This window comes from Streptomyces sp. NPDC006435 (assembly GCF_040612315.1).
Taxonomy (GTDB): domain Bacteria; phylum Actinomycetota; class Actinomycetes; order Streptomycetales; family Streptomycetaceae; genus Streptomyces.
Genome location: NZ_JBEXPY010000018.1, coordinates 57,672 through 146,785 on the forward strand (window position 1 = coordinate 57,672; position 89,114 = coordinate 146,785).

Annotated in this window: 95 protein-coding genes and 5 pseudogenes (1 of these 100 only partly in view); 55 read left to right on the top strand and 45 right to left on the bottom strand. The window is 72.1% G+C overall.

What is annotated here, in order from left to right:
* The 10 genes from ABZZ04_RS19105 to ABZZ04_RS19150 form a co-directional block, all read left to right on the top strand.
* Positions 1–359: the 3' portion of an AMP-binding protein gene (locus ABZZ04_RS19105; RefSeq protein ID WP_356933366.1), read on the top strand. Its footprint begins 1,159 nt before the window's first position; the window shows 359 of its 1,518 coding nt (coding positions 1,160–1,518); its start codon lies off the left edge, out of view; its stop codon occupies positions 357–359.
* Positions 356–613 (top strand): phosphopantetheine-binding protein, encoded by a 258-nt coding sequence (locus tag ABZZ04_RS19110; protein WP_356933367.1) that lies wholly within the window; start codon positions 356–358, stop codon positions 611–613. Before ABZZ04_RS19105 ends, ABZZ04_RS19110 begins: the two co-directional genes overlap by 4 nt.
* A gap of 2 nt (positions 614–615) precedes the next feature.
* Complete coding sequence (locus ABZZ04_RS19115) at positions 616–1,713, top strand: hypothetical protein (protein ID WP_356933368.1); 1,098 nt, start codon at positions 616–618, stop codon at positions 1,711–1,713.
* Positions 1,706–2,542, top strand: coding sequence for a tryptophan synthase subunit alpha (gene trpA / locus ABZZ04_RS19120; protein WP_356933369.1), 837 nt, complete (start codon positions 1,706–1,708; stop codon positions 2,540–2,542). Before ABZZ04_RS19115 ends, trpA begins: the two co-directional genes overlap by 8 nt.
* A gap of 3 nt (positions 2,543–2,545) precedes the next feature.
* Entirely contained in the window at positions 2,546–2,920 is a 375-nt protein-coding gene (locus ABZZ04_RS19125) for an ectoine synthase (RefSeq protein WP_148838537.1), read from the top strand.
* 27 nt (positions 2,921–2,947) lie between these two features.
* On the top strand, positions 2,948–4,093 hold the full coding sequence (locus ABZZ04_RS19130; protein WP_356933370.1) for an acyl-CoA dehydrogenase family protein: 1,146 nt from the start codon (positions 2,948–2,950) through the stop codon (positions 4,091–4,093).
* Positions 4,090–4,806: an N-(5'-phosphoribosyl)anthranilate isomerase gene (locus ABZZ04_RS19135; protein ID WP_356933371.1), complete on the top strand. Its 717-nt coding sequence runs from the start codon at positions 4,090–4,092 to the stop codon at positions 4,804–4,806. Before ABZZ04_RS19130 ends, ABZZ04_RS19135 begins: the two co-directional genes overlap by 4 nt.
* A complete protein-coding gene (locus ABZZ04_RS19140; RefSeq protein WP_356933372.1) occupies positions 4,803–5,495 on the top strand; it encodes an indole-3-glycerol-phosphate synthase in 693 nt (230 codons plus the stop codon). Before ABZZ04_RS19135 ends, ABZZ04_RS19140 begins: the two co-directional genes overlap by 4 nt.
* A gap of 248 nt (positions 5,496–5,743) precedes the next feature.
* The gene (locus ABZZ04_RS19145; RefSeq protein WP_356933373.1) at positions 5,744–6,325 is read left to right on the top strand and encodes a DUF1772 domain-containing protein; all 582 of its coding nucleotides are present in this window, start codon (positions 5,744–5,746) and stop codon (positions 6,323–6,325) included.
* A 364-nt stretch (positions 6,326–6,689) separates the two neighbouring features.
* Positions 6,690–7,277, top strand: coding sequence for a TetR family transcriptional regulator (locus ABZZ04_RS19150; RefSeq protein ID WP_356933374.1), 588 nt, complete (start codon positions 6,690–6,692; stop codon positions 7,275–7,277).
* 196 nt (positions 7,278–7,473) lie between these two features.
* Here the strand turns inward: ABZZ04_RS19150 and ABZZ04_RS19155 are convergent, their stop codons facing one another.
* Complete coding sequence (locus ABZZ04_RS19155; protein WP_356933375.1) at positions 7,474–7,680, bottom strand: DUF5988 family protein; 207 nt, start codon at positions 7,678–7,680, stop codon at positions 7,474–7,476.
* 227 nt (positions 7,681–7,907) lie between these two features.
* Here ABZZ04_RS19155 and ABZZ04_RS19160 point away from each other — a divergent pair, with 227 nt between their 5' ends.
* From ABZZ04_RS19160 to ABZZ04_RS19180, 5 genes are all read left to right on the top strand, one after another.
* Complete coding sequence (locus ABZZ04_RS19160) at positions 7,908–8,240, top strand: hypothetical protein (RefSeq protein ID WP_356933376.1); 333 nt, start codon at positions 7,908–7,910, stop codon at positions 8,238–8,240.
* 156 nt (positions 8,241–8,396) lie between these two features.
* Positions 8,397–10,058 (top strand): helix-turn-helix transcriptional regulator, encoded by a 1,662-nt coding sequence (locus ABZZ04_RS19165; protein ID WP_356933377.1) that lies wholly within the window; start codon positions 8,397–8,399, stop codon positions 10,056–10,058.
* Positions 10,059–10,628 (top strand): transcriptional regulator, encoded by a 570-nt coding sequence (locus ABZZ04_RS19170; RefSeq protein WP_356933378.1) that lies wholly within the window; start codon positions 10,059–10,061, stop codon positions 10,626–10,628.
* Positions 10,629–10,826: 198 nt separating this feature from the next.
* On the top strand, positions 10,827–11,147 hold the full coding sequence (locus ABZZ04_RS19175; RefSeq protein WP_356933379.1) for a hypothetical protein: 321 nt from the start codon (positions 10,827–10,829) through the stop codon (positions 11,145–11,147).
* Positions 11,148–11,234: 87 nt separating this feature from the next.
* On the top strand, positions 11,235–11,801 hold the full coding sequence (locus ABZZ04_RS19180) for a GNAT family protein (protein WP_356933380.1): 567 nt from the start codon (positions 11,235–11,237) through the stop codon (positions 11,799–11,801).
* 120 nt (positions 11,802–11,921) lie between these two features.
* Here the strand turns inward: ABZZ04_RS19180 and ABZZ04_RS19185 are convergent.
* Positions 11,922–13,007, bottom strand: a pseudogene (locus ABZZ04_RS19185) (SulP family inorganic anion transporter); the annotation flags it as partial.
* A gap of 440 nt (positions 13,008–13,447) precedes the next feature.
* On the opposite strand from ABZZ04_RS19185, the gene ABZZ04_RS19190 reads away from it, so the two are divergent.
* From ABZZ04_RS19190 to ABZZ04_RS19215, 6 genes and pseudogenes are all read left to right on the top strand, one after another.
* Positions 13,448–14,008: an RNA polymerase sigma factor gene (locus ABZZ04_RS19190; RefSeq protein ID WP_356933381.1), complete on the top strand. Its 561-nt coding sequence runs from the start codon at positions 13,448–13,450 to the stop codon at positions 14,006–14,008.
* On the top strand, positions 14,001–14,393 hold the full coding sequence (locus ABZZ04_RS19195) for a hypothetical protein (RefSeq protein WP_356933382.1): 393 nt from the start codon (positions 14,001–14,003) through the stop codon (positions 14,391–14,393). Before ABZZ04_RS19190 ends, ABZZ04_RS19195 begins: the two co-directional genes overlap by 8 nt.
* Before the next feature lie 66 nt (positions 14,394–14,459).
* Positions 14,460–15,236: a dienelactone hydrolase family protein gene (locus ABZZ04_RS19200; RefSeq protein ID WP_356933383.1), complete on the top strand. Its 777-nt coding sequence runs from the start codon at positions 14,460–14,462 to the stop codon at positions 15,234–15,236.
* Between the two features lie 82 nt (positions 15,237–15,318).
* Positions 15,319–15,966 carry a class I SAM-dependent methyltransferase gene (locus tag ABZZ04_RS19205; protein WP_356933455.1) on the top strand — a complete coding sequence of 216 codons (648 nt, stop codon included), beginning with the start codon at positions 15,319–15,321 and terminating at the stop codon, positions 15,964–15,966.
* A 302-nt stretch (positions 15,967–16,268) separates the two neighbouring features.
* The gene (locus tag ABZZ04_RS19210; protein WP_356933384.1) at positions 16,269–16,799 is read left to right on the top strand and encodes a hypothetical protein; all 531 of its coding nucleotides are present in this window, start codon (positions 16,269–16,271) and stop codon (positions 16,797–16,799) included.
* A 111-nt stretch (positions 16,800–16,910) separates the two neighbouring features.
* Positions 16,911–17,085 (top strand): annotated as a pseudogene (locus ABZZ04_RS19215) (Tn3 family transposase); the annotation flags it as partial.
* Between the two features lie 37 nt (positions 17,086–17,122).
* On the opposite strand, the gene ABZZ04_RS19220 reads toward ABZZ04_RS19215, so the two are convergent.
* Positions 17,123–18,160, bottom strand: a complete 1,038-nt coding sequence (locus ABZZ04_RS19220) for a methyltransferase domain-containing protein (RefSeq protein ID WP_356933385.1) — start codon at positions 18,158–18,160, stop codon at positions 17,123–17,125.
* Between the two features lie 258 nt (positions 18,161–18,418).
* Here ABZZ04_RS19220 and ABZZ04_RS19225 point away from each other — a divergent pair.
* Positions 18,419–18,649: pseudogene (locus tag ABZZ04_RS19225) on the top strand (transposase); the annotation flags it as partial.
* Between the two features lie 43 nt (positions 18,650–18,692).
* Here the strand turns inward: ABZZ04_RS19225 and ABZZ04_RS19230 are convergent.
* Positions 18,693–19,574, bottom strand: coding sequence for an aminoglycoside phosphotransferase family protein (locus ABZZ04_RS19230; RefSeq protein ID WP_356933386.1), 882 nt, complete (start codon positions 19,572–19,574; stop codon positions 18,693–18,695).
* 161 nt (positions 19,575–19,735) lie between these two features.
* On the opposite strand from ABZZ04_RS19230, the pseudogene ABZZ04_RS19235 reads away from it, so the two are divergent.
* Positions 19,736–19,894: pseudogene (locus ABZZ04_RS19235) on the top strand (undecaprenyl diphosphate synthase family protein); the annotation flags it as partial.
* Between the two features lie 134 nt (positions 19,895–20,028).
* Here the strand turns inward: ABZZ04_RS19235 and ABZZ04_RS19240 are convergent.
* From ABZZ04_RS19240 to ABZZ04_RS19250, 3 genes are read right to left on the bottom strand one after another with little or no spacing between them, the layout of a single operon-like run.
* Positions 20,029–20,466 carry a GNAT family N-acetyltransferase gene (locus ABZZ04_RS19240; protein WP_356933456.1) on the bottom strand — a complete coding sequence of 146 codons (438 nt, stop codon included), beginning with the start codon at positions 20,464–20,466 and terminating at the stop codon, positions 20,029–20,031.
* A 55-nt stretch (positions 20,467–20,521) separates the two neighbouring features.
* A complete protein-coding gene (locus ABZZ04_RS19245; protein WP_356933387.1) occupies positions 20,522–21,532 on the bottom strand; it encodes an alpha/beta fold hydrolase in 1,011 nt (336 codons plus the stop codon).
* Positions 21,529–21,708, bottom strand: a complete 180-nt coding sequence (locus ABZZ04_RS19250; RefSeq protein ID WP_356933388.1) for a hypothetical protein — start codon at positions 21,706–21,708, stop codon at positions 21,529–21,531. The genes ABZZ04_RS19245 and ABZZ04_RS19250 overlap by 4 nt, the downstream gene beginning before the upstream one ends.
* Positions 21,709–21,797: 89 nt before the next feature.
* On the opposite strand from ABZZ04_RS19250, the gene ABZZ04_RS19255 reads away from it, so the two are divergent.
* On the top strand, positions 21,798–22,748 hold the full coding sequence (locus ABZZ04_RS19255; protein WP_356933389.1) for a LysR family transcriptional regulator: 951 nt from the start codon (positions 21,798–21,800) through the stop codon (positions 22,746–22,748).
* Positions 22,749–22,829: 81 nt separating this feature from the next.
* Here the strand turns inward: ABZZ04_RS19255 and ABZZ04_RS19260 are convergent, their stop codons facing one another.
* The 4 genes from ABZZ04_RS19260 to ABZZ04_RS19275 all read right to left on the bottom strand — a co-directional run bounded on the left by ABZZ04_RS19260 (position 22,830) and on the right by ABZZ04_RS19275 (position 25,308).
* Positions 22,830–23,369 carry a hypothetical protein gene (locus ABZZ04_RS19260; RefSeq protein WP_356933390.1) on the bottom strand — a complete coding sequence of 180 codons (540 nt, stop codon included), beginning with the start codon at positions 23,367–23,369 and terminating at the stop codon, positions 22,830–22,832.
* Between the two features lie 89 nt (positions 23,370–23,458).
* Complete coding sequence (locus tag ABZZ04_RS19265; RefSeq protein WP_356933391.1) at positions 23,459–23,710, bottom strand: hypothetical protein; 252 nt, start codon at positions 23,708–23,710, stop codon at positions 23,459–23,461.
* 149 nt (positions 23,711–23,859) lie between these two features.
* Positions 23,860–24,624, bottom strand: a complete 765-nt coding sequence (locus ABZZ04_RS19270) for a class I SAM-dependent methyltransferase (protein WP_356933392.1) — start codon at positions 24,622–24,624, stop codon at positions 23,860–23,862.
* Positions 24,625–24,732: 108 nt separating this feature from the next.
* Positions 24,733–25,308, bottom strand: coding sequence for a YdeI/OmpD-associated family protein (locus tag ABZZ04_RS19275; protein ID WP_356933393.1), 576 nt, complete (start codon positions 25,306–25,308; stop codon positions 24,733–24,735).
* A gap of 360 nt (positions 25,309–25,668) precedes the next feature.
* Between ABZZ04_RS19275 and ABZZ04_RS19280 the strand changes: the two genes are divergently transcribed.
* Entirely contained in the window at positions 25,669–26,355 is a 687-nt protein-coding gene (locus tag ABZZ04_RS19280) for a hypothetical protein (protein ID WP_356933394.1), read from the top strand.
* A 128-nt stretch (positions 26,356–26,483) separates the two neighbouring features.
* Here ABZZ04_RS19280 and ABZZ04_RS19285 read toward each other — a convergent pair whose 3' ends face one another.
* The 3 genes from ABZZ04_RS19285 to ABZZ04_RS19295 all read right to left on the bottom strand — a co-directional run bounded on the left by ABZZ04_RS19285 (position 26,484) and on the right by ABZZ04_RS19295 (position 29,251).
* Positions 26,484–27,239, bottom strand: coding sequence for a DUF4232 domain-containing protein (locus ABZZ04_RS19285; RefSeq protein ID WP_356933395.1), 756 nt, complete (start codon positions 27,237–27,239; stop codon positions 26,484–26,486).
* A 234-nt stretch (positions 27,240–27,473) separates the two neighbouring features.
* Positions 27,474–28,247 carry an ABC transporter permease subunit gene (locus tag ABZZ04_RS19290; RefSeq protein WP_356933396.1) on the bottom strand — a complete coding sequence of 258 codons (774 nt, stop codon included), beginning with the start codon at positions 28,245–28,247 and terminating at the stop codon, positions 27,474–27,476.
* Positions 28,244–29,251: an ATP-binding cassette domain-containing protein gene (locus ABZZ04_RS19295; RefSeq protein ID WP_356933397.1), complete on the bottom strand. Its 1,008-nt coding sequence runs from the start codon at positions 29,249–29,251 to the stop codon at positions 28,244–28,246. The genes ABZZ04_RS19290 and ABZZ04_RS19295 overlap by 4 nt, the downstream gene beginning before the upstream one ends.
* A 179-nt stretch (positions 29,252–29,430) precedes the next feature.
* Between ABZZ04_RS19295 and ABZZ04_RS19300 the strand changes: the two genes are divergently transcribed.
* The 4 genes from ABZZ04_RS19300 to ABZZ04_RS19315 all read left to right on the top strand — a co-directional run bounded on the left by ABZZ04_RS19300 (position 29,431) and on the right by ABZZ04_RS19315 (position 32,549).
* Positions 29,431–30,663, top strand: a complete 1,233-nt coding sequence (locus tag ABZZ04_RS19300) for a histidine kinase (RefSeq protein WP_356933398.1) — start codon at positions 29,431–29,433, stop codon at positions 30,661–30,663.
* On the top strand, positions 30,660–31,469 hold the full coding sequence (locus ABZZ04_RS19305; protein ID WP_356933399.1) for a response regulator transcription factor: 810 nt from the start codon (positions 30,660–30,662) through the stop codon (positions 31,467–31,469). Before ABZZ04_RS19300 ends, ABZZ04_RS19305 begins: the two co-directional genes overlap by 4 nt.
* 380 nt (positions 31,470–31,849) lie before the next feature.
* Entirely contained in the window at positions 31,850–32,143 is a 294-nt protein-coding gene (locus ABZZ04_RS19310; protein ID WP_356933400.1) for a hypothetical protein, read from the top strand.
* 181 nt (positions 32,144–32,324) lie between these two features.
* Positions 32,325–32,549, top strand: coding sequence for a hypothetical protein (locus ABZZ04_RS19315; RefSeq protein WP_356933401.1), 225 nt, complete (start codon positions 32,325–32,327; stop codon positions 32,547–32,549).
* 147 nt (positions 32,550–32,696) lie between these two features.
* Here ABZZ04_RS19315 and ABZZ04_RS19320 read toward each other — a convergent pair whose 3' ends face one another.
* The 3 genes from ABZZ04_RS19320 to ABZZ04_RS19330 all read right to left on the bottom strand — a co-directional run bounded on the left by ABZZ04_RS19320 (position 32,697) and on the right by ABZZ04_RS19330 (position 35,736).
* Complete coding sequence (locus ABZZ04_RS19320) at positions 32,697–33,569, bottom strand: hypothetical protein (RefSeq protein ID WP_356933402.1); 873 nt, start codon at positions 33,567–33,569, stop codon at positions 32,697–32,699.
* Positions 33,570–33,572: 3 nt separating this feature from the next.
* Positions 33,573–34,847: a hypothetical protein gene (locus ABZZ04_RS19325; RefSeq protein WP_356933403.1), complete on the bottom strand. Its 1,275-nt coding sequence runs from the start codon at positions 34,845–34,847 to the stop codon at positions 33,573–33,575.
* Between the two features lie 310 nt (positions 34,848–35,157).
* On the bottom strand, positions 35,158–35,736 hold the full coding sequence (locus ABZZ04_RS19330; RefSeq protein ID WP_356933457.1) for a helix-turn-helix domain-containing protein: 579 nt from the start codon (positions 35,734–35,736) through the stop codon (positions 35,158–35,160).
* 332 nt (positions 35,737–36,068) lie between these two features.
* Here ABZZ04_RS19330 and ABZZ04_RS19335 point away from each other — a divergent pair, with 332 nt between their 5' ends.
* Positions 36,069–37,277, top strand: coding sequence for an NAD(P)/FAD-dependent oxidoreductase (locus tag ABZZ04_RS19335; RefSeq protein ID WP_356933404.1), 1,209 nt, complete (start codon positions 36,069–36,071; stop codon positions 37,275–37,277).
* A 336-nt stretch (positions 37,278–37,613) separates the two neighbouring features.
* Here ABZZ04_RS19335 and ABZZ04_RS19340 read toward each other — a convergent pair whose 3' ends face one another.
* The 5 genes from ABZZ04_RS19340 to ABZZ04_RS19360 all read right to left on the bottom strand — a co-directional run bounded on the left by ABZZ04_RS19340 (position 37,614) and on the right by ABZZ04_RS19360 (position 42,832).
* On the bottom strand, positions 37,614–38,393 hold the full coding sequence (locus ABZZ04_RS19340; RefSeq protein ID WP_356933406.1) for a sporulation protein: 780 nt from the start codon (positions 38,391–38,393) through the stop codon (positions 37,614–37,616).
* Positions 38,394–38,466: 73 nt separating this feature from the next.
* Positions 38,467–39,795, bottom strand: coding sequence for a threonine--tRNA ligase (gene thrS / locus ABZZ04_RS19345; RefSeq protein ID WP_356933407.1), 1,329 nt, complete (start codon positions 39,793–39,795; stop codon positions 38,467–38,469).
* Positions 39,796–40,035: 240 nt separating this feature from the next.
* Positions 40,036–40,500 carry a hypothetical protein gene (locus tag ABZZ04_RS19350; protein WP_356933408.1) on the bottom strand — a complete coding sequence of 155 codons (465 nt, stop codon included), beginning with the start codon at positions 40,498–40,500 and terminating at the stop codon, positions 40,036–40,038.
* Positions 40,501–40,511: 11 nt separating this feature from the next.
* Positions 40,512–42,047, bottom strand: a complete 1,536-nt coding sequence (locus tag ABZZ04_RS19355) for a HAMP domain-containing sensor histidine kinase (RefSeq protein WP_356933458.1) — start codon at positions 42,045–42,047, stop codon at positions 40,512–40,514.
* Between the two features lie 92 nt (positions 42,048–42,139).
* Entirely contained in the window at positions 42,140–42,832 is a 693-nt protein-coding gene (locus ABZZ04_RS19360) for a response regulator transcription factor (protein ID WP_356933409.1), read from the bottom strand.
* A gap of 134 nt (positions 42,833–42,966) precedes the next feature.
* On the opposite strand from ABZZ04_RS19360, the gene ABZZ04_RS19365 reads away from it, so the two are divergent.
* From ABZZ04_RS19365 to ABZZ04_RS19380, 4 genes are read left to right on the top strand one after another with little or no spacing between them, the layout of a single operon-like run.
* Positions 42,967–43,647, top strand: coding sequence for a hypothetical protein (locus ABZZ04_RS19365; RefSeq protein WP_356933410.1), 681 nt, complete (start codon positions 42,967–42,969; stop codon positions 43,645–43,647).
* The gene (locus ABZZ04_RS19370) at positions 43,644–44,720 is read left to right on the top strand and encodes a peptidoglycan-binding domain-containing protein (protein ID WP_356933411.1); all 1,077 of its coding nucleotides are present in this window, start codon (positions 43,644–43,646) and stop codon (positions 44,718–44,720) included. The genes ABZZ04_RS19365 and ABZZ04_RS19370 overlap by 4 nt, the downstream gene beginning before the upstream one ends.
* Positions 44,717–45,550 carry an ABC transporter ATP-binding protein gene (locus ABZZ04_RS19375; RefSeq protein ID WP_356933412.1) on the top strand — a complete coding sequence of 278 codons (834 nt, stop codon included), beginning with the start codon at positions 44,717–44,719 and terminating at the stop codon, positions 45,548–45,550. Before ABZZ04_RS19370 ends, ABZZ04_RS19375 begins: the two co-directional genes overlap by 4 nt.
* Entirely contained in the window at positions 45,547–46,740 is a 1,194-nt protein-coding gene (locus ABZZ04_RS19380) for an ABC transporter permease (RefSeq protein ID WP_356933413.1), read from the top strand. Before ABZZ04_RS19375 ends, ABZZ04_RS19380 begins: the two co-directional genes overlap by 4 nt.
* 82 nt (positions 46,741–46,822) lie before the next feature.
* On the opposite strand, the gene ABZZ04_RS19385 is transcribed toward ABZZ04_RS19380, so the two are convergent.
* From ABZZ04_RS19385 to ABZZ04_RS19400, 4 genes are all read right to left on the bottom strand, one after another.
* Positions 46,823–47,413, bottom strand: a complete 591-nt coding sequence (locus ABZZ04_RS19385) for an SMI1/KNR4 family protein (protein ID WP_356933414.1) — start codon at positions 47,411–47,413, stop codon at positions 46,823–46,825.
* Between the two features lie 59 nt (positions 47,414–47,472).
* Positions 47,473–48,036, bottom strand: coding sequence for an SMI1/KNR4 family protein (locus tag ABZZ04_RS19390; RefSeq protein ID WP_356933459.1), 564 nt, complete (start codon positions 48,034–48,036; stop codon positions 47,473–47,475).
* Between the two features lie 90 nt (positions 48,037–48,126).
* Positions 48,127–48,504 carry a hypothetical protein gene (locus ABZZ04_RS19395; RefSeq protein WP_356933415.1) on the bottom strand — a complete coding sequence of 126 codons (378 nt, stop codon included), beginning with the start codon at positions 48,502–48,504 and terminating at the stop codon, positions 48,127–48,129.
* Positions 48,505–48,637: 133 nt separating this feature from the next.
* Positions 48,638–49,294, bottom strand: a complete 657-nt coding sequence (locus ABZZ04_RS19400; RefSeq protein WP_356933416.1) for a maleylpyruvate isomerase N-terminal domain-containing protein — start codon at positions 49,292–49,294, stop codon at positions 48,638–48,640.
* A gap of 293 nt (positions 49,295–49,587) precedes the next feature.
* Here ABZZ04_RS19400 and ABZZ04_RS19405 point away from each other — a divergent pair, with 293 nt between their 5' ends.
* Positions 49,588–50,574, top strand: coding sequence for an alpha/beta hydrolase (locus ABZZ04_RS19405; protein WP_356933417.1), 987 nt, complete (start codon positions 49,588–49,590; stop codon positions 50,572–50,574).
* A gap of 66 nt (positions 50,575–50,640) precedes the next feature.
* Here ABZZ04_RS19405 and ABZZ04_RS19410 read toward each other — a convergent pair whose 3' ends face one another.
* Positions 50,641–51,855 carry a beta-ketoacyl-[acyl-carrier-protein] synthase family protein gene (locus tag ABZZ04_RS19410; RefSeq protein WP_356933418.1) on the bottom strand — a complete coding sequence of 405 codons (1,215 nt, stop codon included), beginning with the start codon at positions 51,853–51,855 and terminating at the stop codon, positions 50,641–50,643.
* 229 nt (positions 51,856–52,084) lie between these two features.
* On the opposite strand from ABZZ04_RS19410, the gene ABZZ04_RS19415 reads away from it, so the two are divergent.
* A complete protein-coding gene (locus ABZZ04_RS19415; RefSeq protein WP_356933419.1) occupies positions 52,085–52,828 on the top strand; it encodes a GntR family transcriptional regulator in 744 nt (247 codons plus the stop codon).
* A 314-nt stretch (positions 52,829–53,142) separates the two neighbouring features.
* Positions 53,143–53,520 carry a peptidase inhibitor family I36 protein gene (locus ABZZ04_RS19420; protein WP_356933420.1) on the top strand — a complete coding sequence of 126 codons (378 nt, stop codon included), beginning with the start codon at positions 53,143–53,145 and terminating at the stop codon, positions 53,518–53,520.
* A gap of 119 nt (positions 53,521–53,639) precedes the next feature.
* Here the strand turns inward: ABZZ04_RS19420 and ABZZ04_RS19425 are convergent, their stop codons facing one another.
* On the bottom strand, positions 53,640–54,215 hold the full coding sequence (locus ABZZ04_RS19425) for an ankyrin repeat domain-containing protein (RefSeq protein WP_356933460.1): 576 nt from the start codon (positions 54,213–54,215) through the stop codon (positions 53,640–53,642).
* Positions 54,216–54,848: 633 nt separating this feature from the next.
* Between ABZZ04_RS19425 and ABZZ04_RS19430 the strand changes: the two genes are divergently transcribed.
* From ABZZ04_RS19430 to ABZZ04_RS19440, 3 genes are all read left to right on the top strand, one after another.
* Positions 54,849–56,153 carry an amidohydrolase family protein gene (locus tag ABZZ04_RS19430; RefSeq protein ID WP_356933421.1) on the top strand — a complete coding sequence of 435 codons (1,305 nt, stop codon included), beginning with the start codon at positions 54,849–54,851 and terminating at the stop codon, positions 56,151–56,153.
* A gap of 208 nt (positions 56,154–56,361) precedes the next feature.
* A complete protein-coding gene (locus ABZZ04_RS19435) occupies positions 56,362–57,039 on the top strand; it encodes a GntR family transcriptional regulator (protein WP_356933461.1) in 678 nt (225 codons plus the stop codon).
* A 160-nt stretch (positions 57,040–57,199) separates the two neighbouring features.
* Positions 57,200–57,691, top strand: a complete 492-nt coding sequence (locus tag ABZZ04_RS19440; RefSeq protein WP_356933422.1) for a hypothetical protein — start codon at positions 57,200–57,202, stop codon at positions 57,689–57,691.
* Between the two features lie 62 nt (positions 57,692–57,753).
* Here ABZZ04_RS19440 and ABZZ04_RS19445 read toward each other — a convergent pair whose 3' ends face one another.
* Positions 57,754–59,874 carry an AfsR/SARP family transcriptional regulator gene (locus tag ABZZ04_RS19445; RefSeq protein ID WP_356933423.1) on the bottom strand — a complete coding sequence of 707 codons (2,121 nt, stop codon included), beginning with the start codon at positions 59,872–59,874 and terminating at the stop codon, positions 57,754–57,756.
* A gap of 195 nt (positions 59,875–60,069) precedes the next feature.
* Here ABZZ04_RS19445 and ABZZ04_RS19450 point away from each other — a divergent pair, with 195 nt between their 5' ends.
* Positions 60,070–60,966, top strand: a complete 897-nt coding sequence (locus tag ABZZ04_RS19450; RefSeq protein WP_356933424.1) for an alpha/beta hydrolase — start codon at positions 60,070–60,072, stop codon at positions 60,964–60,966.
* Positions 60,967–60,986: 20 nt separating this feature from the next.
* On the opposite strand, the gene ABZZ04_RS19455 is transcribed toward ABZZ04_RS19450, so the two are convergent.
* Positions 60,987–61,739, bottom strand: coding sequence for a 2-phosphosulfolactate phosphatase (locus ABZZ04_RS19455; RefSeq protein WP_356933425.1), 753 nt, complete (start codon positions 61,737–61,739; stop codon positions 60,987–60,989).
* A 477-nt stretch (positions 61,740–62,216) separates the two neighbouring features.
* Between ABZZ04_RS19455 and ABZZ04_RS19460 the strand changes: the two genes are divergently transcribed.
* Both ABZZ04_RS19460 and ABZZ04_RS19465 read left to right on the top strand, forming a co-directional pair.
* Positions 62,217–63,062, top strand: a complete 846-nt coding sequence (locus ABZZ04_RS19460) for a prephenate dehydratase (protein WP_356933426.1) — start codon at positions 62,217–62,219, stop codon at positions 63,060–63,062.
* A 72-nt stretch (positions 63,063–63,134) separates the two neighbouring features.
* Positions 63,135–64,058 (top strand): aminoglycoside phosphotransferase family protein, encoded by a 924-nt coding sequence (locus tag ABZZ04_RS19465; protein WP_356933427.1) that lies wholly within the window; start codon positions 63,135–63,137, stop codon positions 64,056–64,058.
* Positions 64,059–64,115: 57 nt separating this feature from the next.
* Here ABZZ04_RS19465 and ABZZ04_RS19470 read toward each other — a convergent pair whose 3' ends face one another.
* Positions 64,116–64,610: a MarR family transcriptional regulator gene (locus ABZZ04_RS19470; protein WP_356933428.1), complete on the bottom strand. Its 495-nt coding sequence runs from the start codon at positions 64,608–64,610 to the stop codon at positions 64,116–64,118.
* A 243-nt stretch (positions 64,611–64,853) separates the two neighbouring features.
* Between ABZZ04_RS19470 and ABZZ04_RS19475 the strand changes: the two genes are divergently transcribed.
* Positions 64,854–65,651, top strand: coding sequence for an SDR family NAD(P)-dependent oxidoreductase (locus ABZZ04_RS19475; protein ID WP_356933429.1), 798 nt, complete (start codon positions 64,854–64,856; stop codon positions 65,649–65,651).
* A gap of 74 nt (positions 65,652–65,725) precedes the next feature.
* Positions 65,726–66,499 carry a GNAT family N-acetyltransferase gene (locus ABZZ04_RS19480; protein WP_356933431.1) on the top strand — a complete coding sequence of 258 codons (774 nt, stop codon included), beginning with the start codon at positions 65,726–65,728 and terminating at the stop codon, positions 66,497–66,499.
* A 27-nt stretch (positions 66,500–66,526) separates the two neighbouring features.
* Here the strand turns inward: ABZZ04_RS19480 and ABZZ04_RS19485 are convergent, their stop codons facing one another.
* Positions 66,527–67,267: a class I SAM-dependent methyltransferase gene (locus ABZZ04_RS19485; protein WP_356933432.1), complete on the bottom strand. Its 741-nt coding sequence runs from the start codon at positions 67,265–67,267 to the stop codon at positions 66,527–66,529.
* A gap of 75 nt (positions 67,268–67,342) precedes the next feature.
* Positions 67,343–67,648: a hypothetical protein gene (locus tag ABZZ04_RS19490; protein ID WP_356933433.1), complete on the bottom strand. Its 306-nt coding sequence runs from the start codon at positions 67,646–67,648 to the stop codon at positions 67,343–67,345.
* A 373-nt stretch (positions 67,649–68,021) separates the two neighbouring features.
* Between ABZZ04_RS19490 and ABZZ04_RS19495 the strand changes: the two genes are divergently transcribed.
* A complete protein-coding gene (locus ABZZ04_RS19495; RefSeq protein WP_356933434.1) occupies positions 68,022–70,322 on the top strand; it encodes a hypothetical protein in 2,301 nt (766 codons plus the stop codon).
* Positions 70,323–70,476: 154 nt separating this feature from the next.
* Here the strand turns inward: ABZZ04_RS19495 and ABZZ04_RS19500 are convergent, their stop codons facing one another.
* On the bottom strand, positions 70,477–71,013 hold the full coding sequence (locus ABZZ04_RS19500; RefSeq protein ID WP_356933435.1) for a hypothetical protein: 537 nt from the start codon (positions 71,011–71,013) through the stop codon (positions 70,477–70,479).
* Between the two features lie 131 nt (positions 71,014–71,144).
* Between ABZZ04_RS19500 and ABZZ04_RS19505 the strand changes: the two genes are divergently transcribed.
* The gene (locus ABZZ04_RS19505; RefSeq protein WP_351833127.1) at positions 71,145–71,486 is read left to right on the top strand and encodes a helix-turn-helix transcriptional regulator; all 342 of its coding nucleotides are present in this window, start codon (positions 71,145–71,147) and stop codon (positions 71,484–71,486) included.
* Positions 71,483–72,163 (top strand): hypothetical protein, encoded by a 681-nt coding sequence (locus tag ABZZ04_RS19510; RefSeq protein WP_356933436.1) that lies wholly within the window; start codon positions 71,483–71,485, stop codon positions 72,161–72,163. Before ABZZ04_RS19505 ends, ABZZ04_RS19510 begins: the two co-directional genes overlap by 4 nt.
* Positions 72,164–72,518: 355 nt before the next feature.
* Here ABZZ04_RS19510 and ABZZ04_RS19515 read toward each other — a convergent pair whose 3' ends face one another.
* A complete protein-coding gene (locus ABZZ04_RS19515; RefSeq protein ID WP_356933437.1) occupies positions 72,519–73,142 on the bottom strand; it encodes a TetR/AcrR family transcriptional regulator in 624 nt (207 codons plus the stop codon).
* Positions 73,143–73,273: 131 nt separating this feature from the next.
* On the opposite strand from ABZZ04_RS19515, the gene ABZZ04_RS19520 reads away from it, so the two are divergent.
* Positions 73,274–74,119 (top strand): methyltransferase domain-containing protein, encoded by an 846-nt coding sequence (locus ABZZ04_RS19520; protein ID WP_356933438.1) that lies wholly within the window; start codon positions 73,274–73,276, stop codon positions 74,117–74,119.
* Positions 74,120–74,172: 53 nt separating this feature from the next.
* On the opposite strand, the gene ABZZ04_RS19525 is transcribed toward ABZZ04_RS19520, so the two are convergent.
* Entirely contained in the window at positions 74,173–74,607 is a 435-nt protein-coding gene (locus tag ABZZ04_RS19525; protein ID WP_356933439.1) for a helix-turn-helix domain-containing protein, read from the bottom strand.
* 94 nt (positions 74,608–74,701) lie between these two features.
* Here ABZZ04_RS19525 and ABZZ04_RS19530 point away from each other — a divergent pair, with 94 nt between their 5' ends.
* A complete protein-coding gene (locus ABZZ04_RS19530; protein WP_356933440.1) occupies positions 74,702–75,370 on the top strand; it encodes an NAD(P)H-binding protein in 669 nt (222 codons plus the stop codon).
* 150 nt (positions 75,371–75,520) lie between these two features.
* Here ABZZ04_RS19530 and ABZZ04_RS19535 read toward each other — a convergent pair whose 3' ends face one another.
* Together ABZZ04_RS19535 and ABZZ04_RS19540 are read right to left on the bottom strand one after the other, a co-directional pair.
* Positions 75,521–76,282, bottom strand: coding sequence for a MerR family transcriptional regulator (locus ABZZ04_RS19535; protein ID WP_356933441.1), 762 nt, complete (start codon positions 76,280–76,282; stop codon positions 75,521–75,523).
* A gap of 217 nt (positions 76,283–76,499) precedes the next feature.
* Positions 76,500–76,841 (bottom strand): DUF5713 family protein, encoded by a 342-nt coding sequence (locus ABZZ04_RS19540; RefSeq protein WP_356933442.1) that lies wholly within the window; start codon positions 76,839–76,841, stop codon positions 76,500–76,502.
* 173 nt (positions 76,842–77,014) lie between these two features.
* Here ABZZ04_RS19540 and ABZZ04_RS19545 point away from each other — a divergent pair, with 173 nt between their 5' ends.
* The gene (locus ABZZ04_RS19545; protein ID WP_356933462.1) at positions 77,015–77,302 is read left to right on the top strand and encodes a hypothetical protein; all 288 of its coding nucleotides are present in this window, start codon (positions 77,015–77,017) and stop codon (positions 77,300–77,302) included.
* Positions 77,303–77,588: 286 nt separating this feature from the next.
* Here the strand turns inward: ABZZ04_RS19545 and ABZZ04_RS19550 are convergent, their stop codons facing one another.
* Complete coding sequence (locus ABZZ04_RS19550) at positions 77,589–78,617, bottom strand: TetR/AcrR family transcriptional regulator C-terminal domain-containing protein (RefSeq protein ID WP_356933443.1); 1,029 nt, start codon at positions 78,615–78,617, stop codon at positions 77,589–77,591.
* A gap of 116 nt (positions 78,618–78,733) precedes the next feature.
* Between ABZZ04_RS19550 and ABZZ04_RS19555 the strand changes: the two genes are divergently transcribed.
* Positions 78,734–80,323 (top strand): MFS transporter, encoded by a 1,590-nt coding sequence (locus ABZZ04_RS19555; protein ID WP_356933444.1) that lies wholly within the window; start codon positions 78,734–78,736, stop codon positions 80,321–80,323.
* 39 nt (positions 80,324–80,362) lie between these two features.
* Here the strand turns inward: ABZZ04_RS19555 and ABZZ04_RS19560 are convergent, their stop codons facing one another.
* The 3 genes from ABZZ04_RS19560 to ABZZ04_RS19570 all read right to left on the bottom strand — a co-directional run bounded on the left by ABZZ04_RS19560 (position 80,363) and on the right by ABZZ04_RS19570 (position 83,993).
* Positions 80,363–80,683: a hypothetical protein gene (locus tag ABZZ04_RS19560; RefSeq protein WP_356933445.1), complete on the bottom strand. Its 321-nt coding sequence runs from the start codon at positions 80,681–80,683 to the stop codon at positions 80,363–80,365.
* A gap of 114 nt (positions 80,684–80,797) precedes the next feature.
* Positions 80,798–81,481 (bottom strand): response regulator transcription factor, encoded by a 684-nt coding sequence (locus tag ABZZ04_RS19565; protein WP_356933446.1) that lies wholly within the window; start codon positions 81,479–81,481, stop codon positions 80,798–80,800.
* A gap of 19 nt (positions 81,482–81,500) precedes the next feature.
* Positions 81,501–83,993 (bottom strand): histidine kinase, encoded by a 2,493-nt coding sequence (locus tag ABZZ04_RS19570; RefSeq protein WP_356933447.1) that lies wholly within the window; start codon positions 83,991–83,993, stop codon positions 81,501–81,503.
* Between the two features lie 319 nt (positions 83,994–84,312).
* Here ABZZ04_RS19570 and ABZZ04_RS19575 point away from each other — a divergent pair, with 319 nt between their 5' ends.
* Entirely contained in the window at positions 84,313–84,786 is a 474-nt protein-coding gene (locus ABZZ04_RS19575) for a DUF5707 domain-containing protein (protein WP_356933448.1), read from the top strand.
* Positions 84,787–84,968: 182 nt separating this feature from the next.
* Here the strand turns inward: ABZZ04_RS19575 and ABZZ04_RS19580 are convergent.
* Positions 84,969–85,199, bottom strand: a pseudogene (locus tag ABZZ04_RS19580) (DUF6191 domain-containing protein); the annotation flags it as partial.
* 112 nt (positions 85,200–85,311) lie between these two features.
* Here ABZZ04_RS19580 and ABZZ04_RS19585 point away from each other — a divergent pair.
* Positions 85,312–85,587, top strand: a complete 276-nt coding sequence (locus tag ABZZ04_RS19585) for a hypothetical protein (RefSeq protein ID WP_356933449.1) — start codon at positions 85,312–85,314, stop codon at positions 85,585–85,587.
* A gap of 73 nt (positions 85,588–85,660) precedes the next feature.
* On the opposite strand, the gene ABZZ04_RS19590 is transcribed toward ABZZ04_RS19585, so the two are convergent.
* The gene (locus ABZZ04_RS19590; RefSeq protein WP_356933450.1) at positions 85,661–86,923 is read right to left on the bottom strand and encodes an MFS transporter; all 1,263 of its coding nucleotides are present in this window, start codon (positions 86,921–86,923) and stop codon (positions 85,661–85,663) included.
* A gap of 159 nt (positions 86,924–87,082) precedes the next feature.
* Positions 87,083–87,841: a GntR family transcriptional regulator gene (locus ABZZ04_RS19595; protein ID WP_356933451.1), complete on the bottom strand. Its 759-nt coding sequence runs from the start codon at positions 87,839–87,841 to the stop codon at positions 87,083–87,085.
* 326 nt (positions 87,842–88,167) lie between these two features.
* Here ABZZ04_RS19595 and ABZZ04_RS19600 point away from each other — a divergent pair, with 326 nt between their 5' ends.
* Positions 88,168–88,908 carry a hypothetical protein gene (locus ABZZ04_RS19600; RefSeq protein ID WP_356933452.1) on the top strand — a complete coding sequence of 247 codons (741 nt, stop codon included), beginning with the start codon at positions 88,168–88,170 and terminating at the stop codon, positions 88,906–88,908.
* Positions 88,909–89,114 lie beyond the last annotated feature (206 nt).

Genomic DNA, 89,114 nt, shown 5'->3' on the forward strand with positions numbered 1-89,114 from the left:
TCACCGGCCGCGCCGACTTCCAGGTCAAGGTGCGCGGCGTCGCCGTCAACACGGCCGAGATCGAACAGGTGCTGCTGCGCCACCCCGCCGTCCTCGAGGCGGGCGTCGTGGCCCGGCCCGACCCGCTCACCGGCCGCACCCTCGTCGCCGGGGTCCGCCGCGCCCCCGGCACCGGGCTCAACAGCCTCCAGCTCAAGGAGCACTGCGCCCGAGGCCTGCCCGGGGCGGCCGTCCCCACCGTCCTGCGGATCACCGACGAACCGCTCCCCAAGACCTCCACGGGAAAGGTCGACCGCAACGCGCTCGACCGCCCCGCCGAGCGGCGCCCAGCAGTCACGAACGAAGGAAGGACGTCATGAGTCACACCACCACCATCAAGAGGTTCGTCATCGACGAGTTCCTGCCCGACCTCGGCGCCCACGAGCTCGCCGACGACCACGACCTCCTCTCGGACGGCGTCATCGACAGCCTCGGCGTGCTGAAACTGATCGCCTGGGTCGAGGACCACTTCGAACTCGCCGTCGGCGACGCCGACCTCGACCCCAACAACTTCCGCAGCGTGGCGGCGATCGACGCGTTCATCGCGGACTCCCGCCAGGGGGTGACCGGCTAACCATGCACGACGCGCTCACCGGGCTGCTCGCACGGCGTCCGGTGGCCGAGCGCGAGACCTGGCGGTCACTGTGGGACCGGCTCGGCGACGGCTCGCTGGACAAGGAGCAGGCCGTCGCCCTGCTGGCCTCACTGACCACCCGGCTCCCCGGCCCCGAGACCCTGCACGCCCTGCGGGAATCCCTCCTCGAACGGCGGCCCGCCGTGCCCGCCGGCCACTGGCACGGCACCGTCAACGTCGTCGGCACCGGCGGCGGCCCCGCCACCTTCAACATCTCCACGGCGTCCGCGTTCGTCGCGGCGGCCATGGGCGTACGGGTCGTCAAGTCCGGTTCGCGCGCCTACACCTCCGGCCTCGGCTCGGTCGACCTGCTCGAACGCCTCGGCGTACGGCCGACCGCCTCGTACGAGCAGACCGAACGGGCCCTGGAACGGTACGGGATCGCCTTCACCGGACCCTTCGTCTACCCGGTCGAACTGGCCCGGCTGGCCCGCACCATCGCACCGACCGGCATGAAACCCTTCGGCCGCTTCCTCAACGCGCTCGGTCCCTTCCTCGCGGACCTGCCCACCTCGGCCCAGGTCACCGGCGTCTCGCACACGATGCCCCACGCCGCGCTGCGGGCCCTGGCGGACCGGGTGACGGACCGGCGGATCTGGTTGACCACGAACCCCGAGGGGGCCGACGAACTCCTTCCCTTCACCGACAACACCATCCACACCAACGACCCCGCCGACCGGGAGATCCTGCTCAAGTACGGCCAACTGATCGCCCCGGACGGTTCGTTCGACGAACTGCGCCCCGTCGATCCCGCCGCCGCAGCCGGCCACTTCCTGGACGTGCTCGGCGGCGACACCACCGCCACCGTCACCCGGACCCTCTGCCTCAACGCCGCCGCGCTCGCGATGGCGAGCGGCCACAGCACCGGCTGGCGCCCCGCGCTCGCGGCCGCCGAACGCGCCGTCGCCGGCGGAGCGGCCCGCGAACTGGCCGAACGGATGCGGGCCCGGACCACCCTGGCAGGAGCAGGAGCAGGAGCAGGAGCAGGAGCAGGAGCAGGAGCAGGAATCGGAGCCGGAACGGGGGCACGCCGTGGCTGACTTCTTCGTACGCGACCACAACGGCACAGGCCCCGGCCTCGCCCTGTTCCTCAACGCGGGCGACCCGCCCCTCGACGTCCTGGAGGACCTCGTCCTCATGCTCGACGAGGAGGGCGTCGACTGCCTGGAACTCGCCGTCCCCTTCCCCGACTCCGTCACCGACGGACCGGTCATCCGGCGCTCCGCGCGCCGCGCCCTGGACCGGGGCACGGACCTCGACGCCGTACTGGAGTTCATCGCCCGCGTCCGCCCCCGGCTGCACCGGCTGCGCATCGCCCTGCTCACCGACTGGAGCCACTCCCTCAAGCACCGGGACCTGGCGGACGCCACCTGCGACATCGCCGCGAGCGGTGCGGACGGACTCCTCGTCCACGCCCTGCCGCCGCGGCTGGGCACCGCGTACCACGCGGCGGCCCGCGACGCCGGACTGCCCGTCGTGACCACCTGCTACCAGAACAGCCCCGCGGCGACCATGGACCGGGCCGCGGCCCACGCCTCCGCCTACCTCTACCTCGTGGCCCACTACGGACGCAGCGGCACCGCCCCGGTCGCGGGACACACCGCGCTGGCCGGCACCGTCGCAGCGCTCCGGGCCCGTACAGCGTCCCCGATAGCCGTCGGCTTCGGGGTCAGGACCCGCGACGACGTGGCGGCCGTCCATGCCTGCGGGGCCGATGCCGTGATCATCGGCTCCGCCGGTGTCGAACGGATCGAGCGTGCCCTCGACGGGGGCGGCGATCCGGTCACCGGCTTTCGCGACTTCGTCCGGTCCGTCCAGCCCGTGCGGCAGGCCGTCGGGGCCACCGCACCAGACAGAAACAGGAGTTGAGCAATGATCATTCGTGACATCGAGGACGTGAAGACCGTCGAGTGGGGCAACGGTCTGAGCCGCCGCTTCCTGCTGGCCTCGGACGGCGTCGGCTACTCCCTCACGGACACGGTCGTCCGGGCCGGCACCAAGTCCCGCCTGGAGTACCGCAACCACCTCGAATCCTGCTACTGCATCGCGGGCTCCGGCGAGGTGGTCGAACTCGACGGCACCTCGCACCCGATCACCCCCGGCGTCCTGTACGCGCTCGACAAGCACGACGCCCACTACCTGGTGGCGAGCCCGCACGAGGACCTCCGGCTCGTCTGCGTCTTCAGCCCGGCGCTCCAGGGCGACGAGGTGCACAGCCTCGACGCGCACGTGTCCTCCGCGTACTGAAGAAAGCACCTGTGAAGGCGGTTCCCAGTGATCCGATGGAACACCGACCAGGCCGACCTGCGGGAAGGCATGGCACGGTGGGGTGAGGCGCTCAGCGCCGACCACCTGGAACAGGACGAGCGCGCCGCGTTCTCCCGGGACAAGTGGAAGCTCGTGCAGAAGACGGGCATCCTCGCTCTGCCCTTCGAGGAGCGGTACGGCGGCCTCGGCCAGTCGCTCCTCACCACCATGTACGTGCTCGAAGGACTCGGCGAGCACTGCCGCGACGCCGGACTGAGCTTCTCGGTGACGACCACCCTGGCCAGCACCGGCGTGCCCCTGGAGAAGTTCGGCACTCCCGAACAGAAAGAGAGGTACCTGCCACTGATCTGCTCCGGCGAGATGATCGGCGCCCACGCCATCACCGAGGCGGAAGGCGGCTCCGACGCGATGGCGATGACCACGCGCGCGGAGCGGGACGGCGATCACTACGTCCTGACCGGCGGCAAGACGTTCGTCAGCAACGGTCCCGTCGCCGACGTGTTCGTGGTGTACGCCCGGACCCGTCCCGACGGCGGGGCGCTCGGTGTCACCGCGTTCCTGGTGGACCGCGACACCCCGGGCCTGACGGTCGGCGAACCGGTCAAGAAGATGGGTCTGCGCACCTCGCCGCTGAGCGAGCTGTACTTCGACGGGTGCCGGGTGCCCAGGGACCGGGTCCTGGGCCGGGTGGGGGGCGGATTCATCGTCCTCGACCACGTGATGAAGCGGGAGATCCTGTTCTCCTTCATCGTCAACGCCGGCGAGATGCGACACCGCCTGGAACGCATCGTGGAGTACGCGAAGACCCGCAAGTCCTTCGGACAGCCGATCGGTTCGTACCAGTCGATCGCCAACAAGATCGTCGACACCAAGATCGGCCTGGAGACGGCACGGAAATGGCTGTACGACACCGCGGAACGGCTCGTCGCCGGCGAGAACGTCACCACGGACCTGGCCATCGCCAAGCTGCTCACCAGTGAGTCCAATCTGGCCAGCAGCATCACCGCCGTCCAGATCTTCGGAGGACATGGCTACATGACCGAGTACGGGCTCGAACAGGACGTCCGCAACGCGGTGGGCGGCACGATCTACTCGGGCACCAACGAGATCCAGTACAACCGGATAGCCTCGATGCTCGGACTGGGCAAATGACCGAGGCACCCGCACCGGTGCTCAAGGTCTGCGGGGCCACGGCCCCGCAGGACATCGAGGTACTGGCGGCCGCCGGTGCCGACCGTGTCGGACTCTGGCACGGCGTACCCGGCGGCCCGGCCGATCTGCCGGAGCGCGAGCTGGCCGCCCTCGCGGCGGCGGCCCGCGCCACCGGCGTACTCGAACCCGTACTGGTCACCTTCCTCGACGACCCCGACGCCCTGGCCGGTGCCGCGCGCCGCGCCGGGGTGCCCCGGCTGCAACTGCACGCCTATCAACCACCCGCATTCGTACGGGCGTTGCGCGCGGCACTGCCCGACGCCGTACTGATCAAGGTCCTGCACGTACGGGACGGCAACTGCCTGGAGCGCCCGCTGATCGGCGCGTACGAACGGGCGGGCACCGATCTGTTCCTGCTGGACGCGACGGCCGGGGACGGCCGGGTCGGCAGCACCGGGCTGCGACTGGCCGAGTCCGATGTGCTGGCCCTCGCCGAACGGTTCACACTGCCGTTCTGGCTGGCCGGCGGCATCACCCCGCGCAGCAGGACCGACTGCGCCGCCGTCGCGGACCATCCGCGCTTCTGCGGGATCGACGTGGACACCGCGGCCCGTGACGGGCGGGGCCGTTTCGACGCGGACGCGGTGACCGCCCTGGCCCGTGCCTGGCGGACCGCCCGGCACCCCGTCCCGCACCCGAAGGAGCACCCATGACCTCCCGCTTCGTCGAGGCCCTGCTGACCGCCGAGCGCCCGCTGATCATGGAGGTGAAGCGGCGGGACGCCCACGGCATCGACCTCATCGCGGGCCGCACCCCCGCGGACATCGTCGCCGCCTACGAGGCGGCGGGCGCACCATGCATCTCGGTGGTGACCGGCCGTTGGTTCGCGGGCACGACCGAACTGCTCAGGGACGTCGCCCGGCTCACCGAACTCCCCCTGCTCCAGAAGGACTTCATCACCCGACGCGACCAGATCGCCGCAGCCGGGGAACTCGGCGCATCGGCCGTCCTGCTCACCGCCGCACTGCTGCCCGCGTCGAGCATGCGCACCCTGGTGGAGACCGCGCTGCGCACCGGGCTGACCCCGTTCGTGGAGATCACCGACGAGGCGGAACTGGAGACGGTCCCGTACGCCGCCGAATGCGTGATCGCCGTCAACAACAAGGACATCACCGCGCGCGAGCGGGACGTCGGCGACATCGGCCGCAGCCTCGACCTGCTGCCCGCGCTGCGGGCCGCGGGCACCCCCTGTCCGGTCAGCGCCAGTGCCATCGACAGTCCGGAGAAGGCCGCCCGGCTGCTGGCCGCCGGGTACCGGGGCCTGCTGATCGGCACCGCACTGCTGCGCGCCACCGACCTGCACGCCTGGCCGACGTCCCCGCACCGCCTGCCCACGGGGTGAGGGGCGGGGACGGTGACGCGGACGGCCCGCCCCGGGCCGCCGCCCCTCGGGTCCGGCTGGAGGCCCGGTGGAACCCTCCCCGCCCCGTGCCCGCTCCCGGTCCTCTCGCTCAAGGGGTCCGGGAGGGACGCTCGACGACCGCTCGGGAACGGGTCGAAACCACCTGGTTGTGTTCCGCGCGCGGCGTCTATGCTCTCTCCCGCTCGCGCGCCGAGCGATCGGCCGAAGTCCACAGTGAGGACGCTTCGATGACCGCCAATCCGTACTCCCCCTACAACGCTCCCGGCCCCGGTGCGCCGCTCCCGCCGCAGACGCCGCCGAGGCAGGGCAAGGCCGCGGGCATCCTGCTGATGGTGTCCGTCATCACCGTCGGGTTGATGGCCGGTCTGTTCTTCGCCTACGACGTGTCGGTCATGCCCGGTCTCGCCCGCACCGACGACCGGGTGTACGCGGAGGCCATGCAGAACTTCAACCAGGTGATCGACACCAGCGGCCTGTTCGTGCTCGTCTTCCTGGGCGCGCTCGCCGTGACGGTGGCCGTCGCGGTGCTCGAGTACCGCAAGGGGAACCGCAAGGTCGCCCTGTGGGCGGGGGTCGCCGCCGGACTCTACGTGGTGGCGCTGCTGGTGACGTTCTCCGTCAACATTCCCCTGAACAACGAACTCGCCGACATCGGCAACCCGATGAAGGCCGGTGACCTGTCGGTCGTCGACAAGTTCAAGGGGACCTGGGAGACGACCAACATCATGCGCACCCTGCTGTGCACCGCGGCCCTGGGCTGCCTGGCGCACAGCCTGAAACTCCACGGCCGCGCCACGCCCGCGGTCTGAACGGAACTCCGGGCCGAAGGCCCTGTACGACGACGAACGGCGTGGCCTCCGGGCCACGCCGTTCGTCGTCGTTCTCTTCGGCCCCGTTCGCACCGGGGCCACAGGCCGAGGCCGTCATCGACCCGCCCCCGTCACCGTCGGGTGCCGGGCTTGGGGAGCGGTCGGGGGCGGGGGACGGACCGGGGCTTCAGCGGCTGGGGGTTGCGCCCGCCGCGGTTGAACTCGGTGAAGGTGCTGGAACCACGCCGGGCGGTCGTGCGAGCTCGCATGTTGACTCCCATGTGTCGTTGCGATGTACTCCCTGTGGAGTGCTTCGAATGTAGTACTTCACTTGAAGTGGTGTCAACGTCCTTGGGAGGTTTCCATGCGTCAGAACCCGGCGCGCAGGGCCGCATTGCTCGACGCGGCCATCGAAGTACTGGCCCGGGAGGGGTCGCGCGGGCTGACCCTGCGGGCCGTGGACGCAGGGGCCGGGGTGCCGGTCGGCACCTCCTCCAACTACTTCGCCAACCGCGCCGAGTTGCTGCGACAGATCATGGAACGCACCGGTGAGCGACTGACGCCGGACCCGGAGGCGCTCGCCGAGACCATGAAGGCCCCGACCTCCCCCGAACTGGTCGCCCTCCTGCTGCGGCAGGTCCACGAGCGCATGGAGGCGGACCGCAGCAGCTACCTGGCCATGATGGAGCTGCGTCTGGAGGGCGTCCGCCGGCCCGAACTGGGCGCCGAGCTCAACAAGCGCCTCCGGGCGACGCTGGAGGACAACATCCGCTTCCACGAGGAGGCGGGCCTGCCCGGCGACCGCGTCGCGGTGATCCTGATGTACCTCGCGGTGCACGGCATGATCGTGGACGACCTCACGGTGCCCGACGTCCTCACGGGCTCGGCGGGCGAGCTGATCGACGAGCTGTGCAAGCGACTGCTCGCGTACGGGACGCGGGAGACCGCCTGAGCGGTGGCCGTTCCCGCGTCGGGGAGCCGCGTGGGCGCGGTGGGCGCGGTGGGCGCGGTGAGCGTGGCGGGTGATGCGGGTGACACGGGTGCCCCGGGTGTTTCGACGGGGCACCCGGTCCCCGGGCCTGCGCTTCGGGACCGGTGCTTCGGGGCCGGCCCCCGTCCGGACTTCCGCTCGGATTCCGCCCGGGCTCTCAGCCGGGGATTTCCGTGCGCTCCCACCACTCGTAGACGGGCAGCCGCCCCTCGGTGGTCTCCTGATGGCGCGTCGTGGCCCTGAAGTGTTCGTATCCGCCGCGGAACGGGACCTTGACGTCGAGCCCGGGATCGGTGAGGGGGACGATGCGGTCGGGGAGGTCGTCGGGGCCGCCCTCGAGGACTGCTTTCAGTGCTTCGGTCATGGTCAGAGTGTCCCCAGCGGGTGGTCCGGCTCCTTCGAGACGCGCCGATGGGGCCGCCGTCGCACGCCCCGTCCCACTCCGACGGCGCGCGTGCGCCCCGCCGATGCCGCCGTCGGCGACCCGGGCCCGGCCAGGTTTGTCGCGGGGGCGGCCAAATGCTAACTTTGCAACAAGTTGAACAGTATCTTCGAAATCCCCTGGACCCCGGACCCCTCGGAGGCGGACGGATGCTGCAGATCCGGATCGGCGCCGAACGCGCCGCGGACGCGGACGACCGCCTGATGCGGACGACCCTCGGGTGGCGCCGGGGCATGAGCGAGGACGAGGCGTGGGAGGCCGGCCGCGGCATCTGGAAGTTCAACGCCGACCGGGCCCTGTCGCAGGACGAGGCTCAGATCATCAACGCCGAGGGCACCGTCCTCGCGGTCGCGCGGATCATCGGAATCTCCAAGCACGGGGACCGCTACGCTCTCGAGGGCGAGCTCCTGCGGGACGACCCCCGCGTCGGCCGCCCCACCGGGAGCCCGCACCTGTCCCGCAACCCCGTCACCTACATCTGACGCGGTCCCATGACGCTCCTGCTCCAGGAACCGCCGCACGACGAAGAGAGGCCCACGGCCATGGCCGACACCGGAACGGGCACCCGCTCCTCCCGCCCGGCCGCCGGGCGCGCCCCGGGAAACGACCGGGGCGTCGGTGCGGAAGGGGCGACTGCGGTGAGCGACTTCGACGCGATCGACGCGCTGCTTGCGGCCGTCGGCCCACAGGTCGAGCTCCCGCCGCCGGACGTACGGCGGGAGCTGCGGGAGCGGGCCAGGCTCTCCAAGGCGCAGGTGGCCCGCACGCTCGGCGTGAGCCCGAGCACGGTCGGCGGCTGGGAGAGCGGCCGGGACCCGGTGGACGAGACCCGGAAGAGGTACGCGTACCTGCTGGACGGACTGGCTGCCAAGTTCCCGGCCGGACCCGGCACCGAGCCCTCACCTTCACCCTCGGCTTCACCTTCGCTCCCGGCATCGCCTTCGCTTTCATCTTCGGCCGAGGTTGAGGCCGAAGCCGAGGCTGAGGTCGAGGACGCGGACGACGTGGAGTCCCTGGCCGTCCCCGAGCCGTGTGTGCTGTGCGGTTCACCGGCCGGGCACCGCGTGGCGGGCTTCGCCCAGCACCTGGACCCGGCCGACTGCCGGCCCGCCACCGCCCCCGGGTCCGCGCCGGAACCCTCGCCGGACGCCACCGCCGTACCGCCCGCACCGGCCCCGGAACCGCCCGCACCGGCCCCCGAGGCGGTGGCGTCGCAGGGGCGGAGCGGGACGCGCCGTTCCGGGCGCCCCACGGGCCCGGCCGGGCGCGCGTTCCAGGAACCCCACGGGCCCGGCGACCTGATCGGCGAGGCGGTCCGGGCCGCGCTGGACGAACACCGGGGCGACATCGACGCGGCCCTCGCCGCGCTGCTGAAGCGGGCGATCCCGGACGCGATGCGGCTGCTCGACGAGACCCGCAAGGGCGCCCGGTACGACATCGTCGCGCACCCGTGGATCCCCGACATCCTGCGCAAGCAGACCTCCCGCGGCGCCGACCAGGTGTGGGAGGCCCGTCCGAAGTGGACCCGCCGCGAACTGCCGCCGGGCCGCCACGAGGTGACCGCGCTCGACATCAACGGCGCCTACCTCTCCGCCCTCAAGACGCACCTGCCGCTCGGCCAGTTGGAACACACCGCCGGACTGCCCCACGACCGACGCCGCGCCGGTGTCCACCTGATCACCCCGCCCGAGTGGGAACACGAAGCGGTGCTCCCCAACCCGATCGGCAACCGGGACGAGCCCGGACCGCTGTGGGTCACCGAACCGACCCTGCGCCTCCTGCTGCGCCTCTCCGGCCCGAAGCACGCCCTGTGCGCGCCCCCCGAGATCCACGAGTCCTACACGTCCGGCGCGACGGAGAACCTGCTGGAGAAGTTCCGCGTCGTCCTCAAGGACGCCCGGGACGCGGCGATCGCCGCCGACGACGAGGTGACACTGGAGTACGTGAAGGCGATGTACTCGAAGTTCGTCTCCACGATGGGGGAGTCGAACTACAACCGGGAGCTCTACCGCCCCGACTGGATGCACATCATCCGCAGCCAGGCGTTCTCCAACCTCTGGCTGAAGGCCCTCAAGGCCCACGACGAGGGTCTCACCGTCGTACGCGCGATGGGCACGGACGAACTCCACGTCATCGGCGACTGGCACCGGGTCTTCCCCGAGGGGCGCGGCGTCACCGAGGTCAAGACGAAGGACGTCTACACCGCGGGCAGCGGTGCCACCGGGGACACCGAGGGCACGAGCGGGACCGGGGAAACGAGCGGGACCGGGGATCGGGATCTGCCGGGAGAGGGGGAGTAGGTGCCCGAGAGGACCATCGACTTCGGGAAGTTCGGCGCCCGGGGCATCAAGGGCAGCGAAGCCGTCGCGCGCAAACTGGACGAGCTGTCGGGCGGCATCGTCACCCCCGTGACCGTGAAGCGCGGCCTGATGGCGCGCCTGCACTACCTCACGAGGACCGACCACAGCCGCGGAGCGGCCAGGGACGCAGGTCTGACCGTCACCGACCGCACTCTCAGGGCCTGGCTCGACGAGAAGCGCCGACCGTCGCGAGCCAACCTCGAACGCATCGACCTCGCCTATCGCCGGGTGCGCCGCCAGAACGTCGCCCGGCACCTCCTCGCCCGCCTGAACGCCGGCGGCGGCACCCGGGTGGAGATCCACCCCCTCAACCAGTCACAGGTCGCCGGGCCGCTCCAGCGGGTGGTGGAGTACCGCACGATGAACGTACGCCGCTGGGACCGCATCGTCGGCTCCTGGGCATCCGGCGACCACCAGGGCCTCGACGAGGCGTGGGGGGACACGATCGTCGACCTGGGGTCGCAGTGGGGACAGTACGAGTACGTCACCAACATCGGCTTCGCCGCGTAGACCGCGCCGCAGGGTCTCGAACTCCGGACCCGTGACCTGTGACGTCCTGCGGCAGTGGACCGGCCGGCGGAGCGCTGTCCCGTGGTGCGGCTCCTCAACAGCCGCTCGAGGCCCGTCGGATGCCCGCTTCCGCAACCCGCTTCGATGATCCAGCGTCCAACTCCATGACGAACGGCCGCCGATCACCCGGGAGAACACATGGCGAAGAAGGACCAGAGGACGGACGCGGCGGGGGAGAAGGACCGCGAGAAGTGGATGGCGCGTTTCCAGGTGCGGCTGGCCATGCAGCCGGGCGTGGACCGGGCGGTCGTGCTCCAGGCGGTCAAGGACGTCACGACCCACTGCGCGGACACGGGAGAGCACCCGCGGACCGCCTTCGGCGACCCGGACGCCCACGCCGTGCAGACCGCCGCGCGGCTGGTACCGGCAGACCGGGCGGCGCGCGCGAGGCAGCGCAACGCCGTGGTGGACAAGCTCGACTCCGTGCTCAGGAGGGTCGGGGACGTCGCCGGTACGTGACCGGTCGAAGCGTCCGTCATGGCCTGGCGCACGGGTTCTGACACGGCCTCTGTCCACCGGGGCTGCCGGTGGGACTACGGTGACGGGATGAGCGACGATCCCGTGATACTGCGTCCAGTGGCAGAGGACGACCTGCCGGTGCTTGAGCAGTTCCTGACGGACCCCGGGGCGGCTGGGACGTTCCAGTGGATGGGCTGGTCGGATCCGGGGCGCTGGCGACGCCGGTGGGAGCAGGACGGCCTGCTGGGTGATGACGGCGGCCGGCTGATGGTGGATGGCGGCGCCGGCCGGCTCGGCGTTGTGGCCTGGCGGAAGGTCGTGACCTCGCGGAGCTCGTACCACTGGAATGTCGGGGCCCAGTTGCTGCCGGGCTGCCGGGGCCGTGGTGTCGGCACGAAGGCGCAACGGCTGCTGGTGCACTACCTGTTCGCACACACTCCCGTGGTCAGAATCGAGGCGGACACCGAGACGGAGAACATCGCCGAGCAGCGCGCACTGGAGAAGTCCGGCTTCGTCCGTGAGGGCGTGTTGCGCAGTACCTTGTTCCGGGGCGGGCAGTGGCGGGACGTCGTGCGCTACAGCGTGCTCCGCGACGACATCGTCCCGGACGAACCCCTGGAACAGTTCGGTCCCGGCAGCGGGCAGTCGGCCTGACGGGGACCAGGTCGAGGGCTCGCCGGCCGACGGGTCCGCTGCAACGGGACACTCGTGGTGAACCGCGACGGGCCGCCCCGGGCGGTGCGGGACGGGGCGGCCCGTGGAGAGACGGTCCGGTCAGTGGCCGGCTGCCGGTTCTCCGTCGAGCCGGTCGCGCAGGCGGGCGCTGGCCTCGTTCGGACCGGTCACCTCCACCGTCTTGCCGCGCCGGGCGTACCCGGCCTCGACGGCGTCCAGGGCGGCGACGGAGGACGCGTCCCAGATGTGGGCGGCGGACAGGTCGATGACGACCCTGTCGGGGTCGGTGGAGCGGGCGAACCGGCCGACGAGGTCGTTGGACGGGGCGAAGAACAACTCACCGGTGACCCGGTAGACAACGGTGCTGCCGTCGGGATCGATGACGGCGGTGACCTCGGCGAGGCGGGCCACGGACCTGGCGAACACGGCCATGGCGGTGACGGAGCCGACGACCCCGCCGATGGCCAGGTTGTGGTTGGCGACCACGAACGCGACGGTGACCACCATGACAATGATCTCCCCGGCCGGCATCCGCCTCGGCGTCCTCGGGGCGATGGAGTGCCAGTCGAACGTCGCGAACGACACCATGACCATCACCGCGACCAGTGCGGCCATGGGGATGTCCGAGACCATCGGGCCGAAGACGATGCACAGCACCATCAGGAACGAGCCTGCGAGGAAGGTGGACAGGCGGGTGCGGGCACCGCACACCTTCACATTGATCATCGTCTGCCCGATCATGGCGCAGCCGCCCATGCCGCCGAAGAACCCGGTGACGATGTTGGCGATGCCCTGACCGATGGACTCGCGGGTCTTGGAGGAGCGGGTGTCGGTGATGTCGTCGACCAGCTTCGCCGTCATCAGCGCCGGGCCCGCGGCGATCAGCGGGTAGACCGGCCACGGGACGTCGGTCATCTCGGGGACCTGGGCCATGAAGATGAGGATGGCCAGGGAGTTGACGAAACCGACCATCACCGGGCGCGGGACGAACCGCATCAGCTTCGCCACCCCGAGCACGCCCAGGACCACCTGGAAGACACCGGCCAGGATGACCGCGGCGACGAGGTGGCCCGGGCCGTGTTCGCGGTTGAGAGGGGCGATGACGAGGGCGACGGCGCCGGTGGCGGCCGAGATCATCGCCCGTCGGCCGCCGACGACGGCAATGGTGACGGCCATCGTGAAGGAGCCGGGACGGCACGGACGCGCGGCGTCCGGCCTCCGGTCAGGGGCGAAGCGTCACGGCGGACAGGCGGCGGGCACCATGGACTCGCGCACGCGTCTCTCCCGCAGGACTCGGATTCTTCACCGGGAGCACCATCGGCCCCAACATGACAAAACGGGCAGTTAACAGCCCGTCCCGGACTTTACCGCAACGTGGGGGTCGGTGTTCGGTGGCCGAGCGGCCGAGTGGCAGGGCGTCGGTGAGCCGCCGCTCCGGGTGGGCATCGTGATGTCGCTGCCGTGGTGGTGAATCCTTTGACGGTGGTCGCGCCTCTTGTCCCTGTGCGGACAACAGCGTCGGCACAGGAACCGGAGGTTTGTCGTGATCATTGGTGCCGTCATTGTCGGGGTCGTGCTCATCTGCGCGTGCAGTGTCGCCGTTCGGCGTCGGCGGGGGCGCTCGCATGGCTGACTTCACCTGGCCCGGCGAACAGCTGATCGTCGCGGCGAAGGAGGGCGACGTGGAGGCCGCGGCCGCTCTGGTGTCGGGCTCGCACCCGCACGTGCAGCGGTTCGCGTACTCCCTGTGCGCCTCGCCCCAGGACGCCGAGGACGCCGCGCAGGAAGCGTTGATCATCCTGTACCGCAAGATCGGAATGCTGCGGGCCTCCGGTGCGCTGGCGTCGTGGATGTTCCGCATCGTGCGCAACGAGTGCCTGCGGCGGGCGCGGCTGAGGCTGCGCAGCCACGGGCCGGTTCCGGACACCGCCGTGCCCTCGTTCGAGGACGAGGTGCTGCAGCGCCTGGAGGCGGACCGGGTGGCGGCGGCGATCGCCGACCTGCCCGCCGACCAGCGACGTGTGCTGATCATGCGGGACATCCAGGGCCACAGCGGGCGGATGGTCGCCGACGCGCTCGGCCTCAGCACCGCCGCGATGAAGTCGCGGCTGCACCGCGCCCGTGCGACGGTTCGCCGGGCGCTGCAGGAGACACCTGATTCGTTCCGGGGGACCATTCATGACTGATCGTCAGGATTTCGCGAGTGCTTCGCTGCCCCGGCACCTGGCGCGCGGCGGGCTGGGGTTCGGCGCCCTGGCCGGTTCGGTCCTGCTCATCCCGGTGGTCGGACCGGTCTCGCTCCTGCTCGTGCCGGTGGGGCTGCTCGCACTGCGCGGCTGCCCCACGTGCTGGACGATCGGGTTGCTGCAGACCGTCTCGAAGGGGCGGCTGCGACGCTCGTGCGTGGACGGTCGCTGCGAGCTGTCCGTCGCCCGACCCGCCCGGTCGTACGGGGACGGCGTCGCGCGGTTCCGGGCATCGGAACCGGACGGCGTACCGCCTCGCGAACCCGTCGCGCCGGGCGCCCTTCCCGGTGCGTACCGTGACCGGTGGGGCCCGAGGGGGGAATGATCCGTACGGCCCTGGCTGTTGAGCCGTTCGGCCACGATTCACGTTCCATGTACGTACGGGGATTCCATGTCGAACGCCGCGCTCGTCACCGCTGGTTGGACGCGGTTGGCGGAAGAAGGGGAAGAGGGGCCGGACGCGTACGTGGCCGCACCCGCGAAGGGGGTTCCGGCAGCCACCGTGGTGGTGGGCATGGAGCTGTTCGGCGTGACCGCGTGGGTGCGGAAGGTGTGCGAACGGTTCGCGGAGGCCGGGTACGTGGCCGTCGCACCGGACTTCTACTGGCGAGGGGTACGACGGGCGGAACTCGGCTACGACGACGCGGGCCGACAGGAAGGCTTTCGGCTGCTGGGCGGGCTGACCCGGGAGGGCGTGGTGGCGGACACCGCCGCCGCGGCGGAGGCCGGTGCCGGGCGGGGAGCGGCCGGGGGCCGCGCCTTCGTCGGGTTCTCCCTCGGCGGCCACTTCGGCGTCCTCGCGGCCACCCGGCTGCCCCTGGACCTGGTCGTCAGCTGCTACGGCGGCTGGACCCTCGACGGCGGCATCCCACTGGCCGAACCGGAACCGCCGCTGTCCGTGGCCGGTGCGACCGCCATCGGAAGGAACGGCACCACGGTGCTGGGGCTGGTCGGTGACCAGGACTTCCTGGTCACCGCCGACGAATGGCAGCGCCTGGGCCACCGGCTCCGGGAAACCGGTGTCCGGCACGAACTGCACGTCCACGCGGGGGCGGTGCACGGCTTCATGTGCGAGGACCGCCCCGGGAGTCATCACGGTGCGGCGGCCGAGGCCGCCTGGGACCGGATCCTGGGCGCACTGGACCGGCTGTCGCCCCGCCGGGACTGAGCGCGCACGCCGGCGCCCGTCCCGCGGGTCTGTCCGACAAGGCGCTCGTCGACGCGAGGGGGAGGGTCTAGTGTCCTCGCTCGTGACCGAACTCTCCTCGTACCTGAACACGACCGCGGATGCCTACGACTCCGTGGCCACCCTTTATCTCGATCTTGTCCGCGATTCCCTCGACGGCCTCCCGCTGGACCGCTCGTTCCTCGCCACGTTCGCCGAAGCCGTGACGACCGCGGGCGGCGGATCCGTCGCCGAGCTGGGGTGCGGCCCCGGGTACCTCACCGCGCACCTGCGGGACTCGGGGCTGGACGTCTTCGGCATCGACCTGTCGCCGGTGATGATCGACCTCGCCCGCGAGACGTACCCGGACCTGCGGTTCGAGGTCGGCTCCATGGACGCCCTGGGCCTGGCCGACGGAGAGCTGAACGGCATCGTGTCCTGGTACTCGCTCATCCACACCCCGCCGCGGGACGTGCCCCCGTACTTCGCCGAGTTCCGCCGGGTGCTCGCGCCCGGCGGTCACCTCCTGCTGGGTTTCTTCGAGTCGGAGGGCGAACCGGTCACGGCGTTCGACCACAAGGTGACGACGGCCTACCGGTGGCCGCTCGACGACCTCGCGGCCATGGCCCGCGAAGCCGGATTCGTCGAGATCGGCCGGATGCTGCGCGAACCGCAGGAGGGGGAGCGGTTCCGCCGGGGCCATCTGCTGATGCGCCGGGCCGAACAGGTCTGACGGCCGCTCGCGCCCGGCCCGGTACCCCTTCCGCCGGGCCTCGCGCGGGGTCCTCGCCCCGCGCGGGGTCCGGCGGGGCGTCCGGTCGTCCGGCGGGTCCCGGAGCGGTCCACCGGGTGTCACTCCGAAAAGTCATTGAGCCGATCGTGTGACCTGATCAAGACATTTCCTGTCGTAAAGTGCTGCGCATGTTTCCCGCCTCCGTACCTCCTCGACTCGGCGGACTGTGGCGATCGACGGGGACGGGAGTCGCCCACGCCCCGCAGTCACCGTCGGAATTCCGCCGAGCACGCCGTCGGGCCGTGCTGTTGACCGTGCTGGTGTGCGTGCTGCTGACGAGCGCGGTCGTGATGTGCGGGAGCGCGCTGGCGCACTGGGGCGACGCGTACATGTGGCTGTCGAACCGCACCGGGGAACCCGGGCGTTACCGGCCCGGCACCGTCCTCGCGATCGGCCTGCTCCTGCTGGTGCCGGCCGCCTTCGCCGCGATGACCGCACGGTCCCTGCGCAGGCCCCGGAAACCGACGGTCGAACTCACCCCGACGGCGGTGCGGTCGAACATGCACGGCGTCGTCGAGGTGCCGTGGGAGGACGTGGCCGGGGCCCGTGTGACGAACGGGCTGCACCTCGATCTCGCCGCACCTGCCGCCTCCTACCGGACCGAGGGCCGCCCCCGGAGCGAGGACGGGACGGCCTCGCTCCGGCTGTACGCGCCCCACGGCGACCTGCTCCCGTTGCTGACGTGGCTGCGGGAGCACCCCGAGGCGCGTGCGGCGGTCCTGGCACCGTGGTCGGACCGGGTGGCCGTCAGGAGCGGCGAGGAGGAGCGGTGAGGACGAGCAGGGGGAGGACGAGCGGGATGCAAGGGCGAGCGGCGGGAGCGAGCGGACCGTACGCCCGACCGCAGGCGCGCATCTGACCACTCGTCATGCCGGAACGGCGCCGACCGGGCCGCAGGGTTCGGCGGGGAGGCCGTGGTCCGGCACCCCGCGCGACTCGCGGTACGTGCCGGACGTCCTCCACGACCGCGACGGCGGCAAGCGCCCGGAGACGATCGTCATCGACACCGCGAGCTGCGGCGACATCGTGTTCGGACTGCTGACCCCGGCCGGGTTCGCCCGCCCCCGCAGCAGAGGCGGTCGGCCTGCGCCCACGACTACGAGGCGGCTTCCGCGACGACGACGTACAGCGTCACTGCGGCGAAGAAGGATCCCGTGGCGAGATGGTCGAGCCACCGCTGCGATGCCGGGGCGGGCAGGTAGCCCGCGGACACGGCGCGCTCGGTGTTGCGCTGAATGCCGAGGACCTGGTCCGCGGCCTGGACATCACGAAAGACCGAGGCGACCGGGACGACGGTCGGCACGGCGAATCCCGCATCCAGCGCGAGCCGGGCCAGCTGACGGCCAATGACCCCGTTGCGTACGACCCTGTCCGTCACATGGCGGGTGTAAGCGCGCGAGACCTCGAGGTCGGGGTGGTCGATGGCCAGCGAATCCCAGTCGGGTTCGCCCATGACGAGTCTGCCGCCAGGGCGCAGGACGCGCCGGGCCTCCGCGAGTGCCCGGGCCGGGTCCGTCACGTGCTGGAGCACGCGGTCGGTCCGGGCGCGGTCGATGCTGCCGTCCTCGAACGGGAGCGTGTGGATGTCGCCCGGTTCCACCTCGACCGCGGGCAGGTTCTCCGTACGCCTGCGTGCTTGCTCGACCATCTCCTGGCTGGAGTCGATGCCGATCACCCTGCCCGACGAGCCGACCGCCTCGGCGAGGGCGCCGAGATCCGTGCCCGGTCCGCAGCCCAGATCGAGTGCGGTCTCACCGGGCCGGGCATCCAGTGCGTGGAGCATGACGCTCTTGTAAGAACGTGCCGCGTCCGTCGCGGCCAGTCGGTCCAGGTAGCCGACCTCGTCAGGAACAGTGCTCTCGAATACGCGCCCGGACAGGCGGGCCATGGAGTGCGCCTCACGCTCCAGCAGCTCCCGCCCCGCGGGCGTGAGGCGGAACGGGCGCTGACGGCCCTTCTCCTCCAGGGGCTTCACCAGTTGCTTCGCCTCCAGACGGGCCAAGGCTCCGTAGAGGCTCCCGGGCCCGAGACGGTGACCGGAGACCTGCTCGATGGCCGCGTTGATGGCGTATCCGTGCAGCGGCCCGTCGGCCAGTGCGCACAGCACGAGCATCTGGGCGTCGTTGGTGCGCATGGCTTCTCCCGCTGTGGTCGGCCTCCGGAACGCGTTCCCATGATGCTACACGGCACGTAGTACGTGCTGCGTAGTATTCCGCAGCGGTGAGACGACGGACGCCGACTGCGCGAGTGCCGGGCCCGGAGGCATCGACGGACCGCTGACGAGGGACCTGAGCACCGGCTTCACCCGAGCCGGAAGAGCTCTCCGTAACGTGGATGTGGCAGCTCGGTGCCGAGGCGAGGCCGGACGAAAGCGTGATGGAGGGGCCTGCCCGTGATCGGCACCGGCGGCATCGACGTCCTCCTCGGCCCGGACGTCGGCAAGGGCGAACACCACGCCACCGCCGTCACCCCGGCCGGGAAGAAGGCGTTCGACGAGCGGCTGCCCAACACCGAGCCCAAGCTCCGCGAACTGTTCGCGAAACCCCAGGCCAAGCACGGGACGGCGCTGGTCGTGGTCGACCGGCCGGCCTCCATCGGGGCCCTGCCGCCGGCGGTCGCCCGGGGTTTGAACAGCGACGGTCTCGTCGCTTGGTTCCTTGCCGCCTTCACGTGTCCTTCGGCGTTTTCTGCAGACCATCCAGCCGTCCGGTCACTGTGTCGAGTGTCGGCCAAGGAGGACCCTCGCGCAGCGAGCGCAGGAGTTCCTCCCCGAATCGCCTCCCATTCGGAAACTGGTCGCCAAGTTCCCAACGCCACGCGGCGACCATCGCGATGACGAGCTGCCGACACTCGTCCAGCAGCCCTTGGTCAACGCTTGGGTAGTGCTTGCAGACCGCCTCGGGAACATGGGCGAGATCGAACTCGACGGGTCCACGGCAGCACGTCTCGAGGTCGATGAACAACGAGCCGCTCTTCGTGCCGAGCACATTGCCCGGATGCGGCTCGCCGTGGAGCAGCTGCTCCACGGCACCGCGGTCGTCGATCGCTCGTCGCAGGCTCGCCAGCCTGCCGCCGAGGAACACGCGGTCCGCGTCGGTGAGCTCCGGCGAGCGATCCGGGTCGGCGACAACTTCCTCCGCCTCCGTGATCCGGTCCGTGAACCTCGGGCTCGGCACGTCGACCTTGCGCATGCCGACGTGCAGCTGCTCCAGCGCCTTGGCGTAGTCGACTGGTGAAATGTGAGGTGTCACGGGCTCGTAGTAGGTCCACAGCGTCACTGTGAAGCCATCGCGTGTGTACACGCGCGGGTCTGCCCGAGGTTCCAAGGGGCACACCGGACATCCGGCCTCGATGAGCCGCTGAGCGAGATCGACTTCGAACTGTGCAACCTCTTGCCCCACAGGGGCGACCCGGGCGAAGACGTCGCATGGCGTCAGCCGCAGTGCCAGCTTGTTCGAGTTGTGGAGAACGATCGCATCGTTGGCCGGCAGGTCGAGCGACGCGGAGACCGAAGTCGCAGCCGTAATCGCACGCGTGATGTCAGTCATGTCCACCCTCGAATCTTGGCACAGGCGAGTGAGGGTGACGCCAACCAGCGTGGCCAGGTGCCAGCTCTCGTGGCTCGACCCAAACGATCACTCAACCTTCGCCGCGAGAGATCGACGAAGGCCCAGACAGCTCGACCAAGGAGAGGAGACAGAGGCCCCCCGAAGACCTCGCAGCACGCCCGACGACGGACGACATCACCCGTCACCTCTGCACGGCAGGACAACCCGACCCGGACCTCGTCATCCGCACCGGCGGAGAACATCGCATGCCGGACTTCCTCCTGTGGCAGAGCACCTGCTCGGAGCCGTACTTCTGCGAGGCCCCGCCCGCCGTCCTCGCGAACGCCCGGGGCATCGGCGCCGCCACGACGACGCGTCACGCGGAACGGGTACGACGATGCGGAACGGGTACGGCGATGCGTCACGCGGAACGGGCCGGCACCGACTGCCTCGCCTACGCGTCGATCGCGAAGCGGTGGACCGTGGACTGCCTGACCTGGAAGCCGAGACGTCCGTACAGCCGGTTCGCCGCCGCGCGATCCGGTCGGGAAGTGGGATCGACCGTCCGGGCGCCCGCTTCCCGGGCGAGCCGCAGGGCCTCCTGGACGAGAAGGCCCGCGACTCCCTGACCACGTGCCGCGCCGTCCACGACCACGTCTTCCACGCGGGCCCGCAAGCCGGACGGCAAGGGCAACAGCACCAGCGTCAGGGTGCCGACGATCGGGTCAGGAGCACGGGCGACGAGAACGGTGTCGGCATCGCAGGTCACCATCCGGTCGAGCGCTTCGTGGTCGAGGAGCCCGGCGGTCGAGGACAACTGCGGAAGCAACCTGCCGAAGGCATCGACGAGTTCCTGACTCGCCGCCCGGATGATCTCTACACGGATGTCCATGCCGGGAGCCCATCCGCCGACGACCCACTGCCCGCCCGCCAGCACCGACGGAGGCTCAGCACATGTTCTGGCACGGATGCTCGCCGGCCCCCAGGGCGTGCGCGAAGTGGTCACCGAGGCGGGGCAGCCAGTCGGACCGCGCGTTCCCGAGCAGGTGGTCGCCGTGCGGGACGGACAGATGGGTGCCGTGCGGTGCCAGACGGGCCAGGGGCTCGCCGTCGGTCACGCCGGGGATGACGTCCCGGCCGCCGTCCACTACCAGGAGCGGGGCCGTGATGCGGGGCGCCAGGTCGGTGAGGTCGACCTGGTGGACGAACCGCCGGGCGGCGTCGGTTCCTCCGGCGCGCCCGGCCATCAGCTCCCGTATCGACCGGGGCAGTTCCGCCCAGTCGAGGCGGAAGGGGCCGCTGACGGTGGCGGCCGCCGCCACCCGCGGCTCCAGGGCGGCGGCCCGGGCCGCGAAGTACCCGCCCAGGCTCAGGCCGACGAGCCCGACGCGTGGGACGCCGAGGGCGTCGACGACCCGGCCCACGACCCGCTCGTAGTCCGGCACGAAGGTCGTGGTGGCCGCGAGCACGCCCTGCCCCGGGCCGTCCATCGCGAAGACCGCGAGCCCTCTGGCGAGGAGCACGGACACCAGATCGAGGAACTCCTCCTTGGCCGAGTTCAGACCGGGGACGACGACCACGGTCCCCGGTGCGTCGGAGGGGCCGCGCAGCCAGCCGGTGAACCCCTCGCCGCTCACCTGCCGCGCACCGGGCTCCAGCACGGCGAGGGCTCTGCCCAGGGCGCGATCCGCCTCGGCGGCGGCCCGGTCTGCCTCCGCGTACGGCGCCAGGGTGGCGAGGTGGAACCACCTGGCCGCCGTCAGCAGGTGCTCACCCGCCGAGCGGGAGGACCCCGCGTCCTGCGCGCGCCGGAGGTGGCCGTGTCCGGCGCGGACGAAGGCCGGCCCCCAGTCGGCGACGGAGCCGAGACCGCCGGTGACGTACCGGTACTCGTGCGGGTCCACACCGGCGCCGACGGCACGCGTCCACTGGTCGGCGGCGAACCCGGCGGCGCTCATCGCGCTCCTCCGGTCGGCAGTCCCGGCCGGGGGCGTTCGGGAACGAACGTCTCGCCCCGGTCCGGCGCGAACGCCTCGACCTCGACCAGCGCCTCACCGGGCCCGGACACGGGCCGGGGAGCCTCGGCGAAAGCCACCGGGCGCGCCGCCTCTCCCGCGGAAATCAGTTTTCGCATGGAGAGGATGCAACTCCCCCGGCGCCCCGGTGATCCAACAACGATCACGCAAGTCCGACAACTTTCGGTTGTCACCTATGGTGAGAGGCGTGGATCTCGACATGGCGCAGGTACGTGCCTTTGTGTGCGCCGCCGAGGAACTGCACTTCGGGCGGGCGGCCGAAGCACTCGCCATCTCCCAGCAGGCGCTGTCCAAGAGGATCGCCCGGCTGGAATCCCTGCTCGGCACCGAACTGTTCCGACGCGGCGGCAACGGGACACACCTCACCGAGGCCGGACGGCGCTTCCTCGCACCGGCCCGGCAGGCCCTGGCCGCCGCCGACGCCGCGGTCGCCGCGGCGGTCGGGAAGGACCGTCCGCTGCGCGTCGACGTCTGGGGACACCTCTACGCACCGATGCGGACCCTGGCCCGGGTCGCCGGACGGGCCGGGGAACTGGCGCCGGGGCACGGACGAGATCTGCCGTCGGTGGCGGCGGCACTGCTGCGCGGCGACATCGACGCGGCCTTCGGCCGGGTCCACCCCCCGTTGCCCGCGGGGCTGGCCCACCGCCTCGTCCGTCTCGAACCGGTGGACGCCGTACTGAGCACGGACCATCCACTGGCGGCCGAACCGGCGCTGAGGCCGGACCGGTTGCGCGACAGCGTGCTGTGGACACCCGGCGCGCTGGGCAGGCTCGACTTCCTCCGCCGGTTCGCCGACCGATTCGGCATCCGCGCCAGCACGGCGGGCGTGAACCTGGGCCTCGCCCACTTCCTCACCGAGGTGGCTCAGGAGCCGCACCGCTTCTCGCTGCTGCCCGCCGACGTGCCGCTGCCGCGGATCCCCGGTCTGCGATCCGTCCCGCTGGTCGACCCCACGCCGCTGTACGCCTGGTCGTTGCTGTGGCGCACCGGCGACCCGCACCCGGGGCTGAACGGTCTCGTCGCCTCCTGCGCCGAGGAAGCGGGGCGGAGCCGGTGGCTGGAGTACGACCCGGCCCGCGACTGGCTGCCCGAACCGCCTGCGGACCGGCTCCCGTCCCGGGCCGAACGGCGTTGACCCGGGACGGCCGCCGCAGCCACGACCACAGCCGTGGCCGACAACCGCAGCCGCGGTCGCGGCGGACGTCCCCGGCCCCGGTCAGCCCTCGGGGAACGAGAAGTAGAGCGCGTCGCTGTAGAAAGAGGCGAAGTGGTCCCGCCAGTCCTTCCTGACGGAGGCGAGCCACGCGTCGTCGTTCCCGGCGATCGCGGCCTCGGCACGGGCCACGGCATCGGGTATCTCGCGGGTGACCAGGTACTCCACCGACTCCTCGGGGTCCTCGTCCTCCTGGAGCGAGACGATCTCCCCCGTCTCCAGGACGAAGAACCGGTCCCGCTGCTTCTCCAGGTGGGCCGTGGTCCCGGCGACGCACTCGGCGAACTCGCTGTCGTCCTCGAGCCCCTGCCCGACCACGCGCAGGAGGTCGCCGAGCAGGGCGGCGCCGCCGTCGAAGTCCGCGGCGATGCCGATGCGCAGGTTCCAGATCATGGACGGGACCCTGGTCGTCCCACGCCCGACAAGCAGTTGGTGCGCCAGCGGGATGCTCCAGTTGTGCTCGGAGATGCACCGGATCTTCTTCGGGTTCGAGTCCGAGTCCGGCGGCGTGCTCGTGGAGTAGAGGTAAGAACGGTTAGCCATGGTGGCGACCATAACCCCCGGGTCCGACATCGACGCCCGTGGGCGGAACACGTCCCTCCCGCCGGGGCCCGACCGTTCCGGAAGCGGATTCACTCGTAGACGGTGGCGGCTCGAAGGGCTCTGGCCAAGAAGGTCCAGTCCCCTTCCTCGGGGAGCTGCTCACCGGAGTTCCGGTACCAGCCCGGCGCGTCGTCCATCCACGCCGCGAGGGCCCCGAGGAAGTGATCGAGGCTCTGGTTCTCCCACTCGTGCCCCCGACGGAGGTGGTCCTGGTGCAGTTCTCGGACGAAGGCGACCAGTTCGTCGCGGCTGCGGATCTCGTCGTCGGGAGCGAGTGACATGGGGCCGAAGGTACCTTGCTCCCACGAGAGTTCGGGAGGGTGCCCGGACGAGCCGGGGCGGACACGACCGATCGTGTCCGCCCCGGCTCGTCCGACCCGCCTGTCCCTTCCGCCCGGTCCCGTTCCTTCCGTGGCGGGGAGCAGTTCGTTCAGCCGACGGGAACCAGCGTGAGGTAGGCCATCCCGAGCACTCCCCGGTAGCCCTTCAGCCAGTTCGCCCGGTGCCGGTCGACACGCTCGCGGGTCTCCTCCGCCAGCGGATGGTCCGGGTGGGTGGCCAGCCACTCCTCCACGTCCGACTGGTAGCCGGACTCGAAGTTCTCCCACTCGTCGGCGTCGGCCGTCTCGATCCAGGAGGGCCGGAATCCGGCGGACACCGTGAGGTCGACGAGTCCGGCCAGGTCCTGGTACTCGCCGGCGTGGGCGCCCGGCCACATCGCGTCCAGTTCGGCGGTGGTGGGGGGACGCTGCCAGAAGCCCTCGCCGAGCAGGACCCGTCCTCCCGGCGCGACCGTCCGGCGCAGCGCATCGAGCGCCTCGGAGATGTGCTGCGGGGGTTCCGCCCCGCTGAGGGCATGACTGGCCCCGAGGCACAGGACGAGGTCGGCGGGCCCGTGATCCGTCTCCGCGGCGGACCCCTCGACGAACTCCACGCGTCCGCCCAGCCCGCGGGCCTCGGCGTTCGCATGCCCCCGGGCCAGGCTCGCGGTGTCGAGATCGACCCCGACCCCGGTGGCCCCCGGCACCGCGTCGAGGACCCGGAGCATCAACTCCCCCCAGCCACAACCGATGTCCAGGACCCGGGCGGGTGCCGTCCGGCCGAGCCTGTCGACCGTCCGTGCGGCGCGGGCCTCGGAAAAGGGGCCGTGGAAGGTGAGCCGTGTCAGGCGCGGGGGAAGATCCGTGTCAGTCATAGGGCGCACGTTAACGCCGGTGGGACCGCCCTGGACAACGGGTTTCGTCCCGGCGGCCCCGGCTCCGACCAGCTGTCGCGGCCGGTCGGCACGGCTGACGGCTGGTTGCTACGACCGGTCGTCAGGGCCGAGCGCGTGCAGGATCCTGTCGAGCCGGGCCTTCCGGGCGTCCGGGGTGAGCGCCTGCAGCAACGGCAGGATCAGCTGGTACCGCGCGGTCCTGTCGAGGGCCTCGAACGCCTCGCGGGCCCCGGGGTCCGCGTCGAGTGCCGCCGCGAGTTCGGGCGGTACCGCCGCCGTTCGCTGCGACGCGTAGGCCGCCGCCCACCGGCCGTCCTCCTGGGCCCTGCGGACCTCGGCCAGTCCGGCCTCGCGCATCCGGCCCGCTGCCGTCAGCTCCGCCACCTTGTCCACGTTCACCTGCGACCACAGGCTCCTGGGGCGGCGCGGCACGTATTTCTGCAGGTAGTACTGCTCGTCGAACGACCGGCGCTGGCCGGAGATCCAGCCGTGGCACAGTCCGACGTCGACCATCTCGTCGTCGGTGACCGACGGGATGCCGGACTTCTTCCTGGCCACCTTGATCCACACGCCCTCATGGCGCGTGCCGTGCTCGGCCAGCCAGTTCTCGAACGCCTCCGCGTCCGCGAACGCGATGACTTCCACCCCACCGATCTCGTCCATGCGGCCGAGGTTATCGCCCGGTGGCAGGGCGACGCCCTGATCAGGGGGGCACCGTCCCGGACAGGAACGACATCCCCGTCGGAAGCAACGCCCGGCAAAACAATGCCTGGCAAGAACAACGCCTGGCAAGAACAACGCCCGGCAAGAACAACGTCCCGGGCGGAAGCGGCGGCCCCACTCTTCCGCCGCGGCCGACCGCCGGACAACGGCCTTGGCAGGAAGCTGCCAAGGTGGAAGGAGGTGCGCGACGGGGTGGCCGTCAGCTTCGTGCCAACCCTTCCGGCTGTCGACGCGGATTCCAACAGGCGTGGCTACGCTCCGTCCGAACTTCTAGGAAAGGCAAGGCAATTGCGTAACCGAATGACACTCGCCATCGCGGCGGCGGCCGGTCTGTTCGTGCTGTCGGCCGCTCCCGCCACGGCCGCCCCGCTCGGTGAGGCCTCGACGGGTGCCCGGGCCGGACAGGCGTGCACGGACGTGAAGCTGTCCGGGTCGCTGCCCGTGCCTCCGGCCGGTACGGCGGTGAAGCAGCAGATCACCATCGGCCCCGACTGCAAGCCGCAGCTGGGCCCGGTGCAGCGGGTGACGAAGGGCGGCGCAGGAGCGGCCGAGGTCTCGGCGAGGACCATCGGTGCCGCCGTCGCCGCGGGCACCCGGCAGGTGAACAGCGCGTCCGAGATGTACGACTGCTGCAACATCCGGATGACCGGCCTCTACACCACCTCCACCTGGACCACCGACGGCACCAGGATCACCACCGCCTCCACCGACGCCACCCAGCAGTGGAACCGCGAGCCGTGGAACGCCGGCTGGTCGCTGGTGTCGTCGAGCAAGAACGCCGACTGCCTCGCCGACTGCGCGGTCTCCAACAACGAGGCGCACGCCGCGTTCTCCTACAAGGGGATCTTCGACACCTCCGGCGACCGGTACGCCAACACGCACCACTCGTACGTGGAGCTGAAGGCCGACGGCACCGCGAGCTGCCGCTTCGACGTCGAGCTCAAGAACACCTTCATCGGCTGGAACTGGCAGCGCAGCTGTCAGTGATCCCGATCCGCGACGGGGCCGTGCGGCAGAACTGCCGCACGGCCCCGTCATGTCCCCGTACCCGTGCCTCGTACCCATGCGCCGGTGCTCCGGCGCATGGGGCACCGGGGCACCGGCGGCGGGTCGGATCAGAACTCGTCGGCGCCGTTGCGCAGCTCGTACGTCCAGTAGCCGGTCTTCGCGACCGCGTCGTCGACCGCGATGCCGCCCTTGGGCGCGGTGACGGTTTCGCTGCCCTCGGCGGGGCCGTCGGCGGCGAAGAGGTTCACGTAGAAGGAGCGGACCGTGCGGGTCTCCTCGTCGACACCACCGTTGTTGATCCGTACGGCCGCGTAGGCCGGGGTGCCGGCGTTCAGCACGATGGGGGTGCCGGGCTTGCTCTTGGCGACGGGCGGGACGTCCTTGGAGGTCTGGGGGAGCTCACCGAACGCGAGCAGCGGGTACTGGAGCAGCGTGCAGGAGCGGCCCGACACGTTGGTCGCGGTCAGCGTGATGTGCGTGGTGGGCACGCCGGGCTGCTTGGCCGCGGAGATCTTCACATCACCGACGGTGCAGGCGGGGGCCTTGGCACGGGCCTTGGAGGAGGTCTTGGAGGAAACCTTGGAGGGGGCCTTCTTCTTGACACCGACCTGGGTGGTGGTGGCGACGCCGGAGGTGCCCGCGTCCGTCGCGGCGGCGACGGTCGCGGCAACGGTGGCGTCGGGGGTGGCCGAGCCCGAGGTGTCCGTGTCGGTCGAGGCGGCGACGGTCGCGGCGACAGTGGCGGCGGGGGTGACGGCCCCGTTGTCCTTCGTGCCCTCGTCGCCGCAGGCGGTGAGCGTCAGGCTGAGGGCGGCGACGGCGGTCGCGGCGAGTACGGCAGGGCGGCGGATGGAGGTACGCATGTGGGGCTCCCCGTGAGGTGCGGTCGGTGAGGTTCGCTGCCGGGTGCGGCGGCTGGTCTGCTCATAGCCTCAGCTCCTGTCCTGCCGTTGTGCTGACGTCCGACTGACGTTCCGCTGACGCCCTGGAATCCACTTTTCCGGCCAGTTCACACAACCCCTGCCCCGCCCGTTCGGCTGTTCCGTTTGAGTGCCCGGCCGCCCGGGACGGCCACGACGCGAAGGGCTGACCGGACCTCAGGCATCGCGTCGGCGCAGGACCAGACAACCGCCGATCAGCGCGGCTACCGTCCAGGCCAGGAGGATGCAGAGGGCCGCTCCGGGGCCGTAGCCGGGACCGAAACGGCTGTCTCCGGACGGCGCGGCGATGTGCATCAGCACCAGGCCCGCCTGGTCGGGGAGGTACCGCAGGACCGGCTTCAGGGCGGGTACGTTGCCGAGCCCCTGGGACCCGAGGAACAGCACGGGGAGCAGGATCCCCATCGAGATCGCCGCACTGCGCACCATGGCCGTGACCCCCATGGCGATGACGCAGATCGACGTCAGATGGACCACGGCCCCGGCGAGCGCGGCCGGGATCCCGTCCGCGCCGAGCGTGGTGCCGTACGGGCCGAGCGCCGCCTGCGCCGCGAGGAACGTGACGACGACGATCACCGTCGACGCGACGAGGGCGGTCAGGGCACCGGCCAGCACCTTGCCGCCGTAGAACAGACCGCGCCCCGGCACCGCGGCCAGCGAGGTCCGGATCGAGCCGGAGGAGTACTCGGAGCCGACGAGCAGGGCGCCGAGGACGACGAGGGCGAGCTGCCCGAGGGTCACGCCGTACAGGGCGGCGGCCAGCGGGTCGAAATTGACGACGCTCTCGATGTCGGCACGCCAGGAGAGCGGGACGAGGATGCCGATGCCGGTGCTGAGCGCGAAGGCCAGCAACAGGGTGAGGCCGGTCGAGCGCACGGTCCACATCTTGATCCACTCGGCGGCGAACACCGCCCGGGGCGAGTTGCCGGTCACCTGACTCCCCTTCCCGGCCGGTTCGCCTCTCCTCGACGTTCCGCCGCCGGCCGTTCCGCCCCTCCCGGTTGTTTCGTTTTCCCCGGCCGTTCCGTCCCTCCTCGTCGTTCCGCCCGGTACTCGACCGCGTCGGCGGTCAGCCGCATGAACGCCTCCTCCAGGGACGCGGTGCTCCGGGTCACCTCGTGCACGGGAACCGCGTGTGCCGCGACGAGTTCGCCGATCCGTTCCGGTCCGGTGGCCGCGCTCAGACTGCCGTCGGCACGGTCGGTGACCGCTATGCCCGCGCCGTCCAGCACGGCGCGCAGCCGCCGCGGTTCCGGCGTGCGCACCCGTACGCCCGCGTCCGCGTACCTGTCGACGAAATCGGCCATGGTGGTGTCGGCGAGGAGCCGACCGCGGCCGATGACGACGAGACGGTCCACAGTGAGCGCCGTCTCGCCCATCAGGTGGCTGGACATCAGGACGGTGCGCCCTTGGGACGCCAGGTCCCGCACGAGGTTCCTGATCCACCGGACGCCTTCCGGGTCGAGCCCGTTGACCGGCTCGTCGAGCACCAGGACGGCGGGGTCGCCGAGCAACGCCGCAGCGATGCCCAGCCGTTGACCCATGCCCAGTGAGAACGTCCCCGCCCGCCGGTCCGCCACGCCCGACAGCCCGACCAGCTCGATCACCTCATGGACCCGGCGCACCGGGATCCGGTTGCTCCGGGCCAGGCACCGCAGATGGTTCAGCGCGGTCCGGCCGGGATGCACGGCCCCGGCGTCGAGCAGCGCACCCACCGTGCGCAGCGGGTCGCGCAGCCGTCGGTACGGTGCGCCGTCGATGCGCACCTCGCCGGCCGTCGGCCGGTCCAGGCCCAGCATCATGCGCAACGTGGTTGTTTTCCCCGCACCGTTGGGGCCCAGGAACCCGGTCACCAGACCGGGCCGCACCCGGAAGGTGAGCCCGTCCACGGCGGTGGTTCCCCCGTAGCGCTTGGTCAGTTCGGTCGCTTCGATCATGCCGGTGATGGTCCGCGAACCGGGGCGTCCGCCGCGTCCGGCCCGGGACCGACCGGCTTCGCTCCACCTGTGGGTGGAGAAGGGCCGTGTTCCGGGGAGTGCGTCCGACCACGGGTGGAGGGCCGGAACCGACCGCAGGGCCGAGGCGGTGCGCCGTGCCCCCTGGATAGGGTCGAGCGGTGCGAGCAGGTACTGAGGTGGACCCGGACGATCATCCGATCCTGGCCCGGCGGCTGAGCCGGCGCCAGCACATCGGCCTGGACTGCGTGTTCGTGTTCCTCTACGTGGCGGCGCTGCTGTTGACCGGACCGGCTCCCGGCGCGTCGTCGGCCGCGTCGTCCGGGGCGGACCCGGTGTCGTGGGAGCGGATCGTGCTCGTGGCCGCGGCCACCGTGCCCGTCGCCGTACGGAGGATCCGGCCGCTGCCCGTGTTCGCGGTCGTACTGGCGGCGACGGCCGTGGCCGTCGTGCGCGGGGTCACATGGGACCCGTTCCTGTCGGTGGCGTTCGCCCTCTACACCGTCGCCCTCACCCTGCCGTCGCGCCGTTGGTGGCAACGGTGGCTGCCCGTCCTGGCGACGGCGGTCCTCGTCGCGGCCGGTGTCGTCGGAGCGGTGCGCGCCGGTGACGCGTACTGGTGGCAGGCCGGTCCGGGACTGCCGCTGCTCGGCTGCGCCGTCCTGCTCGGCACCTGGGAGCTGGGACGGGCCGTGCGGCAGAGACGCGCGTTCGCCGTCCGGGCGGCGGAGCAGCTCGCGCGGCGGGCCGTCACGGAGGAACGCCTGCGGGTCGCCCGCGAACTGCACGACGTCGTCACGCACAGCATGGGCCTGATCGCGGTCAAGGCCGGTGTCGCCAACCACGTGCTGCACGTCAGACCGCAGGAGGCGCACGACGCGCTGCGGGTCATCGAGCGCACGAGCCGTACCGCGCTGAACGACATGCGCCGGATGCTCGGGGTGCTGCGCACACCCGAGGGCGAGGCCCTGCCCGCTTCCCTCGACCCGGTGCCCGGCATCGACGCGCTCCCCGAACTCGTCGAGCGGGCCGGTGCTCGGCTGACGATGCGCGGTGCCGGGAACCTGCCCGACGGAGTCGCACCGGCCGTCTACCGCATAGTGCAGGAATCGCTCACCAACGTGGCCAAGCACGCCGGTCCGGGAGCCCGTTGCGAGGTGACGGTCGACGCGGACGGCCACGAGGTCCGGATCGGGATCACCGACGACGGGGGCGACCGGACACCCCGAACACCCCGGACGCCCCGGACGTCCCCGGCCACGGCACCCGGCGGCCACGGCATCGTCGGCATGCGCGAACGCGTCACCCTGTACGGCGGCACCTTCACCGCCGGACCGCGCCCGGCGGGCGGCTTCGCGGTGCGCGCGATCCTGCCGTACGAGGAGACTCCATGACCCACCCCACCGAACCGGCGGGCGGCCTGCCCCCGTCCGCAGAACTGCCCGACGGCGCCGGGCCGTTCCGTGGCGCAGAGCTGTCCGACAGCGTCGGGCCGTTCCGTGGCGCAGAGCCGGCAGGCGACCCGATCCGGGTCCTGATCGCCGACGACCAGACGCTGCTGCGCGGCAGCCTGCGGGTGCTCGTCGACGCCGAACCCGGCCTGGTGGCCACCTCGGAGGCGGCGAACGGGACGGAGGCGGTGCGATGCGCCCGGCAGGACCTGCCGGACGTGGTCCTGATGGACGTACGGATGCCCGGCATGGACGGCATCGAGGCGACCCGGCAGATCTGCGGCTCTCCCGGAACGGCGGACGTCAAAGTGCTGATGCTGACGATGTTCGACCTGGACGAGTACGTCTACGCCGCGCTGCGGGCCGGTGCCAGCGGCTTCCTGCTCAAGGACACCCCGCCCGGCGAACTGATCGCGGCGATACGGGTGATCGCCGCCGGTGACGCACTGCTGGCACCGGCCGTGACACGGCGCCTGATCGCGGAGTTCGCCCGCCGTCCGCAACCCTCGCGACCACTGCCGGGCACCCTGGACGGTGTGACCGGACGCGAGCGGGAAGTCCTCGTCCTCGTCGCCCGCGGCCTGTCCAACACCGAGATCGCCGAACGGATGTACCTCGGCCTCGCCACCGTGAAGACCCACATCGGCCGGCTGCTCACCAAACTGGGCTGCCGCGACCGCGCCCAGTTGGTGATCGTCGCCTACGAGAGCGGCCTGGTCACGGCGGCGAGGCCACCGGCCGGTCCCTGAGCGGGCCCGGCCGCTGCCGGGTACTACCGCCGGTGGCGGTGGCGGTGGCGGTGTCTGTCGGTCCTGCCCGGGGCCGTCTGCCGTGGCCGGGGTGGGGCGTCACCGCGGCCGGCGCCCCCGCAAATGCAGCAGCACCCGAACACCGGGAAAGCCCGAGATCAGGGCCAACAGGGCGGCCAGGAGGGCCACTTCCCCGCCGGAGGTGACGTGCTCGCGCCACGTGTGGTGTGCTCCGGAGACCTTCCGTGCCCCGCCGCGCCAGATGCCGGGCCGACGTTCTCTTCGCCATGCTCCGCGACGGAACCTTCTACGAACTCCAACCCGTCCGAGCGACTTGAGACCTGCTTGCCCTCCGCCCAGGCCCATGGTCAGCTTCGGGCATGGGGGACGAGGATTCCGAGCACCTGACACTCATCCGTCGCTGGCTCGCGGGTGAAATCGTCAACAACACCGTCGGCATCAAGATCGTCGGCGGCCCTTTCGACGGGCGGACCAAAATCGTCGAACTCGGCCAGGCAGGACTGCCGCCCGCCGGCTTCCGAGGCCGCCCCGGTCGAGCACCAGGACCCTGGAATCCCACAGCCGAACACGCCTACCTGGCAGTCCGAGCCCCCGGCACCTCTGCGGGCTGGATCTACGAATACGCCGAGGCCGACACCACCACGGAAGGCTGACGCCGCCGAGCCTCCACCACCCCGCAGAGACTTGCCCGAACCCATGGGGGCACCCGGCATCCCGCCATCCGGTTCCCGTACGACGGGTACTGAATCACCGTCAGCAGAACGGGTCGTACGGGACTACCGTGTGGAGAGGCCGACGGCGACCGGCCGTCACGGAAAGGGAGGGAAGGCAAAGGTGGGGAAGAACCTCCTCGTCCTGCTCTGCCTCTTCGGGAGCATCGGCCTCGTGTCCCTTCTGCCGATGCTCCTCATCGCCACGCCCAAGCAGTGGTGCCGCACCTGCAAGCACCAGAGCCGTGACCACGAGGGCGGCACCGGGGACGACTTCGCCCCGGGCGAGTTCACACCGAGTGGTACCTGCCGCTGCGCGGCGTACGTGCCGAACAAGGAACTCGGCTGAACCACGCCCCCGACCGCGATACCTCCGGTCACCCCGGCCGGGACGGTCACCTCGGCCACCCCGGCAGGAGCAGCCACCTCGGTCACCCCGGCAGGGACGGTCCCCGGCCACTGCGGCCGGGGCGGAAGGACACCGGCCCGGCCGGGGTCATGCCAACCAGTGCTCCGCCCTGGCCTGCTTGTCCGGGTCGCCGGATGTCCGGGCCCCTTGCAGGAGGCGGGCTCTGAGCGGTGCGGGAAGGGCGTCCACGTCCTGTTTCTGCTCGGGCCGGCTCTTCCAGCCGACGAGGTGACGGACCGCCCCCGCGTCGTGGCGGGCATCGGCCCGCAGGTCCTGCAATCCGGCGATGATCTCCGCCACGGGCACGTCCCGGAGCAGCAGCCCCGGTACTGCCTCGTGCGAGGGGAAACCCGAGCACCGACCGCTGCCCGCACCGCACCAGGCCAACAGCAGCAGCGCCCGATCCGTCGGGTCCGGGACCGACTGCCGCAGCCGGTCCCGTGCCGAGGCCAGGAGCTGGGGCGACGCGCTCCCGCCGGTCCGGGAGAGACTGAGCATCGCCTCGGAGAGCTCGTTCAGGGCGGGCGGCATCGCCGCGAGCCACGACTTCTCCTCCTCGCCCGCCTGCTGGTACCGGAGCTCGTCCTCCTCGAACTGCCGCAGGGGACCGGGAACGCCGTGCAGGTCCAGCCAACGCAGGAGCGACCGGCCGTCGGCGAGGACCGCGTCGCCGTCCCAGCCGTCCCAGCGAAGCGTCACGCCGTGGTGGAGGAACGCGGCGGTCAGGAACAGGCCGCGTGCGTCCAGGAATTCGAGCTGGACGTCCCCCGAGCACATGCACACGCTGCCGGGCAGCGAGCCCACCGCCATGGCCGTCCGCAGACCGTCGAGCTCGCCGGGGCGGGAGAGATCCACGACGACCCCGCCGCCCGCCGAGTCCTCGTGGAACGTGGTGGACTCCGTCAGCCGGACCCGGGCGGCATGCCCCAGGACACTGTCCAACGCGGACAACTCACCCATCACTCAACTCCGTTTCGCTCCACTCGGTTTCACCTCGTGCCGACCCATTCCACCGCACCCCGCCGGACTCACCGGAACCGGGCCGGGCGCGGCAGGTCCGTGCCGCCCGGTCACGGACGCGCCGAGTCCCTCCGTTCCCGTCCCCGTCTCCGTCTCCGTCCCTGCCTCCGTCTCCGTAAGGTCGAACGCGGTGGCGCAGACGGGGCGGGTGCGGGCGTAGTAGGAGCGGGAGGCCAGGAGGAGGCCGAAGCCCAACCCGCCGAACGCCAGCCCTCCGAAGGCCGCCAGCCACAGAGTCCCGGCAGGGGTGGCGCCCAACTCCGCGTCGGGTTCCGGAGCGGGCAGCACGCCGAGGGCCGCGAGCGGGGTGCAGATCACCAGGACGACCCCGTACACCGACAGGCCGACGGCCGTCAGCCAGGCCGGGACCAGCGGCAGCAGGCGCGGCACCCGACGCCCGGAGAGGAACGGCACCCAGCGGGGAAACACCTGCCCCCACCGGTACATCAGGCCGGTCAGCAGGAAGATGCCCAGCCCCGCGGCCAGTACGGTGACGTCGATACCCACTGCGGCGAGCGCCCGTACCGCCTCCGAGCCGCCCGAGTTGGACTCCTTCCACTTCTCGGCGGTGACGCCGAACGCGTCACCGCCCAGCGTCCACACGGTCTTGACCGTGGCCCACGGCAGCAGCCCGCACAGCAACAGGTAGGCAGCCTTCCGGGTACGGGGCGGGGCAGTGGAGGCGTCGGGATGGCGGACCGGCACGTCACGGCCGCCATCGTGCCCGTGCTCATTCCCGTACCCGTACCCGTGCCCGTGCTCGTGCCCGCTTCTGTTCTCGTACTTGCTCCCGTTCCCGTTCCCGTTCCCGTTCTCGCTTCCGCTTCCGCAACGGGGGCATCTGCCGGTCAGTCGTCGGCGGTACGACAGCCCGACTGGGACGAGACAGGAGACGAGGGCCGTGCTCAGCAGCACATGGACCAGTCCGGTGACGCTCTCCGGTCCCGAACCGGACGCCAGGGTGACGAAATAGGCGGGCAGGGCGGCCATGCCCATCGCGAACACCGGGACGGTGAGGGCGAGTCCGGCCGTCACCGCCCGCCGGCCCCAGCGCCCCCACTGCTCCGGCGGCCTCCCGGCGACCCGGCAGGCGGCACCGGCGACGAGGGCCAGAGCGGCCAGGACGAACTGGGCGGTCGATGAGTAGGGGATGTGCCGGGTGAAGGGCACGGTGCTTCCCGTCACCGCCCAGGCGGTCTCGACGGCGGCGTACACCACGCTGCTCGCGACGGCGGCAGCAGGGGCCCGCTCGGGCCATCGCCGTCGTTGGCCTCCGTCGTGCCCGCGCCCCGCCGAAGCACCGGACGATGTTCTGTCCCGCACGCTGCCCGTCGCGGAGACGGCCACGATGACCTCCGGGTTTCTCGATTCCTGGTCACCATGCTTGCCGGGTGCGCCCCCGCCCACATCGCTCCTGAGAACGGTGCATCTCACCCGCGCGGGGGAGGCGCCTTTCCCAGGAGCGATGTGGGGAGGGGAGGGAAGGAAGACGGAGGAGTCCCGCGGCCGGTCGGGGCGTGCGGCTGCTTCACCCTCCGGCGGGGGTGAGGCCGTGCCAGCCGTTCTCCAGCAGTTCGAAGGCGCGGACGACGGCCCGGCGGGGGTCGTCGTGGCCGAGGGCGGTGCGGGGTGCTTCGAGGGCGAAGTGGGCCAGGGCGGTGCAGGCGGGATCGTCGGCCGGAAGGCCGCTCTCCTCGGCGATCGCCCGGGCCAGGGCGGAGGTGTGGCGCAGCCACATGGCCTGGAGGTAGTCGCGCAGGGGAGGGGTGTCGTTCACCAGGCGGGAGAAGGCGGCGAAACGGGCGTCGCCGTCCGCGGACGCCATGCGGTGGCGCAGTGCGTGTTCGCGCAGGGCCGCGGGAACGGACCGGTCCCGGGGACGCTCGCGCACGGCCGCGAGCAGCCGTGCTTCCTGGTCGGCGTCCTCGTCGAAGACGAGGGCTTCCTTGACGGGGAAGTGCTTGAACAGCGTCGTGGTCGACACGTCGGCGGCGTCCGCGATCTCGCGGATGCCGACGTCGTCGTACCCGCGCTCAAGGAACAGCCGCAGTGCCGCGTCGGCGATGGCCTGGCGAGTGGCTGCCTTCTTGCGCTCTCGGCGGCCCATGGGTGCTGACGCCGCCGGGGCGCCGGCGGCAGCACCGGTGTCGGCGCCGGTGCTGGCACTGGCGCCGGTTTCGGTATCGGCCTCGGTTTCGGTTTCGGTATCGGCCATGCAGGGACCTTACCTCTTCAGTTGCCCAGCTTTAAAAGTTGACTCGTTGCACTTAGTGAGTCGTTGTGCTTTTCTGGAGTGGCGGGTGTGAGGGTCCGTCAGGCCCCGGCTCTCCTCCGCCCTGCCCTCTGCCTCCTTTTCCCTGCCTCTCGGCCCCGTCCCGGGGCCCGGGACTCACCCACCACACTCCACGGCACCGCTGTGCGCCCGAACGGAGCACCACCATGAACACCGCACTTTCCCCCCGGATCGTCATCGTCGGTGCCGGACCGGGTGGACTGACCTGTGCCCGCGTCCTCCAACGGCACGGCATCGCCGTCACCGTCCACGACCTGGAGGCCTCTCCCGAGGCCCGCGGCCAGGGCGGGACTCTCGACATGCACCCCGGCTCCGGCCGGTACGCCCTGCGCGAGGCCGGACTGCTGGACGACTTCCTCGCGCTGTCCCGCCCCGAGGGCCGGCAGATGCGCGTGGTCGGCCGCGACGGCCGGATCGTGTTCGACGGCATACCGCCCGAGGCCGACAGCGACGAAGGCGCCCCCGAGATCGACCGCGGCCGACTGCGCGGACTCCTGCTGGACTCCCTCGAACCCGGCACCGTTCGCTGGGCCCACAAGCTCACCCGGGTCGAGCCCCTCGGCGACGGCGTCCACCGCCTGCACTTCGCCGACGGCACCACCGCTGACGCGGACCTCGTCATCGGCGCCGACGGGGCCTGGTCCGGGGTCCGTTCCCTGCTGACGGACGTGACACCCGACTACACCGGTGTCACGTTCGTCGAGACCGGCCTCGACGACGTCGACACCCGCCACCCCCGGCTCGCCGCGCTCACCGCCGCCGGCACCATGATGGCCCTGCACGACCATCGGGGCTTCGTCGCCCAGCGCAACGGCGACGGACACATCCGCGTCCACATCGGCATGCGCGTCGACGAGGACTGGCACCGGCGGGCCGGGCTCGACCTCACCGACACCGCCGCCGTACGCGACGCCCTCCTGGAGGAGTTCACAGGCTGGGGCGACGACCTGCTCGGCTTCATCACCGACACGGACACGGGATACGTCAACCGGCCCCTGTACGCCCTGCCCGTGCCGCACACCTGGCCCCACACCCCCGGCCTCACCCTCCTCGGCGACGCCGCCCACCTCATGTCCCCGTTCTCCGGGATGGGCGCCAACCTCGCCATGCTCGACGGCGCCGACCTCGCACGGGCCCTCATCGACCACGCCACCACCGACCACGCCGCCGTCGGCCACGTCACCACCAACAACACCGTTGTCGACCACGCCACCGTCGACCGGGCCGTCATCGCCTACGAGAAGATCCTCCTGCCGCGCTCCGTCGAGGCCGCCGAGGGGGCGGCCGAGGCCATCGACGAGGCATTCGGCCCCGACGGCGCCGCCCGGGTACTCGCCCACATGACCGGCCACTGACCGGCCGCACGACCGGCGACACGGCCGATCCAAGGGCCGCGGTCCGGCCCGGGAGCGGTGGTCGCCGGATCGGTTCGGCGACCGACTTCGACAACCGGGCCTCGGGCGTCCGCCGGGCTTCACTCACGAAGTGGTGTTCCGACGCTGCCCCGGGAGTGGAACGTGGACCCCACCGGTTCTTCGCACCGACACGACGGGCCGTCATCCGCCCCTGCCCGCCTGGGAGCCGTTCCCGGGGTGGTGCCGGTGACGTACGCCTGTCAACGGCAACACCCCGGCCGGTGAGCGCGTACCCGGAGGTTCGCGCCCGGAGGTTCGCGCCCGGGGGTTCGTCCCTCAGCGGTCCAGGAGCGCGAGTTCGGAGATCGCGCCGCGCACCCGCTCCCCGAAACCGATCTGCCCCACCTCGTGGTGCGCGGCCGGGAAGGAACGCACCAAGGGCTTCTCCTCCCACTCGAACACGGAGCGGGCGGCGCGGCGGACGTAGACCATGGCGCCGACCACGTTCTGATGGAAGACGATCTCCAGTTCCCCGAACCGGCCCGGATTCGCGGGGTTGTTGACGAAGAAGATCTGATACAGGCCCTGGTGCGCCTCCACATCGGGGATGTATGAGTCGATCAACTGCGATCCGCCGACCCGGTAGCCCTCCTCGGCGAACGTTTCCAGAACCGCCTCGTAGAGCGGCGGCGCCACGATGTGCAGGAAGTCCAGGTCCCTGACCGGGGATTCGGTCTCCCAGCTCAGCCGGGTGGTCAGGGACACATCGACGCCGAGGGCCTGGCCGCCGAGCTCGGTGACCGGACACTCCCAGGGCAGCCGCCCGTTGAACGGAACCCTCTGTTCCGTGCCGGGCTCCACATCGAACGAGTAGCGGCCGACATCCAGGCCGACCACGTTCTCCTCCCTGAGCGTGCCGTCGTAGTAGTGGCTCTTGGCCTCGACGTCGAGGTTGAGGTGATCGACCTTGAAGCCCTGGGCACCGCCCTTGAGGACGACTTCGCCCTCAAGGATGTGACCGGGCAGCGGAGCGACCGTGGTGATGTGCGTGTCGATCTCCGGTGATTCCTGGTCGGTTCCGTTGTTGCCCAGCCCGAACAGTCTGCGAAAGCCCATGTCCTGTTCCCTCCCCTATGACTACGGCGCAGCATAACCACTGGTCAGCAGCGGACCCCGAGCGCGCCGCCCGTTACGGGGCGGCGTCGGACCACAGCTCGGTGCCGTGGGCGGCGACGAGGGCGGCGATACGGGCGAGCACCTCGCCGACCGGCCGCGGATCGACCCGGCGGCCGTCGCGCAGCCGCAGGGCGGCGTGGCCGTCCACGGCCTCCCTCGCACCGATGACGGCCTGGTAGGGAACCAGGCGGGCCTCCCGGATCCGGGCACCCAGGCTGCCGCGGTCCGGCGCCACGACCTCGGCACGCAGCCCCAGGTCGGCGCATCGCCGCACGAGTGCCTCGGCGTTCGGCAGTTCGGCGTCGGAGACCGGGAGGGCCACCAGCTGGGTGGGGGCGAGCCAGGCGGGGAAGGCGCCGCCGTGCCGTTCGACGACATGGGCGACGGCCCGCTCCACACTGCCGATGATGCTGCGGTGGACCATGACCGGGCGGTGCCCGGAACCGTCCGCGCCGATGTAGCGCAGGTCGAACCGTTCGGGCTGGTGGAAGTCGACCTGGACGGTGGACAGGGTGGACTCCCGGCCGGCTCCGTCGGCGACCTGGACGTCGATCTTGGGCCCGTAGAACGCGGCCTCCCCCTCGGCCGCCTCGTAGGGCAGACCGGAGCGGTCGAGGACGTCGACCAGCAGCTCGGTGGAGCGCCGCCACTGCTCGGGCGCGGCGACGTACTTGCCCCCGGGGCCCGGCAGGGAGAGCCGGTGGCGGACCGGGACGATGCCGAGTGCCCTGTACGCCCGGCGGATCATCTCCAGCGCGGCCCGTACCTCCTCGGCGACCTGGTCCAGGGTGCAGAAGATGTGCGCGTCGTTGAGCTGGATGGCCCGGACCCGGGTCAGCCCGCCGAGCACGCCGGACAGTTCGGAGCGGTACATGCCGCCGAGCTCGGCCATGCGCAGGGGCAGTTCGCGGTAGCTGTGGGAGCGGGAGCGATAGATCACCGCGTGATGGGGGCACAGGCTCGGCCGCAGCACGACCTGCTCGCCGCCGAGGTCCATCGGGGGGAACATGTCGTCGCTGTAGTGCGCCCAGTGCCCGGAGATCTCGTACAGTTCCCGTTTGCCGAGCACCGGCGAGCAGACGTGCCGGTATCCGGCCCGCCGTTCGGCGGCGCGGATGTACTCCTCCAGGGTGTGCCGGACGGTCGCACCGTCGGGCAGCCAGTACGGCAGGCCCGCGCCGATCAGCGGGTCGGTGTCGAACAGGCCCAGTTCACGGCCGATTCTGCGGTGGTCATGCATGACGGTCTCCTCGCGGACATCGGGCGGGTGACCGCAGGACGAAGCCCCGGGGCACTCGCCCCGGGGCTTCGGACTGATACATGGGTCAGCGCGCCGGGACACTCTCCGGCGTCGTCGTCATGGCGGCGCGCTTCATGCCGGGGACGTTAGCAGGGGCGGCCGGCGTCCGCCCGGCCTTTTCCGCCGCACGGATTCACGAAGGCCCGCCCCGCCGTCGTGAATCCGTCACCCCGCCCCGCCACCGTGAATCCGTCACTCCGGTCAGCCACTGTGAATCCGTCACTCCGGTCAGCCACCGTGAACCCGTCAGCCCGCCCGCCGCCGTGAACTCACCTGCGCGGCTCACCTGTTGAGGAACTCCGCACACCGGTAGGGGCCCAGCGCGGCGCCCTCGGACGGCCGCAGGGTCACCTCCACGTCATCGGTCCCGACCTTCGGTTCGAGCACGGACTGGGCGCGCGCCAGCGTGCACACCACCTGTCCCGTGCCCTGGTCGCGTTCCGAGCCCCTGTAGGGGCCGTCGATGCTGACCGTGACACGGGTGCCCGAGCCGACCGCCGAGTAGCCGCCGAGGTGGACGAGGGAGATGAGTCCCTCGGGCGGCTCCTGCCCGAGCAGCTTCAGCACCCCGCCGAGGTCTTCGACCTCCTTGTCGATCAGGGGCACTGCGCGCAGCCCGTCGGCGGACGCGTAGTACAGCCGCATGCCGCGCGTCAGCCCGGACGCGGGTTCGCCCGCGTCCACCACCCCGGTCGGCTGGACCCCGCACCCCACCAGGACGATCCCCAGCACGGCAGCCGTTCCCACCGGTCGAACCCTCACTCCGCGTCCTCTTCCGTACGTCGCAGGGGCAGCCGCAGCGTGAACACCGCACCGCGCCACGGCCCGTCGGCACCCGTGTCGGTCACACCGGTCGTACCAGCCGCATCGGCCGCATCAGCTGTGTCAGCCACGTCGGTCACATCAGCCGCATCGGTCATGTCGGTCACCTCGATCGTGCCGCCGTGCAGCCGGGCGTTCTCCAGCGCGATCGCCGTACCGAGGCCGCTGCCCTGTCCGCTGTCGTCGGCCGCACCGCGCGTGCGGGCCGCGTCCGCCTTGTAGAACCGGTCGAAGACCCGCTCCCGCGCATCGGGCGGCAGCCCGGGGCCGTGATCGGCGACGGACAGGACCACCCACTCCCCGTCCGCCGCCCGGGACGTCCCGAGGGTCACGGTGACCGGCGGGGCGCCGTGCCGCAGCGCGTTGCCCACCAGGTTCGCCACGATCACGTCGATCCGGCGCCGGTCGACCACCGCCCGCACGCCCTCGCGAAGGTCCGTCCGCACCCGGTCCGTCCAGCCGCGCAACGCCAGCGACGCCCGTACGGTGTCGGCGAGGTCGGTCTCGGCCGCGTTCAGCCGGACCGCCCCGGCGTCGAAGCGGGAGATCTCCATCAGGTCCTCGACCAGCCGGGACAGCCGGGCCGTCTCCGCGCCGACGGTACGGGCCGCCCGTGCCGCGTCCGGCGGCAACTGGTCGGCGTCCTCCTCCAGGACGGTCGCCACCATCGTCATCGCCGCGAGGGGCGTGCGCAGCTCGTGCGACACGTCCGCCACGAAACGGCGCGCCTTCGCCTCCTGTTCGCGCAGCTCCGCGTCGGACGTCTGGAGGGCGTCGGCGGTGTCGTTGAACGTCCGTGCCAGGTCGGCGAGTTCGTCGCGCCCGGTGACGGCGACCCGGCTGCCGAGGTCCCCGGCCGCCAGCTCGCGGGTGGCCCGGCCCAGCTTCCGTACCGGACGCAGGACCGTCCCCGCCGCCAGCAGCGCCAGGACGGCGGCCAGCAGGACCACCGGCACGATGCCGGCCCGTACGGAGTCGAGCAGGGCGGCCGTGTCCTCGCTCTCGGCCCGCAGATCGGTGATCGCGTAGACCTCCAGACCGGAGGCCCGGCGGTCCCCGTCGGCGAACATGACGGGCGTACCGACGATCAGGTAGGGCTCGCCCCGCCACCGCACCCGCTGGAACCCCGCGCCGTCACCGGTCATGACGGCGGCGCGCAGTTCGACGGTGATCCGGGACCGCGTGTCGGCGAACGAGTCGGAGGTGGCGGACAGGTCCTGGTAGCGGGCGACCACGATCTTCCCGCCGACGCGCTCCGACACCTTCGCCGCGAACCGGGACAGCGACTGCTGGTCGGGCGGCAGGTCGAAGTCGACGGCCACCGCGCCGACCTGTTTCCGGAAGTCGTCCACGGCCGCGTTCTGGGTGCGCTGGAGGACGGCGGTGCGGGCGTCCCGGTAGGCGAGGGCGGTCGCGGTCGCCGCGCTGACGAGGGCGACGACGACGAAGGTGACGACGAGCCGCACACGCAGGCCGCCAGTGAACCGCCGACGGCGCCGCTGCGGAGTACGGCCCCCGCTCCTGCTCTTGCCCCCACTCCCACCACCCCCGCCGCCCGTACGGCTCACAGCGGTCCGAAGCGGTAGCCGAAGCCCCGCACCGTCTGCACGTACCGGGGCTTGGCCGGTACGTCCTCCAGCTTGGCCCGCAGTCGCCCCACCGCCGCGTCCACCAGCCGCGAATCGCCCAGGAAGGTGTGGTCCCACACCGATTCGAGGAGCTGCTCGCGGCTGAGGACCCGGCCGGGGGAGGCCGACAGCTCCAGCAGCAGCCGCAGTTCGGTGGGCGGCAGCGGGACGGGGACGCCGTTCTTGGTGACGGTCAGCCCGGCGCGGTCGATCACCAGTCCGGCGAGATCGGCGTCCGGACCCCGGCGCGCCGACGGCTCCGCCCGGCGCAGCGCGGCCCGGATGCGGGCCTCCAGCACGGGTGCGGTGACCGGCTTGACCACGTAGTCGTCGGCGCCCGCCTCCAGACCCGTCACGATGTCGTGGTCGTCGCCGCGCGCGGTCAGCATGATGATCGGCAGGGCGGCGGTCCGGGCCCGGATGCGGCGGCACACCTCGAAGCCGTCCATGCCGGGCAGCATCAGGTCCAGCACGGCCAGCTCGACCCTCCCGCCGGCCGGGCCGTCCAGCAGGGCGAGGGCCAGTTCCCCGGTGGCGGCGGTGTCCACGCCGTACCCGTGCCGACGCAGCACGAGCTCCATCCCGTCCCGTACGGACGCGTCGTCCTCGATGAGCAGTACATGCGGCATGGGGCCGATTATGGGCGCGCCGCAACCGTTTCCCCCACCCCGGACGGGGACGGAGGCGCAGGTCGGAGGCATTGTTACGTTCCCATCATGTGGCCATGGACGGGCCATCATCCGCGACGGCGAGCGTGGGACGCATGAACCTCCCCGACACGAACTCCCGTGCTGCCGACACGAACTCCCGCGCCACCGCCCGGCTGCGCCTGGCCACCCTCGTGGCACTGCCCCTCCTCGCACTCTCCGCCGCCTGCGGTGGCGGCTCCGGCGGCGAATCCGGTGGGGCGGACAAGAAGGACACCGCGATCGCCGACGTACCGGACGCGCCGGCGACGGGCACCGCGAAGGACGACGGCGGACCGAGCGCCCCGCCCGCCGGCAAGAGCGCCTTCTACGACGCCCAGCTGAAGTACGTCCAGTGCATGCGCGCCAAGGGCGGCTACAAGGACTTCCCCGACCCCAGGCTCAGCGGGTACCTCGACTGGGACAAGGTCAACGAGATCGGTGCCCAGCCCGGCCGCAACGAGGGCATCAAGGGCGGCAGGAACGGCGTCTGCGTGCCCGAGTTGCAGGCCGCCATGACGGCCGAGCCCGAACGCGACCAGCAGAAGTCCTACGAGTCGATGCTCGCGCACGCCAAGTGCATGCGCGACAACGGCGTCTCCCGGTTCACCAACCCGACCATGAGCGGCGGCAACGCCCAGCCGGGCGGCGACCCGAACCCGGCGTCCCCGTCCATCGACTCGAACTCACCGGCCTACAAAAAGGCCCGCGAGGCGTGCGCGTCGAAGCTGCTCGACGGTCTGGACGGCATGCAGTGAGGCGCGGCACCGCTCTGCGCGCACTCGGCGCGGCGACCGCCGCCGTCGCCGTCACCGGGGGAGTCCTGCTCCTCGGCGACGGCGGCGGCGCGGGCACCCCGGGACGGGGCGACGATCTGCCGCCCGCCACCACGACCATCGTGCGCACCGACCTCGTGCAGTCCAAGACGGTCGACGGCAGGCTCGACTTCGCGCAGCGCCGCCCGGTCAAGTCCGCCGTCGAGGGCACCGTCACGGTGGCCGCCACCGAGGGGCGGACGCTGGCCGCGGGGCAGGCGCTGTACGAGCTGAACGACAAACCCGTCACCCTCCTCCACGGGCCGGTCCCGATGTTCCGCGAGATGAAGACCGGCGACCGGGGCAGCGACGTGCTCCAGCTGGAGCGCAACCTGCGGGACCTGGGCTACGGGGCGGGACTGTACGTCGACGTCTGGTACGGCAAGGACACCGAGGCCGCCGTCAAACGGTGGCAGAAGTCCCTCAACCGCGACACCACCGGCCGGGTGGGCAGGGGCGACGTCGTCTTCCAGTCGGGACCGGTCAAGGTGGTCTCCGCCGACGCGGCGCTCGCCGACCAGGTGGGCCCCGACGGGCCGGTCCTGACGGTCGCCTCCACCAAACCCGTCGTACGGGCGCAGCTGGACCAGACCGACGGCCCGCTCACCTCGTCCGGCACCAGGGTCGAGGTCACCCTGCCGAGCGGGCGGACCGTGGCCGGCAAGGTCGCGGGGACGGTACGCCCGGAGGAGTCCGGGTCCGCCGGCGCGGGCGCCGAGGAGGGCATCACCGTCGAGGTCGTCCTGGAGGGCGGGGCGAAGGCCGCGTCCGGCGAGGACACCGAGGCACCGGCGAGCGTGAAGTTCGTCAGCGAGGCGCGCGAGGGCGTCCTCGCGGTACCCGTCGAGGCGGTCGTCGCGCTGCGCGGCGAGAACGGCGGCTACGGCCTCCAGATCGTCCGGGGCACCACGTCGAGGATGGTGCGGATCGAGACGGGCATGACCGCCGACGGGCAGATCGAGGTCAGCGGCCCGGACCTGCGCGAGGGCCTGAAGGTCGGGGTGGCGGCGTCATGACGGTGCCCCCGGTGGTCGAACTGCGGGCCGCCACCAAGTCGTACCCCGGCGGCGTCCACGCCCTGCGCGGGGTGGACCTCACCGTCGAGGCGGGCGAACTGCTCGCCGTCGTCGGCCCGTCCGGCTCCGGCAAGTCCACGATGCTCAACATCATGGGCACCCTCGACAGGCCCACCACGGGCACCGTCAGGATCGCCGGGTACGACGTGTCCGGGCTCTCCGACTCCCGGCTCTCCGCGCTGCGCGCCCGTCACATCGGCTTCGTGTTCCAGCACTTCCACCTGGCGGCGGGCCGCGACGCGGTGGACAACGTCGCCGACGGGCTGCTGTACGGGGGCGTGCCGCCGGGGGAACGGCGTGCGCGGGCGCGGGAGGCACTGGCCAGAGTGCGGCTGGACCACCGGGGCTCGCACACGCCGGGCGAACTGTCCGGCGGCGAGAAACAACGCGTGGCCATCGCCCGCGCCCTGGTGGGCAACCCCCGGCTGCTGCTGGCGGACGAACCCACCGGGGCGCTGGACACCGCGTCCGGCGAGATCGTCATGGAGCTGCTGCACGAGCTGAACGCGTCCGGCACCACCGTCTGCGTGATCACCCACGACAACGAGATCGCGGACGCGCTGCCGCGCCGGGTCCGCTTCAGGGACGGCGAGATCGTCTCGGACACCCGCTCCGGGGCGAGCCCGGCCCCAGGTACCGATACGGGCTCGGGCACGGGTTCCGACACGGGCACGGGCCCCGGCACGGCTTCCTGTACGGGCTCCGGCGGTGGCCGAGGCACGGGGCCGGGCACGTCCCCCGCCTCCCGCACGGCGGAGGACGGCACATGAGGAACGATCTCAGGCCCTCCCGTCTCTCGCCCCGCGACGTGCTCCGCGTCGGCGCGGTCGGTCTCCGCGCCCGCCGGGCGCGCGTGGTGCTCTCGGCGCTCGGCATCGCCATCGGCATCGCGACCATGGTCGCGGTCGTCGGCCTGTCCGAGTCGAGCCGCGCGGACCTGATGGCCCGGCTCGACCGCCTCGGCACCAACCTCCTCACCGCCGAGGCGGGCAAGGACGCCATGGGGAAGGAGGTCCGGCTTCCCGAGAACGCGGTCGCGATGGTCGAGCGCATCGGCCCGGTGCAGCACGCCACGGCCACCGCCGACATCGACGTCCGCATCCGCCGCAGCGACGTGGTCCCCGAGGAACGCACCGCGGGCGTCACCGCCCAGGCGGTCCGCCGCGACCTGCTGTCCGCGCTCGGCGGCGAGGTGCACAGGGGCATCTGGCTGGACCCGGCCGGCGAACGCCTCCCGACGACGGTCCTCGGCGCGGTGGCGGCGGACCGTCTGGGCATCACCCGCGTCGGCGAGACGATCATGATGAACGACATCCGGGTGGCCGTCGTCGGCATCCTCGAACCGCTCGAACTGGTCCCCAACCTGGACCGGGTGGCCATGGTCGGATTCCCCGCCGCCGAACGCCACTTCGGCTTCGACGGCCACCCCACCACCGTCTTCGAGCGCTCCACGGACGCCTCGGTGGAGGACGTACGGGCGATCCTGGCCCGCACGATCAGCCCCGGCGACGAGACGGGCATCAAGGTCTCCCGCCCCTCGGACGCACTGGCCGCCAAGGCCGCCACCGACGAGGGCCTGACGAATCTGATGCTCGGCCTGGGCGCGGTGGCCCTCCTGGTCGGCGGGGTGGGCGTCGCCAACACCATGGTCATTTCCGTCCTGGAGCGCCGCCGGGAGATCGGCCTGCGCCGCGCGCTGGGCGCGACCAGGGGCGCGATCCGGCTCCAGTTCCTGACCGAGTCGCTGCTGCTATCGGCGCTGGGCGGGGTGACGGGCGCGCTGCTGGGCGCGGCGGCGACGTACGGCTTCGCGCGGTTCCAGGGGTGGACGGCGGTGGTCCCGCCGCAATCCCTGGCGGGAGGCCTGGGCGCCACCCTCCTGATCGGTGCGGTCGCGGGACTCTACCCGGCGATCCGTGCCTCCCGCCTCCATCCGACGGTGGCCCTGAACGCGACCTGAGCCGGCCGGGGGAGCGGCGGCCGGGCGACGGGGCACAGGCCCCCGTCGCCCGGCCGCCATCAGGGCCTTCCGTGTCCGTCCCCTACCAGGGCTCCCCGGTGGAAGGATCGAGTCCCGCATCCTGACGCCGTTTCTGCTCACGCCAGTTGACGAACGAATGCTCCTTCGGCAGGACGACGCTGATCGTCTCCTCCTGGAACTCCTCGTCGGTGAGCAGCCGGTGCAGGAACTCCGCCATCCCGAAGGGGTGAATCTGGAAAGGGGGAGCGGTGTGCCGCCCGCACACGAGCACGGGCCACCGGTCGGGATCGTCGCCCGTGGTCAGCCAGCAGTAGATGTCCGCGCCGCTGGTGACGCCCCAGGCCAGGATGGAGTCCGGGTCCACGTCGAGGGCCGCTCTCCCGCCGCACATCTCCCAGGTGCCGCGGGCGTTCGCGGTCTCCTGCCGCAGACCGGACCCGTCCGAATACGCGTCGGGCCGGGGAACCGGCAGCAGTATGCCGACGTCCCGGCTGAGCCGGCCCGCCCCGTACGTCTTCATGAAGGCGACGTAGTCGGCCGGGAACCGGGTGCCCCAGATCCCCTCGACCTCGCTCCAGTCGATCCGCTCGTCGACGCCGGGCGTCGTCGGGACGACCTGTTCGAGCGCCGTCGTTCCGGGTGTCGTGCTCACTGCCGCTCCCTCTCCTCCCGTACGTCCCCGTGGTGCCACGCCCTGAAAGGGGCCCGGTCTCACGCGACGTCGTACCAGTCCTTGCCGGCCGCCCAGTGCCCGACCCATCCGGCGAAGCCGGGCTCCGACGTGGTGTGGCCGAACTCGGTGCCGAAGGGCACGGCGCCCTCGCCACTGATGTTCCAGATGTGCCCGCGGTGGGGGCCGGTGACGACGAGGTGCCAGTACATGCCGCATCCGTCGGTGCCCAGCACGATCGAGCCGTGGTGGAAGACCTGCTCCAGGAGCGCCTCGATCTCCTCCTCGGACCGCGGGTCGTCCTCCCCGTCCCACCCCCACGCGCCGGTCAGCGGGAAGGGCTTGGCCAGTACCCGCTCGGGGCGGTTGGCCCCCCAGTCGGAGGGCATCTCGGTCAGGGCGACGAGCCCGTAGTACGGCGGCCCCGAGAAGGACCCGTCGCAGATCTCCGCGACGAACGTCCGGTACGGCTCGGGCAGCACGATCCCGTGCGCCGCCTCGAAGGCGCACACCGCGTCCCATCCCAGGGGCGGGGCGCACGAGTCGGTGTCGAAGGCGGCACGGAGCGCCTCCAGGTCGGCGGGGACGGCGTGATCCACATTCATGGGCATGGGGCCCATGGGTATCACCCCCCACTGACATCGCCCGCCGCTGCCCCGGTCCGTCGGCCCCGGCACCGGGCTGCCGGGAACGGGCTAGCGGCCGGTGCGCGGGCGGGGGGTGAGGACGAGCGAGGACAGGCAGGTGACGGCGGCGAACGCGGCCAGGGACCAGAGGGGGAGCAGGGTGCCGATCCCGTCGTCGATGAGGTCGATCCCGTGCCCGACGGTGATGAACCAGCCGACGGCGCCCACGAGGACCATCGGGTACACGCGGCGCTCCCGCAACAGCCTCATGCCGATCCACAACACCAGCGGCATGGCCAGCACGGTGTTGAACACCGCCGCGGTGAACGCCTGGTCCCCCGTGCTCATGGGGGTTTCACCCATGTTCGCCGAAGCCTGGCTCCACAGGGACAGCGACAGGCCGTCGGACAGGAGCAGGTGGGATATGGCCGTGGCGATTACTGTCACGACGAGTGCTTTGCCCACACGCCGAACCCGGGGGGATGAATCCATGATCACACAGTAGGCCCCGGCCCCGCGTCCCCGGCGGGCGGCCCGGTCGACGCACGCATGCCCGCCGGATGCGTACCTGCCGGACCGGTCAGCCGAGGACGAACGGGAGCCGCGCGGCCAGTTCGCCCAGTTCGGCCCTCTCCGCTTCGGCCGGGGCGCGCCGCCCGGTGCCGATCAGCAGCGCGTCCTGGTCGGAGAACGACGGGGGGAACGTCGTACCGGCGATCCTCTCCAGCATCTCGCGGGTCCGGGCGAGCCCCTCGGCGGGCGGCTCCGCGGCGTCCGGGAGATGCGCGATCAGGTCGAGGTGGTGCAGCGTCCACTCCAGGACGTACGCGGAGAGGTAGTCGCCCGTGGTGAGGACCTCGTCACGGGTGCCGACCCGGCCCGCGGGGTCCGCGAGTCCGGCGGCGCGCCCGGCGGCCGAACCGACGTCGTCGAGGTGGAACTTGAGCAGCCACGGCTCCTGGTACGCGGCGGCCAGGCGGACGGTCAGCGCGTCGAGCGGGTCGTCGCCGGTCGGCGGTTCCCCGCCGACCTCCCAATAGGTCACCGCGTCCCGGGTCGGTTCCGTCCCGGCGGGGGTGGCGAGGGTGATCAGGACGTCCTGGGCATCGATGACCAGGTGGCACACCAGGTCCCGCACGAGCCAGCCGGTACAGCCGGACGGCCGTGCGAAGTCCTCGTCCGAGAGCTCGGCGACCGCTGCGAGCAACGCCGTCCAGGAGCGCGAGAAGAGATCCACACCGGCAAACTAGCAGCGCCCGGCCCTCCGCACGGGGCGTCCCGCCCATCGGGAACGGCGGGGCGTCGGGGCCCGGTCGCGGGCGAGGGCGCCGAACGGGTGCTTCGGAGCACCCGTGACGGTTCACGATTTGCCGAAGCGGCAACGTGGTTCGCGGCGGTACCCGTATTCGGCGCATGATCGTGTTCCGGGCCGCAGCCCGCGGCCCACGTCGTGTCACCCGTACCGACCGAGCCCGTACCTGCCGGCCCCGTACCCGCCGGCTCCGTACCGACCGACACCACGGAGGAATCATGCCGCAGTCCACCCGGTCCACAGACCTCACGCATCGACTGGTCGCCTCGCCCGCCGGCCGGATCCACCTGGTGGAACAGGGCACCGGGCCACTGGTGTTGCTGGTGCACGGGTTCCCGGAGTCCTGGTACTCCTGGCGCCACCAGCTCCCGGTGCTGGCCGCGGCCGGATACCGCGCGGTCGCCGTGGACGTCCGGGGCTACGGGCGTTCCTCCGGGCCCGGGGAGGTCGCCGCGTACCGGATGCTCGAACTGGTCGAGGACGCCGTCGCCGTGGTGCACGCGCTCGGGGAGCGGAGCGCGGTGATCGTCGGGCACGACTGGGGTTCGGCCGTCGCCGCGCACTCCGCCCTCCTCCGGCCGGACGTCTTCCGTGCGGTCGGGCTGCTGAGCGTCCCCTACGCGCCGCCCGGCGGACCGCGGCCCAGCGAGGTCTTCGCGGGGATGGGCGGGGACGACGAGTTCTACGTCTCCCGCTTCCAGGAGCCCGGCCGGGCGGAGGCCGAGATCGAACCGGACGTCCACGGCTGGCTCGCGGGCTTCTACGCCGCTTTCTCCGCCGACACGATGCCCGCAGCCGACGCCCCGGACCCGCACTTCGCGGGCCGCGGCGGGGCGTTGCGCGACCGGTTCCCCGCCGACGGGTTGCCCGCCTGGCTCAGCGAGGACGATCTCGACTTCTACGCCGGGGAGTTCGAACGGACCGGCATGAGCGGGGCGCTCAACCGGTACCGGAACATGGACCGGGACTGGGAGGACCTCGCCGACTTCCGGGGCAGGCCCGTCACCCAGCCGTCCCTGTTCATCGGCGGGGGGTCGGACGCCTCCACCACCTGGCTGGCCGACGCGATCCGGGCGTACCCCACCACCCTGCCCGGCCTGGTCTCCTCGCACGTCCTCGACGGCTGCGGCCACTGGATCCAGCAGGAGCGCCACGAGGAGGTCAACCGGATCCTGACCGACTGGCTGGCCGCCCTGCCCGCCTGAGACACGCACCGCACCGCACCGGCCCTCGCGGCGGTCGGGGGGTGGGGCCGGGCCGGGGGATCGTCGTCACTTCGTGAGGACGAGGCTGACGTTGTGTCCGCCGAACCCGAACGAGTTGGCCAGTGCGGCCGACCACCGGCCGGTACGCCGCTCACCGCGCACCACGTCCAGTTCCACGCGCGGATCGAGCTCGTCGAGGTTGCGCGTGGCCGGTACCGTGCCGTCCCTGAGCGCGAGCAGGGCGGCCATGGCTCCCAACGTTCCGGACGCGCCCATCATGTGACCGGTCATCGACTTCGTCGCCGTCACCGCCGCGTGGTCGCCGATCACCCGGCCGATCGCCTCGGCCTCCGCCAGGTCGCCGGACTCCGTCGAGGTCGCGTGGGCGTGCACGACCCCGATGTCCGCCGGGGCCAGGCCGGCGTCGCGCAGCGCCAGTTCCATGGCGACGGCCTGGCCGTCCGCGTCGGAGGCCGTGATGTGGTTCGCGCTCGAACCCACGGAGCTGCCGGCCAGTGCACCGTGGGCGCGTGCGCCACGGGCCCGGGCGAACCCGGCCCGTTCGAGCACCATCATCCCCGCGCCCTCGCCCATGACGAACCCGGACCGTTCGACGTCGAACGGGCGGGACACGGCCTCCGGGTCCGTGCACCGCGTCGACAGGGCCTTCATCTGGGCGAACGCCGCGAGGGTGAAGGGGTGCAGGCACGCCTCCACCCCACCTGCGACGACCACGTCCGCCCGCCCGCCGCGGATCAGGTCCTGCCCCACCGCGAGGGCCTCCGCCCCGGAGGCGCAGGCGCTCACCACGGTCCGGGCTCCGCCCTTCGCGCCCAGGTCCATGCTCACCCAGGCGGCCGGTCCGTTCGGCATGAGCATGGGGACCGCGAACGGTGACAGCCGACGGGCCCCGGCGCGTTCGAAGACGTCGTCCTGTTCCAGCGTGGTGATGACGCCACCGGTCCCCGTACCGATGACGACGGCGAGCCGCTCGGGCTCGACCTGCGGGGCACCGGCGTCCTCCCATGCCTCCCGCGCGCTGAGGACGGCGATCTGCTCGCAGCGGTCCAGTTTCCTGGCCCGGGTCCTCGGCAACAGGGAGGCGGGGTCCACCGTGAGCCCGGCCGCGACGTGCACGGGCAGGTCGGCGGCCCACTCCTCGTCCAGGAAACGCACCCCCGACTTGCCGTCCAGCAGCCCCGACCACGACGACGGCGCATCGGCCCCCAGCGGCGTCATCGCCCCGACACCCGTCACCAGCACCCGGTCAATATCAGTCATGCGAGCCCCTTGGATTGTATGAAAGCTACATATCTCTTGACTTGCTCTCCTGGGGATCATTCCAGTTTTCAAAGGAGGAATCGGGATAGGAGTCGACCGATTTAAAGGCGAGAGATTATGGAGTTCCGACAATTACGGGTGAGCTATTTGTTAGGACATAAGGACGTACGGAGCTAGCATGGGCTGAGACATACTTGCATCCGTCGGTAGTAGTCCCAGGAGGGGTGACGTGGAGCCGTTCACGAAGTTGATCACCATCGACCGGGGCAGTCCCGTACCGCTGTACTTCCAGGTCGCGCAGCAGTTGCAGGAGCTCATCGAGACCGGGGTGCTGCCTCCCGGTACGCGCCTGAGCAACGAGATCGCCATGGCGGACGGGCTCGGCCTCTCCCGCCCGACCATGCGTCAGGCCATGCAGCACCTCGTCGACAAGGGGCTCCTGGCCCGCAGGCGCGGGGTCGGTACGCAGGTGGTCACCGACCGCATCCGCCGCCGGGTCGAGCTCACCAGCCTCCACGAGGACCTCGAACGGGACGGGCGCCGGCCGCGCACCGAGGTTCTCTCCCTGGCGACCGTCCCGGCCGACCGCGACGTCGCCGCCGCGCTGCGGGTGGACGAGGGGGCCGACGTGGTGGCCGTCGAGCGCCTGCGGTTCGCCGACGACGAACCCATCGCCCTGCTCCGCAACCACCTGCCGGCCGGTCTGCTGGAACTGACCGGTGAGGCGCTCACCCGCAACGGCCTGTACCAGCTGATCCGCCGGTCCGGTACGGATCTGAGGAGCGCCACGCAGAGCATCGGTGCGCGCCGCGCCACCGCCGCCGAGGCCCGGCTCCTCGACGAGACGCGCGGTGCGACCCTGCTGACCATGACCCGCACCGCGTACGACAGTTCGGGCAACCCGGTCGAGCGCGGCTCCCATCTGTACCGCGCCTCGCGGTACTCGTTCGAGATGACGGTCGCCGCCCACTGACCGGCACCGGCCGCATGCCTCTCGCCCACGGGGTGGGTCGTACGTCCGTGCGAAGCGGGGGCGCCCCGCGCGGGGTGGGACATTCGGTACGGGGTGGGACAACCGCATGGGGTGGGACAACCGCACCGGGGACGCTCGTCCCCTTCCCGCCGCCCCGCCACCTGGGACCGCGTCCCAGCAGGTCGGGGCGGGGGCCGTCCCATGAGGACGTCATCTCCGCGGCGACTGTGGCGGCCCCCGCCCTCCCTCCCGCAGTCTCGATGTCGAGCCGGCCGGTGCGGTCGACTCACTCAGGACCCGAAGGGGGAGAGCACATGAACATGACCAGGAAGCTCGCAGCCGTGGCCGGGGGCATCGCGCTGACCGGCGGTCTGCTGGTCGGGGCCACGGGGTCCGCCGGTGCGTCACCGGTCACTCCGCAGGCGGCGGCGGACTGCCCGTCCGGCTACTTCTGCGTCTGGTCCGGGCAGAACTACACCGGTCACCGGCAGCAGGTCGCGGGCAAGAACCCGGACCTGACCAAGTACTCGGTCTTCCTGAGCTTCAAGTCGTGGTACAACCACGGCGCTTCCTGCAACTTCAAGTGGTACTCGGGGAAGAACTACAGCGGTTCCAGCGGGATCATCCCGAAGGGGTACAAGAAGTCCGACAGCGTGTCCCACTACATGAAGTCCAACACCTGGGCCTGCTGACCGGCGACCGGTGACCGGCGAACAGTGACCAGTGAGCGGTGACCGGTCGGACACAGGAGGGCGGCACCCCGTCGGGGTGCCGCCCTCGGGCCGTCACCGGGGACGGCGAAAAATCCGGCTCACTCGCTCAGCAGGCGGGCGACCTCGTCCTGGCCGCGTCGGCGGGCGTGCTGGAGCGCGGTCATGCCGGTCCTGTCCTCGATGCCGGGGTCGGCGCCCGCGTCCAGGAGGAGCTTCACGGTCTTCTGGTGGTCGGTGCCGCCGTCGCCGAGGATGACGGCCTCCAGCAGGGCGGTCCAGCCGAGGTCGTTGACGTGGTCGACGTCGACGTCGATGTCCGGGTTGGTGGTGACCTCCCGGACGTAGGCGACGTGACCGTGCTCGCCGGCCGGGATGAGGGAGGTGCCGCCGTACCGGTTGACGATGGTGTAGTCCGGGTCGGCCGCCGCGAGGGTCCGGGCCATGGCGGCACTGCCGGTCACCCCCGTCACCAGCCACGGTGTGTCGTGCTGCTGGTCCAGGGCGTCGGGGTCGGCACCGGCGTCGACGAGGACCCGCGCGGCCCCGACGTGGTCGCCGGTGGCCGCCAGCAGGAGCGGGGTGCGGTCGTTCCCGTCGCGGGCCTCCAGCCCGGCGCCCCGCTCGATCGCCTCGCGCACCGCGTCGACGTCACCGGAGCGCGCCGCTTCGAGCAGTGCCCGGTCGGCGGCCGACCGGGCGGGCGTGCCGGTGGGGGACGGGGCGCCGGTCCTGGCGGCCGAGGGCTTCCGCCCGGCATCGCCGTCGGACTGGGCGCCGCACGCGGTCGCGAGCGCGGCCAGGCCGACGAGCGGGGCGAACAGGAGGGCGGCGCGTCGTGTCGGGGCCATGGTTCCTCTCTCGGCGGTGGAGTCGAGGTCGTCGGGGTCGGGGTCGGGGTCGGAGTCGGAGTCGGAGGGCGGAGCCGCGGGTGGCGGGGCCGGGCGGTGGAGGTCTCGCACCGTCCATGTTCGACGCGTCGAGGGGGCGGCACCGTCGCTGAACCGGCTGGAGATGCGCAGGCATCGGGACGACACCGCTGTCGTCCGTTCGGACGATGCGCGACGCGCCCTCGTACCGACCCCATGAGAACACCCCGGAACCCGCTTCGTATACCAGTCGAAGTGGCATCAGGAGTAAATAGGGAGAAAGGTGAAGTTCTGTCGCGGTCCGATCCTGGAACCCTTGTTCCGCTTAGTCATTTCGTATACAAACTGGGTTCTGGTTCGCATCGAGCGACCGGGGCGATCCGGGCGGCCCGCCACACGGCACCGCCCCCCGCCGCCCCACCTCAAGCCGAAGGAGCCCCCATGACGCCCCCTCCCTCCCCGATGTCCCGACGCGGTGTCCTCGCCGGTGCCGCCTCCCTGGCCGGTGCCGGTGTCGCCATGTCCGCGGGCGTGTCGTCGGCCGCGGCCGACTCCCGCGGCGCGCACCGCGAGGCGGTGGTCTTCCGCAACGTACGGCCCATGGGCGCGGCGAAGCCGGTGGACCTCACGGTCGTCGACGGCCGCATCACGCGTGACCGGGCCCCCAGGGGAGCCAAGGTGATCGAGGGCGGCGGCCGCATCGTCCTGCCGTCCCTGGTCGACGCGCACATCCACCCAGACAAGACGACGTGGGGCGGTGAGTGGGTGTCGCGCAAGCCGGCCGACACCATCGAGGAACTCGCCCAGCAGGACGCGGAGTTGTTCCGCAGCCAGCGCCGCCCGGTGTCCGAGCGGGCGTACGCGCTGATGTCGCACGCCGTGACCCGCGGCACGCGCGCCATGCGGGCGCACGCCGACATCGCCCCGGCCTACGGCCTGGCCTCCGTGGAAGGCGTGGGACAGGCGCGCGAACGGCTCAAGCACGCGCTCGACGTCCAGATCGTGGCCTTCCCGCAGCACGGCGTCATCCGCACCCCCGGCACCGCGGAACTGCTGAAGGAGGCCGCCCGCGGCGGACTCGTCGACATGGTCGGCGGACTCGACCCGATCAGCTTCGACCACGCCATGGACGAGCAGTTGGACCTGCTCTTCGGCCTCGCGGACCAGTACGGCGTGGGCGTCGACATCCACCTCCACGACCGGGGCGAGACGGGCCTGACGGTGCTGCGCGCCATCATCGACCGCACCCGGGCGCTGTCGCTGAAGGGCAAGGTGACCGTCAGTCACGTCTTCTGCCTGCCCGGCCTCTCCGCCGCCGAACTGGCCAGGACGGCCGCGGACCTGAGCGAACTGGACATCGCCCTGACCACAGTGGCGCCGAGCGCGTCGTTGGTCCTGCCGATCGAGAAGCTTCGCGAGCACGGCGTACGGGTCGGACTCGGCTCCGACGGGGTCCGCGACTCCTGGAGCCCCTTCGGCAACGCGGACATGTTCCACCGGACCCACCTGCTCGGCTGGGTCACGGACGTGCGCCTCGACAAGGAACTGAACGCCTGCTACGAGGCCGGTGCGCACGGTGGCTCCGACGTCATGCGGCTGCCCCGCGCCGACCTCTCCCCGGGCTCGCCTGCCGACTTCGTCCTGCTGCGCGCGGAGTGCCTGCCGCAGGTCGTGGTGGACATGCCCGCCCGCGACATGGTCGTGCACGGCGGACGGGTGGTCGCCCGCGACGGCCGACTGGTCTGAGGACCTCCCTTCCCGCCCCGACGGCGTCCCGTCGCCCCGCTCCGCGCATAGGGTGACGGGACGCCCGGCGTACGCGCGGCCCCGACGCCGCGCCCACCCCGGAGCAGGGCGGGAAGGCACAGGGAGGACGGCACACGTGACGGCAGGCACCGGCCGGAAGGAAGACGCGGACGGGGAACGACCGTCCGCGCCGACGGCGCGCACCCCGCTGAGCGAGGTCGCGCGCCGGGCCGTCAGGGAACGCATCATCGACGGCAGCTACGCCCAGGGCGCCCGGGTCGTGGAGCGCGAGATCGCCGAGGACCTCCGGATGTCACGGGTACCGGTGCGGGAGGCGCTGCGGGCCCTGGTGGAGGAGGGGCTGCTCGACCTGCTGCCGCACAGCGGTGTGCGGGTGCGCAGGCTGGAGCGCGCCGACGTGGAGCACCTGTACGACGTGTGGGAGCCCCTGGCCATCCAGGCGTCCCGCCTCGCGGCCCGCCGGGTGGCCCTCGCGGGTTCCGGCGGGCCCGGCATCATGGCGGACCTGCGGGCCGTACTGGAACGGGCGGAGGCCGCGGCCGCCGCCGGGGACCGGACGCGGGAGAACGACGCCGGCACCGCCTTCCACGACGAGGTCGTGGCCCTCGCCGACAACCCGTTGCTCGCCCAGCTCATGCAGCGGCTGAGCGGCCAGCTGCGGTTGCTGTTCGGCCTGAACACGGAACCCGCCCCCATGCGCGCGCAGCACGGCGAGATGTACGAGCGCATCGCCGCCGGGGACGCCGACGCCGCGGGGGCGATCACCCTCCTCCACGTCCGCAGGAGCCGGGAACTCGCCCTGAGCGCGGTGACCGGCTCGACGGCCGCCCCCGGACCGGCGGCGGAACCGGGCCCGCGCCCCTGACCATCGGGACGGCCTGCCGTGTCGGCGTACGTCCCGGGGAGTGTCGCGAGTCGGTGACGGGACGGTCATGACCACCCGACTTCGGGCCGGAGCGGGCGGGAGCTGTTGCAGAGTGGTCCCACAGCTTCCCGCCGGGCCCCACGGGAAAACGGACGGGCCCATGTCGAAAGGTGCACAGACCATGCGCTCGATCCGCGGCGCCAAGTCCCTGCTGATCGCGACCGCGCTCGCCGCCGGGGTGTCACTCCTGACGGCGTGCCAGGGGGACGACTCCGCCGCGGGGACGCCCGGTCCGGCGGAGACCTCGGCGAGGTCCTCGCGGAACCCGTCCGCCGCCGACGGCGCGAGCGGAACGTTCGGGCCGGGCACGGTCTCGTACCTGACGCCGGGCAGGTACTCCATACACGTGTCCGGTGAGAGCCGGCTGTTCGCCGTCTCCGACGGGACCGAGATCCGCGGCGCCGGAACCATCTGCGGCGAGCCCGCCCCGAAGGCCACCGGCCGCTGCACCCAGGACGACCTGGAACGGGCGGGCGAGGGCGGGGTGTTCGCGACGGTCGTACTGGAGAAGGGCGTCGCCACACGGATCACCGAGGTGGACAACCCGGACAAGTCCTCGGGCGAGGACGACGGCCCCACGGCCGAGAGGTGACCGACGCCCCGTGAACCGCGGCACCGCCCCGTACGGTCGTACCGCGGTGCCGCCCCGGTCGGTCAGTCCGAAGCAGAAGCCGAAGTCGAAGCCGAAGCCGGAGCTGAGGCCGGAGCTGAGGCCGAAGCTGAGGCCGAAGCTGAGGCTGAGGCCGATGCTGATGCCGCGGCCAGCATGTCGAGGTGGTCCGCCACCGGTCCCAGCGTGATCAGGCCGCTGCCCGCCCCGCCCTGCTCGGACGCGGCGGGGGCGAGCTCCGCCCGTGCCCGCGCCATCACGTCCCGGTCGCCGACGGCGACGGCGGCGCGTGCGACCAGACACCACATGGCCTCGGACATCAGGTCGCGCGGCGGTGCCGGGGCGGCCCGCAGCGCCTCGCCCGCCTCCTCGACCCGCCCCTCGCCCACCAGGAGCACCGGGCGCACCCAGGGTTCGTACGGCCCCCAGTCGGCGTCGCGGTCCGCGACGACCGGCTCCCCGTGCCGCAGACGCACGCTCAGCAGCGCCAACGGCAGCAGGCCGCCGCGCAGTCCGGGCATCCCCGAGCCGGGCAGGCACCGCGCGGCCTCCTCGTAACCGGCCAGGGCCGCGGCCGGTGGCCCGGTCATGGCGGTCCGCAGCGCCCGGTACCAGGTGGTGAAGACGGCCACCAGCGGCAGATCGTGCCGGGCGGCCAGGGCATCGGCCGCCGCCGCGTGCCGGTCGGCCCCGGCCAGGTCCGCCACCGCGGACCTGGCCTGGACCCGGACGAGATGGCCGAGCACCTCGTACCTGACCAGCTGGTGGCGTGCCGACAGGGCCACCAGCTCCGCCCCGACGGTGTCCCGGCGGGCGGCCAGCCCGGTCCGTTGGAACGTCTGCATGAAGGTGCCGTTCAGGGCGAAGGCGAGCAACGAGGCGTCGTCGAGCCGACGGGCGATCTCCTCCGCGTGCCGGGCCGCGAGGAGGGGGCGGGCCGAGGCTCCGGACACCGCCCCTTCCACTGGCCCGTCCGCCACCCCGTCGACCGGTCCGTCCACCGGTCCGTCCACCGGCAGGACGCCCCGTGACTCCACGGCGACGGTCGCCAGCAGTCGGCAGCGCGTCGCGTCGTGGCCCCCGGACGGCAGCAGCCGCAGGGTCCGTTCCGCCGCCCCCACCAGCCACCGCGCCTGCTCCGGGTCGTCGGACCGGGTCCAGACGGCCGGTACGTCGTACAGCCCGATGACGCGCGCCGTCAGCTCGGGGTCGCCCAGCTGCTCCGCGGCGGCCACGGCCGCGACCCGGTGCCGCCGCGCCGACTCCAGCCCGCCCCCGCCCGTGACCGCCAGGTCCCGCATCAGGCCGGCCGTCGACTCCAGCCGGGTACGGGCCCGGGAGGCCAGGGAACTCTCGTACGCGGCGGTCGCCCGGCTCCACACCAGGTCCACCGCGGACGGGGCGTCGGGGTCCAGATGACCGGCGTGCCGCAGCACGTCCTCCTCCAGCCGACGCAGCCTCGGCCCGGGGTCCACCCCCAGGTGCTCGTGCAGCATGCCGCGCGCCCGCCGCAGGACGGACAGCGCGTCGGCCTGCCTGGCGGAGCGGTACAGCGCCAGCGCGAGCAGCCGCCAGCCCTCCTCCCGCCACGGGTGCTCCGCCACGTGCGCGTCCAGATCGGGGACGGCACCGGCCGCGTCGCCCAGGCCGATGCGGGCCTCCGCCCGGCGCTCCACGGCGTGCAGGCGCAACTCGGCCAGCCGGGAACGCTCCGTGCGCAGCCAGCGCTCGTCCCCGAAGTCCGCGAAGGCGGGGCCGCGCCACCAGCCCAGCGCCTCGGCGAGACGGTCGGCCACCCGGTCCGGCCCGGCGTCGCCCAGCCCGTCCAGCACGGCCTCGAACCGCCACGCGTCGACATCGTCCTTCGGGACCCGCAGGGCGTACCCGGGCCCCTCCGTGACCAGCAGCCGGGGCGGGGTCCTGGGCGGCCGGTCCGGCTCGACGGCCCGGCGCAGATCGCCGACGAAGGTGCGCACGGCGCCCACCGCATCGGCCGGGGGCTCGTCCCACAGGTCCTCCACCAGCCGCGCCACCGGCACGACCCGCCGATGGGCGACGACGAGCCGGGCCAGGACCGCGCGGTGCCTGGGGCCCTTGAGCGGAAGCGGGTCCCCCGCCCCGTTCCGGGCGATCACCGCCCCGAGCACCCCGAATTCCACACGCACCTCGTAGCCCTTCCTTTCCGCCCGCCGGAGCGATCCCGCCGGAGCCGTCCCGGTGGCGTGGCCCTGCTGAATCCGTCCCAACCTACAAGCGCTGATCCGTTGCTGATCGGATCCCCGCAGGGTGGAGGCACCGGACGGGGGCGGTCACCGCCGCCGCGGTCCGGGAAGGATTCGCTCGGAGCAAGGAGAAGCACCATGGACCGCACCGTCCCGGGGTTCGAATACCGGAGGACCCGGGTGGACGAGGGCGTCGAGCTGAACGTCGCCGTCGGCGGCAGCGGGCCGCCCGTCGTCCTGCTGCACGGCTTCCCGCAGACCCATCTGATGTGGCGGCACGTGGCCGCGGACCTCGCGGCCGACCACACGGTCATCTGCCCCGACCTGCGCGGCTACGGCGACAGCGACAAGCCGCGGGAACAGGGGCCCGACACCTATTCCAAGCGGACCATGGCCGCCGACGTCGTCGCGCTCGCGCGGAGCCTGGGGCACGAGCGGTTCGCGCTGGCGGGGCACGACCGGGGCGCCCTGGTGGCGTTCCGCGCCGGACTCGACCACCCGGCCGCCATCACCCACCTGGCCTGCCTGGACGTCCTCCCCACCCTGGACATGTGGGAGGTACTGCACGGCACGACGGCCGCCGCCGGTTTCCACCTGTACCTGATGGCCCAGCCGCCCGGCCTGCCCGAGACGATGATCGGGGCGAGTGCCGACGCGTTCTTCTCCCACTTCCTCGACGGCTGGACCGGCGACCCCGAGGCCCTGCCGGCCGACATCCGCGACACCTACCTGGAAGCATCCCGGAACGCGGTGCCGTCCATCGTCGCGGACTACCGGGCCTCCGCCGGCATCGACGTCGAGCACGACAGGGCCGACCGCGCGGCCGGGAGGCGGCTCACGATGCCGGTCTCGGTCCTCCAGCAGGACTGGGGCGCCGCGCTCGGGTACGAGGCCGCCGCCCTGTGGGGTGCCTGGGCCGCCGACCTGGAACACACCACCGTCTCGTGCGGTCACTTCATGGCGGAGGAGGCCCCGGCCGACATCGTGAAGGCACTGCGCGACCTGCTGGCCCGCAGCCCCGAAAGGAACGGGTGAAGGAGGACGGGAGGGGGGGCTCAGACGGTGGTGAACGCTCCGTCGACGAGTACGGGCGCGATTTCGCAGGCGTCCAGCTCCGTCGCGACGGCGACGTCGTCGGCGTGACCGATGCCGATGAGTTCGCGTCCCGAGGCGCAGTCCGCGACGGCGGCGCCGATGTCCTGCGTCCCGTCGAAGACGGTGGCAGCCATGGCGGCCTCCGGCGAGAGCCGGTCCCGGCCGTGCCGGCGCAGCGCGGCGATCACGGCCCCGGCGCCGAGCAGGTCCTCGAGGGCCGGCCTGAGACCGCCGTCGGGCCGGCGCTCGCCCGAGGCGATCACCGCGACGGGTCTCCCGACCGTTCCGTAACCCCGGTCGGCCAGCCACCGGCCGACAGCGGTCGGGTTCCGCAGCGACCCGGCGACCACGGTCGAGTCCCCGGCCGTCGCGGCGATGGTGGAGCCGTTGGGCGAGGGGAGCACCAGCCGGGGAACGGCGGGAGCGCGGCGCAGCGCGGCCGGGGACAGCGACCACGGCGAGGACCCGGTGACCATGCTCCGGCCCACGGCCAGGCGTGCGCCCACCTCGTCGGCGAGGGCCGCCGCGGTCTCGTCGCGCCGGTGGTGGGGAAACACCCTGGTCCCCGCTTCCACCGCGACCGTCACCGACGTGGTGAACGACAGCACGTCGACGACGACCAGACAGGCGGCGTCCTTCGCGAGGAGGGCCGCCCCGTCAGGGCCCCATTCGAACCGCACGCCGTGGCCCGCCTGTATGAACCAGTTACCCATGGCCGAGATCATGCCAGCATCCGGCGGGGCGCGCGGGCGGGTCGGGGATGCGACGGAAGTGAGGTCAGGGGGCGGGGACGCGATGGAAGAGGGGTCAAGGATGCGATAGAAAGGGGGACTTGACGAGCAGTCGGACACACAACGGGGTGGACGCTTCCCGCCGCCCGACCGGGCGCCGGGAGCGGCGGCCCCGCGGCCGGGGCCCGGAGGGGGAACCCTTCCGGGACGGGGCCGGAACCTATTACGCCGTAATACCAGGACCTATTACGGCGTAATGGGGAACACGGCGTCGGCGAGGGGCGATCCGGGCGGAACCGGCCGGTGTCCCGTCGCGCGGACGACGGTGCCGACCGCCGTTCCCGCGTTCCCCGGTCACGGGAGACGCACCGATACTGCTACTGCCACTTGCAGCACACACGGCTCGCGGTGGACCTTCTTCCACCCGGCGAGACATTTCACAGCGGAAGGCCAAACACGGTGACGACCGTCGCATACCAAGGTGAGCCCGGGTCCAACTCGGCGACCGCTGCCCGCGTCCTGTACCCCGAGGGGCGCGAGCTGGCCTGCACGAGCTTCGAGCAGGCCCTGGACGCCGTGACGTTCGGCATGGCCGACGTGGCGGTGATCCCGGTGGACAACTCCGCGGCCGGACGCGTCGCGGACGTGCACCAACTGCTGCCCGAGTCGGGCCTGTTCGTCATCGCAGAGTACTTCCTCGCCATCCGCTTCGACCTCATGGGCGTTCCCGGTGCGACGCCCGAGGGCGTGGAGTACGTACGCAGCCATGTGCACGCCCTGGGGCAGTGCCGGAAGATCCTGCGCGAGGGCGGCTGGCGCACCCTCGTGAGCGACGACACGGCGGGCGCGGCCCGTGAGGTGGCGGAGCTGGGCGATCCGCGGCACGCGGCGCTCGCCCCGCCGGCCGCCGCGGAGCTCTACGGCCTGGAGGTGCTGCGGTCGCAGGTCGAGGACGACCCGGAGAACACCACGCGGTTCGTCGTCCTCTCACGGGACTCCGTCCTCGCGCCCAACACCGGCGAACCGACGATGACCAGTCTCTTCTTCAGCGTGCGGAACATCCCCAGCGCCCTGTTCAAGGCGCTCGGCGGATTCGCGAGCAGCGGGGTGAACCTCACCAAGATCGAGAGCTACCAGATGGGTGCCGGGCTGAACGCCAGCCGCTTCTACGTCGAGATCGAGGGACACCCCGACGAGTCCCGCGTCGAACTCGCCCTGCACGAGCTGCGTTTCTTCTCGTCCGAGGTGCGCATCCTCGGCGTGTACCCGGCCCACCCGCACCGCCGCCGGGAGCACATCGGCTGAGCGGCGGAGCGAGCACCGTCGTACGGGAAATTTCGTTGCTTCCACCGGGTCGGGCCGCCTACGGTCCGGATCATGCTGCCCCTGGTGGAAACGGATGAGGAGTGGGACGCGATCGTCCCCGACGAGACGGTGATGCGGCCCGGGGCGGAGGATCTCTGCGCGCGCCTCGGGCTGGCAGACGAACCACTGACCCGGTTCTCCGAAGGGTCGCAGCCGGTCTACGCGGTCGGCGACGAGCACGTCCTCAAACTGTTCCCGGGCACCGCCGCGCGGGACGGCGTCGCCGAGGGCCGCGTCCTGTCCCACCTCCAGGGGCGGCTGCCCGTGGAGACGCCGCGGGTGCGCGAGGCCGGGGCGTACGGGAACGGCTGGCGGTACGTCCTGATGTCCCGGCTCCGCGGCGAGAACCTGGCCCATGCCTGGGACCGGGTGCCGCAGGCCGACCGGGAACGGATCGTCGCCGAGATCGGCGAGGCACTCGCGGTCCTGCACTCCCTCGACCCCGGCCCCCTCGCGGACGTCCTCGGCCCCGGCGACTGGGGTGCCTTCCTGGACCGGCGACGCGAGGAGACCGTGGAACAGCAGCGCGGACGCGGACTGCCGGCCGAGTGGCTGGAGCAGATCCCGGAGTTCCTCGCCGCGACCCCGCTGCCCCGCGACCCGCACCGTTCCCTGCTGCACACCGAGGTCATGCGGCAGCACTTCCTGGTCGATCCCGACGGATGGCGCCTGACCGGACTCTTCGACTTCGAACCGGCCATGATCGGGGACCGTGCGTACGACTTCGTCGGGGTCGGCGTGTTCGTCACCCGGGGCGATCCGGAACTGCTCGCCCGGCTCATGGGGGCGTACGGCCGCACCTTCGAGCCGGACCAGCTCCTCGCGTACACATTGCTGCACGTGTACAGCAACCTCTCCTGGTACCTGCGGGAACTGGGGGAACCGGAGAAGCGGACACTGTCCTCGCTCGCCGAGGAGTGGTTCGCCACGGCGTGACGCGGACCGGGCCCTTCCCTTGAACCGGCCTTCCCCCGGCTGTCATGAGTTGCCGGTTCAGTCCGCGGCCGGGGGGCTCTCCGTCCCGGCCGTGCGGGACCAGGAGAGCCCTTCGAGCTGCTCGATGCCCTGGTTGAACTCGACCAGCAGGGTGAGGAACTGCTCGGTCCGCCGGTCCGTCCACCCCGTCGCCCCGATGAGGCGCGTGGTCCCCGCACGGCTGATGGCGCGGTCGGCCTCCAGGCGCTCCAGGCCGAGCGCGGTGGGGCGGAACTTGCGGGCCAGCCCGCCGTCGGGGTCGGGGATGCGTTCCACCAGGCCGTTGCGGAGCATGGCGCTGATCTGGCGGTTGATGGTGGAGACGTCGACCTGGAAGGTGTGCGCCAGCTCCTTCAACGTGAGCGGCTCGCCGATCTCCAGCCGGGTGAGCAGGACGTAGGCCGAGCGTTCCAGGCTCTGACCGATGCGAGGTCCCCGCGCGGCGACGAAGTGCCGGGACAGCAGGGTCAGCTCCCGTTCCAGATCACCCAGCCGGCGTTCTCGCTCACTCATGTCCTCGGACCTCTTCCACCGTCGGTTCCCCCTCATCATCGCCCATGCCGCTTCCGGCACGAGGGCCACATCACCATGTTTGTGCACAGTGCATATCATGTGTACTGTGCATATTGTGTGCACGATGCCCATTGGGTTCGGCGAGGCCGCCCCTGGTGCCCGTGCACGAGGGGGCGCGGCTTCCCGCGACCCCGTACGCACCGCTCGCTCCACGGCGGGAATCCGCCTCGAAAGGACATGGCCATGGAACGCCTCAAGGACAAGGTCGCGGTCATCACCGGCGCGGGCAGCGGCATCGGAAGGGCCGCTGCCGAGCTGATGAGCGGGCAGGGCGCCCGCGTCGTGGTCGCCGACCACGACGCCCGGAGCGCCGAGGAGACCGCCGGGATCGTCGAGGCCGCGGGCGGCCGGGCGCTGCCCGTCACCGTGGACGTCACCGACGAGGGCTCGGTCGCCGACATGGTGGCCGCGACCGTCGGTGAGTTCGGCTCCCTGCACGTCCTGTGCAACCACGTCGGCGGGACGAACCCGCGCAAGGACCTGGACCTGCTGCGCATGGACATGGACGAGTTCGACCGGGCCGTCGCCCTCAACATGCGCAGCACCCTCCTGGGTTCCCGGCACGCGGTGCCCCACATGATCCGGGCCGGCGGCGGCTCCATCATCAACACGGCCTCCGTGGCCGCGCTCGTCGGCGACGTCCTGCAGACCTCCTACGGCGCGGTCAAGGCGGCGGTGGTCAGCATCACGAAGTCGATCGCCGTCCAGTACGGCCCGCAGAACGTGCGCTGCAACGCCATCGCCCCCGGCGCGGTCATGACCCCCGCCCTGGAGAACAACCTTCCCGCGGACGTCGTCGAGGCGCTGAGGAAGGGCAACGCCCTGCCGTACCTGGGCTCTCCCGAGGACATCGGCCACACCATGGTGTTCCTCGCCTCCGACGAGTCCCGCTACCTCACCGGGCAACTCCTCGTTGTCGACGGCGGCATGAGCATGCAGTCCTCCGCGGCCCCCGGCCGCCGCGCCATGCTCCCCGGCTGACCCCGGCCCCTCTCATCGGCTTCCTGCCCCCGGTCCCGGCCCCGACATCGCCCCCGGCTGGCAGGATCGGGACCATGTCGAAGGATCTGTTGCTGCTCCGGGCCCGCGGGCTGTGGGAGAACCTGGCCCGGGTGCCGGTGTCGTTCGCGCCGACGGGTGAGGTGGACGTGGTGGTCTCCCCGTCATCGGGGCTGTGCCCGGCCGGTTGGGTCGGGGTGGTGGCCCTGGGCGGCTCGGCGATCGTGACCGCACCGACCGGGGACGCCGCCGCGATCGTCCGGGAGGCGCTGGGGCGACTGCCGGAGGGGGCCGTCGCGGACGGTGCCCGGGTCCGGGAGGTGCTGCCCGTCACGGGGGTGCTCGGGCCGGCGGCGCTGTCGTACGTGTCCCCGGAGGGCTTTCGCCCGGTGGGAACGGATGGGTCGACGGGAAGGGGCGGGCCGACGGGAACGGGTGGGCCGGTGGTGGAGCAACTGCCATGTGACCACCCGGAGTTGCGGCGCCTGGAACGGTCGGTCGGCGACGACGAGGCCGGAGAGGCCGCGCTGGACGAGATCACGTCGCCCGCTTTCGTGGTCCGCGAGCACGGCCGGGTCGTCGCTGCCGCCGGTTATCGGATCTGGCCGGGCCGGACCGCCCACATCGGTGTGCTGACCGCGTCGGAGGCCCGGGGGAGGGGGCTGGCACGGGCGACGGGTTCGGCGACGGTCGCCCACGCCCTCGCCGCCGGACTGCTGCCGCAATGGCGTGCGCGGCTTCCCGCCTCCCGACGCGTCGCGGACGCGCTGGGCTTCGAGGAACTGGGCTTCCAGTTGAGCGTCGAGATCGCCGGGGACCTGCCCGGGTGATCGTGCCGGGCCGGCCCGGCGGCCGGTTCAGCCGCGCTCGGCCGCGACGATCAGGAAGTTGGGCAGGTGGACGTAGCTCTCGATGCCGGGCGTGGTCGGCCGTGCCTCCTCGGCAGCCCCGGGGTCGAGGCCCGGCTCGGCGAGTTCGCGCAACCGGCAACCCAGGGAGGCGAGTTCGTTGAGGTAGGCCGAGACCGGACGGTGGAAGTCGGAGGCGTAGGGCTGGGGAATCTCGTACTCCTCCAGATACCTGTCCGTGCGGTGGGCGCCGTGGGTGCGCCAGGTGGTCAGGAGCTGTTCGAAGGCGGGATGGTTGACGGAGAAGACGAACAGTCCGCCCGGACGCACGGCCCGCACGCAGGCCCGCATGGCGGGCTTCCAGTCCGGTACCGACGCCAGCACCATGCTGCACACCACGGCATCGAAGCCGCCGATCCGCTCGGGCAGCCGGGCGAGGTCGGCCTGGACGTACCGGATGCCCTGCCGCAGGACCTCCTCCCGCTCCCGGGCGTAGCCGAGCATCGCGTCGGTGGGCTCGACGGCGGTGACCCGGGCCCCGCGGTCGGCGAGCATGCGGCTGAAGTAGCCCTGCCCGCAACCGGCGTCCAGGACGCTTCTGCCGCGCAGGTCGCCGAGCATGCGCAGCAGCACCGGATTGACCAGATGGCGTTTGGCGAAGTCGCCGTCGGGGTCCATCGCCTCCATCGCCTCGCGGGGAAAACCGTTCCACCGCTGGATGGCTGCTTCGTTCGACGGATATGCGGGCACAGCCGCGAGCGTAGTGCGATTTCCCGGGCGGAGCCACGGTCAGGGCCATGGCCGCGACAGCAGTTACGGCTGCGGCTACGGCAGTGACGGCTGCGCGGGCAGGGTCTCGTACCCGGCGAGGAAGAGCCGCAACGAGCACTGGTCCTCGGCCTCGACGAACACCTGCTGCCCCCAGTGGGAGGTGAGGCGGTGCGCGACGTCGATCAGCCGGCGGCGCTCCTCGGGGGAGTACGCGGGGAACCGGACCCAGCCCCGGTCGGCGATCGTGTTGCCGAGCTCGCCGAACAGCACCGCCCGCGCGCGCCGCTCCTCCTCGTCGGTGAGCGGAGTGGGACCGTCCTCCGCGGGCTGCCACCGGACGTTGTACAGGTCTCGAATCACTGGTCGCTCACAGATCGTTCGGATTCGGTCGGGTTCGTTCCCGCAGAGGCTACTCGACGGTGCCGCACCGCCGACCGCCCCCGATCCCGCCGCCGTGGGCACGGGGACGGCGGGCACGAGGGCGGCGGACACGAGGGCGGCGGACACGGGGACGGCGTTGTCACAGCCGTGCGGTAGAACGCTGCTGGCGGACACCGGCAGAGGGGCCGTCGCCACGACCGGCATGCCCCAAGGCACCGAGGACCCCGGAGGCGTGTCGAGAGCCGAGGGAGCACCGCCCCGGGCCCGTCCCCTCGGCCGCCCGGCCCGTACGCAGTTCACCGGACAGGCCCCCGGGCCACTTGGACAGCCAGCAGCAAGGGAGCGACCAGGAATGACCGACCAGGACCCCATGACCACGGTCAACTCACCCGCCGGGTACCGCGTCATCACCGTCGAGGAGGCGGAGGAACGCTTCCGGCTCTCCGACGGGATCGGCTACCCGTACGCCGATTTCGCCGACGAGCAGGAGATCCGGCTGTACGAGGGCGGGCTGCACGTCGCGGGGCACCTGGAACCGGAGGGCGGCGAGGACTGGATCCCGTACAACACCGTCGTGGACGGCGATCTCACCATCGACGGCGACCTGGACTGGTGGGACAACGGCGGCGGCAACTTCCTCGCCGTGACGGGCACTTTGCGGGCCCGGAACGTGTTCCTGTACGGCTGCCCGAACGTGCTGGTGCGCGGGAACCTGGAGGTGACGGGCGGCATTCGCGGCTCGTACGGGGACGACGGCGGCATCCTCACGGTGCGCGGCAGCACCCGCGCGTCGATCGTCATCGGCATGCTGTACTTCATTCTGGACTTCGCCGAGCAGCCGCAGTCCCTCCTCGTCGGCGACCCCTGCCGCACCAACGTCCCCGTCGACTTCACCGACGGGGAACTGGGCGGCATCCTGCTGCCCGAACTGCTGAACAAGCACGGCGAGGCCGACTCCAGGAAGATCCAGGAGGCCATGGGCGAGGGACGCCAGATGCTGCGCGCCGGGGTGCGCCCGAGCCGCGTCATCGCGCTGGAGGAACTGGACTCGTTGCTGGACCGGGCCGACGAGGTCACCGAACTCGACCTCTCCGGACGGAAGCTCCACGGCTTCCCGGAGCAACTGCTCGCCTTCCCCCGCCTGCGCGTCCTGTCCCTAGCGGACAACGCCGATCTCGGCGCACTCGACGCACGCATCGGCGAACTCACCGCCCTGGAAGAACTCGACGTGTCGGGAACGGGGCTGACCGGGCTGCCCGAATCCATCGGCGCCCTCCGGAACCTCAGCGTGCTGGAGATATCCAGCAACCGCTTCACGGAACTCCCCGAGTCCCTCGGCGACCTCGGCCGCCTGGAGGTCCTGCGCGCCGGACATCTGACCTGCCGGCTCCCCGAACGGATCGACCGGCTGCGCGCCCTGCGCGAGCTGGACCTGTCCTGCCTGAACCAGGGGCGCTACTACTGCGACACCCTGGTCCCGTTCCCCGAGGCCGTCACCCGACTGACGGGACTGCGCTCCCTCGACCTGTCCGACACCTGGCTGGAGTCCGTCCCCGACACGCTGCTGGACCTGACCGCGCTGGAGGAGCTGAACCTCAACTCCTGCGCGTCCGCCCGGCTGACCCGGCTGCCCGAACTGGCCCGGCTGCCCCGCCTGCGGGTGCTGCGGCTCAGCGGCCACACCCCGTGGACCGGACAGCCCCCGGCCTCCAGGGACCTGCTCACCGGCATCTGGGACATCACCACCCTGGAACACCTGGAGCTCGACCGCTGGGGCCAGGAGACCTTCGAGGGGGAGAAGGTACGCACCGCGTTCAGGTCCCTGCCCGAAGACGCCTTCGCCCGTACGCCGAACCTCCGCCACGTCGACCTGGCGTTCAACGAGCTCACGACCCTTCCCGAAGCCTTCTTCGCCCTGCGCCACCTGGAGTCCGCGAATCTCCGGGACACCGGGCTCGACCGGCCGACGCTGGACCGGTTGCGCGCCACGTTCCCCGGCACCCGACTCGATCTGAGGGGCACCGGGGGCAAGGAGGTCGTCCACGACCCGAACTGGCAGGCCGTGCACGCCCTGGTCAGGGACGGCGCCGGAAAGGGGCCCGAGGAAGCGGTCGCCGCGTACAAGGAAGCCATCGCGCTCTGCGTCCCGGGATCGAGCTACTCCGACTACGACCGGCTCTACGCCCACTACGCCCTGGTCAACATCCTCGGCGAGCTCGGCGACGGGGCGACGGACGCCGACCGCCCCGCCCTGGACGCCGAACTCGTCCGGTACGCCGAACAGGCCATGTCCCTGATACCCGGCACGATCTGGCACTTCACCGACGAGGGCGCCTTCCAGGAGGAGGTCAGACGCCGCACCGGCAACGCCCTGGCCTGGCACCTGCTGCGCGGCGGCGAACCGGAGCGTGCGCTGACCGCCGTGGAACAGGCGCTGGCCGAGGCGGAGGGCCCGTTGCACGACTTCATCCATGACACCCATGTCCGCATCCTGCTGGCCCTCGGCCGCACCGACGACGCCTATCGGGTGGCCGACCGGGTCCTCACCCGTGACCCCGGGTTCGAGGACCTCGTCGACATCGCGGCGCTGCCCGGGTTCCAGCGGTGGCGGCAGGCCCAGCGCATCGACAGGGCGCTCGGGGACGCCCGATGACCCCCGCCCCTCCCGGACTCGCGGACCCCGGGCCCCCGGGCCCCGGACCTCGCGCACCGGGAGGGACGTCCACGAGGTGACCGCCCGCGCCGCCACCTTCCTGCGGTCCCCGCCACCGCTCGGCCGGCCGTGATCCGCGGCGTGCGCACGGGGCTCAGACCCCCGTGGTGGAGCCGGGGCGGACGATCATCAGCACGACGACGACCGCCCACAACAGGTTGAAGACGCCCGTGACCATGGCCAGCCGCGCCGTCGCCGACCGCGTCGCCACCGCGGTCACAGCGACACCCCCGGCACCGGCCTCGCCCGCGGCACCGGTGCCGGGGCCGGGGCCGGTGCTCGTTCCTGCGGGGTGGGACAGCAGCCGTTGCTGTCCGGGCAGGATCGCCAGCAACAGCAGGGCCGCCGCGGCGGCGGTCAGCACGACCGACGCCAGCAGCCAGGCGTCGGTCAGGACACCGAGCCGGGCGCCGGTGGCGACCCCGAAGACAGGGACGGCGACGCCGAGAACGGTGTACCCGCGGCACACCCGGTGCAGGAGCGCCGCGGTACGGACGTTCTGCCCCTCGGGGCCGCCGCCTTCGGCGTCCGGTTCCCGGATGAAGCGGGGGAACATCGAGGCCGCGACGGTGATCGGCCCGATCGCCAGGATCGCCGCCAGGACATGCGCCGAGAGCAGGAGTTCGGTCATCGGAACCCTTCCGGATCGCCCGTCGGCGGATTGCCCGTCGACGGATCGTCACCAATGGATTGCCCACCTATAGGTTGGCTGCCCATCTATAGGTAGCACGCCCGTGCACGCTTTGGGTAGGCTGCCTGACCATGAAGGCGAGTGCGGTACGCGGGCACCTGGACGGACTTCTGCTGTCCGTGCTGGAATCCGGCCCGCTGCACGGTTACGCGGTCATCACCGCGGTTCATGAGCGCAGCAACGGCGTGCTGGAGTTGCGCAAGGGCACCATCTACCCAGCTCTCAACAAGCTGGAGCGGCTCGGGCTGCTGCGCAGCGTCTGGGAGTCCGAGGGCGAACGCCGTCGGCGCTGCTACGAACTCACCGACGCCGGCCGCCGCAGCCTGGCGGCGGAGCGGTCGGTGTGGAAGGAGTTCACGGCCGCCATCGGCGCAGTGCTGGAGCCGGCTCCGGGCCCCGGGCACGCGACGTGAGGACGCCCGGCGGTGACGTCGACCCCATAGAGGCCCATGTCGCGGAACTGGCCGCGGCGCTCCACGGTCCCGCCCGGGTCAAGTCCCGGATGGTGACGGAGTTCAGGGAAGGGCTCGTCGACGCCGCCTCGGACTTTTCGCGCGGGCCCGAATCCGATCGCGACGCCGCCCGTCGGGCGGTGCACGAGTTCGGCACCGTGGCCGAGATCGCGCCGAGCTTCCAGCACGAACTCACCATCGCCCAGGCCCGCCACACCGCCCGTACGGTCGCGCTGGTCGCCCCTCTGCTGCTCATGTGCTGGTACCTGGCGCAGGCGTGGGACGGCTCCACGGGGCACCGACTGCCCGATCCGGTCCCACTGCTGGTCGCCCATCTGGGCGGCGTCGCGGCCTCGGCCTCGCTCCTGGCGGCGGCGGCCCTCGGTGCCACCGGCGTCCTCGCGCGCCGGTTTCCCACCCCGCACCGGCTGCCGCTCGTCGTCGCCTGGGCCGCCACCACCACGGCGGTGACCCTCGGGGCCGGCGCCCTCACCCTCGCCCTCGCCTCGGCGCTCGCGACGGACTGGCCGTCGAGTCTGGTCGCGGGCGTGGTGGTCGTCGTCTTCCATGCCAGGGTCGCCGCCTCGGCGCGCGCCTGTCGCGAGTGCGCCCGGCTGTCCGTCGCCGCCCCCTGCTGAGATTCCGACGGAACGCGGAACGTGAGGGTGGTGTTCGGTCGGTTGCGGGTGCCGACGGGATTCGAACCCGTGGACGGTGGGGGGGCAGGCCCGCCCTGGTCCCCGTAAGTCGATGCGGGAGGGCCTCACCCGCACCGATCGCAATAGGCCGCTCTGCCACAGCCCCACAACCTGCGGGAACTGCGCAGTCCCGCTGCGGGGAGCGTAGAGGACCGGGCCCGGTGGGGCGAACTCTTTTGCGGGACGCACCTTTTGCGGCGCGCCCCTTCGCCGGGCCCGGTCGCGACGGGCCGGTCGCCGGGATGTCGGTCGTCGGGGTGCCGGGTCCGGTCGCCGGGGTCGTCGGGTCCGGGCCTCACTCCCCGGCCGGAGCGCTGCCGCGCACGGCTCCGGTGGCCCCGCTCACCAGCATGGCCACCAGCCGGTCCACCTGCTCGCGCGGATCCGGCGCGCCGGGCCAACCGGTCATCAGGAGGTGGTGAACGGCTCCGACCAGCGCGAGCGCGACAGCGGTCGTGTCCGTGCCCTCGGCGACGCGGCCGAGGCGCCGCTCGGCGTCCAGGTAGCGCGCGATCGCTTCCTGGACGGCCGTGAACCCCGGTGCCCCGCCCTCCAGTTCCTGCCGTATCCGGAGGGCGGCGGCCGGGCGCGTCATGGCCAGGCCGGCGATCACGGGGCCGCCGGAGTCGAACAGCGCGCTCGCGACGCCCATGAGGTTCGCCGTCACCGTGCCCGAGCCCGCCAGGCCGGGAAGCTCCTCGGCCAGCCGCGCGGTGCGCGCGAACCTGTCCAGGCACAGCTCGGCGACGAACTCGTCCAGCCCGGCGAAACGGGCGTGCAGCATGCCTTTGGCGCACCCCGCCTCGGTGGTGATCGCCCTGCTGGTCAGGGCACCCGGACCATCCCGTTCCAGTACGCGTTCCGCGGCGGCGAACAGCCGCTCCCTGACGTCGGGCATCGCCACTCCACGCGGTGACATGAGCCCCTCCCGATGCTGTCGTCGTCCGCCCCGGCCACTTTGGGGATTGCCGGTATGGGCGTGTGCCCATACTGTATGGGCACACGCCCATCATAGGCTCGCCCACCCGGCGCCCGACAGGAAGGCACCCGATGCGCAACGTCGTCAACACCGAACAGGCCCAGGCGTGGAACGGCTACGAAGGCACGTACTGGGCCCGCAACCAGGACCGTTGGGACGCCGTGAACGCGGGCTTCGACCAGCCGTTGCTCACCGCCGCGGCCATCGACGGGCACGACCGGGTGCTCGACGTCGGATGCGGATCGGGGCGGACGACGCGGCTCGCCGCACGCCGGGCGGTGAACGGACGGGCCCTCGGCGTCGACCTGTCGGGCCCCATGCTCGAACGCGCCCGCGCGAGCGCGGAGCGGGAGGGCCTCGGCAACGTGACGTTCGAGCACGCGGACGCCCAGGTCCACCCCTTCGGACCCGGCGCCTTCGACGTGGCGACAAGCCGCTACGGGGTGATGTTCTTCGCCGACCCCACGGCCGCGTTCGCCAACATCGGAGGCGCCCTGCGCCCCGGCGGCCGGCTGGCGTTCATCTGCGCCGCGGACGCCGACCTCAACGGGTGGGTGCGGGCCATGGCGGCGCTGCGGGACCACCTGCCCCTCGGGGACTTCGGAGCACCGGGGCGCCCCGGGATGTTCTCCCTGGCGGACCCGGACCGCATCCGTGAGGTGCTGTCCGGAGCCGGTTTCGTACGCACGGCTCTGCGCCGGGTCGAGGCGTACGGGGACTGGGGGCGGAACGCCGAGGAGGCGGCGGCCTTCCTCCTGGGCACCGGCCCGGGGCGCCACCTGACCGGTCAGGTGTCCCAGGACGCCCGGGACCGCGCCCGCGAAGCGCTGGAGGAACACCTGCGCGGCCACGAGGAGAACGGGGCGGTCCGCCTGCTCAGCACCGCCTGGCTGGTCACCGCGACCCGCCCCGAGTGATCGCCCCCGACCGCTCGCCGCTCCCGGGGGAGCCCATGACCATCGCTACTTCATCATGCCGAAGTGACGGACCCCGGCCGGTCGGCGCCGGTGACCGGTCGTGGCCGCAGCGGGACCCCGTCGGGCGGTGTCCCGTACGAGGCGCGGGCCCGGAGCAGGGTGGGCAGATGTTCCCTGCTCCAGGCCCGCGCGGCCGCGATCAGCGGGAACAGGCTGCGCCCCAGCGCCGTCAGCTCGTACTCGACCCGGGGCGGGCTCTCGTCGTACGCGGTGCGGGTCACCAGGCCGTCGCGCTCCATGGACCGCAAGGTCTGGGTGAGCACCTTCGGGGTGATGCCCCGCAGGGGCGTCCGGAGATCGCTGAACCTCCGTGCCCCGCCCTCCAGGCAGAGCACGACCATCCCCGTCCATTTGTCGCCGATCCGGATCGGCATGGCGTTGGACGGGCAGATGGGGTCGAACATGTCGGGATCCAGCGGCTCGGTCATGGATGCGAGGGTAGCCTCAGTATCTTTGAGGTAACCAGTATCTCTTGGATACCGTCCTTCTCGGTGGCGGAAGTCGCCGCCGGGAGGGGCATGCATGAGTGAGATCGTTGTTTTTGGGGCCGGTGGTCGTGCGGGCCGGGCCGTCACCGCCGAGGCACGCGCCCGCGGGCACCTGGTCACCGCGGTTGTCCGCGACCCCGAGAAGCACGCCGCCATCGGGACGGACGGCGTCCGTGTCGTCCGCGGCGACATCGGTGACCCGCGTGCGGTGGCCGGGGTGAGCAGCGGGCATGCCGCCGCGGTGCATGCGGTGAGTCCGTTCTCGGGACCCGAGCAGGGTTTCGACGACCTCGACCCCGAGTTCTTCGTCCGGGCCGCCGATGCACTGCTGCGGGGTCTCGCGGAGGCCCGGGTGCCCCGGCTCGTCGTGGTCGGGCTGTTCGCGAGCCTCGAAACCGGGGACGGCGGGCTGGTGATGGACGATCCCGAGCTGTTCCCGCCGCAGATCCGGCCGTTCGCGCTCGCGCACCGGGCCGGGTTGGAAAGGTTCCGGGCGGCAAGGACGCCGGTCGACTGGCTCGTGCTGACCCCGCCGGCCCTGCTGGAGGCGGGCGCTCCCCGGACCGGCCGCTATCGCGTCGGGGGCGAAGTCGTGCCGGAGACGGGTCCGGCGCATCTGTCCTACGCGGATCTGGCGGTGGCGCTGCTGGACGAGATCGACGCTCCGAGGCACCACCGCGCCCAGGTCTCGGTGTTCGACTGAAACACGGTCAGGGGGCGGGGGAGCAGGGGATCAGCGGAGAGCCGACGGCTGATGGAGCCGCTGACCCGGGTGCGCGAGGCGTGACGCCGTTCCGCAGGCGCCGCAGGCACCGGAGTCCGGTGCCTGCGGAACGGCAGGAGTACGGGGCGCTCAGCCCAGCCGGGTCGTGGCGTACGCCTCGATGGCGTCCCGCTGGTACGCGGCCAGGCCCGGCGCGATCGACTCGTACGCCGCACACCATTGCTCGTTGTCCACGCAGGAGCGCCCGATCGCGCGGTACTCCTCGACGGAGACCGCACGGAGCACGGTCAGCGCCCGGTACTGGGCATCGATCTCGGCCTGTGCCGGGGCGGCGTCGGCGGGCACGCCCGCGACCAGCAGCTCGGCCAGCCGGATCATCTGCGCCGTGCGCTCGCGGTGCCCGGTCTCGATCTGCGTCTCGCTCATCGTCGAGGTGTACCGCTCGATGTCCTCGGCCAGCCCGGGGAAGTCCCGCAGGCTCTCCTCGTACTGGGCGGGCCGGACGCCTTCGAAGAGGTTCTCGGGCCGGTTGATGGCGGTCATGGCTCTGCCGTCCTTCCTGGACTGCTCCAGTTCGGCGATCGTGCGGGAGACGGTGTCGGCCAGGGCGTCGAGCCGGTCGCGTTCGGCGAGCAGACGATGGTGGTGCCCCCGCAGGGCCTCCACCTCGTCGATCTGCTCGGCCAGGACCCCGCCGATCCCGGGCAGTCCCAGGCCCAGCGCCCGCAGCACGAGGATCTGCTGCAACCGCAGCAACTCGCCTTCCTCGTAGTAACGGTGGCCGTTGGTGCCGATCCACGCGGGTGGCAGCAGCCCGATCTCGTCGTAGTGCCGCAGGGTCCGGGCCGTCACGCCCGACATCCGGGCGACCTCCGCGGTCGACCAGGCCATCGCCACCTCCGTCTCCCCCACGAGTGTTTCGCCGGGCCGGTTTCTCCGGCCCTGGTCAGGACGGTAGAAGCTTCCGCTGCGGCAGTTTCAAGCCCGAGCCCCGAGCCCCGAGCCCCGAGCCCCGAGCCCCGAGCCCGAGCTTTGAGCCCCGAGCTCCCGGGCGCCGATCACTGAGCCCGGGACCGCCGCCGTCCCGGCCTCCGTCCGGGGCCCTCGCTCACCAGTCCCGGGTGGCGATCAGCTCCTCCACGTCCGCATCCGTGAACCCGTAGGCCGTCGCCACGAACCAGAAACTCTCGCCTATGTCCTCCCGGGCAACGGTCTCGATCTCGCTCCCCGCCGCCTCGAACTCGCTCTCCAGGAGGTTGAACTCCTCCGTCGCCGCCTGCGTGAGCACGTACAGGGCCGGCAGGTCCGCCGGCTGCTCCGCCTCGATCCGCTCGCACAAGCGCAGCAGGATCGCCTTGCCCTTGTCGACGACGTGATCCGGGAAGTACTCGTCCGCGTACATCTGGTGCAGGAGGAGGTCCTCGTTCACCTGCTGGTTCGTGATTGGCATGGCGCCTCGTTCGCTCGGTGGAGTCCGACGTGCCGATCATGCATCACCCCACTGACAACCCGGTGGTGGCTGCTCCGGCCGACCGGCGGACGAGCGTCCGGAACGGCGTTCGTGCTCACCGGCCCGGCAGCGTGCGGACGAACGCGTCGCGAAGACGGGTGTGCTCAGTGGTCATGAACCGGTGCAGGGTCCGGGAGGCGAGGGCGACCCGTGGCCTGCGTGCCGGTCTGATCGGGCCGTGGCACGGCGCGCTGGGGTTGCTCGCCGCCGCGCTGCAGTTCGGTTCGGCCACCCTCGCCCGCTGGGTCGTCGACAGCGGTGGGGTCCTCGGCCTCCTCGGTCTCGCGGGCTGGCTGATGTGGGTCGTCTGGATCGTCGGGTACGGCGTCGTCCTGATCCGGCGTGAACCGGATGCCTCCGCCCGGGGGTTCGGCGGGGGAGTCCGTCGGGCGAGTGCGTGACCGCCCGGCCGCCGCGGGCGCCGTCGGGCGCGTCCCGGCCGGGGAGGGCCGCCGGCACCCCGCGGAGTCGGGAGGCGCATGCGGCGGGGTGGGGGAGATTGCCGTTGTGGCCGCCGGGGAACTCCACCGGGTCGGTGCCGATGAGGGCGGACGGCTCCCGGGCGCAGCGGTGGTCGAAGACGGTGTGCGGTGTGGTGCGGCCGCCGTGGCGGCGGTCACGCCCACAACATGACCAATCGCTTTAGATGTATTGAAATGGATGGGTCGGGGGTGGCTGGTCACGGGCTCACGGATGGGGGCGAGGAGCATCCGCCGGACCGGAGCCGAACGGGCGCGGACCGGAGGCGGATGGGCGTGGCCCGGGGCCGGATGGGTGCGGGCCGGAGGCGGGTGAGGAGCGGTGGGCCGCTCGCCGGGGTTGTTCGATGAGCACCTCGACGCCGTCCAGTATGCGTTCGAGCCCGAATTCGAAGAGCGTGCCGAGTTCGAGGTCGAACCCGTCCTGGTCGAAGAGCGTGGACAGGACCGGATAGGCGCCGGTGGTCTGGATCGCCTCCATCCGCGGCTCGTTGGAGGCCAGCCACTCCTCGGGGGTCATGCCGGTGTCCTGCCGCGCCTGGGTCTCCAGCTCGATGGCGGTCGCGATGCCCTGGGCGTACCCGAGGAGGGAGAGGTGGACGTGGAGCATCTGGTCCGGAGTGAGCCCCAGCCCGTTCACGGCGCTCAGTATCCGCTCGGTGTAGCGCATCGCATGGGGCGAGGCCATCGGCCGGGTGAGGGCGGCCAGGGCTCGCGCCAGCCAGGGGTGGCGTTCGTACCGTTCCCACAACCACCTTGCCTCCAGGGTCAGTCGCTCGCGCCAACCGGACGGCCGCGGCCCCGTCGGTTCCTCGCGGAACACCTCCTCCGACATCAGCCGCACGAGTTCGCCCTTGTTCGGCACGTGCCGGTACAGGGCCATGGTGGAGACCCCGAACTCGGTCGCGACCCGGCGCATGGAGAGGGCGGGGAACCCCTCCGTGTCGACGAGCGTGATCGCGGCACGGACGATGCGTGCGCGGGTCAGGGCCCGGCCGGGTACGGCGTGTTGGGCCCGCACCGGCTCCGCGACCACCGTGCCGACCCCGGGCACGGCCCGCACCAGACCCTCCTGGCCCAGCGCGGCGAGCGCCTTCGTGGCGGTCGCCATCGCGACGCCCCACTCCCGGGTGATGTGCCGGGTGGAGGGGACGCGGTCGCCGGGGGCGAGTTCGCCGGAATCGATGCGACGACGGATGTCCCCGGCGATACGGAGATAGGGCGGATCGGCTGCCATGCCCACACCGTACTAGTGCACTGGGAGGGCATTCTGCCTGGTTACTTCCGGATCGGTGCCGAGTGCACTAGGCAGCTGTTTGCGGCGTACGCGCCGACCCGGTTCCGTACCGCTCCATGGAGAACACACCCGGCCCCCGCGCGGGCCGCAAGGAATGGACCGCGCTCGGGGTCCTGATGCTGCCCCTGCTGCTGGTCTCGATGGACGTGTCGGTCCTCTACTTCGCCATCCCGTACATCAGCCGGGATCTGGAGCCGAGCGCCACCCAGCAGCTGTGGATCCTCGACATGTACGGGTTCGTGCTCGCCGGACTGCTCATCACGATGGGCGCGCTCGGCGACCGGATCGGCCGACGCGTGCTGGTGCTCGGGGGCGCCGCGGTCTTCGGCGCGGCCTCGGTCGTCGCCGCGTACGCCCACTCGGCCGACCTGCTCATCGCCGCGCGCGCACTGCTGGGGCTCGGCGGCGCCGCCCTGATGCCCTCGACGCTCGCCCTGATCCGCAACCTGTTCCGCGACGGGAAACAGCGCGGCCGGGCAGTGGGGCTGTGGACGGCGGTGATGACCACCGGCATCTCCCTCGGCCCGGTGGTCAGCGGCCTGCTCCTCGAACACTTCTGGTGGGGCTCGGTCTTCCTGATCAACCTGCCCGCGATGGTGCTGCTGCTCGTGCTGGTGCCTTTCCTGGTACCGGAGTTCAGGGCAGCACAGCCGGGCCGCTTCGACCTGCCGAGCGCGGCGCTCTCGCTCGCGACCCTGCTTCCGGTCGTCCACGGGATCAAGGAACTGGCCCGGCACGGATACGAGCCGATGCCGGTTCTCGGCATCGCCGCGGGGCTGCTGCTCGGACTCGTCCTCGGACGCCGCCAGAAGCGTCTCGCCCACCCGATGATCGACCTCGGCCTGCTGGGACGGCGCGCCTTCGGCGGCCCGGTGCTCGCCGACCTCCTGGCGATGTTCGCCACGGTGGGCATGGCCGTCTTCCTCGCCCAGTACCTCCAGTCCGTCCTCGGCATGAGCCCGCTCGAAGGCGCGCTGTGGAGCACGGTCCCGGCCGTGGGCGTCGCCGTCACGGCCCCGGCCGCGGCGGTACTCGCGCAGCGCGTCGACCGCGCCCGTGTCATGGGCGGTGGCTTCCTCGTCTCCGCCTGCGGGTTCCTCTGGCTGACCCAGGTGCGCACCGATTCGGCCCTCTGGTTCGTTCTCGTCGGTGCCTCGGTCTACGCGGGCGGCCTGGTCGCCGCCATGGCCCTGGCCAACGAACTGGCCCTCGGCGCCGCCCCGCCGGAACGCGCGGGTTCCGCCGCGGCCGTCCTCGAATCGGGCCAGGAACTGGGCGGAGCCCTGGGCATGGCGATCCTGGGCTCCGTGGGCGCGGCGGTCTACAGCCGCGACATGACCGGCGCCCTGCCGGCCGGGGTGCCGGACGCCGGGGCGGTGCGCGAGACCCTGGGCGGCGCGACGGCGGTGGCGGCCCGGCTCCCGGCCGGAACGGCGGACACCGTGCTGACGGCCGCGCGCGATGCCTTCACCCGCGGCATGGGTTCCGCCGCGATCGGAGCGGCGGCCGTCATGGCCGCGGCCGGTGTCCTCTCGCTCGTGCTGCTGCGCGGCGCGGCCGGGACGGGGCACCCGGGGACGGAGGGTTCGACCACGGGTGAGCATCCGGAAGGGGCGGACAACGAACCGGAGCCTGCGGTGCCCTGACGTACCGCGATTTCCCGGACCTCGGACCGGGGCAGGGGCTCAGGACCCGGAATCCGGGCCGGAGCCGCGGCGCAGTGCGCGGGAACACCAGCCGATGACCGCGGCGTTGACCACCGCCCCGAGGGCGACGGCGACGACGAACATCGCGGCGTGGTCCGGCAGCACGAGCAGTACGAGACTGGCCGGGGCGGTGGCGAGCAGCGGGATGACGCCCGCCATCGACTCGCCCGAACTGTCGTGGACGGTCACCACCACCGCCCACACGGACAGGGCGGCGCAGACCGCGAGGTACACGAGGGCGACGACATCGCCGAGAACGTGGCGCAGACGGCGGAAAAGGGATCGGCCGGAACCGGTCACGGCGGTGGACTCCTCGGTGGTGGTGAGTGCGGTACGGGGTAGCCGAAGCCGAAGCCGAAGCCGTTGCCGGCGCTGTTGCCGATACCGGCGACGCGGTGTTCGGCAGGCGGGCCGTCAGAAAGGGCCGCCGGGCGGATTGGGACGGGCGAGGCCGAGGTCGTACGCGAGGATCGTCGCCTGTACCCGGTCGCGCAGCCCGAGCTTGCGCAGCACCGCGTTCACATGGGACTTCACGGTGCCGATCGCGATGCCGAACTCCTCGGCGATCTCCGCGTTGTTGAGCCCGGACGCGACCATGGTGAGGACGGACCGCTCCCGGCCGGTCAGGCCGTCCAGCCCGTGGGAACCGCTCCCGGCCGGGAACCCGTTGCCCGCCCCGGACGCGTAGTGGCCGATCAGCCGCCGGGTCGCGGACGGGGCGAGCACGCTCTCGCCGGAGGCCACCACCCGGATGCCGCCCAGCAGTTCGGAGGTGTGCACGTCCTTGAGCAGGAAACCGGACGCCCCGGCGCGCAGCGCGTCGAACACGTACGCGTCGAGGTCGAAGGTGGTCAGCACCAGGACCCGGCACGCGTCCTCCCGCCCGGTGATGATCCGGGTGGCGGCGATGCCGTCCATCCCGGGCATCCGGACATCCATGACGACCACGTCGGGCCGCAGTTCCTCGGCGAGACGCACCGCGGCGGCGCCGTCGCCCGCCTCACCGACGACCGTCATGTCCTCCTCGGCGTCGATCACGGCGGCGAACGCCGCCCGTACGACGGCCTGGTCGTCGACGACCAGCACACTGAGACTCATCGTTCCCTCGCACCGGGGCTCATCGCTCCCGCTCCTCGTCGTCCTGTTCCGGAACCCGCATACCACCGTCGGCTCCCGTCACACCGTTCCTTGCCGCACAGCCCCCGGTCGGCCCGTCCCAGGTCGGCCCGTCCCCGGTCGGTCCGTTCCCGGCCGGCCCGTCCCTGGCAGGTCCGTTCCCGGTGAGTGGCAGCCGGAGACGGACCGTGCCCGGCGGGCCGGTGGTCAGTGTGCCGCCGAGCGCCGTGACCCGCGCCGCCAACCGCTCCCGCACGGCGGGACGGTCGGTCCGGGGCACTCCGGTGGCCGTGAGCGTCAACGCGTCGTCGTCCGCGTCGACCTCCAGCACCGCGGGCTCCTCGCCGCCGGCCGCGAGCACCGTCTCGGCGGCATGGTAGGCGGCCAGGTCCACCTCGGTGGGCAGCCGCTCCGGCACCCGGTCGGTCAGCCGCACCTCGACGTCACGGCCGGTGGCCCGGCACTGATGGGCGAGCAGGTCGAGGGCCTGGAGGGTGGGCTGCGGCCGCAGCCCCGGACCCGGCCCGGCCTCCCGCACCGTGTCGAGCAGGGCGCGCATCGCGGCCAGGGCCTCCCGGGCACGCTCGGCGGTCGCCTCCAGCCGGCCCGCCTCCGCCTCCGCGACCACGTCGGCGGTGCGCGCCAGCACCGTGGTCTCCAGCCCGGCGGCGATCCGGCGGCGCTCGGCCCACGCGTCCCGGACGGCCTCCCCGGTCCAGGCGGCGAGACGCTCCTCCCGCACGTTCCGGGCGGCCCGGTCGCGCCGTCCGCGCAGGGCCCCGCCCCACCGGGCCGCGCCGACGGCCACCGATGTCCCGGCGACCGCCCACCCGACGACCGCCCAGACGGGAAGCGTCGTGCCCCGCTCCAGGACGGCGGCGACCGCGGCCCCCGCGTGCACCGCCACGGCCGCGACCGGACCGGCCCGCAGCAACGCGCGCGGGCGGCGGGCCCCGGCGGGGGACGGACCGGAACCGGAAACGGAGTACGGGTCTGCGGGGGACGGACCGACGGCGGTACGGGCCGCGTCCTCGGCGAGCACCGCGCAGATGGCGAGCACACTCAACGCGGGCGGCAGGACGACCGGCCCCGTGTAGTCGCCCGCGGCCATCGCCACCGGCCAGAGCGGGGCCAGGACCAACAGGGCGGCGAGGGCGGCACGGGGCGCCCGGCGCGACCACAGCAACGCGACCGCCTGGGCCGCGGCCAGCAACGCGAAGAACACCCCCGCGGACACCTGTGCCCCGCCCCGAACGGTCTCCGCCCGGACGACCAGCACCGGGAGCAACGGTTGCAGGCACAGGCCCGCGGCGGCCGTCACCTGCGCCGGGCGATGGTGCCGCGACGCGGACCGTTCCACCGGGGCGGCGGTCCGGCCGGGCAGGACCGCGCGCACCTCCCAGCCGCCGTCCGCCGTCGGCCCGCTGGTCAGCGTGCCACCGGCCTCCCGGGCCCGGGACCGCAGAAAGCCCTGGCCGCGCCCCGAGCCGAGGCCCGCACCGTGCGCCGGTGAACCGGCGGGCGGCGCCGCGCTGGTCACCACGACCTCCGTACGGGCGTCGCCGTACCGGCACCGTACTTCCGTGTGCGCGCCGGGTGCGTGCCGTGTCACGTTGGTCAGCGCCTCGCGCACGATGCCGTGCACCGCGTCCGCGAGGGCGCCGTCCGGCAGCGGGTCGATCTCGCAGTCCACCCGCTGGTCCAGCCGCCGGAATCCCGCGACGAGGTCCAGCAGCCGTTCCTCCGGCGACGGCAACTCCTCCCGAGAGGGCGCGGGGGATCGTACCGCTCCGAGCGCCCGGGTCACCTCGCGTCCGGTTTCGGCCGCGAACTCCAGTGCCTCGTCGGCCAGTTCGGGGCGGCGCCCGCGCAGCCCGAGAGCCGCTCCCGCCGTGACCACCACGGCCGTCAGATGATGGGCGCTGACGTCGTGCAACTCCCGTTCCATGCGGCGTCGTTCGGCCATCGGGAGCCGGTGGCGTTCGGTCTCGGCCCGGTTCAGCGCCTGTTGGGCCGCCCGCCTCGCGCGGCGGGTCCGCCGCGCCAGCAGGCCGGAGCCGCAGGCGACGGCGTACAGCAGTGCGGTCAGGACCAGGTCGAGACCGTCGGGGTCGTTGAGTCCGTGCAGGCCGAGACCGTGCCACGACTGCCAGACGGCGAGCGTCACGACGCACAGCACGGCGGTGAAGGCGTCGCGCTCGACCGCGACGGCGAACAGGGCCAGTGCGACACCCGCGGTCCCGAGTACCGCCACCGCCCCGACGGGCAACGGCCCGGCCCCCAGCGCACAGGCCGCGGCGACCAGGACGAGGGCGGCCACCGGACGAGTACGGCGCAGGGCGAGCGCGGCCGCCACCGGGCCGGCGACCAGGGCCGCCAGGAGAAGGGCGGAGGCGGACGGGACGGCCCCGCGCACCAGCCCGGCGCCGGGCCACACCACCGCCTGGGCACAGATCAGCAGGACCGGGAGCAGCCGGTCGTCGGTTCGCTTCATGACGGAACCAGGCTATGTCCGCAGGTGAGGGGCCCGTCTCCGGCTGGAGGCGGATTCCCTTCCCGGTCTGTCTCTATCTCCGGTTCGACACGGCAATCATCCCGCGGTGCGAGGCCCGCGCGGAGTTCCGGACCATAGGCTCGACCACATCGGAACCGACCGCATCGGAACCGACCGCACCAGTGCCCGATCGCACCGGAAACGCACGAGCGCCGGAAACGCACGAGTACCGGAAACGCACGAGCGCCGGAAAGCGAATGAGCACCGGAAACGAACGAGTACCCCCTTCCACCGCATCCGGAATTCAGAAGGAACCACCATGTCCAAGCGCATTCTCATGTCTTCCCTCATCGGTGCCACCGCTCTCGGAGCGGTGGCCGCGGGCGGCCTCGCCATGGCGTCGACCGCCACGGAGCCGACCCTGGAGAACGGCTCGGCCCGCTACACGGCCCCGTCCGGCGGCGCTGCGGGCACACTCGTCTTCACCGCCGACGTGAGCGACGATTCGGGCGTCCGGGGTCTCAAGGTCCTTGCCTGGCCCGCGAGTTCGGAACTCGACCCGACCGAGGCGGAACTCCGCTCCGTGGAGGACGCCACGTGCCTGCGCACCACGGCCGAGACCTCCCGCTGCACCTACACACTGCGGATCACCGAGAAGGAGTCGGCCGAGGCGCCCACCGGCACCTGGTACGTATCGGCGCTGGCGACGGCCGAGGACGGCGACACGACGTTCGTACCCCGTGCCGCCACCTTCGAGATGACCGAAGGGCCGGTCGACGCCCGGTCCCGGTGACCTCGTCGGCATACGTCGGGTTCTCCCGCGACTGTGCCGACCAACGGTGGCGTGCCCTGAAGTCGGTTCTCGGCCCGGTCGACGGGCAACAGCACGTCGTCGACCCGGCCGAGGCCGCGTGGCGAGCCGTCAGGGTGTGCCGTGCCTGTTCGCGCGGTCCTGCCGGGGCGGATGAATGCCTTGCCGGAGTCGAGGCCGACAGAGTTGGGCGGTGCCCCGGAGCCGGCGTCGTCCCGGAGGGCGAGTCGGCGTTCCCGCTCCTGTCGGACGTGTCGTTGCGATGGGTGGAAGAGCTCGCCCCACGTCTCGACAGCCGACGCGCCTCCACCGCCGTACTTGCGCCGACGCCGGCCGGCCCGTGCGAAGAGGGCAAACCAAAGAACGATGACGATACTGCCGATCGTGAGCAGCAAGTGATGTCACCTCCTGGATGCCGGCGTCCGCCCGCCGGCAGTCGGTGCCACCCACCGGGCGGCAGGCCGATTGCCCGGCCGATGGTGCGGGCCGAGTCACTAGAATCACCGGATGACCTGGAGCGAGGCGGAGTACGTCGAGTACTTGCAGAGCGAGCGCCGCGCCTATGCGTGGGTGATGCAGCGGTACGGCAACCGGACACCGGAGAACGCCTGGGCGGAGGCTCTGGACTGGTACCCCTACGAACCGGCCGACGCACCGTTCCGCGGACTCGTCTTCCACGACGAGTCGTGGCACTGGGCGATGCTGGCGATTCACGGGGACCGGTACACCGTGGACCATCCCGAGCTGGCCGCCCCGCCGGCCGAGTACCGGGCCCTCGGGTGAACGCCCGACCACCGCAGGGGTTTTGTCCCCGGGGGTATGGGGCCCGCGTTCCGGGACGGTGAAGGGGCGCATCTCAACGCACGGTCTCGGGGGAGTTCTCCCCGGGCAGCGTGCGCAGGGACCGGAGCGGTGACAGGAAGTTCGGGAGGAAGCTCAGTGTCATACCGCCCGCACCGATCCACAGCGTGGCCGTCGCCCCGAGCGCGGAGCCCGAGAATCCGCCCAGCAGCCCGCCCAGGGGAAGGCCGCCCCAGGACACGAACCGGACCGTCGCGCTCATCCGGCCCAGGAGACGGTCGGGTGTGAGGGCCTGCTGGAAACTGGACTGGGCCACGACGCGGACGACCCCGCCCAGCGATAGGGCCGCGAGCCCGACCGCCGCCGCGTACACGCTCCAACCGGGCCGCGCCAACGGCATCAGGGCCGTCAGCGGGCAGGTGACCAGTGGGGCGAGCCATACCACCGGGCCCTGCCCGACCAGCTTCGAGAGCCTGGTCGCCAGCAGCGCGCCCAGCAACGCGCCGCACCCCATCCCCGACAGAACGAGCCCGATGCCGAAGGACCCGAGGCCCAACTCCTTCTTCAGGAAGACCAACAACATGGTCTGGTACATCGCCAGGGAGAGGTTGAACACCGCGTCTCCCGTCATGGTCGCGCGCAGGACGGGATGCCCGAGGACGAACTTCATCCCCTCCCCGACGTCCTGACGCAGCCGAGGGCGCTGACCACCGGTCTCCGGCTTCTGCTCGCGCTTCCGGATGCGGAACGCGAGGAGACCCGATACGGCCATTCCCACCGAACTCACCAGGAGTGTCGCGGGGGCTCCGATCCAGCCGACCAACGGGCCCGCCGTCGCCGGTCCGCCGATACTGGTCACCGAGCGTATCGCCGAGAGTTTCGAGTTCCCCTCGACGAGATTCCCGCGCCCCACGAGATGCGGCAGATAACTGATGTGGGCGACGTCGAAGAAGACCGTCAGCACCCCATGGGACAACGCGACCGCGTAGAGCCACGGGATCGTCAGCAGACCGGCCCACCACGCCACCGGTACCGTCAAGAGGATCAGCGACCTCGCGGCGTCGGTGCCGATCATCACCGAGCGCTTTCGCATGCGGTCCACCCACGCCCCGGCCGGCAGCCCGACCAGGAGCGAACCCACCGTGGTCATCGCGGTCAGCAGGCCCATCTGGAACTCGTCGGCGTCCAGGGCCACGAGCGCGACCAGGGGCAGCGCGAGGAAGATGACACGGTCGCCCAGCTGCCCGAGTGCCGTGGCTGCGAACAGCCGCCCGAAGTCCGGATCGCGCAGGAGTCCGGGCCAGGAAGAATTTTTCATGCACATCACCTGCTGTCGAATGTTGTCGAACTCGGATTTCCGCTCCGGCAGGGGCGTTCGGCGGATGTCCCCGCCCGGCGTCCCCGATGCCCCGTCCGATGCCCCCGTTCGACGGCTTCGTCCGATGGTTCGGTTCGATTGCTCCGCCCGACGCGGCGGCTACGACCGGTCGATCCCGAACTCGTAGGCCACTTCGCGGCGCACATCGGGGATGACGATGTCGGCGGTCTCCACCGGCCGCCCGTCGGTGTCGTAGATGATCCGTTCGATCCGGAGCACCAGGTCCCCGACGCCGATGCCCAGCAGATTCGCCTGGGCCCGGGTGGCACGGGCCGGGCGGGGCAGCTCGACCACGGTCTCGACGACCACACCGATGGAACGCATCCGCTCGACCACGCCCTTGCCCGCCAGGGGCCCCATCTCGGGCAGCATGATCGGCGTTCCGTCCGTGAGGGCCATCGGCTCCCACGACTCGGAGAGCTGGACGGGCTGCCCGTCGGCGAGGAACTCGTAGTGCGTGTTGACGCAGAGGTCCCCGGGCCCGATGGCGAGCCGTTCGGCGATCGCTCCGGGGGCGGGGACCCGCACCTGGCTGTGGGCGTCCCAGGCACCGGCCCTGCCCCGCTCCTTCATGCCGGTGAGGCAGGGCGGCCCGCCCCGGCGCCCGAGGTGTCGCGAACGCACCATCCGCAGGCGCTCGCGCGGCGTGCGGACGTAGGTGCCCGAGCCCGCGCGTCCTTCGAGGAGCCCCGCGATGATCAGGCCGTCCACGGCCCGCTGCACGACGTTGCGCCCGACCCCGTACTCCTCGGCGAGTTTTGCCCGGGACGGCAGACGCTTCCCGACCGCCCACTCCCCCGCGAGGACCCGGGCGCGCAGCGCGTCGGCCACTGCGAGGTAGGGGGCCTCTCGGGGCATGGGTGGATCCTCCGGCTTCTCGACGGTTCCCGTCGGTCCTTCTGGCGGTCCCTCGCCGGCTTCCCGGGGTGCGGCAGCCGGTGGTTCGGGCGGCGTTGGCAAGCTACTGCACCGGGCGAAAGCTACTGGAGCAGAAACACGCTCGGTGCGCGGGCGACCTCCTGCGGCAGCGTGCCTGGACCTGCGCCGACTCGGCTGATTTCCCCCGGGAGTCGACGCATCCGCTCCCGGTCGGGGACTCCGTCCGGTATACGAGTACGAGTACGGGTGGGAGAAAGCGCGGAGTGAAAGGGGTGGGGTGGGGGATGGCGCGGATGCTGTACGCGATGCGTGTTGTGATCGCCCTCCTGGCGGGGGCCGCGACGTTGCTGACGATCCGTGGCGTCGTCCCGATGTCCGTCGGTGGCCCCGAAGGCGAGGATCCGGGGGACTGGACGATCCTGGCCGCGTTGACCTGCGTGTTCCTCGCGATTTCGTGCTCGCGCATCGCTCGGCGGATGTACCGGCGGACCCGCGCGTTGCCACCGAACATCGACGAGGTTCCCGGCATCGCCGGCCGCGGCGCGCGAGAACTCGGTGAGGATTCGGAGGGTTTCGCACCGGCCCTGACCGGCATCGCCGTCGCGTGCGCGGTCGCCCTCGTGACCGAGGGTGGGAGGGCCGGAACAGTGGCGGCCTGCACCGGGGTTCTCGTCGCCCTCGCCGCCGTCCTCGTCACGCGCGGCCGGATGCGTGAAGCGCGGAGGATCGCCGCCCGGCACGACCGCATCGCGCGCGTCAGGGGGCAGGGCACCAAGGTGCGGGCCGAGGTCCTCGGCGTCGGCCACGGTTCGTCCTGGAGCCACGGCGGCCCGGTGCTCACCGTGGAGGCGCGCTTCGAGACGCCCTCCGGAACCCGCACCGTCGTGGAAACGATCGCGACCGCACCCGCGGACGTCCCCGCCGTGGGCGGCAGCGTCCTGGTCTGGTACCTCGACGGCGGCGCCGAGTTCTACCTGGAGGAGGACCCGGACAGCCCGCACGAGCCGGGCGCCGCCGAGCGCTACAAGGAACCCGAGACGTTCTGAACACCGCCGACCGCTGCCGCCGACCGCCGACCACCAGGCACGAGGCACGAGGCACGAGGCACGGCCGTGCGGGCGATCGGCCGGTCGGGGCGGGTACGACTGCGGGTGTGGTCAGACCGAGTGGACGAGTCGGCCGCCGACGTAGGTCCGTTCGACCCGCGCCGACGCGATCTCCTCGGGCGGGGCCGCGAAGATGTCGCGGTCCA

Excerpts from the sequence above, each read along its gene's own strand:
- ABZZ04_RS19360 (WP_356933409.1), bottom strand. The coding sequence starts at position 42,832 with ATGCCGCATGTACTGCTCATCGAGGACGACGCGTCCGTACGGGACGGG.
- ABZZ04_RS19380 (WP_356933413.1), top strand. The coding sequence starts at position 45,547 with ATGAGGAACGATCTCAGGCCCTCCCGTCTCTCGCCCCGCGACGTGCTC.
- ABZZ04_RS19375 (WP_356933412.1), top strand. The coding sequence starts at position 44,717 with ATGACGGTGCCCCCGGTGGTCGAACTGCGGGCCGCCACCAAGTCGTAC.
- ABZZ04_RS19145 (WP_356933373.1), top strand. The coding sequence starts at position 5,744 with ATGACCGCCAATCCGTACTCCCCCTACAACGCTCCCGGCCCCGGTGCG.
- ABZZ04_RS19600 (WP_356933452.1), top strand. The coding sequence starts at position 88,168 with ATGCGTGTTGTGATCGCCCTCCTGGCGGGGGCCGCGACGTTGCTGACG.
- ABZZ04_RS19160 (WP_356933376.1), top strand. The coding sequence starts at position 7,908 with ATGCTGCAGATCCGGATCGGCGCCGAACGCGCCGCGGACGCGGACGAC.
- ABZZ04_RS19440 (WP_356933422.1), top strand. The coding sequence starts at position 57,200 with ATGTCGAAAGGTGCACAGACCATGCGCTCGATCCGCGGCGCCAAGTCC.
- ABZZ04_RS19270 (WP_356933392.1), bottom strand. The coding sequence starts at position 24,624 with ATGACTGACACGGATCTTCCCCCGCGCCTGACACGGCTCACCTTCCAC.
- ABZZ04_RS19240 (WP_356933456.1), bottom strand. The coding sequence starts at position 20,466 with ATGGACATCCGTGTAGAGATCATCCGGGCGGCGAGTCAGGAACTCGTC.
- ABZZ04_RS19310 (WP_356933400.1), top strand. The coding sequence starts at position 31,850 with ATGGGGGACGAGGATTCCGAGCACCTGACACTCATCCGTCGCTGGCTC.
- ABZZ04_RS19500 (WP_356933435.1), bottom strand. The coding sequence starts at position 71,013 with ATGACCGAACTCCTGCTCTCGGCGCATGTCCTGGCGGCGATCCTGGCG.
- ABZZ04_RS19245 (WP_356933387.1), bottom strand. The coding sequence starts at position 21,532 with ATGAGCGCCGCCGGGTTCGCCGCCGACCAGTGGACGCGTGCCGTCGGC.
- ABZZ04_RS19220 (WP_356933385.1), bottom strand. The coding sequence starts at position 18,160 with ATGCGCACCAACGACGCCCAGATGCTCGTGCTGTGCGCACTGGCCGAC.
- ABZZ04_RS19190 (WP_356933381.1), top strand. The coding sequence starts at position 13,448 with ATGGCTGACTTCACCTGGCCCGGCGAACAGCTGATCGTCGCGGCGAAG.
- ABZZ04_RS19330 (WP_356933457.1), bottom strand. The coding sequence starts at position 35,736 with ATGGGCCGCCGAGAGCGCAAGAAGGCAGCCACTCGCCAGGCCATCGCC.
- ABZZ04_RS19475 (WP_356933429.1), top strand. The coding sequence starts at position 64,854 with ATGGAACGCCTCAAGGACAAGGTCGCGGTCATCACCGGCGCGGGCAGC.
- ABZZ04_RS19550 (WP_356933443.1), bottom strand. The coding sequence starts at position 78,617 with ATGGCAGCCGATCCGCCCTATCTCCGTATCGCCGGGGACATCCGTCGT.
- ABZZ04_RS19405 (WP_356933417.1), top strand. The coding sequence starts at position 49,588 with ATGCCGCAGTCCACCCGGTCCACAGACCTCACGCATCGACTGGTCGCC.
- ABZZ04_RS19280 (WP_356933394.1), top strand. The coding sequence starts at position 25,669 with ATGACACTCGCCATCGCGGCGGCGGCCGGTCTGTTCGTGCTGTCGGCC.
- ABZZ04_RS19410 (WP_356933418.1), bottom strand. The coding sequence starts at position 51,855 with ATGACTGATATTGACCGGGTGCTGGTGACGGGTGTCGGGGCGATGACG.
- ABZZ04_RS19585 (WP_356933449.1), top strand. The coding sequence starts at position 85,312 with ATGACCTGGAGCGAGGCGGAGTACGTCGAGTACTTGCAGAGCGAGCGC.
- ABZZ04_RS19195 (WP_356933382.1), top strand. The coding sequence starts at position 14,001 with ATGACTGATCGTCAGGATTTCGCGAGTGCTTCGCTGCCCCGGCACCTG.
- ABZZ04_RS19495 (WP_356933434.1), top strand. The coding sequence starts at position 68,022 with ATGACCGACCAGGACCCCATGACCACGGTCAACTCACCCGCCGGGTAC.
- ABZZ04_RS19135 (WP_356933371.1), top strand. The coding sequence starts at position 4,090 with ATGACCGAGGCACCCGCACCGGTGCTCAAGGTCTGCGGGGCCACGGCC.
- ABZZ04_RS19285 (WP_356933395.1), bottom strand. The coding sequence starts at position 27,239 with ATGCGTACCTCCATCCGCCGCCCTGCCGTACTCGCCGCGACCGCCGTC.
- ABZZ04_RS19430 (WP_356933421.1), top strand. The coding sequence starts at position 54,849 with ATGACGCCCCCTCCCTCCCCGATGTCCCGACGCGGTGTCCTCGCCGGT.
- ABZZ04_RS19260 (WP_356933390.1), bottom strand. The coding sequence starts at position 23,369 with ATGGCTAACCGTTCTTACCTCTACTCCACGAGCACGCCGCCGGACTCG.
- ABZZ04_RS19175 (WP_356933379.1), top strand. The coding sequence starts at position 10,827 with ATGGCGAAGAAGGACCAGAGGACGGACGCGGCGGGGGAGAAGGACCGC.
- ABZZ04_RS19480 (WP_356933431.1), top strand. The coding sequence starts at position 65,726 with ATGTCGAAGGATCTGTTGCTGCTCCGGGCCCGCGGGCTGTGGGAGAAC.
- ABZZ04_RS19530 (WP_356933440.1), top strand. The coding sequence starts at position 74,702 with ATGAGTGAGATCGTTGTTTTTGGGGCCGGTGGTCGTGCGGGCCGGGCC.
- ABZZ04_RS19535 (WP_356933441.1), bottom strand. The coding sequence starts at position 76,282 with ATGGCCTGGTCGACCGCGGAGGTCGCCCGGATGTCGGGCGTGACGGCC.
- ABZZ04_RS19200 (WP_356933383.1), top strand. The coding sequence starts at position 14,460 with ATGTCGAACGCCGCGCTCGTCACCGCTGGTTGGACGCGGTTGGCGGAA.
- ABZZ04_RS19180 (WP_356933380.1), top strand. The coding sequence starts at position 11,235 with ATGAGCGACGATCCCGTGATACTGCGTCCAGTGGCAGAGGACGACCTG.
- ABZZ04_RS19320 (WP_356933402.1), bottom strand. The coding sequence starts at position 33,569 with ATGGGTGAGTTGTCCGCGTTGGACAGTGTCCTGGGGCATGCCGCCCGG.
- ABZZ04_RS19575 (WP_356933448.1), top strand. The coding sequence starts at position 84,313 with ATGTCCAAGCGCATTCTCATGTCTTCCCTCATCGGTGCCACCGCTCTC.
- ABZZ04_RS19545 (WP_356933462.1), top strand. The coding sequence starts at position 77,015 with ATGAACCGGTGCAGGGTCCGGGAGGCGAGGGCGACCCGTGGCCTGCGT.
- ABZZ04_RS19275 (WP_356933393.1), bottom strand. The coding sequence starts at position 25,308 with ATGGACGAGATCGGTGGGGTGGAAGTCATCGCGTTCGCGGACGCGGAG.
- ABZZ04_RS19450 (WP_356933424.1), top strand. The coding sequence starts at position 60,070 with ATGGACCGCACCGTCCCGGGGTTCGAATACCGGAGGACCCGGGTGGAC.
- ABZZ04_RS19110 (WP_356933367.1), top strand. The coding sequence starts at position 356 with ATGAGTCACACCACCACCATCAAGAGGTTCGTCATCGACGAGTTCCTG.
- ABZZ04_RS19125 (WP_148838537.1), top strand. The coding sequence starts at position 2,546 with ATGATCATTCGTGACATCGAGGACGTGAAGACCGTCGAGTGGGGCAAC.
- ABZZ04_RS19555 (WP_356933444.1), top strand. The coding sequence starts at position 78,734 with ATGGAGAACACACCCGGCCCCCGCGCGGGCCGCAAGGAATGGACCGCG.
- ABZZ04_RS19420 (WP_356933420.1), top strand. The coding sequence starts at position 53,143 with ATGAACATGACCAGGAAGCTCGCAGCCGTGGCCGGGGGCATCGCGCTG.
- ABZZ04_RS19340 (WP_356933406.1), bottom strand. The coding sequence starts at position 38,393 with ATGGGCTTTCGCAGACTGTTCGGGCTGGGCAACAACGGAACCGACCAG.
- ABZZ04_RS19295 (WP_356933397.1), bottom strand. The coding sequence starts at position 29,251 with ATGATCGAAGCGACCGAACTGACCAAGCGCTACGGGGGAACCACCGCC.
- ABZZ04_RS19525 (WP_356933439.1), bottom strand. The coding sequence starts at position 74,607 with ATGACCGAGCCGCTGGATCCCGACATGTTCGACCCCATCTGCCCGTCC.
- ABZZ04_RS19455 (WP_356933425.1), bottom strand. The coding sequence starts at position 61,739 with ATGGGTAACTGGTTCATACAGGCGGGCCACGGCGTGCGGTTCGAATGG.
- ABZZ04_RS19365 (WP_356933410.1), top strand. The coding sequence starts at position 42,967 with ATGAACCTCCCCGACACGAACTCCCGTGCTGCCGACACGAACTCCCGC.
- ABZZ04_RS19595 (WP_356933451.1), bottom strand. The coding sequence starts at position 87,841 with ATGCCCCGAGAGGCCCCCTACCTCGCAGTGGCCGACGCGCTGCGCGCC.
- ABZZ04_RS19515 (WP_356933437.1), bottom strand. The coding sequence starts at position 73,142 with ATGTCACCGCGTGGAGTGGCGATGCCCGACGTCAGGGAGCGGCTGTTC.
- ABZZ04_RS19465 (WP_356933427.1), top strand. The coding sequence starts at position 63,135 with ATGCTGCCCCTGGTGGAAACGGATGAGGAGTGGGACGCGATCGTCCCC.
- ABZZ04_RS19250 (WP_356933388.1), bottom strand. The coding sequence starts at position 21,708 with ATGCGAAAACTGATTTCCGCGGGAGAGGCGGCGCGCCCGGTGGCTTTC.
- ABZZ04_RS19305 (WP_356933399.1), top strand. The coding sequence starts at position 30,660 with ATGACCCACCCCACCGAACCGGCGGGCGGCCTGCCCCCGTCCGCAGAA.
- ABZZ04_RS19335 (WP_356933404.1), top strand. The coding sequence starts at position 36,069 with ATGAACACCGCACTTTCCCCCCGGATCGTCATCGTCGGTGCCGGACCG.
- ABZZ04_RS19570 (WP_356933447.1), bottom strand. The coding sequence starts at position 83,993 with ATGAAGCGAACCGACGACCGGCTGCTCCCGGTCCTGCTGATCTGTGCC.
- ABZZ04_RS19115 (WP_356933368.1), top strand. The coding sequence starts at position 616 with ATGCACGACGCGCTCACCGGGCTGCTCGCACGGCGTCCGGTGGCCGAG.
- ABZZ04_RS19265 (WP_356933391.1), bottom strand. The coding sequence starts at position 23,710 with ATGTCACTCGCTCCCGACGACGAGATCCGCAGCCGCGACGAACTGGTC.
- ABZZ04_RS19390 (WP_356933459.1), bottom strand. The coding sequence starts at position 48,036 with ATGAATGTGGATCACGCCGTCCCCGCCGACCTGGAGGCGCTCCGTGCC.
- ABZZ04_RS19230 (WP_356933386.1), bottom strand. The coding sequence starts at position 19,574 with ATGACTGACATCACGCGTGCGATTACGGCTGCGACTTCGGTCTCCGCG.
- ABZZ04_RS19505 (WP_351833127.1), top strand. The coding sequence starts at position 71,145 with ATGAAGGCGAGTGCGGTACGCGGGCACCTGGACGGACTTCTGCTGTCC.
- ABZZ04_RS19140 (WP_356933372.1), top strand. The coding sequence starts at position 4,803 with ATGACCTCCCGCTTCGTCGAGGCCCTGCTGACCGCCGAGCGCCCGCTG.
- ABZZ04_RS19520 (WP_356933438.1), top strand. The coding sequence starts at position 73,274 with ATGCGCAACGTCGTCAACACCGAACAGGCCCAGGCGTGGAACGGCTAC.
- ABZZ04_RS19150 (WP_356933374.1), top strand. The coding sequence starts at position 6,690 with ATGCGTCAGAACCCGGCGCGCAGGGCCGCATTGCTCGACGCGGCCATC.
- ABZZ04_RS19540 (WP_356933442.1), bottom strand. The coding sequence starts at position 76,841 with ATGCCAATCACGAACCAGCAGGTGAACGAGGACCTCCTCCTGCACCAG.
- ABZZ04_RS19470 (WP_356933428.1), bottom strand. The coding sequence starts at position 64,610 with ATGAGTGAGCGAGAACGCCGGCTGGGTGATCTGGAACGGGAGCTGACC.
- ABZZ04_RS19565 (WP_356933446.1), bottom strand. The coding sequence starts at position 81,481 with ATGAGTCTCAGTGTGCTGGTCGTCGACGACCAGGCCGTCGTACGGGCG.
- ABZZ04_RS19155 (WP_356933375.1), bottom strand. The coding sequence starts at position 7,680 with ATGACCGAAGCACTGAAAGCAGTCCTCGAGGGCGGCCCCGACGACCTC.
- ABZZ04_RS19590 (WP_356933450.1), bottom strand. The coding sequence starts at position 86,923 with ATGAAAAATTCTTCCTGGCCCGGACTCCTGCGCGATCCGGACTTCGGG.